The organism is Pseudomonas sp. MF08831 (assembly GCF_059862645.1).
The window spans coordinates 57,672-170,023 of the sequence record NZ_JCBCUX010000013.1; the positions used below are offsets into that span (position 1 = coordinate 57,672).

Sequence of the window (112,352 nt, forward strand, 5' to 3'; positions counted from 1 at the left end):
GTTGCCGCCTGCCTTCAGCCCTTTCCGTGTGCAGGTTCTGCAGCGCCCCCGGGGGCATTGCCTGACGCGTGCGCACTCGTGCGCAGGCGGTGTCCAGCACATCCACGGCCTTGTCCGGCAGCTGGCGGCCCGCCAGATAACGAGCGCTCAGGTGTGCCGCCGCTACGACGGCATCATCGCGGACGTAGACACCATGGCTTGCCTCATAAACCGGAACCAGGCCGCGCAGGATCGACACGGCTTCCTCGACGCTCGGCTCACCGACCAGCACTGGCTGGAAACGTCGCGCCAACGCCGGGTCTTTCTCGATGTATTGCTTGTATTCCGACCAGGTGGTGGCCGCAATCGTGCGCAGAGCGCCTCGAGCCAACGCAGGCTTAAGCAGATTGGCCGCGTCAGTACCGCCTGCCGGGCCTCCCGCGCCGACCAGCGTATGGGCTTCGTCGATAAACAGGATCACGGCCTGCGGCGAGGCGTTGACTTCATCAATCACGCCTTTAAGCCGTCGCTCGAACTCGCCCTTGAGGCTGGCACCCGCTTGCAGGAGCCCCATGTCCAGGGTCAGTACGCGAACCGCCTTGAGGGCATCGGGCACCTGCGCAGCGACAATTTTCAGCGCAAGGCCTTCGACAATTGCGGTTTTTCCTACCCCGGCCTCCCCGACCAGGATCGGGTTGTTCTTGCGGCGTCGCACAAGGATGTCGATCAGTTGCCGAATTTCCCCGTCGCGACACAGCACCGGATCAATCAGGCCTTCACGTGCCTGGCCTGTGAGGTCATGGGTAAAACGCTGCAACAACGATTCTGTCGCCAACGGCTCGGCCTCAGGTGCCTGGCTCGCGAGAAAATCCCGTAAACGCTCTGCATCCAGGCGGGCCAACACGGCCTGATAGCCAGCACCGGCGTACTCCAGCGGATGACGCAACAGCGCCAGCAGCAGGGCGCCCTCATCCACAGAGCGTTGCCCCAGCTCGAGATGGGCAACCATCAACGCTTGTTGCAACCAATGCACCAGCGCCTGAGAGAAGACCGGATTGCGGGTTGCGCTTTGCTCACTTCTTGGCTGCAACGTTGCTTGCAGCGCGCTCATCGGCACGTCAGCGTCGGCCAAGGCCTTGGCCAGCAGCCCGCCGGGCTGCTCAAGCAAGGCAAGCAGCAAGTCTTCGACGAGCACTTCACGGCCACCGCGGGTTACACAGCGTTCCGAAGAGCGCTCCAGGTCGCGACGTACCGGGGGTGTCAGCGTACGTATAAGCTGTTGCAGGTCCACATTGATCATAATCATCCGTCCCTAATGAAAGTTGCCAGCAAACGTGACCACGCCATCGGCTTGCTCATGGTCCAACCAACTGGTCCAGCCCAGGCGACAGACATTGCGCGCACCGATATGCAGGGCTCTGATTTCACCGGCGGCAAGCACCAGGCGCAGGTCGTACTCCAACGGGTCTCGCATGGTTAAACGCACCAGTGAACACAGGGGCTGGTAGCCCTTCCCCGTGGGCAAGAACGCGTGAAACTGCTGCCAGCTCAGCGCCAGGACATGCACCCTGAACTTTGCGCTGCGGTCGCTGACCTGATGCCCCAGCACCAGGTTTTCACCGAGATCGCAGCGGGTGATACCGAGGCAATTACGCTGAAAATCGGCAACCTCCACGCGGCGCTCAACCCATTGTTCGATGAACACCGGGGCATGCTTGAAGTAGTAGCGCAGTACGGCTTCGATCAAGGCGGCAGAATGCACGCGCATACTCAACAGCCCCAGGTAAGGCAACAGGCGTTTGCAGTCCAATTGCGCGCTACCTCGTATCGCGTTGCCGCCCAAGCCGATCAGCGCAAACATCTGCTCCGAAAACGCATCGCTCGCGCCAGTCTGGAAACACGCTCGATAGCGATATTTACGCCAGATCGGCCACATCAGCCGATGCAGTCGGTGGTGGAATATGTCGAGGAAGTCGCGAGTGGGGTTGCCACCGGACAGCTCGGCAAACGCCTGCTCTGCATAAAACGCTGGCAGCGGCGACCCGGCTCCGACCAAACCCAATATGTTGAGCCGCAGGCGAGCGCGTAATTGCCCGTGCTCCATAAAGAACGCCACGCGATCGATATCGTGGCCGGCAAACCCCAGACCTGGATTGGCCTGAAATTCCAACAGGTCGTACAGCGCGTCTTCGTCCATCAGCGGATGAGCTTCGCGCAATCGCTCAATCACCTGCTCAATTGCCTGGAACAGTGTGTACTCACGAATGCCGCAACAGAGCGCATTCAAAGCAGGGGCTGTTGCCCCATGCGGGATGGCCATAGGTACACGTCTCCTTGTGTGCTGATGACTCGTAACTCGTGATAAGAGTTGAGGCTGGCGTAGAGCGCAAAGAACTCATTGAGGACCGATGCGAACACAAACAGATCGCCCTGACCGAGAAACCCCTGGAGGTCGACTGTCAATTCCACACGTAGGCCGCGAATGGGTAACCCACGGTGCAGTCGGTCAACCGGCTCATGGCGAATGGACTGCAGCGCACCGAGTCTTGTCTGACTGACCTTTTGCGCCTGCCGATCGTGATAGCGCGGCAGGTCATAGGTTTCGAGAATCACCTTCAAGGCGTTGATATCGGTCAACGACAGATAGTTGAGCGACATATTGCTGATCAGCTTCCACAGGAAATCCTGGTCCAGCGGCGGCGCGAAGCTCGCCGTCGGCGCCGTGATGTTTCGAAACGTCAGTGATTCCGGTGCCTGCTCGCAGGGTTGGTTGATGTCGCCTGGTTGCAATTGCCGAGGCAGGTTGCAGTTGGTGCACGTCATTTCGATCGACAACGTTTCCTGGCCTTTACCTTCGCGACTGCCAAACCCCATCCAGGTGTCGAGCCCCCCATGCTGCGGCGAAGAGCGCTGGCGAATGCTGTAGCTGGCCGGCGCTGTAGACCGATCAACGTCCCAGTCATGCTCAAAGGATTCGAACGGCACATAGGCCTGGTAACCCAACCCGCCAGGGCGCCAGCCAGTGACACTGTCGACGGAAAACACAGCGGCATTGCCCGGGGTATATTCCCCCGGCACCAGAAGGTACTCGTCCTCTTTTCCATTCAGGCGAATGGGGACGGCATCATGTTTGAACAAGTTGGCAATGGGCGTGCAATACAACTTCACGTTGTCCAGCGTGGGCTGTGGCAGTTCGTGTCCGTGTGTGCGCAGTTCGAAGCGCAGCACCATGCCGCGGGCCTGGCCGAGCCGCTCAGGAGCAAGTGTATGCAGGACACTCAGCCCCTCGATATCGACAAACAGGTACTTCTCGGGAAAGGCGAAATACTCCTGCAGATGGCGGTAACCGCGAAAGGTATTTTCTGGATACGGTATCAACGCCTCGTCTTGCGAAAACCCCACCGGCTTGACTTGGTTGGCGCCCAGTCGCAGCGTCATGGGTTGCCCATCGTTACCCGTGACCGGCAACCCTTCGCCATCCAACAACAGCAAGTGGATGCCCTCCAGACGTCGCAGCAAACTGAGATAGAGCCCCTGGCTTATATAGCGGTCACCCGACAGGTGCAGTCGCAGTGAGTCAAAGGTTAACTGGCTGAAATTACCCTCGACACTCATGTCCACATGCAAATCCAACCATGCCCCGTCACCCTGGCACTTGTAGTCCAGACTTGTGAGTTGCAGTGGCATGACATCCGTGGTGTAGCACGTCCTGAAGCGACACCGCTCACCTTGGATCAGAACACTTTCTACCGCCGTATCACGGGCAACCCGAACGGCGGGGCCAGCACGGCTCAACGGGTCAAATTGCAGGATGCTGAAGGCGGGTATTGGCCGCATGTAATTGGGCCACAGCAAATGCATCAAGGAATGCGTCAGCTCAGGCAGCTCGTCGTCGAGCTTCTGGCGCAGGCGACCGGTCAGGAACGCAAACCCCTCCAGCAATCGCTCAACATCCGGGTCCTGGCCGCTTTCAGCCAGAAACGGCGCCAGTGCGGGATTACGCTCGGCGAAACGCCGCCCGAGTTGCCGCAGGGCGCTGAGCTCGCTTTGGAAGTAACGGTTAAAGCCCATCGGCGCAGACCTCAACCCGCCCGCCATCCACCAGGCGCGCATGGAACACAACGGGCTGTGTAATACCGTTAACGATCAGCGCAGCTTCGATCGCGAACGCCAGGGCCAGAGGATCAGTAGCACGCGGCAGCACTTTGACTTGTACATTTGCCAGTCGCGGTTCGTAGGCACGGATGAATCGCTCGATCAAGGCGCGTGAGCGGATCAAGGACTCGTGCAGACTAAGCCGCATGTCATTGAGATCGGGCAAACCATAGTCGGGAAGTGTCTGAACACTGCCTGCCCGGGTGCTGAGCATTTTCCCCAGGTGTGCGGCGACGGACGCCACACTGCACCGCTGGGTTGATGCATCGCCTTCGAGGCGTTCGAAAAGGCTTACGTTAGGGGGCATCCGCCGGCTTCTGCTCATTCTTTATCGAGCTTGCCGACCAGGGACAACGTGAAGTCAGCCCCCATGTACTTGAAATGAGGGCGCACGCTCAGGTTGACCCGATACCAGCCCGGCTCTCCGTCGACATCACTGACAACAATGCGGGCTGCCCGCAATGGCCGGCGACCGCGCACTTCGGCACTGGGGTTTTCCTGATCGGCCACGTATTGGCGAATCCACTTGTTGAGTTCCAGCTCCAGGTCCGTGCGTTCTTTCCAGGAGCCCAGTTGCTCGCGCTGCAAGACCTTGAGGTAGTGCGCCAGACGGTTGACCACCATCATGTAGGGCAACTGGGTGCCGAGCCGGTAATTAAGTTCGGCTGCCTTGCCCTCTTCACTGATGCCGAAGGTTTTGGGTTTCTGGACGGAGCTGGCCGAAAAGAACGCCGCGTTGTCACTGCCCTTGCGCATGGTCAAGGCAATAAACCCTTCTTGCGCCAGTTCGTATTCGCGCCGGTCCGAAACCAGTACCTCTGTAGGAATCTTGGTTTCGATCTCGCCCATGCTCTGAAAATGATGCAATGGCAAGTCTTCTACCGCGCCGCCACTTTGCGGGCCGATAATGTTCGGGCACCAGCGAAAGCGCGCAAAACTTTCAGTCAGGCGCGTGGCAAAGGCATAGGCAGTGTTGCCCCAGAGGTAGTGCTCGTGGCTGTTCACCACGTTCTCTTGATAGGCAAAGGTTTTAACGGGGCAATCAATCGGATCGTAAGGGGTTCGCAGTAGAAAGCGCGGCACGGTGAGGCCGATATAGCGGGCGTCTTCGCTCTGACGAAAACTTTGCCATTTGGCAAACTGCGGACCTTCGAAATGGTCCCTGAGATCCTTGAGGTCAGGTAATCCAGTAAAGCTTTCCAACCCGAAAAAGGCCGGCCCCGCAGCAGCGATAAAGGGTGCGTGGGCCATGCAGGCAACGCTTGAAGCGTATTGCATCAACTTCACATCAGGCGCACTGGGTGAAAGGAAGTAATTGGCGATGATCGCGCCCACCGGCTGGCCACCAAATTGTCCGTACTCGGCGCTGTAGATATGCTTGTACAGCCCGGACTGGGTAATTTCCGGCGAGTCTTCAAAGTCATCCAGCAGGTCCTGACGCGAGACATTCAGCAGCTCGATCTTGATGTTTTCTCGAAAATTGGTGCGGTCGATCAGCAACTGCAGGCCCCTCCAGGAAGCCTCCAGCGCCTGGAAATCCGGATGATGAAGAATCTCGTCCATTTGCTGGCTGAGCTTGGTATCAATCTCGGCGATCATCCGGTCGACCAGGCGTTTCTTCACTGGCTCAGCGCTGTTATGGGGTTTGAGCAACTCTTCGATGAAGGCCGACACGCCGCGCTTGGCAATGCCGTAGGCCTCGTCGTCGGCGCTCAATAGTGTCTGGGCGATGATAGTGTCGAGGATGCTGTACTCGCCGGTAGCTTGGGCAGGCTGCAGGTTTTGTTGGGTGGTCGTCATGGTGTCAGTGTCCTTTTACTGAAAAGTTCAGGTGGTCGGGCCGCTCAGCCCCAGCTCGGCGAGTACGCGCGCACGAGACTCGTCGTCGGCCAGCGCCTGCTCAATGGCTTTGCGAAAGCTTGGTGTGTTACCCAGCGGGCCCTTGAGTGCCATCAACGCTTCACGCAATGCCATCAACTTTTGCAATTCGGGTATTTGTTCAACCAGGTTTGCGGGGTTGAAGTCCTTCATCGCGTTAATCCGAACCTCGACGGACAGTTCCTCGATGCCACCCTCCTCCTGCAATCGATTCGGGACGCTCAATGTCAAGCTCAGCGCTTGTTTGGCCAACACCTCGTCAAGGGTGTTTTTGTCGATACCAATGGGCTTTCGATCCTCAAGCTTGCGCGGATCTTCGCGCTGGCTGAAATCCCCCAGCACCAGCAACTTCAGTGGCAGTTCGACTTCCTCCTGCACACCGCCAATGGCAGGTTTGAAGGTGATATTGATACGTTCCTTGGGTGCTACCGAACCGTCTTTGAGCATGGTGTTTCTCCTTTTTCGGTGGGCTCGCGAGCCTAATCAAGTACCGCTTCAAGATCGAAGTGGCACAACCTGCGATGGGTGACTTCCTTGCGTTCGCGCACGGCATGGTCTTGTGGCAAAAGGTCGTAACAGCGATACAGGAGCCGGGAGACGTGAAAGGCCAGTTCTGGCTCGCAGCGCTCCAGGCCCGCCTGTTGTAATTCAAGGTCCAGTTGTTCGAGCTGGATCCTGCCCAGTTCGTGTTTGCCCGCTCGTATGCATAATCGGGCCAGCGCCAATCGCCAATGGAAGCGGGTCCGGTCACCGCGGGCGGCGTGAAGTCCTTCTTTGAGCGTGGCAATTGCCGCCTTCAGACCCTCCTTGCGCAGCCTGGACATAACGGCCTGCAAGGCCACCTCCCAGGGCTCGTTTCCGGTATCAACGGCGGCGTTTAAAGGTTCGGCTTTATGGACGTGGCGAAGGACGTGGAGCGTTATCCAATCGCACGTCGCGGGGTCGGCAAATGGGGTGCCGTCATCAAACCTGAACTCCGCCAGGCTCGGCAGGCGCTGCAACAACAACGCAAAATTCATCTCCAGCTCGGTCATGGCCCACTCTGCCTGCAGGGCTTGGAGGCACTCCCAGGCCATACGCAACCCATCAAACCAGAACAATGCACCGGCCAGGCTCGCTTCAAGCTCAAGCAAAAGATCGGCGTGAAGACCTTGGGTGAGACGGCTCTGGTAGCGTTTGAGTTTGTCGTGAGGAAGCCCACGCAAAGCGGTTATCCGCTCACTGTTGGCGTCGGGATAGTTGGTGATCGCAAGCCAGGCCAGGGTGCGGCTCAGGCGCAAGGCACGCAGATCAGTGGCACTCTGGCGCAACCACCAGGCGCACAGTGGCCGAGCCTGCTCCTGCAATGCCCGCAACAGTTTTTGCGCGTCTTTTTCGTTGTTGACCGGCTGTTCAGGCCTCAACAGCTGCGTCGCCACCTGCTTGACCTGAGCGATGGCACCCGCAACACCACGCGGCTCGGAACCGCCCTGCAGGGCAAGCGCCAAACGCTCTGACAGTTGCCTGCGGATCGGTAACAACAAGGGCGCGTCGTCCCCCAGGTGTTCACGCCACAGCTCGTCGAGGCTTTCCAGGTGCTCCAGGAGCGCCTGAAACAATGGCACTTGATCAGTAAGCGAGAGATGCTTGGTGAACAGGGGGTCAAGCCGCAACACCAGCCAACCCAACGCGGCAATACGCGTACGTGATTTAGCAGGGTAGACAATCGCCCAGTGGTGCTTGCACAGATGAAGCAGTACACCGAGGCCCGCCAGAAGCCCGGGGAATGAATCGCGCTGGTGCAACGCCCAGGTCAACCAGACGGCGACGCGCAGATCCTTGGAGTGCTCACGCAAAACCCGCTCGCCGAGCTCGCTGACGCGCTGCCAGTCCGGCAAGCCTGCACCGTGTATCGAATGTGCTTTGCCGAGTTCGGACTCCAGAGCTTCATACTCACTCGAAAAGCGCATATCACAGCCGGCAAAACCCTCTGACGAGCAGGGTAAGCGTGCAAGTTCAAGGTGATAAGCGTAGAGCGTGTCTGAATAAACCATTCCGGGCCGCACATAACTATTCAAGGCAGGAGCGACAAACTAATCGCAATCAATATACGCATTAGAAGGCCAATTAATCTTCGTTCAGCACGTGACGAAGTAGGCGAACCTTAGCCATACACGAATCAATCCTCAAGCGGTCAGCCCGCACTTAAGCAATTTCCTACAAAGCCAATAAAAACAGGCCTGCGCAGCTATTTGCACACTTCACGCACTTTAATAAAGCCAAATACCCTGCGCATCCGTGCATTCATTTAATAAAACAGCATGAGCAACTAACTGCGCACACTCGCGCAAGCATCCACACTAAAATCGGCACCAACCGACGACAACTTTTATATATTTAAACCAACAACACTCCGCGCCCCTTTATTTCATTGACTCTCGTCATTTCAGGCACGCTTTTTGTTATAGGCAATTGCCCGCCGGCAAACACGCCGTCGGGACTACCTACTCAATCAGGCAAGGAAACCAGTCATGCCAACACCCGCGTACCTCACTATCACCGGTGTCAAGCAAGGCTTGATCACGGCAGGCACATTTACTCAGGACTCGGTAGGCAATATTTATCAGGAAGGTCATGAGGATCAGATCCTCGTGCAGGCGTTTGCCCACCAGGTGATCATTCCCCGCGACCCGCAATCGGGCCAGCCGACCGGCCAACGGGTTCACAAGCCGCTGATGGTCAGCAAGGTCTTCGACAAGTCCTCACCGTTGCTATTCAGCGCACTGACCACGGGTGAAGAAGTGTCATGTCGCCTGGAATGGTTCCGTACCTCCTCGGCTGGTACCCAGGAGCATTACTTCACCACCGAACTGGAAGGCGCAACCATCGTGGACATTCAATCGCGGATGCCCAACTGCCAGGACCCGGACAACGCTCATTTCACCCATTTGGAGGATGTGTATTTCACTTACCGCAAGATCGTCTGGACCCATGAAGTCGCCGGCACGTCAGGCTCGGACGACTGGCGTAGCCCAGTAGCCGGCTAACATCGGCTCAGGCAGAAGCGGCCACCAGGGACGGCGCCGCTCCTGCTTGGTCGGCTAGACCATTGCCAGCGGATGCTTGCGCTTGGGTGCGCCGAACACACGGTCGATCGCGTCCAGATCGTGCTCATCGAGCTTGAGATTCGCAGCACCGGCATTCAGCCGCACATGTTCGGGCGTCACAGCCTTGGGGATTGCAATCACGCCGTCCTGACGCAACACCCAGGCAAGGGATACCTGGGCGGGCGTAACCTCATGGCGACGGGCAATCTGCTTGAGCGTCGGACTGGACAACAGCTCACACCCCTGGGCGATCGGGCAGTAAGCCATCAACGGCAAATGGTGCCGTTGCCACCATGGCAGCAAGTCGAATTCGATACCGCGCTCTTCGATGTTGTAGAGCACCTGGTTGGTTGCACACGCCGGGGACGCAAGTTCCTGCAGGTCTGCCACGTCAAAATTGGAGACGCCCCAACGGCCGATCTTGCCGGCCTGACGTAATGATTCGAAGGCTTCGACGGTTTCTTCGAGGGGATACTGGCCCCGCCAGTGCAACAGATACAGGTCGATGTAATCAGTACCCAGGCGCTGCAGGCTGGCTTCGCAGGCACGGGGCACGCCCTTGTGACTGGCATTGTGCGGATAGACCTTGCTGACGAGGAAGACCTGATCACGTTTACCGCGAATGGCTTCGCCGACCACTTCCTCGGCTCCGCCTTCGCCATACATTTCGGCGGTATCGATCAGGGTCATGCCCTCGTCGATACCCAACTGCAACGCGGCGACTTCGGCGCTGCGCCGATCCGGGTTTTCGCCCATGCGCCAGGTCCCTTGGCCGATGACAGGGACGGGAACGCCGGCCAGATCGATGGTGCGCATGACAACCTCCTGATGAGTTCGCGGATTAACAATGTGGCATTGGGCGGACAAAAGGGTTCAATCGAAGTATGGTTGCCCTCTGAAAAGTCGCCAGGAAGGACCTGCAATGCTGTTTGTCGTGATGCTCGGGGGCAAGCACCCGCGGGCCAGAATTGAAGTTCACGATGTGGTGTTCGCTGTAGCGGACACACTGCAAGACACCTACCCGCAATTGCGCGATGCTTGGTTCGGCAGCCCCAAGGGTGTGCACATCGACTCCTGGATGGCGGTGGATGGCGTCGATGGCTGGAAAGTTGAACTCAGCCACTTGGCCCCTGCTGCCGACGCGCACCATCTGTACTTCATCAACCTGGGCGGCTACGAAGCCAACGCTTTTGGCGAAGCCCACCACTATTTATTGGCGGTCGCCCGCGACAAAAAGGATGCGATGAGCAAGGGGAAACAGCAGATGTTGCGCCATTGGTCCCAGGCCCATACCGACGGCGTGATGGATATTGACGACTGCCTGCCCATCGACCTGGTCGACGGTCGCTACCTGCACCTGGTGCAAGGTTCGCACAGGCCGATCGTGCAACAGAACGACTACATCGTCCTGCCCTGAGTTATCCCTACCCGCACGGGGTATGGCGCCCACCCTCCACCTGCCTGACAGTGCAATCAGTCCCCGAACCTGATAACACGCACAACTCAAGGTGGGTCCGCCATGCATAGAGCCTTTATCGCCCTGTTCAGCGCCGTATTGCTTGCCTCGATGCCCGTGAGCCAGGCCGCCGACGACCCGGCCAATACCGTGCGCATCTACAACTGGGCGGACTATATCGGCGACACCACCTTGGCCGACTTTGAAAAGGGCGACGGGCATCAAGGTGATCTACGACACCTACGATTCCTACGAAACCGTGCAGGGCAAATTTCTGTCGGCCGCTCCAGTTACGACCTGGCGTTGCTCAAGGCTTCGCTGGTGCCGCTGCTGATCAAGGGACACGTCTTTCAGCCGCTGGACACATCCCGTTTGCCCGATGGGGCGACGTGTTTGCTGACCTTGCATTTCATCCCGGCCGAGCAGCGCCTGCAAACGCTCGAGGCGCTGTGGCAACGGTTGTTGCCGGGCGCGCCACTGGTCGTGGCGCACCACAGTTTCCCGCAGGCAGCGCAGGAAAAGGCCCGCTGGTTGCGACGCTACGCCGCGTTTGCCGTGGACTCCGGCGTGCCGGCGGCAGATGCCGAGCGGGTGATAACGACGATCAGCGCACAATTGCCGGTGCTGTTTCCCGAGGAGGACGCTGCCTTGATCAGCCAAGCCGGCTTCGAAGGCGTGAAGCTGTTCTACGCCAAGGGCTGGGTGGGCTACACGCCGCGCTAACGGCTTACCAACTGCCCGACGCACCGCCGCCGCCACTGGAACCGCCGCCACCGGACGAGCTGCTGCTGGAGCTGGAACCGGAGCTGCCGGAACTCGAGCCGGACCCTCCTCCCGACCCCGAGCCGCCATCGGAAATGCTCTGGATAAAGACAATGAACGCCACGACCGAGGCCGCCGGTATCGCCAGGATCCAGCCCTGGTAGCCGTGCCCAAGCATAAAACCGACCGCCACATAAACCGCCGCGACGGCCAGCGCACGCGCGAGAAAAAAGCGTGGTTTGGTCTTCCAGGACTCGCGGATGACGAAGAACAACCCCACGTACAGCGCCAGCACCAACGCGCCGCCAAACGGCAACGCCAGCCAGTGTACGAAGTTGACCGCCACAAAGTGGTCCACCACCAGCAACCCGACGATATACGCCAGCGCGCCCACCACGCAGTAAAACACCGCGCGCGCCAGCCACAGGGCACCGAACGTGGCGCCGCCGATCAGCAGGGTCAGCGGAAGTACCAGCAGGTACAGCGGCCACTCATGGCCGCCGGCGTAAATCGTCAGTAACACCGTGACCGCGACGGTGGCGATCAGCGCTCGGCGCCAGTGCAGCTTGCCGGCAGCGATGAACACACCGCCGATGGCGCCAGCGATAAACGCCAGCAGAACCGCGATGATCTGCGGATCAACCTGCGGCGCGGCCTGCTCAGGCAGGTCGCCGCCGTCCACTAGCACAGTCAAGTCATTCACCGCTTGTTGCACGCCGCCCGCGTAGTCGCCCTGGCGAAACGCCGGCGTGATGTGCTCTTCGATGATGCGATGGGCCAACAGATCGGTGACCGTGCCTTCCAGGCCATAGCCCACCTCGATGCGTACCTGGCGGTCGTCTTTGGCCACCACCAACAAGATGCCGTCGTTGACGTCCTTGCGCCCCAGTTTCCAGGCGCGGAACAGTTGATTGGCGTAATCCTCGATACTCGCGCCGCCGGTAGTGGGCACCAGCAGTACCGCGACTTGCGCGCCTTTGCGCTGTTCAAGGGCGGCGAGTTGGTCTTTGAGGCGCGTGGTGAAGCTGGCGTCGAGGGTATTGGTGAGGTCGATCACGCGCTGGTCGAGGGCGACGCCGATGGGCGAGGTCTGTGCCTGGGCAGCGCTCAGCAGGCCGATGAACATCAGCGCCACTAGACTCAACACGGATTGCCGCAGAATCGCCATCATGTTTGATACCTGAGTTTCGTCCTGAAGGCGCCGACTTTACCTTATTGACACGCTCACACGTAGGCCGTGCCCTGCATGATCGGCTGCACGCTGCCGGTCAATACCACACCGCCCTGCCCGTCCCACTGCACCGTGACCGTGCCGCCGTCGCACTGCACCTGCACCGTGTCATCCAGCAGGCCGCGCCGGATCCCGTTGACCACCGCGCCGCAACAACACGAACCGGAACCCAGCGGCACGCCGCCACCGCGCTCCCAGATACGCAGACGAATATGCGCGCGGTCCAGCACCTGCACGAAATGCACATTGGTCCTGGCCGGGAACAGCGCATGGGTTTCCAGCGCCGGACCTGCGGCTGCCACGTCGATGGCGGCGAGGTCATCGACAAAAAACGTACAGTGCGGGTTGCCCATGCTGCACGCCGCCGGATCGCCCTTGATCGGCAAGACAAGAGTCTGCATGGCGACGGCCAGCGGCACTGACGACCACTCCAACGACGGCGCCCCCATGTCCACCGCCACCTGCTGGCCCGCTGCGCGTACGCACGTCAGCAGGCCACGGTCGGTGCGCAGCACGATCGAATCGGTGCCGGCTTCGTGCATCAAGCGGTCGGCGACACCTCGCGTGGCACTGCCGCAGGTTTGCAGCGGCGTGCCGTTGGGGTTCCAGAATTTGATACGCGCGGCAGCGTCGACGCCGTCGAGGATCACCGCCAGTTGATTGAAACCGATGCCGGTATGGCGATCGCCCAGACGGCGGGCGACTTGCGCGGTGATCGGGTCTTCCTGGCCACGGCGGTCGATGATGATGAAATCGTCGCCATGGGCATGCATCTTCACAAAGGGCAAGGTCATGGGCTGTCCGGTGGGTGAGCGCGATTGGAGGGTGAGCATACGGGAGTTTCATCCAGACCGATTCGTCCGCATGTTAGCGTGTGGGCGTTCTGATCCGGCAGAGCCCGCCATGAAAAAAACCCGCTTCGCTTTGACCGCACTGCTGCTCGCGTTTTCCCACGCGACTCTGGCGGCCGCTCAACCTCCCAGCCTGTGCCAGCCGAGCGCCTCGAAGCCGACGGCCACGGCGCTGCTCGCTGCCGCAGAACGGCACCTGGCTGACCGCCCCAACCCCCTGGCCCATGTGCACACTGAAGGCACACTGCCCCACCACGGCATTCGCGAGCAAAGCATTGCCGCCGAAAAAGACTGGCCGGTGATGCGCCAGGCCGCGCTGGCGTGGCGGTTGAGCGGCGACCCGCGTTACCTCAGGCAAGTCGACGACTACCTTGGCGCGTGGGCCGATGTGTATCAACCGGACTTCAACCCGATCGACGAAACCAACCTCGAGATGCTGATCAGTGCCTATGCGCTGACTGCCGATAACCTGCGCCTGGAAACCCGCGCAGCCAGCCGTCGCTTGATCAGTGATCTGGGCAATGGCTACCTCGCGCGTATCCAGCAGTTCCATGGCCAGAACAAAGGCACCCAGACCAACAACTGGCAAAGCCATCGCGTCAAGTTGATCACGGCGGCCGCCGCTGCACTGGGCGACCGGACGATGCTCGAGCAGGCCCACCAGGCGTTCAAACAGCAGATCGCCGACAATGTGTTGCCCGATGGCTCGGTCACCGATTTTCACGACCGCGATGCCCTGCACTACGTGGTCTACGACCTTGAGCCTCTGGTGCAAGCTGCCCTGGCGGCCAAACCCTACGGCGGCGACTGGCTGAACCTCAAGGCCAACGGCGCGTCCCTGGGGGCGGCCCTGGATTGGCTGGTGCCGTATGCCAACGGCCAACGCAGCCATCAGGAGTTCGTGCACACCCACGTGCAATTCGACAGGGACCGCGCCGGGGTGGGCGAAGCCGGCTACAGCGGCACCTGGGACCCCAAAAGCAGCGCCACGCTGTTCTGGCTGGCGGCGCAACTGGACAAGCGCTACCTGCCTGTGGCAACGCAATTGGCCGCCCACGCGGCCGATTGGATCAGTGCCTGCTATTTGCCGTAAGCGCGGCTAGACTGGCCGGGTTGCTCTTTCAAGGGATTGACCATGCTTGTTGTATTCAGCGGCCTGCCCGGCACCGGCAAGACCACGATTGCCAGCCAGCTGGCGCGCCAGACCGGTGCCGCCTATCTGCGTATTGATGTGATCGAACAGGCGCTTCGGGATGCGGGCGTGTTGGCGCAAGGTGTAGGCGCCAGCGGCTACGGCGTGGCCAATGCGCTGGCGTTGAGCAATTTGCGCTTGGGGCACACCGTCGTCGCAGACGGTGTAAACCCGGTCAGGGAAAGCCGCGAGGCATGGAAAGCGGTGGCGATTCAAGCAGGCGTCGAGTGGGTTGATATCCAGGTGATTTGCTCTGATGAGCGAGAACATCAGCGCCGTGTCGAACTGCGTGCGGGGGATATTCCCGGCCTGACTCCGCCCGACTGGCGGTCCGTATCGGCGCATGAATATGAGGCCTGGGACCCAAGGCCGCTGACGATCGATACCGCCCGCGTGACAGCGGATCAGGCGGTAGCGTTGATCATGGCGCACATCAAACCCGTGGCAAGCGCGCTGGCGCCCGGTGGACGCTGAAGATGTGACGGTGGCGCTGTACCAGCAGAGCAAGCGCCCTCGCCCTGCGTAGGTGGCATTACTACAGCACGGCGCCCATCGCCTTCATCAATACCGGATCACGCCCATAAATATCCGGTGCGTAGACCAGGCCGCCCTGGCGATCGACTTCTACCGTCCAGTACCCCAGCAACACCGGCACCGGTGTGGCGAGCCTGAATTCATGGGTCACGCCGGTAGCCAGCAGTTCATCGGTGCGAGTGCGTTCGGCCGGGCTCACCAGCAAGTCGCGCAGCAGCAACGGCTGTTCCACCCTCACACACCCCGAACTGAACGCCCGCGGGCCTTTGGTGAACAACGGTTGGCTTGGTGTGTCGTGCAGGTACACCGAGTACGGGTTGGGAAAGCGCATCACGATCTTGCCCAGCGGGTTACGCGGGCCGGCCTCCTGGCGCAGGAGAATGTTGCCGGGGCGCGACCAATCGACCTGATCGGGCGCCAAGGGGCGACCCTGGGCGTCAAGCACTTGCAGGTTTTGCTGGCGCAGGTACTCGGGGTTCAGACGGATAGCCGGGAGCTTGTCCTCGCGCATGATGGTGGGCGGGATGGTCCAGGTGGGGTTCAGCGTCAGCCGCGTGATGCGCGACTTGAGCAGTGGCGTCTGACGCTCCGCGCGCCCGACTTGCAGGCGGGTTTGCCACACCGGAATACCGCTCTGGTAAACGCTCAATTGCGCGGCGGCGACGTTGACCAGCACGCCTTCAGGCTCAAGGTCCTGGGCGAGCCAGCGAAAGCGCTCCAGGTTGATACGCAGTTGGTCGCGGCGCATCGCCGGGCTGATGTTGAGTTCGGCCACGGTGCCGGCGCCGATCACACCGTCGGCCTGTAACGAGTGGCTGGCCTGGAAGGCCTTGACTGCCTTGACCAGCTCGTCGCGGTATTGCTTGCCAGTGCCACTGGGCACCTTGGCCAGGTAGCCACCGCTGTGCAGGCGCCGCGCCAGTTCCGGCACGCGCGGGTCTTCCATACCGGGACGCAAGAGTGGCCCGCTGGCAACCGGGTCCCAATGTGGCAACGGTTGCAGGCGCACGGAGGCATAGGCATTGCGCAGGCTGCGGTACAGATCGGCGCTGGGCCGCGCCTGGTCAAAGGCTTGCGCCATGTCTTGCAGGCCGGCGGCGGCGAAGGCCAGCACTTCGGTATTCGGGTCGCGGGCGGGTGGCTGGGAATGCCACAACGGTTCGAAGCGCGATTGCTGCAGGCGCCCGTAGTGCAAATCCTGCAGGGCTTGCAGGTACTGGCGGCTGGTGTCGATGTCGCTGCACAGCACGTTGGCCGTGGCATCTGCCGGGGGCAGGCTATAGTGGCTGGGGTCCAGGCCGTCGTCGGCCAGCATCAGCAATTGGGTGTGCAAGGCTTGGCGGCGATCTTCGGCGGACCACAGCGGCCCATCACCCTGCTGCTGATAGAACGCCTGCAGGCGCGCAAGGGCTGCGGCGTCGATCTGCGGGGCGAGGCTGGGGCACACACTGGGCAACTGCGCGAGGGCCTGTTGCACCGGGCTTGCGGAAATAACCGGCACGGCGCCCATCGGCAGCTCATCAGCCGTCGCGACCAGTGGTGCAACGAGCAGGCAAATGCTCAAGTAACATGCGTGTTTTTTGAACAATTGACTTGGCTCCAATCCACAGCGGGGGACGCTTTGTAGATGCTGACTTTTATGTGTCGCTTCGGTTTGATCACCGTCACCCTGGCAACGTTGAGCAATTTTGCGCTCGCCGCCAATGGGAATCCTCCTAACTTGTATAGCAGCCTGGCGCGCTCGGCTCCAGAACTCAATCCCGCCGTGCTCAAAAGCGCCCTGAGCGCGGTGCAGTGCGCCGTCAATAACGGCGAGGAACAGTCAGAGCGCCTAGCGGTTATTGACTACTCCCAACCCTCGACCGCCCGTCGGTTATGGATTTTCGATTTGCGCAAAAAGACCCTCGTGTTGCGCGACCTGGTGGCCCACGGTGCCAAGTCCGGGGAAAACTTCGCCACGCAATTTTCCAATCTCGAAGGCAGTCATCAGTCCAGCCTGGGCTTGTTCCGCACCCAGGAAAGTTACCTGGGCGCCCACGGTTACTCGTTGCGCATGGACGGCCTGGAGCCCGGTTTCAATGACCAGGCCCGTGACCGCGCGCTGGTGATTCATGCCGCCGACTACGTCAACCCGGCGTGGAGCAAGCGCGAAGGCCGCATCGGCCGCAGCCAGGGTTGCCCGGCGGTGCGCCCGCAAGTGGCGCGCCAGGTGGTGGATAAACTCAAGGATGGGCAGTTCATGTTTTCCTGGTACCCGGACCAGCGCTGGTTGAAGTCATCGACGTATCTGAACTGCAAGCCCCAACAAGTGGCGAGTAGTCGTACAATCCGTGGTGGTTAGCCTGTCCCACAGATAAAGAGAGCGCCGCATGCTTTTACATACATCCACCTGGATCGAGATCGGGCAGTTTCTGGAACGCAGCCGCACGGTGGTGATTCCCATCGGATCCAACGAACAACACGGCCCTACCGGCCTGCTGGGCACCGACTGGATGTGCCCCGAGATCATCGCCCACGAGGCGCAGAAGAACGCCGACATCCTGATCGGCCCGACCTTCAATATCGGCATGGCCCAGCACCACCTGGGTTTTCCCGGCACCATCTCCCTGCGCCCTTCCACCTTTATCGCCGCCATTGGCGACTGGGTGCGCTCGCTGGCCGGGCACGGTTTCGAGAAGATCCTGTTCCTGAATGGCCACGGCGGCAATATCGCCACCATTGAAGCGGCGTTTTCCGAGCTGTACGCCGAAGCCAGTTTTGCCCGCCGCCCCGCCGGCTTCGCGCTCAAGCTGGTGAACTGGTGGGACCTGGAAGGCGTGCACGATTTGGCTCAACGCCAATTCCCGGTGGGCCACGGCAGCCATGCCACGCCGTCAGAAATAGCGGTGACGCAGTGGGCGTACCCGCAATCGATAAAGTCCGCCGAGTATTCTCCGCAAATCGCCAATACCGGGCCGATCCGCGAAGCGCTGGACTTCCGCGCCCGCTTCCCCGACGGGCGCATGGGTTCGGACCCAGCGCTGGCGACGGTGGAGAAAGGCGGTGAGTTGGTGGCGTTGGCGGCCAAGGGGTTGGTCAAGACCGTGAACATCTTCAGCAGCGAAGCCAAACCCTAGCCCAGGCCTATCGCAAATGTGGGAGCGGGCTTGCTCGCGAAGCAGTGCAGCAGTCAATAAATGTATCGACTGATACGCCGCCTTCGCGAGCAAGCCCGCTCCCACACATTCACACCCTCAGGCGTGCCTGGATTATTTGCAGTCCTGCGCCGCCAGCTCCAGCCGCGACGGTTTGATCGCCGACGCCAGTGGCTTGCGTTCGTACACGAACACCTTGGTGCCGTCCTGGGACTTGTAGGCCTCCAGCACATCATCGGCTGCAATCTTGCTGGTCAACACCACCTTGGCGTGGCGCGCGTTCTGCGTCACCGTCGAGGTGATGCCGCGCTTTTCAAGCTTGGGCACAACGCATTGCACATAGCCTTCAGGGGTTTTATCGGTTTGCAGGGTCAAGCTTGGAGCGTTGGGAGCAGTGATACAACCGGTCAGCAACAACGAAGCGAAAGCCAGGGCCGGGACGAAAAAAGAGCGCATAAACATTCCTGAAAATAACCAATAGGGTTCACAACGATCCGCGCGTCATCCCGCGCGGACCAAGGCCTTTAGCGACGCATCAAACTGCTTCAAGGCATCGAGCTGTACATCACGCTGTTGTTCAATCTGCGCGGCAATTTCCGGGGCCGCCTTGTCATGCACCCATACCGACGGCACCTGTTTGTGCACCGAGCCTTCAGCCTTGGCGATGTATTGCAGGTCGGCGTCATAGAACCGCGCCACAAAACGCGCCTCAACCTGATCGTTACGCTGGGTCAGCAATTGGTTATGGGTATCGAGCATCACCACCACATCCGGGTGAGCCTGCACCAGCTCATCCAGGCTGCTGTAGACCGTGACGATGCGAAACGTGCCCTGCAATGAACTCATCAGCCAATCAATCGCCAGTTCCGGGTCGGAGCTGTTGACGAACGCCTCGCGGATGCGCCCGTCAAGGGCGTCCCTGGCGCCGTTCATGGCCATGGCGTGGTAGCGTTCAAGGTAACTGAGGTTGTCGCGGGTGTTTTCGCTGTACAACACACCCACCGACTGCGCGCGCTGCAGGGAGTCTACGCTACCGACGAGTGGCAGCAAATGGCCCGTACGCAGTTCATCAGCAAATGCCGGGCTGGTCAGGACCACACTGCCGAACATCAGCATCATTAAACCCAGTTGGATAATCGTCCTCATCACGCATTTCCTTGATCAGCGTCTCGATGCGCTGATTCTGCGCTTTTGGCATAAAAACAGAACTTGCGATGCTTGATGGTGACTATCATTTGAACCGATAGTGTCGCGTCTCCCGATCTCTATAAAACTATAAGGACCACGCCATGAAGCCCCACCAGAAAACCTTCGACCGCATCCGCGAAGCCGTACTGCCGGAGTTTCGCGAGCGGGTCGCCGATTACCTGGTCGATTATGAAGACGTACTGCAGGACGAGGCCGCCGAGGCCGACCAGCGTTACGCCAGCGCCCAGCAATTGCGCGGCTACCTGCGGGGCTTGAACACCACCCGAGTGCTGGGCATGGCGGACTGGGAAGACCTCGACCGGCGCGTGGCCCAGGAATGGATGTAAACCCTTAGAGCGGTGGGCGTTGCAGGTTGACCCATGCCTGCACCGACGGCCGCTGCCATTGGCGTTGCGCATAGTCCACCCATTCGGCTGGCACACTGTCACCGTTGAGGATCAAGCGATTGAGCATCACCGCCAGGTCGAGGTCGGCAATCGACCACTGGCCAAACAGGTACGGTGGGTTGCCGGCCAACAGCGCCTGCGTCGCACTGAACAACTTGCGCACGGCGGCTTCGGCGGCGGGCGACAACGGCGGCATCTTCTGCCCGTAAAACACCACCAGCGTCGAGCGCTCCTGACGGATCGCCAGCAAATCACTGCGCAACCACGCCTGAACCTGCCGCGCCCTCGCCCGCTGCTGTGGGTCAGCCGGGTACACCGGCGTTTCGGGATAGCCCTGTTCCAGGTACTCGCTGATCGCGCAAGATTCCGACAGGGCAAACTCGCCTTCCACCAACGTCGGCACACGCTGGGTCAGCGACAGCTGGGTAAAGTCCGCCGTCTGGTTTTGCGCGGTGTCCAGGTCCAGGGTGAGCATGTCGAACGCCAGGCCTTTTTCGCGCAGGGTGACAAACACCGACATCGCGTAGGGGCTGGTGAACTGGGCATCCACATAGAGGCGTAACGGGCGCAGGTGCATGGCAGGTCTCCTTGGGTGAAGACCCACGCTACGAGATGCGGCGGCATAAAGACAATGGCGGTTTTTTATGGGGGCATTCCTGGCGGGAATAGCCACGATAGTGGCAATATCGTATCGATTCGCTAGTCTGCGAAAACGCCCCGCCATTCGAAGCTTTCAAGGAAAGATCAGCTTATGAAACAAGCAGTTGTCGTCATTCACGGCATCGGCGAGCAGCGCCCGATGGACACCCTGCATGGCTTTGTGGATGCCATGATTCCCGCCGACACGCCCGACGGCACGCCCTTCTACTGGAGCAAGCCGGATCGGCTGTCACGCAATTTCGACCTGCGTGTCTTGAAGTCGTCCGGCCGCACCAGCACGGATTTTTACGAGTATTACTGGGCCCACAAGATGCAAGGCACCAAGGTCGGCCACCTGCTCAGTTGGCTCTGGGACATCTTCAAGCGCCCGCGCCGCGATATTCCCGACGCCATCGTACCGATCTGGCGCACCACGCGCTGGACGGTGATGCTGCTGTTGCTGCTGGTCGCTACCGGCACCCTCGCCACGGCTTGGGGCCAGTTCGATCACAGCGACAACCCGTTCGCGCTGGTGCCGTTGCTGCTCGGCGCTATCGGCCTGGCGCTGCGTTACTCGGCCCTGTCCTACCTGGGCGACGCCGCCCGTTACCTCAGCCCCAACCCGCAGAACGTGGTGGTGCGCGAGCAGATCCGCGCCGACGGCGTGGCGTTGCTGCGTGCCCTGCACAATAAAGGCGATTACGACCGCATCATCGTGGTCGGCCACAGTTTGGGCAGCGTGATCGCCTACGACATCGTCGGTTATCTGTGGCACGAACATCACGATCAGCTCACCCAAGTCATCCCCAGCAACCGCGAACTCGCCAGCCGTTACGCCAATCACGAAGCGCTGCAACCGGTGATCAAGGACACGCTGCCCAACGCCGGCGCCGCGCTTGACGGCAGCCTGGGCAGCATTTTGAAATTTCGCGAGCAGCAGACCGAAGCCTTTATCGAGCAGCGCGGCCTGGGCAACCCGTGGCGCATCACCGATCTGGTAACCGTCGGCAGCCCGATGGCCCACGCGAGCCTGTTGCTGGGGCGCAGCGTCAGTGATTTCAAAAAACGCATGGAGCGCCGCGAAGCCCCCGCCTGCCCGCCCACTCAGGACGAAAAGGGTTACGGCTACCATGCGCGTCATCCGGTGATGCTCGGCCAGAAACCCTTCACGCCCCAGTATTTGCACCACGCGGCAGTATTCGCAGTGACGCGCTGGACCAACCTCTATTTTCCCGCGCCCTATGGCCTGTTTGGCGACATCGTCGCGGGCCCGGTCAGCCCGGTGATGGGCGCAGGCGTGCTGGATTTGCCGGTGACCGTGGGCTCGCGCAAAGGCTGGCTCGCACGCTCGTGGCTCAGCCACACCCACTACTGGAGCGAGCGCGGCGGTGCCCAAGGTTACCTCGGCGCACTCACCACGGATGAACACGCGATCACCCAGGGCCCGCGCCCGTCGGCCACTGAAGCATTGCGCTGGGCCGTTGACCTCAAGGGCCTGCGGCGCTTGCGCCCGGCCCGCGCCAAGGAAAACCTGACACAGGCTTAGCCGGCAAAACCGCCGTTATCGAGAAACTCACGCTCTTGCGCCGTGGTGACCCTGGCCAACACCTCGTTACGGTGCGCAAAGCGCCCAAACCGTTCGATGATCGCGGCGTGCTCTTTGGCCCAATGGTAGGTGCTGGCATCCAGCTGCTGGTTCAATACCAACGAGCGCTGCTGATCGGCCGGGTCTTCCGAATGCTCGAACGGCAAGTAACAAAACGCCCGCAGCTCGGGCTCGATCAACTGGTCCAGGCCAGCGTCGACCATCCGCCGCGCGTACAAACGCGCCAGCGGGTCGGTGGCGAACATGTGCGCGGTGCCACGAAAGGCATTGCGCGGGTATTGATCCAGCAGGATCAGCAAGGCCAGCGCGCCATGCGCCGAATCCAGCCAGCCTTCCAGTTCGCGCCGGGCCGCTTGCATATGCGTGGCATAAAAGGTGTCGCGAAAGGCCGCGTCAAACGCATCGTCCTTGGTAAACCAGCGCTTGGGGCCCGCCTGTTTCCAGAACTCGATCACCGCTTCGGCCGGTTGCCCGTTCATGTTCGACATCATTACCTCCCATTGGCCTGCAGATTTCATCATTGACGCCGGCAGAATCCATTAAGTTTCCCCTCTGGAGCCGCTCCTGCTTCGCAGCGGTCGTGCCATCGCATAAAGGGTTTACCGGATGATCCACCGTCTTGCCCAGGTTTTCAGTGATTCCAATAGCCACGTTCGCACCAAGCTGTTTGGCATCTACGGTATTTTGATCGCCATTAACGTCGGCGCCTGGCTCTGGGCGCTGGTGGCGTTTCATCAGCACCCCGTGTTATTGGGCACTGCCCTGCTCGCCTACAGTTTCGGCCTGCGTCACGCGGTGGACGCCGACCATATCGCCGCCATCGACAACGCCACCCGCAAGCTGATGCAAGAGCACAAACGCCCGGTGGCGGTGGGGTTCTTTTTCTCTCTGGGGCATTCGTCGGTGGTGGTGCTGGCCTCGATTGGCGTGGCCCTTACCGCCGCACATGTCGAGGCGTTCAAGGCGGTTGGCGGTGTGATCGGCACGTCCGTGTCAGCGGTCTTTTTGCTGGTGATCGCGCTGATGAATTTGGTGATCCTGCGGTCGATCTACAAGGCCTGGCGCCACGTGCGCGAAGGCGGCGCTTACGTCGAAGAAGATTTTGACCTGCTGCTGGCCGACCGCGGTTTCATGGCGCGAATCTTCCGCCCACTGTTTCGCCTGATCAGCCGCAGTTGGCACCTGTACCCGCTGGGTTTTCTGTTTGGCCTGGGGTTTGACACCGCCACCGAAATCGCCCTGCTGGGCATTTCCGCCACGCAGGCGGCGCAGGGCTTATCGCCGTGGTCGATCATGGTGTTCCCGCTGCTGTTCAGCGCCGGCATGTCGCTGGTGGACACGCTGGACGGCCATTTGATGCTGGGTGCCTATGGCTGGGCGTACATGAAGCCGCTGCGCAAGCTCTACTACAACATGAGCATTACCTTGGTCTCGGTGGTCGTGGCAGTGATCATCGGCAGCATCGAGGCGCTGGGGCTGATTGCCGACCAGCTGGAGCTCAAGGGTGATTTCTGGGGCTTTATCGGCAACCTGAACGACAGCTTCGGAATGCTCGGCTACATCATCATCGGGATTTTCGTCGCCAGCTGGGCGGCGTCGGTGTTGCTGTACCGCTTGAAGGGCTTCGACCGGCTCGCCTGACGTCGAGAAGCTGCTATGGCGAACAGGCTCGCCATAGCAGGCATACGCAGCAGGCTGGGATGCAGGTCAGCCACATTCGGGACTGACACACTGCAATCGCGGGCAAGCCCCTCCCCCATTTGTAAATCGCGTTACGCCAGTTCAGCCCGCAGTTGACGCGCCGCGGTGACCATATGAACCAACGCCGCTTCTGTCTCCGGCCAGCCCCGGGTTTTCAAACCGCAATCCGGGTTGACCCATAGGCGCTCGGCCGGAATCCGCTGGGCGGCCTTGCGCAGCAAGTGGGCCATTGCCGACGCATCCGGCACGCGGGGCGAATGGATGTCGTAGACGCCGGGGCCGATGTCATTGGGGTACGCGAACGCTTCGAACGCATCCAGCAGTTCCATGTCCGAGCGCGACGTCTCAATGGTGATCACGTCGGCGTCCATTGCCGCGATGGACTCGATCACATCGTTGAACTCGCTGTAGCACATGTGCGTGTGGATCTGGGTTTCGTCACGCACGCCGCAGGCACACAGGCGGAACGCTTCGGTGGCCCAATCCAGGTAGTGTTGCCACTGCGCCCGGCGCAACGGCAAGCCTTCACGGAACGCCGCTTCGTCGATCTGCACGATCTTGATGCCGGCCGCCTCCAGGTCAACCACTTCGTCACGAATCGCCAGCGCCAGTTGACGCGCCTGCACTTCGCGGCTGACGTCTTCGCGCGCAAACGACCACATCAGCATGGTCACCGGGCCGGTCAGCATACCCTTCATCACCTTGCTGGTCAGGCCTTGGGCGTAGCGGATCCACTCCACGGTCATGGCGTTCGGGCGGCTCAGGTCGCCGAAGATCACCGCCGGTTTCACGCAGCGCGAACCGTAGCTCTGTACCCAACCAAAGCGGGTGAACACGTAGCCGTCGAGTTGTTCGGCGAAGTACTCGACCATGTCGTTTCGTTCGGCTTCGCCGTGCACCAGCACGTCCAGGCCGAGGTTTTCCTGCACTTGCACGGCGTGCCTGATCTCGCTGTGCATCGCTTCGACGTACTCGGCTTCGCTCAACTTGCCGGCTTTGTACGACTGGCGCGCCAGGCGGATCGAGGCGGTTTGCGGGAACGAACCGATGGTGGTGGTCGGCAACAGCGGCAGGTTCAGGCCGGCACGTTGCTGCTCGATACGCTGGGCAAACCGCGACTGGCGCTGACTGTCCTTGGCGGTAATCGCCGCCACGCGGGCTTGTACGGCAGGCTTGTGAATTCGCGTTGAAGCCGCGCGGGCCACTTGCACGGCGCGGCTCTGCGCCAACGCGGCACGTACATTCGGCGCCTGCGGTGCGTTGACGGCCTGGGCCAGCACCGTTACTTCCGCGCACTTCTGCACCGCGAAGGCCAGCCAGCTTTTCAACTCGGCATCCAGCGTGTCTTCACGGTCCAGGTCGACCGGGCTGTGCAGCAATGAGCAGGACGGCGCCACCCACAGGCGATCACCCAACTTTTCATGTGCGTGCTGCAAGGTCGCCAGGGCCTTTTCCAGGTCGCAGCGCCAGACGTTGCGGCCATTGACCACGCCCAGGGACAACACTTTGTAAGCCGGCAGGCGATCAAGAATGGTCGGGTACTGGTCCGGTGCACGCACCAGATCGATGTGCAAACCATCGACCGGCAGGTTGGCGGCCAGGCCGAGGTTTTCTTCCAGACCACCGAAGTAGGTGGCCACGAGCTTTTTCAGCGGGTCGCGCTGGATCTGGTTGTAGGCGCGCTCAAAGGCGTTTTTCCAGTCTTGTGGCAAGTCCAGAACCAGGATCGGCTCGTCGATCTGCACCCATTCAACGCCCAGCTCAGCCAGGCGCTGGAAGATCTGGCCGTACAGCGGCAGCAGGCGGTCAAGCAGATCAAGCTTGTCGAAGTCGACACCCTTGGCCTTGCCCAACCACAAGTAGGTCAGCGGGCCGATGACGACCGGCTTGACGTTGTGGCCCAGGTCACGGGCTTCCTTGACCTCTTCAAACAGCTGCTCCCAACCCAGGTGGAATTGCTGGTCAGCACTGAATTCAGGCACCAGATAGTGGTAGTTGGTATCGAACCACTTGGTCATTTCCTGGGCGTGGGCACCGCCGCAGCAGTTGTCGCTGACGCCACGGGCCATGCCGAACAGCGTGTGCAATGTGGCGTGGCCGTCGGTTGGGCGGAAGCGCTCAGGGATCACGCCGAACATCAATGAATGAGTCAGGACCTGGTCGTACCAGGCGAAATCACCGGCCGGCAACAGCTCGATGCCGGCTTGCTTCTGCAACGCCCAGTGAGCTTTGCGCAAGCCACGGCCAACGGCGCGCAGGCCGGCTTCGTCGAGTTCGCCCTTCCAGAACGCTTCCTGCGCTTTTTTCAGTTCACGATCGCGTCCAATGCGCGGAAATCCCAGGGAATGAGCGACTGCCATGACTTACAACTCCAATGTCGATATTTGATGGCAGCCATTGTCGACACCCACTCATCGTGAGACAAACTCATTATATTCCAGATGATCACAAGATCCGCTCATGTTGAAATCAGGTGAATATAGAACGCGTGAAACATGAAATACGCACAACCGGCCAACGCCAGGCCCATGCACCGGTTGAATACGGTGAACGCCGACGCGCCGTTGATCCGCCGCCCCAACACCGCGCCCAGCAAGGCGTAAATCCACGGCGCGCCGACCGCGCCCAGCCCCAGCAACGCCGAAACCCCGGCAATGGATGCCCCGGTGATATGCGCCGCCGGCAGCATCACGCTGGTAATCGGCAAGACCGCCACGATGCCCTTGGGGTTGAGCAACTGAATCACCAGGCCATTCCAGAACGTGAGGGCCTTGCCCGGCGTGTTTGAAGATTCTTCAACCACCGTGCGGGCAGTGAACACCTGGTAGGCGAGGTACAGCGTGTACACGCCGCCGACCAGCGAGATATACGGCAGCGCCGCCTGAGAAATGATCGCCTCGCCGGTGTAGCCAAACAGCACGAACATCAACAGCATCGCGCAGCCCACGCCGAGGTAGAACCCGCTGGAGCGACGGAATTTGCCGGTGAGCCCGGCATTCAGCCCCATCAGGTTCACGGGGCCGGGGCTGTACATGACGCTGAAGGCGTAGAGGAAAATGTCCATGGAGAAACCTGCAGTAGAAGAAGTCCGGCGAGTCTACTGAGGCGGTTTGCGCTGGATCTTGTACGTTTGTGGTTCAGCGTTGCGCCTGGTGGGCGAACCACGCCATGACCACGTCGCAGCCTGCGTGGGACGCCGCCTGCGGTTGCACGCACAACGCGTAAACGCCGCCCGTCACCAACGGTTCGCCCAACGGCACAACCAGCACACCGCGCTCGATGGATTCGGCAGCCAAAGTCAAGTCAGTCATTGCCACGCCCAGCCCGCGCGCGGCGGCGTCAAGCGCCAACTCGTCAAGGTTGAAGGGGATGTGCCGGTAGTCGTCCAGCGTGCCGGCACCGTTGGCGGCCAGCCATACGCGCCAGTCCTGCCGGTCGACTGAACGGTGCAGCAGCGCCACGTGCCGCAGGTCTGTAAAGGTTGATAACGGGCCAACTTGAGGTGCACACACCGGCACCAGCTGTTCCTGGAACAGCGTCAGGCACGCCGGATCAGTGGGCGGCGTGGGCAGGTACTGAATGTAGGCATCGCTGTCGTCGGCCGGCTCGACCCCTTCGGTGGCAACCGTTTCGATGGCCAGGGAAATGTCCGGGTGCAACCGGTAGAAATCACTCAGCTTTGGCAGCAGCCAGCGCACGGCCAGCGACACGTGCAGGCGGATGCGAAACGGGCGTGTGTGCGGCGAAATGCGGTCTTCGAGCACTTTGAGTTGCGCCAGCATACTGCGCGCGTAAATCAGCACCTGCTCGCCTTCGGCTGTCAGCCGCAGGCTGCGGCTGGTGCGTGTGAACAGGGCCACGCCGAAATGGCTCTCCAATTGCTGGATCTGGCGACTGACAGCGCTCTGGGTCAGGCACAGCCTCTGCGCAGCCTGGGTGAAGCTGGCGCTGTCGCTGACTTCCACCAACGCCTGCAGGCCCTGCAGCGACGGCACGTGACGAAGCTTATCCATGCGATTTCCGAATAGCTGGATGATTTTATAACGTTGGTTGTATCACCAAAGCCCCTATAGATTCCAGCCATCGACTTAAATCATTCATGCGAACAACGCATGCAGCCGAGGCACACGTGGACAATATCTGTGGCTGGATAGCCCAAACCGAACCCCTGCCCGCTCGTAACGCCTTGACCGGCACACAACAGGCCGACTGGCTGGTGATTGGCGCCGGCATCACCGGGCTCTGCGCCGCCCATAGCCTGGCAACCCTGCACCCCGAAGCGCGCATCGTGGTTGTTGACCGGCAGTACGCGGCCCAGGGCGCCTCCGCGCGAAACTCGGGGTTTGTGGTGGCGCACGAACACCCGGCCGAAAGCGAGTTGCTGGGCACCGCAGGCTTCGAGGGTTTTGAAGTGGACACCGCGATCTCACGCGCGGCGAGTGACGAGGTGCGCCAACGCATCGCCGGCCATGGCATCGACTGCGATTTTCGCGACGACGGTTACTTCTTCGCCGTGCATGACGCCGACAAGCTCGATCACGTCGACCACACACTCGCCACCCTGCTTGCCCTAGGCGCCTCTGCGCAATGTCTGCAAGGCGAGGCGCTGCGCCAGAAACTCGGCACCGCGCATTACCAGGCCGGCATCTGGTGCGGCAACGGCAACGCCCTGCTGCAACCGGCCAAGTACGTGAAGGGCTTGCTGGCCGCGTTGCCAGCCTCGGTCAGCCTGTTTGAAAACACTGACATCACCGGCCTTGAGCGCACGGGCAACGGCGCCCTGCGCGCGACCAGCCGTGCGGGCAGTATTGAAGCGCGACACGTGCTGGTGTGCCTGAATGCGTTTATCCCGCGTGTCGGACTGGACCAAAGCGCCACGTTCCCCATGGAACTGAGTGCCAGCCTCACCCGCCCACTCACAGAAAAAGAATGCGCCGCCGCGCCCTGGGGCGTGCTGTCGACGCGGCCACTGGGTGCCACCGTGCGGCTCACGCCGGACCGGCGCGTGATGATTCGCAACACCGCCGAGTACCGCACCCGCGACTTGTCCAACGCCGACTTGCTGCAGCGCCGCCAGCGCCATGTGCTGGGTTTGCAACGGCGCTTCCCGTGGCTCACCGAACAGGACATCCATTACACCTGGACCGGCCACCTCAGTGCGTCGCGGTCCGGCCAGCCGTACTTCGCCAAGGTCCAAGACAACCTGTACGCCATCGCTGGCTGCAACGGTTCCGGCGTCGCGCGCGGCACGCTGTGGGGGCGGTTGATGGCGGAGTGGGCCTCGGGGCACCAATCGCCGCTGCTGCAATCGGTGATCCAGCGTGCGCAGCCCGGTTGGTTGCCGCCGCGCCCGCTGTTCGACCTCGGCGCCCTGCTGCGCATGCGCATCGAAGCGGTGCGTGCCCGATCAGAAATCTGACAACAACAAAGGTGAATGCAATGCACATCAAGCAATGGTCCGTGGCGGTAATGCTCAGTGCGTTTTCGGCGGCCGGCTATGCCGCTGAAGAGGTGAATATCTCCAACTGGAACGGCTATATCGCCGACGACACCCTCACACGCTTTACTCAGGCCACCGGCATCACGCCCACTTACGACATCCATGACAGCAACGAAGTGCTCGAATCCAAGTTGATGACCGGCAACACCGGCTACGACGTGGTCAGCCCTTCAAACCACTTTCTGTCGCGGCTGATCAAGGCCGGCGCGATCCAGAAGCTCGACCGCAGCCAGTTGCCGAACTGGAAAAACCTCGACCCGCTGCTGATGAAAAAGCTTGAGGTCAACGACCCGGGCAACCAGTACGGCTTTCCCTATATGTGGGGCACGGCGGGCATCGGTTATAACGTCGAGAAGATCAAGGCACTCTTTGGCAGCACCGACGTCACCCGGTCCTGGAAGATGTTCTTTGATGAAGACACGATCAAAAAACTCAGCACCTGCGGCGTGGCGATCATCGACAACCCGACGCAGATCCTGCCCATCACCCTCAATTACCTGGGCCTGCCCCATCACAGCCATGAGCCGGCCGACTATAAACAGGCCGAACAGGCCCTGTTGAAAATCCGCCCTTACATCCAGTACTTCCACGCGTCCAAGTACATCAGTGACTTGGCCAACGGCAATATCTGCGCGGTGATCGGTTTCAATGGCGACGTGGTGCAGGCGGCCGCGAGCGCGAAAGAAGCCAAAAACGGTATCGAGATTGCCTACTCGATCCCGCAGGAAGGCTCGACGCTGTGGCTGGACATGGTGGTGATGCCCAAGGCCGCGCCGCACGAAAAGAACGCCTACGCCTATATGAATTACCTGCTCGAGCCCAAGGTGATCGCCAACATCAGCAACAGCATCCACTACGCCAACCCCAACAGCGCGGCAGATGAGTTCCTCACGCCGGCCGTGAAACAGGACCTGGCGATCTACCCGCCGAAAAGCGTGATGGACAGCCTGTTTATCGTCGAAGACCTGCCCCCGGCGATAGCGCGGCTGGCCACCCGGCTGTGGACCAAATTGAAGACCAACACATAAGCGCGCCTGCTGCTGGCCGTAGCCCATCCATAACGCATACCATGGCTCAAAATAAGCACTCAAATGAGCCCCCATGATCAAAGCCAGCCTGCGCAGTCACCTGACCCTATGGTTTGCCGGTTTATCACTGGTCACACTCCTGAGCGTGGGCCTCTATGTTGGCGATATCGCCACTGAGCAGATGAAGCAGGCCAGCGGCAACTCGCTGCTCAGCACGGCGCGCTCGACGGCCGCGCTGTTGGCCGTGCAACTGCGCGAGCGGCAACTGGAAGTGTCGCTGCTGAGCAAGGCACCGATCATGCGCAAGGGCGACCTGACCGCGCCGGATATTCTGACGCTGATGGAACTGCGCACCCAATCGCGCGCGGAGTATGCATGGATGGGCGTGGCCGATGCTGACGGGCGCGTGCGCCAGGCGGTCAACGGCTTGCTGGTCAATCAATCAGTGCAGCAGCGGCCTTGGTTTCAGGCCGGCATGCGCGCCGAGTACACCGGAGATCCCCACGAAGCGGTGTTGCTCGCCAAGCTGCTGTCGGGAGCGGCGGACGGTGAGCCACTGCGCTTTATCGATTTCGCCGCACCGATACGCAATGCCCAGGGTGACACGATTGGCGTGCTGGGCGCCCATGCCCACTGGAGCTGGGTCACCCAGATCGTCGATTCCGCCGTGATGCAAAAGGATGCCATTCCACAGATCGAGGCGTTGATCGTCGACATTGACGGCAAGGTGCTTTACCCGGAATTGCTCGCGGGCGAACAAATGCCGCTGGACCAACTGCACACGCCCGCTGGCTGGTTCACCGGCAACGGCTACGTCACGGCATCGGTGGCGGTGCCAAGCCCGTCGAATGCGAAAATGAACTGGTACATCATGGTGCGACAACCGTTGGACGTCGCACTGCAACCGGCGCACAACCTGCTGTACAAATTACTCATGCTGGGCGTGCTCGCGGCGTTCATTTTTGTGCTGGCCGCTTACTACCTCGCCTCGTCACTCAGCCGCCCCATCGAGCGCCTGGCCAGGTCCGCCAAACAGGTGCAAGACCAGCAGCCCGGCGCCGTCTTCCCCCAGGAGCATCCGGTGCTGGAAATCGCCCAACTGGGCCGTTCCATCAGCAGCATGACCCAATCCTTGCTGACCAAGGAGCGCGAACTGCAGGAAGCCAATGCCTCGCTGGAAGCCACCGTCACCCAGCGCACTGCCGCCCTTACCCAGGCCAATGCCGACCTGCTGAAACTGGCCACGCACGACGCACTGACCGGCGTTTACAACCGCCGCCGTTTCGACGAAAAACTCGCCGAGAGCAGCCTGTTGTTCCAACGCACCGGCCGCACCTTTGCCTTGCTGCTGATCGACGCCGACTATTTCAAGCGCGTCAACGACACCTACGGTCACGCCGTCGGCGATGACGTGCTGTGCCAACTGGCGGCGCTGATCGAGAGCACCACGCGCGCCACCGACTTTGTCGCGCGATACGGCGGTGAAGAATTTGCAGTATTGCTGCCGGAGGTCGAAGAGCCGGACAGCCCCGACGTGGTTGCCGAAAAAATCCGTGCGGCCGTGGCGGCGGCAAACTTCCCGACAGTGGGCCAGGTTACGGTGAGTATTGGTGTGAGCATCGCGCAGCCCTCGGACCGCGATTCCCTGGGGCTGCTCAAGCGGGCGGACATGCAATTGTATGAGGCCAAGGGCGCAGGCCGGAATCGGGTGTCGTGAGCGACACTGATGAACCACTGTGGCTTGCTGTGTTGAGTGGGCTTCCTGTAGCGAGCGGGCTTGCCCCGCGTTGGTCTGCGCAGCAGCCCCACTAAGAGCGCCGCACCCATTCAGGCACATCGCGCCAGCCGGGTTCAGGGCGGCTTCGCCCCCCAACGCGGGGCAAGCCCGCTCGCCACAAGAGGCCTGCTCGCCACTCAATGTCGGTTTGCCACAAGCGCCCCGCTCGCCCCCAAACTCGTTCACCCTGGGCGTTGCGCGCTGGAATAAACTGTGGCGATACTTTTTGGGAGACACACAACCATGGATGCAGTGACCCAAGGCAGTTGCCTGTGCGGCGCTATCAGTTATCAGGTGTCGACCCCTTTGAAAGCGGTCACCCACTGCCACTGCAAAAAATGCCAGAAAGCGCACGGCGCGGCATTCGCCACGTATGCCAGCGCCCCTCGGTCAGCCGTCAATATCAACGCCGCTGAGGATGTGCTTCGAAGCTATGAGTCTTCAGCAGGCGTCACTCGCCAATTCTGCTCGCGGTGTGGATCATCGCTGTTCTGGTCTGACGCCCGTGGACGGTTTCCAGAATGGATGTCCATCGCAGTCGGCACCCTCGATAGCCCTTTTACTGCGCACAAGCAGGCGCACAGCTGCATAGAATCCAAAGCTGCGTGGTTGTGCGGGGCGTCTGTGTGACCCTCGCCCGCGAAAAAGACGTTGCGATACGCAAACTGGAAGAGCTTCCCGAGCAGATCCACGCGCTGCGGGCGCAGGCTGTCGCCGAAGGGTTCAGGTTCCTGACGCGGCTTATCAGCGAATGGGACAACCGTACGAATCGGTTTGATCAGCCGGGTGAATGCCTTTTCGGCGTGTTTCGTCACGGCCAGTTGATTGGCGTCGGCGGTGTGTCCTGTGACCCCTACGCAGGCCCCGGAGTCGGTCGGCTACGCCGGGTGTACATCGCGCCCAGCCTGCGCGGGCAGGCAATTGGCAAAGCCCTGGTCAAACGGCTATTGGAGCACGCGGCGGCGCACTTTCAGGAAGCCCGGCTCACTACCGATACGCCGCAAGCCGCGCAGTTCTATCTGCGCTGCGGTTTTCAACGCATCGATAACGACCACGCGACGCATGTAACGTCGCTGATCGCGCTGAAAGCGCGGGCCTCAAAATCGCCATGAGGCACCGCGCATCGCGCCCTTACAGCAACGGAATCGAATAACTCACAAACACCCGATTCTGATCCTGGTCGCGCGCCACTTCACTGCGCGACACGCCGTTGCGCCAGCCAAACCCGACGTTTTTGAACGTGCCGCTTTGCACCACGTAATCCAGGGAGATGTCCCGTTCCCATTCACTGGCCGTGTTGCCGGCGGTGGTGAGGATATGGTCGCCTTTCAAATACATCACCGACGCCTTCAGGCCAGGCAGGCCCAGCGCGACAAAGTCGTAGGCGTATTGCGCAAAGGCGGTGCGTTCGCCGGCCTGGATGAAGGTTTGCACGGTGCGGTCGGTGTAAAGGTACAGGCTCGAACCGCCCTCGCCTTTGTTGACCAGGCCACCCTGGTTGAGTTGAGCGAAGTTACTGTCATCGGAGACTCGCTGGTAACCCGCGGTGATCGCGTGCGGGCCCAGCGAGTAGATAAACGCGGCGCTCCAGGTGTTGTTGTCGATTTCGCCGTTGCCGTTCTGGGTATAGCCGCCGAACTTATACCCTTCGGCACGCCCGGCCGCAGTGCTGTTCTTGCCGTCGGAGGTGGTGTTGAAATAACGCAGGTCGGTTTTCAATGAGCCGTAGTCGCCCAACGGCACTACATGGATCAACCCGGCAAAGTGCTGTTGGTAATAGTCTTCGAGGTTGGCGTAGTAATACTGGACCAGCAGGTCCTTGTTCACTTGGTAGTCGAAACCTGCATAGTTGAATTTATTGCTCTCTTGCGTGCCACCCGCGGCCGCCAGGCCACTGCGGTCGCTGGAGCCACGGCCGGTGGTGTGCTGCAGCTGGCCGCCAATCAGCGTCAGGTTGTCGATGTCTTTGCTGGTGACCTGCGCGCCCTCGAAGGATTGCGGCAACAGGCGGCCATCGTTGCTCACCAGGATCGGCAGGTTCGGGCGCAGGTAGCCGTAGCGCAGTTCGGTCTTGGCGAAGCGCGCCTTGGCTGTCGCACCACCGCGCGCCCAGCTGTCGGCTGCCCTGCCGTCATCGGTGGGGATCATCGAGCTGCCCACGTGGCGGCCAGCGCCGCTGTCGAGGGTCACACCGAGCATGCCGACGGCGTCCAGACCAAAACCGACAGTGCCGTCGGTAAAGCCCGACTGGTAGTTGAGGATAAACGCCTGGCCCCATTCTTCGGTCTTTGACGGTGCGGCGGCGCCGTCGCGGTTATCGTTATTGAAGTAGAAGTTGCGCAGGTTCAAGTTGGCTGTGCTGTCACTCAAGAAATCAGCCGAGGCCAAGGGGCTCAGGGCAATGCCCAGGCCGCCGGTCAATACGCTCAGTACATTCAAAGTGGCTTTCATCAGGACGAACTCCGGCGCGGAATCCAGGTTCCGGGCGCGTAAAAAGGGCAGCAGGATGCACGCGGCCAACTTGGGTTGGCCGCCGCGTTAACGAATATTCAAGTGCTTAGTTGAGTGAAGTGAACCTCCGTAAAACCTCAGTCAATCAATCCATGAGCGTCATAAAACGGATACGGCCCCGGGTAGTCCCCGAACACGCCGTTGTGGCTGATCAGCCCGTGCTGTGCATCCCAGCGGTGCAGCACAAAGCCTGCCGGTTCCAGGTTGAAATGCGCAGGCGCGGCGTCTTGCAGGTCGAGTACGATCTGGTGCGACGTGCCAGGGCACACGCAACTCAGGCTGCCGCCAAAACGCCGCTGCATCGGGCGGTGCAAATGCCCGCACAACAGGCGCTCCACTTGTGGGTGACGAGCGACGACGCGCTCCAGGGCGGCGGCGTTGCCAAAGGGCTCGCGGTCCATATGGCCGATGCCGCTGCTAAACGGCGGGTGATGCAGGATCAGCAAGGTCGGCGCCTCGGGGCGCAGTGCCAATTGCGCGTCAAGCCACTGCAATTGGCTGTCGAGCAGTTGGCCGCCGTGTCCACCGGGAATGGTCGAGTCCAGGCCGATCAAGCGCAGCGGATGCTCATCCACGACCCAATCCAGCGGGCCATCTGCCGACGTCGGCAGATAAGCGTGATCGCCGAACGCATCCAGTAACGGCCCGCGCGTGTCGTGGTTGCCGGGCACCAGGTAGCACGGCATGTGCAGGCGCGCCAACTCCGGGTGCAGCACGGCGTATTCATCGGCGCGGCCAAAATCCACCAGGTCGCCGCTGATCACCACGATATCGGGCCGAGGGTAGCGGGCGTTCAGGTGGTCGACGGCGCGGCGCAGTGCGCCGAGGGTATCGACCACGCCATAGGTCAGGCGGTTACCGGCTTTAAGGTGCAGGTCGCTGATCTGCGCAACAAGAAACGGACGGTTCAAAATAAGCTCTCACGCATTCAGGGTGAACACCATGTGCGGCGCAATCGCTAGGGCAATCGGCGCGCCGACGCGGTGCAGTTGGTTGTCGCTGCTGTCCACCAGCAGCGGTTGCGGGCCGCCCACATCCACCAGCAGGCGGCTTTGTGCGCCCTGGAAGAACTGCGCGACCAGATGGCCGTGCAGGTGGCCTTCGTCTTCCATCACGCGCAGGTGTTCGGGCCGGCAGTACACGGTGCTCGGTAAACCGGCGCCGTGCCACGGCAGTTCGCCGCCGCAGACTTTGAGGCCGTGGGCAGTCCGCGCCAGCACAGAGAAGGCATTGAGGTTGCCGACGAAGCCTGCGACAAACGCATTGGCCGGCTGCTGGTAGATCTCCCGTGGGCTGGCCAGTTGCGCGATACGCCCCTGCTCCATCACCAGAATGCGGTCGCCCAGGGCCATGGCTTCGCCCTGGTCGTGGGTGACGAACACCGAGGTGATGCCAAGCCCGCGCAGCAGTTGATCCAGCTCGCTGCGCAGGCGCTCGCGCAATTGCGCATCCAGGGCCGCCAGCGGCTCATCCAGCAACAGCACGTTGGGACGCGGCGCCAGGGCGCGGGCCAAGGCCACACGCTGACGCTGGCCGCCCGACAGTTCATGGATGCTGCGTTTGCCGTGGTGCTGCAAGCCCACCAGTTCCAACAGTTCCTCGCAGCGCTTGTTGCGCTCAGGCGCCGACATGCCGCGAATCTTCAAGCCGTAGACGATATTGCCGGCCACATCCAGGTTGGGAAACAGCGCGTAATTTTGAAACACCATGCCCACATCACGGCGCTCGATGGGCAGGCGGGTGACATCCTGATCGCCGAAAAACACCTGGCCGACGTCCGGGCGTTCCAGGCCGGCAATCAGGCGCAGAGTCGTGGTTTTGCCACAGCCGGAGGGGCCGAGAATTGCCAGGGTTTCGCCGCCTTCGACGCTCAGGTTCAGGTCATGCACGGCCACGGTGCCGTCGGCGAATGCCTTGCGACAGCCTTGCAGGCGGATAGTGATAGCGGTCATCGACGCTCTCCACGGGACAAACGAGCACTGATGGCCTGCAACGCAATCAGCAGCGGCACGATCATCAGCAAAAAGATAAGGGTGTAGGCGCTGGCGATTTCCAGACGCGCCGAGGCGTAGCTGTCGGCCAACCCCACCGGCAGCGTCTTGGTCATCGGCGTGTGCAGCATCCAGGTCAGGTTGAACTCACCCAGGCTCAGGGTGACCACCATCAGCACGCCGGCCAGGATGCCCGCCCGGCAATTGGGCACGACCACGCTGAAAAAGCGCTTGATCGGCCCCGCGCCGAGGCTGGCGGCGGCCTCCTCCAACACCGGCAGTTGCTGACGTTGCATCACCGCCATTACCGGGCGCACCAGGAACGGCAAGGTGAACAACACATGGCCGACCAGGATGAACAGCCAACTGCTGCGGAAGCTGCCGAACTGGCCGTAGGTCAACAGCAACGCCAACGCACTGGCCAAACCCGGCATCGCCACCGGCAGCACCATCAGCTCTTCGAAGGCGCGGCTGAAGCGGTTGTTCATGCGCACCAAGGCATAGGCCGCCGGCACGCCGATCACGCAGACGCACACTGCACAGGCCAGGGCCAACTGCAGCGACAGCCACACCGTGGGCGAATAGGCCTGCCACACCTGCACCAGCCAGTCGAAGGTCAAGCCGCTGGACAGGCCGACGAAGAAATTACGCGTCAGCCCGGCCAGCAACGACATCAGCACCGGCACCAACATGAAGGCGCACACCAGCAGGGTAAACAGCAGTTGCATCACAAACAGCGATGAGCGCTTCACAGGACCGTCCCCGCGTTTTTCACCAGGCGACGCGTGAGCAGCAACACCGCCCAGGTCACTGCACCGAGTACCACCGACAGCGCGGCGGCGACGGCAAAGTTGGCGTAGTTGGTGAACACGTTGTAGATCGCCACCGGGGTGATGTTCAGCCGCGTGCCCAAGGTAAAGGCCGTGCCGAACGCGCCCATGGACGTGGCAAAACAGATCGCCCCGCAGGAGGCCAGCGCAGGCGCCAGCCCCGGCACGATCACGTCGCACACCACGCGCCAGTGCCCGGCGCCCAGTGAGTGCGCGGCTTCTTCCAGGCTGCGGTCGAGGCTTTCGCACGCGGCCATTACCGTGAGGATCACCCGTGGAATCGAGAAGTACAGGTAGCCGACAAACAGCCCCGCCAGCGAGTACGCAAAAATCCAGCGCTCACCGGCCAGTTGCAGGCCCAGGGCCGCAAACAGGCCTTGGCGTCCGGCCAGCAGGATCACCAGAAAGCCCACCACCACGCCGGGAAACGCCAATGGAAAGGTGAGCAATGCCACCAATGCCGAACGCCCGAAGAACTGCTGACGTGCGAGAAACACGCCGCTGATGCCGCCGATCAGTAACGCCGTGAGCGTCACAATCACGGCCAGCACACAGGTCTGCGCCAGGCTGCCCAGGTACTGCGCGCTGCTGAGCACCTGCCAATAACCGCTGCCATTGCTGTCGCGGCTCTCGGTGCCGAGCACCATCAGGTGCGCCAGCGGCAACAGCCAGAACGCGAACAGCACCGCCAAGGCCGGGGCCAGTGCCCAGGCGGCATGTTTTGCCGATGCGGCCACTTACTTGACCTCGTTCAGGTAACGGGCGGCGAAGGCTTCCTGCACAGCGGCCATTTTTTCGTAGTCCACCACGCCAGCGCGGGCGTAGTCGCTGTCGGGCAGGAACTGCGCGGCGACGTCGGCCGGCATTTTCATTGGGCGCACCGGGCGCAGGTAGGCCTTGGCCCAGAGTGCCTGGCCTGCATCGGAGAGCACGAAATCGAGGACCTTTTCAGCGTTGGCGCGGTGCGGCGCATTGGCCACCAGGCTCATCACGTACGGCACGCTGATGCTGCCTTCTTTGGGGATCACGAAGGCAACGTTGGCGTTGTCCTTGTAACGCGCGCGGTAGGCGTTGAAGTCGTAGTCCACCAGAATCGGCAGCTCACCGGACAGCACCCGCGCATAGGCGGTTTGCTTGGGCACGATGGGTGCGTTTTTGGCGAGTTTCTGGAAATAGTCGATGGCCGGGGCAAAGTTATCCAGATCGCCGCCCAAAGCGCGGTTGATCGCCACCGCCGAGACGTAGCCGACAAACGCGCTGGATGGGTCGAGGTAACCGACCATGCCTTTGTACTCAGGCTTGAGCAGGTCGGCCCAGCTTTGCGGCACGGGCAAGCCGCCCAGTGCATCGACGTTGACCATGATGCCCAAAGTGCCGGAGTGAATCGCAAACCAGTGGCCGGTCGGGTCTTTCAGGCCGGCCGGAATCTGCTCCCAGCCTTTGGGCTTGTAGGTGCCGACCACGTCGGCTTTTTGCGCCTGCAAGCCGAAGGTCACGCCGTAATACACCACGTCGGCCACCGGCGCGGCTTTCTCCGCTACCAACTGCGCCAGCGACTGGCCGGAGTTCTTGTTGTCCAGCGGCACCTGCACGCCGGTAGTGGCGGCGATGGCCTGGAGTTGGCTGCCCCAATCGGCCCAGTCGGGTGGGCAGTTGTAGCAAATCGCGGTGTCGGCCGCCTGGGCAAGGCTGGCCATGCCGCACAGCAGCACGGTTGCCAGGGTTTTACTGAACGCGCGCATCGGGTGTCTCCTCAAGGGGTTGAGTGCTGTCGCCAGGCCGGATATGGCACGGCAGGCAATGGGAAATCGGGGCGTTGCCGGCGATCTGCGCCAGCAATTGGTCAATCACCGTGCTGGCCAGCAGGCCGATGGGCTGCACCACGCTGCACAGCGTCGGGTGCATCTGGGTGCCGAGGGCTATGCCGTCAAAGCCCATCACCGAGAGTTGCTCGGGCACATTCCAGGCGTTGCGGCGCAGCTCGGCGATCAGGCTGATCGCGAGGAAATCGTTGGAACACACCAGCGCAGTCGGCGCCTGGGGGCCTTGGAGGAACGGCTCGATCGCCGCGAAGGCGGCCTGGGTGTGGGCCGGCATTTCAATCACTGCGCGGCTTTCAAGCCCGTACTCGCGCATCGCGTCGCAATAGCCGGCGTAGCGCAGGCGCGCGCGGTCGGACTGCAACGCGGGGCCGGCGACCATGCTGATGCGCCGGTGCCCCGCATCGAGCAAATAACGCGTGGCCAGGGCCATGCCCGCGCGGTTGTCGACCGACACGGCGCTGTAGCTGGGGTTGCTGGGTTGGTGATAAGCCAGCACGAACGGCGTTTGTTCGCTGGCGAGGCTGTTGAGCACGCTATTGCTTTCGGCGTCGGTGACCGTCAGCACCAACCCGTCGACGCGTTGGCGTAGCAACTCTTCCACAACGATGCTTTCGCGTTCGCTGCTGTAGTCGGTGGTCGCCAGCAACAGGCTGTAGCCGCGCAGCCGCGCGGCACGCTCCATGGCCTGGAGCTGTTCGGCAAACACCGGGTTGAGCAGGTTGGGCACCACCACGCCAATCAGCTGGGTGGTTTGCAGGCGCAGTTGGCGGCCGAGCAGGTTCGGTCGAAAGCCCAGCTCGCGGGCGGCGGCGAACACCTGCTCACGGGTGGCCGGGCGCACTTGGTCGGGGGAAGCAAAGGTGCGGGCGGCAGTGGCGCGGGATACCCCGGCCAGCTGCGCAACGTCTTTCAGGTCAGTCATGCTCACTCGCTTGAGATCGATCTCATTGGCGAGGACAGTAACGAGGGAATATGGCAGTAGCGTGGTGCCAAGATGACGGTTTGATGGCAGCGCCCCCGTGGTCAATGTGGGAAGGGGCTTGCCTCCGATAGCGGTGGGTCAACAAAGAAAAGGCTGGCTGACACACCGCAATCGGGGGCAAGCCCCCTCCCACATCAGATCGGTGTATAGCCACAGATAGTCATACTGCGCGGGTATGCTTGAAAAATCGGCGCAGCAAAATCCGCCCGCTAACCTTTCGATCTGATCCAAGTGCGGGCACAATGCGTGTCCTTTTTTGGCAGGCACCGCCGCAGGCTCTCAAAAATGATCAAAACGCCGTACTACCTCATCGATAAACAGAAACTTCTGGTGAACATGCAGAAGATTGCTTACGTGCGCGAGCAGTCCGGCGCCAAGGCTCTGCTGGCGCTCAAATGCTTTGCCACCTGGTCGGTGTTCGACCTGATGCAGCAATACATGGACGGCACCACCTCGTCGTCGCTGTATGAGCTCAAGCTGGGTCGCCAGAAGTTCGAAGGCGAGGCGCACGCCTACAGCGTGGCCTGGGCCGACGATGAAATCGAAGAGATGCTGGATAACTGCGACAAGATCATCTTCAACTCCATCAGCCAGCTGCAGCGCTTTGCCGAGCGCAGCGAAGGCAAGACCCGTGGTCTGCGCGTCAACCCACAGGTGAGCAGCTCCGACTACCTGCTGGCCGACCCGGCGCGCCCGTTCAGCCGTTTGGGGGAATGGGACCCGGTGAAGATCGAAGGCGTGATCGAGCAGATCTCCGGTTTCATGTTCCACAACAACTGCGAGAACGGCGATTTCAGCCTGTTCGACAAGATGCTGGGCACCATCGAAGAACGCTTCGGCGCGCTGCTGCACAAGGTCAAGTGGGTCAGCCTCGGCGGCGGCATCCACTTCACCGGCGAAGGCTATGCCATCGACGCGTTCTGCGCCCGTTTGAAGGCGTTCTCCGAGAAGTACGGCGTGCAGGTCTACCTGGAGCCGGGAGAAGCGGCGATCACCAACAGTGCTTCGCTGGAAGTCACCGTGCTCGACACGCTCTACAACGGCAAAAACCTCGCCGTGGTCGACAGCTCCATCGAAGCCCACCTGCTGGACCTGCTGATCTATCGCCTCAACGCCAAGCTGGCGCCAAGCGAGGGTGAACACACCGTCATGGTGTGCGGCAAATCCTGCCTGGCCGGGGACATCTTCGGCGAATACCAATTTGATCGTCCGCTGGCCATCGGCGATCGGCTGTCGTTCATCGACACCGCGGGCTACACCATGGTCAAGAAAAACTGGTTCAACGGCCTGAAAATGCCGTCCATCGTAGTGAAACAACTCGACGGTACCGTCGAGGTGGTTCGTGAATTTGGTTACGACGACTACCTGTCCAGCCTTTCGTAAGCTGGCGGATAAAGGAGAGATAAAGCAATTGAAAAAGAACGTTCTTATCATTGGTGCAGGAGGTGTCGCCAAGGTGGTGGCCCACAAGTGCGCGCAGCACAACGACGAACTCGGTCGTATTGCTATCGCGTCGCGCAACATCTCCAAATGCCAGGCCATCATCGACAGCGTCAAGGCCAAGGGTAGCCTCAAGGTTCCCGCCGACATCCAAGCCTTCGCGCTGAACGCCCTGGACGTGGAAGCGACCAAGGCCCTGATCCGCGAGACCGACTCGCAGATCGTCATCAACGTAGGTTCCGCCTTCCTCAACATGTCGGTGCTGCGCGCCTGCATCGATACCGGCGTTGCTTACCTGGACACCGCCATCCACGAAGAGCCGGGCAAGATCTGCGAGACCCCGCCGTGGTACGGCAACTACGAATGGAACCACCTGGAAGAGTGCAAACAGAAGAACATCACCGCCATTCTTGGCGTGGGCTTCGACCCGGGTGTCGTCAACGCGTACGCCGCGCTGGCGCAGCAACAGCATTTCGACCGCATTGATTCGATCGACATTCTCGACGTCAATGCCGGCAGCCATGGCAAATACTTTGCCACCAACTTCGACCCGGAAATCAACTTCCGCGAATTCACCGGGCAGGTGTGGAGCTGGCAGAACAGCCAGTGGACCAGCAACACCATGTTCGAAGTCAAACGCACCGACGACCTGCCGGTAGTCGGTTCGCAAAACCTGTACCTGACCGGCCACGATGAAGTGCACTCGCTGTCGAAAAACCTCGACGTGCCCAACGTGCGTTTCTGGATGAGCTTCGGCGAACACTACATCAACGTGTTCACCGTTCTGAAAAACCTCGGCCTGCTCTCCGAAAAACCGGTCACCACCGCCGAAGGCCTGGAAGTGGTGCCGTTGAAACTGGTCAAGGCCGTACTGCCCGACCCGTCTTCGCTCGCCCCTGGCTACACCGGCAAGACCTGCATCGGCGACCTGGTCAAAGGCACCAAAGATGGCCAGCCGCGTGAGATGTTCATCTACAACGTGGCCGATCACGAAGAAGCCTTTGCTGAAACGGACAGCCAGGGCATTTCCTACACCGCAGGCGTGCCACCAGTGGCCGCTGCGCTGCTGGTAGCACGTGGCGAGTGGGACGTGAAGCACATGGCCAACGTCGAGGAACTGCCGGCCGAGCCGTTCCTCAAAGCGCTGGACGTGATGGGCTTGCCGACTCGGATCAAAGACGAGAACGGTGACCGTGCGTGGGATGCGATTGCCTGAATAGGCGGTAGTTGACCGAACAAAAAAATGCCCCCTCAGGGGCGCATTTTTTGTGGGTGTAAATAGATATTCGCAGAACAGTAAGGATCTAAATGTGGGAGCTGGCTTGCCTGCGATGGCGGTGGGTCAGCCAACACATCCATCACCGCGCGACCGCTATCGCAGGCAAGCCAGCTCCCACACTTGAATCCTCAGCGTCACTACTGCTCAACCGCCCGGTTTGAAGTGGAGTCATGCGGCGGTAGCAACCAATGCCGCGTGGTTGTCCATCCCAGAAAGACTCTCGCGCCATCTTCCGCTGGAGCCTGCTGAGGCAACACTTCGCCGGCGAAAGCCTTGCGCAAACCGCTCATGAGCGGCAGGAATCGTCCTCGAAAAGCCAACGGCTGAGTGGCGAAGTACGCTTCGACAGACGCCAGGGCATCTGTGCGCGCAGGATCATCAAGCATCGTCAGGTAGAACACCATCTGGCGCCACGCATAAGCGGTATTTTTGAGCATTATCAACCGAGCATGATGGTGCTCAATCCGCATCTGATGCCGTTTGCAGATCCACTCAAAACACGCCTGCACCATGCTGCCCAGTCTCGGCTGCAGCAAAACCTTCAACCCAAGTTCTTCAAACAGTAACGCGAGGTTTTGCGTGGTTAAAATTTGCTGTTGCTCAAGAATGGTGCCATTGGTTGCCGGGTGCCACGTGTCCAGCTCAGCTCCTGCACGCTTTGCGCACAACTTCGCGAAGGCATCGCTTGCCACTCGCGCACGTCGTCGCCCTCGGGTAACAAGGCTCGCCAGCTCATCGGTATCAATGGCGTAATAACGTGCATAAAGGGAGCCTGCCAGCACCGGGCCTGTTCGCCTGGCGGCATCGGCAAACTTATCGGAAAACTCACCCATGAAGATATCGGCAGCGACCTCCTCCACTAAGGGCAGGTCCAGTGCCGCAGTGTCCGCCAGCGCTGAAAATTCCTGGAGAAGCTTGTTCGGCAAGATGGCGTAGGGGAAGGCAGAAAGCGTCAACGCCGATGACTCAACCAGCGCCTGTTGGGCCGCTTGTGCCACCGCAGCACCGGACTGTCGGTCGCCTTCAATGACGGCAACCCAAGGCAACTCACTGAGGCCAACCTGACGTTGAAGGTTCAACAGTAATAACGACCGCCGCCGGCAGAACGCGCGATAGGTCGAGGCGTATACCATCCTTAGCGCTTCATCGCGCAGCCCGTAGCTACTCAGTTGCGCGGTCATCGCGGGCAGCAACCGCGCAACGGTATCGCCTGAAGTAATCAGCCCATGCTCGATCAATTCGCTGATCGTCCCACTCCGGCATCGCTGAAGGCGGCGCTGGACCGCCGGAGGAATGGCAATGCCCTCGCCTTGCCCAAATGCCGATGCCTCCTCAGCGGTGATCGGCGCTCCCAACTCAGCAAAATCCGCGAGACCGCCTTGCTCGGGATAGTTTGAAAGACGCTTCGCCACAATACGGGCAATGAGGTGATGCTCCGGCCCCGCCACCTGACTACGTTGATTCGCACGCGACGCACGGTGAGCGGCTGAACCCGGCTCGCCATGCTTGCGCACAAAATCATCGACGATTTGCCGTATGCGACCGACTTGACGCCCAGTGAGCGATTGCAAGTCGCGCGAGCATTGCCCAAGTAAAGAAAACAGTTCCTCCACGCGACTCGAAGAGCGCCTGTCGATACTGAGCCTGTTGAAATGCGCCGCTAACTCGGCTGCCTGCTCGTGCCACTGACGTGGGTAATAACGGCACGGCCAACCAGCCTCATAGGTCAGGAGGAAATGCGAAACAGCTGAATCATAAAGCGGCAAACGCGTTTCGATCGTCTGTTTCTGCACAACCATCTGAGCCTGAGGCTGCAAGGTTGTAAGCAACTGCTTGATCTGGCCAGCGTCCACGATGTGAACCTGCGCGGCTGAAACCGGCAGCTGCGTAGAGAACGACGGAAAGAAACGCAGCCGGTCAAAGAACGGCCCAATCACGTCTATCAGCGCACGCGCTTGCTCGGTGCGCTGCTGCCCGACTAGCCAGGCGACAGTCAATAACGCGGCCTCTTCCGGCACATCGACCGCATAATCACAGCGGGCTAAACGTGAATGCAGGGCCTCAAGGCCGTCATCTGTGAGATGCCAGGCATTGATATCGAGCCGTTCAAAGCCTGGGCGAATACCCGGAATAGAGGCGGCGAGTTCACGCTCGTACGCCGTCAACTCGCCACCGGCCAAAAAATTGCCGGTCGCAAAGCCGCCCGTAACGACTTCCAGGGTAACCCAGGCGGGCATCTGCGCAATCGGTGTGCGCGAGCCATACTCGACTGCGCCTTGTAGCAGGTTCTCAATGACCTGTTGCCAGCGTGAGATACGTCTGCGGGCGTTAAAGCGCGCGATTGAGCCGCCACTCAAATCGTGCGCGAGCAGCGCTTTCGACAGTTGGAAGACTGCATATCCTGCGTGCATGCCAGTCACTCCATGTGATCCGGAGCGATGTCCAGATTGCAGTGTAATGTGATGGGTCCGGAGGCTGGATTCGAACCAGCGCCCACCCGGTCCAGAGCCGAGTGTTCTACCGCTGAACTACTCCGGAACAGAGCGCGCATTGTCGAGCAACGCCTGAAGAATGTGAAGGGCCACGGGCTTCATTCAGTTTTAACTGAAGACAAAATGCTTTTTTCCTACCTGCTCCATCGAATCGATGTCTGACTGCGTTGTTGCATGGGATACAGTAGCTCTAAACAGGCATCGGTGTGGTTTGGTATAGCTTGCTGGACAGATTGAACATCCGCTGACGGCCGAAACAGTCTAAAAACTGTCAGCTCTCACAGGTTACCGAACCCGCAAACTCCGTTAGCTTAGCCAGTCAAGAGCTCAATCATCGATTGGCTAACCCACTCAGTATGTGCGAAAGAATTCGTGCATGACGTCCCACGAAATCTCAAACCGCAACACTTCGCCTCTCAAGCCTAAAGGACGAAACCGCCTGAGCATCACCGCCCGCCTGCCTGCCGCGCTGGGCATTCGTAGTGTGCGGCCAGCGCACGCCCAATTGCTGGGCGTCGGCGTGCTGATGCTGTTAGAGGTGGGCTGGACGCGGTGGTGTGTAAAGGCGTGGTGAACACGTGTGGCGAGGGAGTTTACTCCCTTGCCACAGGGATTTTCGCAGGGTGTGAAGACCGCGCTTAGCTCCCAGCTCGAAGGTGAAACACCAACACTTGCCGGGCTTGCGACTCTGGGAAGTTTCCGACAAGGGTTTCAGGTTATGGCTCGGAAAAGGGCTGATTAACCTCTCGTCGTCGCTGCCAATTCAGTGACCGGATTTGACCGTCCGCCCCTCAAGTGCACCTGTGCCACATCGAATCAGGCGTTCTTTTTACGTCCGCTGTATCGTGTCGCGGCAGCTGTACGCGGGATACCTTCGGGTATGCCGGGCTCCTTGGGACCGGTCGGTCAACCCGCGTATAGCTGCCACCCTAATTCGTTTGACCGCGAACCGTGGCAGCTCCATTTCCCTTGGAGTTTCACCATGATTAAAGACAGCCCCAATCTCCCAGGCCAGCAAGACTTCGACACCAGCACCCTGCATGAAGTGGCCTACCGCGCGATCAATCACTACCTCAATTCCGGCAAACCCATCCCGGAACCCGACGAAGGCCTCTTCACCGTGCGTGCCAACCTAGGTACCGAAACCTTGCTAGTCAACGCCGCCCGGGACCTGGCGTCCATCTGTGATATTGCCAACCCTATGGCCTTTGAAGTCGACGGCTCCCAACGCAACGTCGAGCTGGGCATCTGCCGGATGCTCGAAGGTGTGCAGCTGCTGGTGGACAAAGCCCTGAACGTGGCCCACTCGACGGCTTGAGATAGACGATGTAGAGCGCCTGAGCTATCTTCGGGCGCTCTATCGAAAGCCCAAAACAGGAAGTTACCGCTTGAGCACGTCGCCCCTACTGCGAGGCCGCACCTTCGCCCTCCTCGCCGGCCTGGCCTTTATTGCCGTGGACCAACTGGTCAAACTGCTGGCCCTGGTTTCACTGCACGCCAACAGCTTCAAAATCGGCTCTAACCCGATCAACCTGGCGCTGGAACTGAGCCTCAACCCCGGCGCCTTCCTCAGCCTGGGCGCCGCGTTGCCGCCGCAGGTCAAACAACTGATCTTTATCGTCGGCGTGGCCATCGTGGTTGCCTGGGCGATGGTGTGGTCGCTGTCCAACTGGAGCCAGCCATTGCGTAAAGTCTTGCCGCTTTACGCGATTGCCCTGGGTGGTATCGCCAACTTGATCGACCGTGTTTTTCGCGACGGGCATGTGGTGGATTACATGGTGCTGAACGTGGGGCCGACGCATACCGGTGTGTTCAACATTGCCGATATCGCGATTACGGCCGGGGCGTTGTTCTTGATGCTCGATTTGTTCGTTAAGCCGCGCAACGCCTAACCAGCAAGGGGGTTTCAGGGCATCAACCCTGAATCCCCAGGCCATCAAAACACCGACCACCCAATCCGCTCGCTCAACAATTCCAACGCCTTCATCCCGGCCAGCGAATTGCCCGCCGCATTCAACTCCGGCGACCACACGCACACGGTGAACTGGCCCGGCACCACCGCGACAATCCCGCCACCTACCCCGCTCTTGCCCGGTAAACCCACGCGATAGGCAAAATTGCCCGCTTCGTCATACAGCCCGCTGGTGGCCATGATCGAGTTGACTTGCTTGGTCTGGCGCGCAGTCAAAATCTGCTCGCCGCTGTGGGCACTCACGCCCTCGTTGGCGAGGAAACTGAAGGCCCTGGCCAGGTCCAGGCAGCTCATTTGCAACGCGCAGTAATTGAAGTAGCTGTGCAGCACTGCGTCCACGTCGTTGTGGAAGTTGCCGAAGGCTTTCATCAGGTAGGCCATGGCCGCGTTGCGTGCACCGTGCTGGGCTTCGGAGTCGGCGACGACGCTGTTGACCAGGATCTGCGGGTTGCCCGACAGGCGCCGCACGAAGTCGCGCATCGACAGGATCGGCACGGCAAAGCGCGACTGGTTGATGTCGCAGATCACCAGCGCGCCGGCGTTGATGAACGGGTTGCGTGGGCGGCCGCGTTCGAATTCCAGCTGCACCATGGAGTTGAACGGTTGCCCCGACGGTTCGTGACCCAGGCGTTCCCAGATGGTTTCGCCGCCGTGGTCGATGGCCTGCACCAGGCTGAACACCTTGGAAATGCTCTGCACCGAGAACAACGTGTCGGCATCACCGGCGCAGTACGCCGAGCCGTCGTTGCCGTACACGGCGATACCGAGTTGATTGGCGGGCACATCGGCCAGTGCGGGGATGTAGTCGGCGACTTTGCCCTGGCCGATCAGTGGACGAACTTCGTCGAGGATCGACTCGAGCAGCGCCTGCATGTCTTGTCCGGTCATTGTTTCTTTGAATCAGTGATAAGCGGGGCGCGCAGGATACCTGAAACGCGCCGCTCAGGTGGCGCAGTAGAGAACGTGAAGTCCAGCAGGGCAATACAGCGTTTGCATAGGGCGTGCATGGGTCAACTTCCAGGTAGGGATCGCTCGTCAATCAAAGGAGTCCAATAGCCCGTACACTGCGCCGCTGCGCTTACTCCACGAGGACTTTTGCATGAAATTGATGATTGGTTTGGCCGCCCTGTTGCTGGTATCGGCCTGCTCGACCCACTCGCCCATCGCTGCGCCGGCGCAGGATTCCGCCGCATCCACCTGCCTGGCGGGCGGTGGCACGATGAGGCAGGTCGGCAAGTTGCAGAGCTGGAAGTGCATCACGCCGTACAGGGACGCGGGCAAGGCGTGCACCGATTCGAGCCAGTGCGAGGGTGAATGTCAGACCAGTGTGACCACGCAATCGGGCAACGGCCCTGTAGCGGGTACGTGCCAGGTGGATAACAGCCACTTCGGCTGCTCGGCGACGGTCGAGAAAGGCAAGCTGGGCCGGGCGATTTGTGTGGATTGATGGGCGCCGCCAAAACACTCCAGGAGCGGGCTTGCTCGCGAAGGCGCAGTGTCAGTCACTGGGTGTGTCGCTGACCCACCGCATTCGCGAGCAAGCCCGCTCCCACAGTTTTAACTGCGTACACCTAGAAAGTGCGCGACGTTGGAAACGGGTTCATCCATCACCGTAGGCCGAACGGTGTGCGTGAACCAAAGGGCGCCACCGAATAATGTGGGAGCGGGCTTGCTCGCGAAGGCGCAGTGTCAGTCACTGGGTGTGTCGCTGACCCGCCGCATTCGCGAGCAAGCCCGCTCCCACAGTTTTAACTGCGTACACCTAGAAAGTGCGCGACGCTGGAGACTGGCTCATTCATCACCGTCGTGCAGAGTGGTTTGCGTGGGCTCCTGAACGCCACCTAACCCCTGTGGGAGCTGGCTTGCCTGCGATGAGGGCGTGTCAGCTGACATCAATGTTGCTGACCCACCGCTATCGCAGGCAAGCCAGCTCCCACCGTTTTTACTGCGTACACCTAGAAAGTGCGCGACGTTGGAAACCGGCTCATCCAGCACAGTAGGCCGAACGGTGTGCCTGAACCAAAGGGCGCCACCGAATAATGTGGGAGCGGGCTTGCTCGCGAAGGCGCAGTGTCAGTCACTGAAGGTGTAGCTGACCCACCGCATTCGCGAGCAAGCCCGCTCCCACCGTTTTCAATGAGCACACGTCAAAAGTGCGCCACGTCGGATATCTGCTCATCCAGCACATCCCGCGCCAGTGCCCATGCCTGGTCCTTGGACTCTACGACCAGCAGTGGGTAGCCCCAGGCTTTGCCGAACATCGCGGCAAATGGCTTGAGGGCCAGGCGTTGGGCGGCACTGGGTTCTACCTGGATCATGCCTTTGACGAAGGTGCGCAGCGCCTGTTTGTTTTTCTTCATCCAGATCGAGGCTTGCCTGCGCTCCTCGTGAGAGTGCTCGTGGGCGTTTTCGTCCACGGATTTTTCGTGCAGCAGCAAGAAGGCCTGCTCTCTGGCCAACAACCCTTCAAAGACCACAAAGGCATCTTCCGGGCCGCTTTCGTTGGGCGCGTCGAAGACGATTTTCACCACGGGGAACGTTGTACTGTCGAGTCGCATGGCACAGCTCCTGAATGAGAGTAGGTCTCACTATAGTGACCACGCCACTGGACGGCATTGCACAGAATAGCCAGACTGTTTCGCAATTCAGCCAAGCTGCGAACCGAATATGAAACACCACCGCCTCGATCTGCATCATCCCTCGATGTCCAAGGATGTCGACGTGTTCCCGCGTGCGGTGGTGGCCGTGAGTGCCAGCAGCACCAGCGAACGCTGGGAGCACACGCCGCATTCACATCGCAAAGGCCAACTGATGTACACCCTGCGCGGGGTGATTCACTGTCAGATCGAGGCCGGTATCTGGATCGTGCCGCCCCAGTGCGCGCTGTGGATTCCCGGCGGCCTGCCGCACGCCGCGAGGGGTTCAGGTGAGGCCGAGGTGTATTGCCTGTTGATCGATCCCGACGTCAGCGGCGCCCTGCCCGCGCAATGCTGCACCCTGGCTGTGTCGGGCCTGTTGCATGAGTTGATCGGCAAGGCGGTGAGTTTCCCGCAGCTGTATGACGAAGACGGCGCCCAGGGACGTTTGATCAACACGCTGCTCGATGAACTGGCCCAGGCACCGGTCGAAGCCCTGCATTTGCCCATGCCCCAGGACCCGAGGCTGCGACGCCTGGCGGAGAGTTTGCTGGCCGACCCCAGCGACAAGGCTACCCTCAGCCAATGGGCCGTGCGCATCGGCATGAGCGAGCGCAGCATGACGCGCTTGCTGTTGGAGGAGCTGGGCCTGAGCTTCGGTCGCTGGCGCAGGCAGTTGCATGTGATCCTGTCCCTGCAACGCCTGGCCAAGGGTGAAAGCGTGCAGCGCGTGGCGCTGGACCTGGGCTATGAAAACGCCAGCGGTTTTATCACCATGTTCCGCAAAGCCGTGGGCCAGCCACCGGCGCGTTACCTGGCGGACCGCGCCGGGGCGTCGAGTACCACGCCTGCGGCCATTTCGATGCACTCGGAAGCCTGATCAGCGCTGCACCGGGACCCGAATATCGCCGCTGCGGCACTGAGTCTTGACGCTTGCGGGGCAACCGGCAAAGCGCAATTCCTTGGTCAGGCACACGCGCACTTCGGACAGCACCTTGCCCTTGCAGATTACAGCCATGCCATGGTCGCCCATGGCCGGGTTGCTCTGGCGAAACAGGTGTTCGATGTCGCGCGCTTCCAGGTAGTTGGGCACATTGAACGGCTGCAACTGCGGCGGAATCTGCACTGTCGCCAGCGCCGCATCCGTCGCGTCCAGATAGCGCGACGCATCCAGACCGCTGCACGTGCCGTGCTTGGACCATTCATGTTTAAGCAACGTGCGCGTGGGGAATATCAAAGCGCCCTTGGCCAGTTCCTGCGCCGACAACCGCGATTGCGGGTCACACGATGCCGGCCACCCGCCTTTGGCGTATTGCGGCCATAGCCCATGCAAGACAAACCCATAGCCCTTGCCGGAGCATTGTTGGTTGTCCGGGTGCGTGAGGCAAAACGTCGGCGACCACGACAGTGACAGCAGGTAAAAATCAAAATCTCCCGCGGGCCTCTGCTCGCGTGGCGCCGCTTGCGCCACCATGCTGGCCAGCACCAGCCACAGCGCTATCCAGGCTGTCTTGTAGTTCATCCATCTGTTCCTTGAAAACATAGGCGCCGCGCACCGCAGGACGGTTACTCGGGGCGGTTGGGATTGCGCTGCAGTACCTTGTCTAGAACCCGATCGGTCTTCAACGCCTCGATCGCCAGCGAAGGATGCTCGGCCTCGCCACGAATGTGGGCGTTCATCGCCAGCACATGGTGCCACTGGATATGCGCATGGCAAGGCACTTCGAGCACTTCGTCGACTTCGCCTTCAAGGCGCAATGGCTGGTCTTCGAACACGGCAAAGGTGATGCGGCCGCGGCTGCCGATCAGCTCGACGCGGTCTTCGCGGCGGTCCGCAACGAAGTTCCAGCAGCCCATGCCCAGCGCGCCGGAACCGAAGGTCCAGCAGGCCGTCACCGCATCTTCGGCGGCATATTCCCCGGCTTGTCGGGCGGTAAACCCGGTGACTTCGACGATATCGCCGGCCAGAAACTGAAACAAATCAAACCCGTGGCTGGCGAGGTCGGCAAAGTAGCCGCCACCGGCAACAGCCGGGTCGGTACGCCAATTGGCAGCACTGGCGTCCGCGGCGGCCGGTGGTTTGCTCAAGGTCCAGATCACTTGGCGCAATTCACCGATGCGCCCGTCTCGCAGCCAGTCACGCACCTGCTCAAAGCGCGGCAGCGAGCGGCGGTAGTAGGAAACAAACAAGTGCAACCCGGCGCGTTCGAAGGTGCGCTGCATCAACGCGCTTTGCTCAGCGTTGAGGGCCATGGGTTTCTCGACACAGCAATGTTTGCCGGCGGCCGCCACCATCAGGCTGTATTCAAGGTGGCTGTCAGGCGGTGTAGCGATGTACACCGCGTCCACTTCAGGGTCGTCGATCAGTGCCTGAGCGTCGGTATAGAAGCGCGCAATGCCGTGGCGTGCCGCATAATCGCGCACCGCCTCCTCGCGACGCCCCATCACGGCCACCAGTGCCGAACCTGGCGCTTTGTAGAAAGCGGGTCCACTCTTCAATTCAGTGACACTGCCACAGCCGATCATGCCCCAACGTACGGTAGTCATCTGTTCTCCTCGTCCGTTTTCATCAATCGGTCAGTATCCACATCCCCACCCGTGCGCGCCATAAGCACTTAGCATGACAATTGCATTACACTTTTATGACATTCATCCCGCTGCGGGGGCACACACGATGAAAATAAGGGCCACGGTCATTTGCGAACACGAGGGGCATATCCTCTTCGTGCGCAAGGCCAGATCGAAATGGGCATTGCCCGGCGGCAAGGTCGAGCGTGACGAGCGCCCGGTCGGCGCGGCCGAACGCGAGCTCGAAGAAGAAACCGGATTGAACGTGGACGGCTTGCTGTACTTGCAGGAATTGAAGGCCCGCGACACCGTCCACCACGTGTTCGAAGCCTCGGTGGTGAATATCGCCGAGGCACGACCTTGCAACGAGATCGTCGATTGCCGCTGGCACGCCTATGCCGCGCTGGACGAACTGGACACCACCGACGCCACCCGCCACATCGTTAAATCCTTCCTACGCCGTTTGTAATTCCGCGCTCTGCACGCTGTCCAGCCAACCTCGCTTCACCACGCCATTCGCTTTCTGCCGTTCGACAAAGGATTTGACGAACGCGGCAGCAGCCGCATGCGCCACCGGAAACGCGCGCGAGCCTCCAAACCTGGCAGATTCGAAAGATGGGCCAGTTAGCCTGAGAGCCTTGCGCGGTAAAAATTGTGGGAGCGGGCTTGCTCGCGAAGGCGGCATGTCAGTCAATGAATTCGTACCCGACCCACCGGCTTCGCGGACAAACCCGCTCCCACATTGGGTTTCCCTACCGTCAGGTAACTTGCAACCCGCCGCCGCACAGCGAAGAAGCGCTTTTGTTGTAACCCATCAGGGCGCGGTGCTTTGCTTTTGATCGAGACTCGGTCCCAGAAAGGTGACCGACACTCGGGTTGTTGTGCCCGCACTGGCGCCTTCGCGGCCTCGCTAAAGCTCGACGGCTCCCCACTGGATCTGCACAGGAACGTGAACGCTAAACCACCACTTCCCGCTCCAATACCAAGGTAATCCCGGTGTGCCCATACGCCTTGGACACCCCATTCATGGCCTTGAAGTCGGCAAAATCCTCACCATCATTCGGGTCCATGTACCCACCGCCCGGCCGCTCCATCACATAGTGCAGGCCAATCAAAAACGTCGTCACCACGATCAACGCACGCCGGTTCGCCGCCAGCGCCGGAGGTTTGCCATGAATCACCGGGAACCCGGCCTTGATGCATTGCTCCTCGCACTGCGGGTAGAGCACCGACAGCGCCGTGGCCAGAAACCCATCCATGTAGATCGTCACATTCAACCCCAGCGAACGCGCAGCCAATGCCACGTTATGCGGGTAAGAGTAACCCGCCTTGGTCGGGTCGAAAGGCTTGACCACTCCGCCCGTAATGGCGCCGGAGGTGATCTTGTACAGCTCGACTTCACACATGTTGGTGCGCAGGGCGTCAGTCGCCGTCAGGCCTGCGGGCAAGGTGCCGCCCAGTTCCACGGCGGCGCACAGCAACGAGGCCGCCCCACAGGAAAATCCAAAGGCTTGTTTCTTTTTAGCGGCCGGCATATGCAACTCTCGAGGGTGATCGTGAGTGCATAACAGCTCAAGAGCGCGGTTTATTCCCCGCGACCTGGGGAAGTTTCTCGCGGCTTTTGGCCTGCCCGCGCTGGTACAACGCCTCCACCAGTTTCTGCCGTTCATCCTGGGGCAGATTGCTCGCGAACTGCGCCAGGGTAGTGTCCACCAAGGCCCGCAGCGCGGCGTCGGCCTCGCGCGCCTTGGCCAGCTCCGTCACCAGCACTTCGCGATCAAGGGTCGGCGCTTCCAGCTGTTTGATCACGCCCAGCCGCGCTTCGCGACCGGCCATGATCAGCGGTTGGCTGTCGGCACGGTTCTGGCGCAGTAACTGGCGCAATTCCTTGCGCCGCTCTGGCGGCAATTTGATCATCGCCTGGCGCAAACCGTGCTGGTTGACCACCGCTTCGGCAGGCCGGGGCGTGGCCATCCAGTGGTAGAGGCCGCCACCCACGCCGCCGATCAAAAACACGTTGAGCAGCACCGAGACAAGCAACCACGGTTTAAGGGATTTTGGGGTCATTGCTCGGTTTCCTCGGCGTTGACGGTGAAGACGACGTCGGCATCGCCCTGATCGAAGACGCTGGGCAGCACGTCGGATGACAGCATCGGCAACGGCACGCTCAGCGACGCCACCAGCACCCCGGCGGCGATGCCGGCAATGCCCGCGCCCACCAGGCCTGCCGGCGACAGCCAGTGGGCGTAACGCGACCAGAACGACGCCCGTCGCGGTGCAGACTCACGGATCTGGCGCGCCAGCGCCGGGTCGGCGAATGCCAACTGATGGCTGTCCAACTGCCCATCCAGCCAGCTGGCCTCACGCAATGCCTCGCGGGCGTGGACATTGCCGCTGTCGAGCAGCGCCTGGGCGGGCGCCTGCTCAGCCAGAGGCCAGCGGTGCAGGCTGGCCCCGTAGGCGTCAGCCAGGTGCGCAAATCGTTCAGGTGTCATGGTTTTCCCCTTCCTGGGCGGGCGAGCCCGGGTGTGTCGGCAAGTTGACTGCGCAACTGGCGTCGGGCCCGCGACAGCAGGCTCTCCAGTGCCTCGACGCTGATGTTCATCAGGGCCGCGGCGTCGATATTCGACAGCTCCTGGTAGTACTGCAACACGATGGCTTCGCGCTGCCGCTCGGGCAAGGTCGCCAACGCGGCGGCCATCCTTGCACTGCGGTCGGCCGTTTCCAACTGTTCATCAAGGGCCGGCGCGCTGTCTGCCAGTTCCAGCACCTCGTCTTCGTTCAACGGGCGCTCCTTGCGCCGACGCAACCGGTCGTGGCACAGGTTGAGTGCCACGCGGTGCAGCCAGGTGTCGAAACGCGCTTCGCCAGGCCGCCAGTTGGCCGCCTGGCGCCAGATGCGCAGGAAACTTTCCTGGGCCACGTCCTTGGCCTCTTCGGCATCCCCGAGGATCCGACTGGCGAGCGCGAGCAAACGCGGAAGCTTGCGCGTCACCATTTCGTTGACGGCAGCAGGCTCGTTGTTGCTGATACGCGCCAGTAGCTCAACGTCCGGATCAGTGTCTTTCAATCGGGCAGCTCTCAATGCACTGGCTAAGGTTCAGGGTTCAGCGGATCCAGTGGCCTTCGCGCCAGTACCAGTTCGGGCCACGGGATTCCCAGTGCCCGGGTTCCCAACGGGCATTGCGCACCACCTCCTGCCAGTGGCCCGGCACCCAGGCATACGCGCCGTGCATCCATTGCCAGTGGCCACGGTCCCAGACAAAGCCTGGGCGTTCGGCGGGAATCACTTCAACACGCTCCGCCGGTGGCGCCTGGCGGATGATCACTTCGGTTTGGGCAAAGGTCGGGGTGCTGACAAGCGCGGCAAACGCCAGCGGAACCAGCAAGGCATAGCGCAATTTGGCCAGTGGATTCATGGCAACTCCTTCATACGGCGGACGAAAATGTTCGCTGCTGATGGGTTGAACGGCGGGGTAGGAAAAATCCGTCGCGATAACGACGAAATTTCTCTCGACGCTGGTTAAGGCGAGTATTACTCAGGGGATGGCGGCGCTTGATGAAATGTTTGAAAGCGTGGCGACGGATTTGCGCAAGTGGCGGCGTTCAAGGTGTAACGCAATGCACACCATGAGGAAATAGCCATGTCTCGTCGCCTGACTCTGCTTGTCGCCGCCCTGCTGATCGCCAGCCTCAGCGGCTGTGTCATCCTGCCGGAACACCGGCATTGCTGCTGGCGCTACTACGGCGCTGTGTCCACGCCCAGCAGCGCCGTCAATAGCTAACCGACTGCCGCAAAGCCGCGACGCCCGGCCTTGATCTCGGTGCGCAGTTCGCCAATCAGGTTTGCGATGGAACGGACGCTGTCCAGACCTTGGGGCGACACCCGGGTCAGCAACAGGTCGACACGCCCGGACGCCGGTTCAAATACGCTGATGCGCAGCGAGCCGTCGCTGTTGAGGCTGCATTCACACACAAGCGGCAGGAAGCCTGAGGCCATGATGCGGTTGAGTTCGATGATCGACATCATGACAAGCCCCCGTCCTTGGGTTCTACCCTGTAGGTGTATTGCATGCAGCATAGATAAGCTTTTGCCGAGCACTGAACAATTAATTCAAAAGTGATACCTGAGCCGCATTTTGCCTTGTGGACGCTGGCGCCCTGGCGCCAAAAACCCAGCACGCGACCTCTCGTCCGCTGCCTGGGCAAGCGCTTGACTCTACACGGCGTTCACAAGACGCTCTTGGCTCTTTGCCATCATCCAGAGCAGCCCGCCATGAGCATCGATCCCCCAAGACTGCCCGACAGTGATGTATACAAAACGCTGCTGGAGTCGACCAAGGCCATTCCCTGGCGCATCGATTGGCAGACCATGACGTTCACTTACATCGGTCCGCAGATCGAAGCGTTGCTGGGCTGGACCCCGCAAAGCTGGGTCAGCGTGGACGACTGGGTCGAGCGCATGCACCCGGACGACCGTGAGTACGTGGTGAACTTTTGCGTATCACAATCGCGCGCCGGCGTTGACCACGAGGCCGATTACCGCGCGCTGACGGTAAACGGAGACTACGTGTGGATTCGCGATGTGGTGCATGTGGTGCGCAAGGGCGATGAAGTCGAGGCGTTGATCGGCTTCATGTTCGATATCAGCGAGCGCAAGAAGACCGAAGAACACTTGATTCGCCTGCAAAAACAACTGGAGGAATACTCCTTCCAGGACGGCCTCACCGGCATTGCCAACCGCCGCATGTTCGACACCGTGCTGGAGCGCGAATGGGCAAGCGCCCAGCGCAGCCAGTTGCCGCTGTCGTTGATCATCCTCGATATCGATTTTTTCAAGCAGTACAACGACCACTACGGCCACATCAAAGGCGACGAAGCCTTGCGCCAGGTAGCGCGCACCTTGTCGCTGGCGGCTAACCGGCCACGGGATTTCATTGCGCGGATCGGCGGCGAGGAGTTTGTGTGGCTGCTGCCGGAGACTGATGCGGCGTCGGCCAGGCAAGTGGCGCGACGCTGCCTGCACCTGATCTGCCAACAACAGATCGAACATGGCTTTTCAGCGGTTTCCAAACTGCTGACCCTGAGCCTGGGCGTTGGCACGCATCTGGTGACGCCCAACAGCAACCTGCTCGAGTTTGTCGAGTCAGTCGATAAGTTGCTGTACAAGGCCAAACATAACGGGCGTATGCGGGCAGAGTTTGCCGACGGTGAACTTTGACGCCACAGTCAAATTCCGGGCAAAAAAAATCCCAAGTAGCTGATGGAAACCTGGGATTTAAAAGTGCATAAACCGTGGGAGGTGAACGCCCGGCTATAGTACCGATTGTAAAAACCTGTAACAAGATGATTTTAATCCTTTCGTCGGATTGAAAACGCCGTAAGTCATTCAATAACCACACATTTTTTAAGGAGGACGGGATTATAAATGCCACTTTTTGGTGCAAGTTACGCCTCTATCTCCTTATATTAAAAAGGGTTATGAATCATAGAGGTGCAACACTGTTGGATGATTGCCCGTTTAATTGCCGGCATGTATCGCGAAGTTCCAGGCTGTTGGACGACGCCGCGCTGGCGACACGCTCTACCTGCCTGCAAAGTGCCAACCGCTCGGCCGCCTCGACGCGCGCCCGGTCGACCTGGGCATTGAGCCACATGAAATAGCCACCCAGTAATACCGCGACGCACAGAACCCCGATCGCAAAGTAGCGAAAGCCGTAGGACGCTGGGGGTTCCGTTGGGTTCATGACACTAAGGCACCCTGCTCTTCTCGTACCGGACGTCGTCGCCCTCGACCCGAGCAACCATCGACCAGCCCAGCCGCTGGTAAAACCCGTTGGCACGGATTTCATCGCGGCCATCGGTGATCAAAAACAACCGTTCATGCTGTTCAAACAGTGCCGCTTCAGCCACCGCCATCAAGCGGCGGCCCAAGCCCAGGCCTTCGTAGCCAGGCTGTACAAACATCGCAAACACCTCGCCTGCGGCCCGGTCGACCATGGAAAAGGCGACAGGCCGGCCCTCAACCTCGGCGATCCACACACAGGGCGCTTCACGAATGCTGTCTGCCAGCACCTGCGGGGTAATCCCCAGCGCGGTCATCTGTTCGCGGCTCAAATGGTTTTGCACCACCGAGGTGCGAATAGCGAAGAGCGTGTCGATATCGTCCGGCGTCGCCACGCGTATCAGCATTTGCATACGGGCCTCCTGTTGAAGGGCGCAATTGTATGCACATAGAAACATAAGCATTGTCGTGGATTTGTAAAAAGCCAGCCTGCAGGTGTATGTGAGCGCTGTCGAGCGCCACCGACAAGCACGCGCTTTATCTACACCGCATTCGCCTGCTGCTGGCGGCGATACTGCCCCGGCGCCATGCCATGCGCCTTGCGAAAGCAGCGCGAAAAGTACGCCTCATCGGTAAACCCGCAGCGCTGGGCGATCACGCCGATCATTTGCGCGCTGTTGAGCAACAAGGTGCGCGCCAATTGCATGCGGCGATCCAGCACCAGTTGCGAAAAGGGTTTGCCGGTTTCCTTGCGCAACAAATGCGTGAGGTAGTTGGGCGAGAGGAAGGCAGCGGCCGCAGCCTCAGTCAGGTTGAGGGTTGGCTCGTGCAGATGCTCGCGAATGTAGCCCTGCACCCGCGCCAGGGCGTCCTTGCGCCCGCGCCGGGTCGCGTTATTGGCGGCAAATGCCTGCAGCGGTTCGGCGTACTGCTCGCAGACCAGGCCGATCAGTTGGAAGAGATAGCCTTTCAACCGCTCACGGGCGCCGAAGGTGCGCTGGGCGTCCAGGGTGCGCATGTGCGCCAGCCAGGATTTCAGGTCGTCGAAGGCCGCGTCGTCGAGGATGAAATCCAACTGCTCCTGAAAACGAAACGGCGACAACTCCGGGGCTTGGCCAATGGGAATGTCCTCCAGGTCCAGCGGGTCGCAGGTCAGCTGCGGCAGAAAAAACGCCTGGCTGAAGTTGATCAGCATGAACTCGCCGTCTTCGGGGTGGGGAATCACATGCAGGCGATGGGGCAGGATAAACGCCAGCGCCTTGTGCGGAAACGGCCGCACCGCGCCGCCGATATGCTGCACGGTGTCGCCGCCCAGATTGATCTGGATCTGGAAATATTCATGCCGATGCGGGCTGGTCAACGCCGCCCGCCCGCGCTTGTCGCGGATATAAAAGTCGGGACGGTCGCTGCGTTGTTCCATGCCATAAGTGGTGACGCGGGTGCCTGGCATAACGAAATCTCGGGTGGCCTGGGCACCACTGTAGCCTCAACCCTGGCTGAGGGTGAAGCTCAGCTCGCCAACGCCGTCGATGCCGGCAGTAACCACATCGCCCGGCTTCAGCGCGCCAACGCCGGCAGGAGTACCGGTAAAGATCAGGTCACCGGCCTTGAGTGCGACGGATTGCGAGGCATAGCTGATCACTTCACTGACCGACCAGATCAAGTCGGCCAGGTCGCCTACCTGGCGCTGTTCGCCATTGACCTTCAGCCAGATTTTGCCGGTAGACGGGTGCCCCACCGCACTCACGGGCTGCAACGCGGTGCTGGGCGCCGACTCATCAAAGGCCTTGGCCCATTCCCACGGGCGTGAGAGCTTTTTCGCCTGGGCCTGGAGGTCGCGGCGGGTCAGGTCGATGCCGACGCCATAACCCCAGATGTGGGAAAACGCATCCTCGGGAGTGATGTTTACCCCGCCCTTTGCGATGGCCACCACCAGCTCCACTTCATGGTGAAGATCAGCGGTCAGCGGCGGATAGGCAATCACGCCCTCGGCCGGCACCACCGCATCGGCCGGCTTCATGAAGAAGAACGGCGGCTCGCGATCCGGATCATGCCCCATCTCGCGGGCATGTTCGCTGTAGTTGCGGCCCACGCAGAACACGCGGCGCAGCGGAAAACGTGCCGCGCTGCCATGGATGGCCAGGGATGGGGTGGGTTCAGGAGTAATTACATAATCAGTCATGGCCTGCGCCTCTTGGTTTGCCTGGCGCCAGTATGACGAGGCGTGCCAGGGCAAAGTTGGACAGGCTGACGCAGATTTTGCACTGGCCGGTGCAGGTTAACGGGTTATTTGCGCGCCACCTTATAGCGCAGGCAATCCTGATAAAAGCTCTGACGAATCGCCTCGGGCTTGAGCCGGGAACGGCTGTCGTAGGTCTGCTCGGTGATGCCCATGGCCATCATGCGCATCCATGACTTGCTGAACGTGATGGTCTGGATTTTTTGCCGTGCGGCATACAGCGACACGCCCGACAGTTTGAGTTCCTGGGCCCTGGCGGCAGTGCCGGCGCCCCAACTGCACATGTACTTGTCACCCTCGCGCAGCTCCCGTGCCTGCACGGCAGCTGCGCCGCCCGCCAACGAGCAGGCGATCAGCATGATTCCAACAGTGCGCATTTGCTTCCTCACCTAACCACCTGAAAATAAAAGTGATTCTGGCGAGAATTTTGTTACAAAGGGGCCATTAAATTGCCTTATCTGCCGCTCACCATTGATAGGTCGCACTCGCCTGCACCGTGCGCTGCGAGCCATACCAGCACCACGAATAGGAATAACAGGACGCCACGTATTCCTTGTTCGCCAGGTTAGTTGCGTTCAGCGCCAGGCGCAGGTTGTCCATGGGGTTGGCGATATTCGGGATGTCGTAGTGCACCGCCGCATCAACCAAGGTGTAGCCCGGCACTTTCAGGGTGTTGGCGGTATCGCCCCAGGACGAGCCGACATAGCGCGCCCCCGCGCCGACGCCGAAGCCCTTGAGCTGGCCGTCGTGGAAGGTGTAGTCGGCCCACGCCGAGGCGGTGTGGCGCGGTACACCGTAGGTGGTGGTGCCCTGAACCGGAATCGCCGGACCTATGCCTTTATCAGTGAGCGGCGCGTACTGCACGGTGCTGTTGGACTTGCTCGCGCGGTTGTCCAGGTAGGCGTAGGCCGCAGTGATGTCGAGGTTATCGTTGAGGCTGGCCTTGCCTTCCAGTTCAAAGCCACGTGACTGCTGCTCGCCGTCCTGGACGCTGCAACGGCCGTTGCCACACAGATGGCTCGGGTCCGGGTCCAGGGTCGGCACGTTGCTCTGGCGCAGGTCGAAAATCGCTGCGGTGATAAAGCTGTTGCTGCCCGGTGGCTGGTACTTGATGCCGATTTCATACTGTTTGCCTTCGGTCGGCTTGAACACCGACCCGCCATAACCGGTGCCCGATTGCGGGTTGAACGACTCCGCATAGCTGGCATACGGCGCCAGGCCGTTGTCGAACAGATAGACCACGCCGACACGGCCGGTAAACGCCTTGCTGTCCAGGGACGACTTGCTCTTGGCGCGGGAGCTGATGGTTTTGGTGGTGCTGTCGGTGCTGGCCCAGTCATAACGACCACCGAGCAACAGCACCCATTTATCCCACTTCATTTGCTCTTGCAGGTACGCCCCGGTTTGCTCGCTGCGAGAGGTTGCATCGGTGGTGAAGGCCGGCGTGACCACAGGCGCGCCGTAGACGGGATCGAAGATGTCGAGGTTCGGCCCCTTGCCGTAACCGGCCTTGGTGTCGGTGCGGGTGTTCTGGTAGTCGAGGCCCATCAACAGCGTGTGCTGTAACGGCCCGGTGTCGAATTTGGCTTGCGCTTGGTTGTCGAGGGTGTAGGCGTCCATGTCGACATCGGTGGCGATGGTCGACCGCGTGGATGTGCGGTAATCGGCCTGCAGGTTGCTGTTGTAAATGCTGCGGTAGATGCCTTCCGCGCGTAGGTAACGCGCGTTCTGGCGCACGGTCCAGACATCATTGAAGTGATGCTCGAAGGCGTAGCCGACGGAGTAATACTCGCGGTCGCTCTTCTCGAAGTTCTTTTCGCCATCGTGGAAATCCACGTCGATCTTGCGCCCGGTGGGGCTGCGCGACACCGAACCCCAGGCGGGCACAGAGCCGTAGGACGCGCCTTTGGGGTCCTTCTGGAAATGCCCGAGCAGGGTCAGCGAGGTGTCCTCGTCCGGGCGCCAGGTGAAGGCGCTGGACAGCGACTGGCGACGGGTTTCGGTGTGTTCGACCTGGCCATCGGCATCATCGAACAACCCCGCTACTCGGTAGGAATACACGCCCTGATCATCCAGCGGGCCGCTGAGGTCGAAGGTGGTGCGCTTCTTGTTGAAGGTGCCGTACTCGACGCCGACTTCATGAAACGGCGTGTCCAACGGACGCTTGGTGACCATGTTGATCACCCCGCTCGGCGTGCCCTGCCCGTACAGCACCGACGCCGGGCCGCGCAGCACTTCGACGCGCTCCAGGTCAAAGGCGTCTTTTTGCGGCAACGCGTCACGACTCGACGGCATGCGCAGGCCATCGAGGTAGGTGGCCGGCGCAAAGCCGCGGATGGTCAACTGGTCGAGACGCGAGGCCGTGGCACCTCGGGTTTCCGGCACCACGGCGGCGCTGTAGCGCAGGATCTGGTTGAGGCTTTCGGCGTTCTGCGCGCGCATCTGGTCCTTGGTGACCACGGAGATCGACTGCGGGGTTTCGATCAGCGCGGTGTCGGTCTTGGTGCCCGACAGGCTGCGGGTGGCCACATAACCGGCGACTGGCCCGGTGGGGCTTTCGCTGTGGTAGGCGCCGCTGATGGTGGTGGCCTGCAACTCCATGGCGCCGCCGTTATCCGGTATGGCTTCCAGGCGGTAGCGGTCGGCGGAGATCTTCAGCGCCTGCAATCCGCTGCCGGTAAGCAACTGAGTCAGCGCCACGTCGGTGTCGTACTGCCCGTTCAAACCGTTGCTGCGCTTGCCGCGAGTCAAACTTGCATCGAATGCCAATACCAGGCCGGCCTGTTCGGCCAGGCTGTTGAGGGCCTGGCTGAGGTCACCGGCGGGAATCGAGAAACCGTGCAACGCGCTGCTGCTTTCTTCTGCGAACGAGCACTGGACGCTCAGCAATGGCACGGCGGCAAAGGCAAACGCCACTGACAGGGCCAGTGGATGCAAGGGACGAGCAAGGCGCGACATGGGAAATCCTGCGTAATAGAGGTTCTATTAACCATGACGGCCATGTCGGAAAATCGGGCAATAATGAGAGTGATTTTTATTTGCCGAGGTTTTACGCAATGAGCTTTAACGCTTTTTGGTGTAGGCCTTCGGGCTAGTTCTCGGCGATTTTTGCCTGCTTAAAGTCGTCCCTTTCTGATTTTTCCAGCCGTTCATCCAGGCGCTTTTTCCTGCGGCATGCTCCGACGCCTTGCCATTTTGCCGAGACGTCACGGATGACCCACGCCGCCCACATTGCCTTTATCGAACATGAGCTCAATGGCTTCCATCAGAGCCTGGCGGAATATCGCCAGCAGATGGGCGCCTGGTATGCGCGGGCGCTGGACTCGGTCAGCCATGCGGCGGACATGCCGTCGTTGCTGGGGATGGATCGGGTGCTGCGGGTGGGGGATTCGCAACGTTCCTTCAGCATTTCCGATGCGGATTTTTCCACCGTTGCGCGCTGCCAGGCGGGTGGCGAGCTGAAGATCGAGAGCAAGTTCGAGTCGATGTACGACGTGCCGATCGGCGAAATCCCGGTTGAGGTGATTCGCCTGGAAGACGGCAGTTCTACGCGGGTCATGCTGGATGAACATGGCAAGGCTTCCCACACCTGCGTGGCCGGTGGGCGCTATCAGGTGCGGGTACAGGGCGGCGTCTCCGCACAGCAGGTAGACGCGTTGTTTGCCTCCTACGCCGGGTTGACGGCGGACCTGGAGCAATGGCTGCGCGAGCAATGGAACGGCTTCAAACCGTCCTGGCAGCAATCCACCGCCAGCGCGATTGGCAGCGGCGTGCTCGCGGGCAGTTGGGCGGCAATCAAGGAGGTCTGGGACAGCATCAAGCTGGTCCAGGCGATTCTTGCAGACCCCATGAAGTTCGGCGAGCAACTGGGTGCCGAGGCCGCCAAGTTGGCGCAGTTGGCCACCGATGCGCCGCAGGTCATGGAAAAGGCCATGTTGCTGGCCAGTGATGAGGCGGCGCTGTACCTGATGGTGCGCACGACGATGCTGTGGCTGGACGCGTTGCCACCGGGCGAGATGGCCGAGGCGGCGGCGGGGTTTGTGGTGTCGCTGCTTATCGATCTGGTGATTGGCGCGGTGTTGATGATCGCGCTGCCGGCGGCGGGTGTGGCGTATCTGAGCTTGCGGTTGGTCAAGTATGGCGCACAGGTTCTCGATGCCGCAGTTGGCTTTGTGCGCGGCCTGCTTGGGATTCTAACCAAGTTCATGCAGGCGGTGGATCGCTACAAGGCCGTGGCAGTTCGCGGCGTAGTCGGTGGGCTGAAGCAAGGCACGATGCAGATGCGCTGGCGGGCACGGCAGAACGCGGTGCTGAAGCAGAAAGAACATGTGGATGATGTGCCTGCGGCTGCGAAGAATCCCCGTGGAGATGCGGCGGCGCCTGCGGATAAAACCGCCACCCATGGCTGCCCGGTGTCGATGGTCACCGGGGAAGAATTGCTGACCCTTACCGATGGCGCGCTGGACGGGATTTTGCCGTTTGAGTGGACGCGGTTGTACCGCACCAGTGCGGCGGAAGTGGATTGTGGGTTGGGGTTTGGTTGGAGTCATGCGCTGGCGCAGCGGTTGGTGGTTGCGGGTGATTCGGTGGTTTGGACGGATCATGAGAATCGCAGTACTGAGTTTCCGTTGCCTTCCGTTTCTCGGCCTGCGATTACCAACAGCTTGGCCGAAGCGGCGATCTACTTGGGTGCCCTGCCTGATGAGCTGGTGTTGGCTCAGGCATCACGTTTTTATCACTTTCGCGACGGTCAGCTGACAGCGATCAGCGATGCGTATGACAACCGGTTGCGCATTTCTCGTGATCGTTTGGGGCGGATTGAGCGGCTGGATAACGGTGTCGGCCGTTGTTTGTTTTTGCGTTACGAACTGGGCCGCATTGTGGCGGTGGACTATCAGGTTCATCGCGCCAAAGGCCGTGAGCCCTACGACTGGGTGACGGAGCAGAACGTCGTTTCCTACGCCTATGACGACGCTGGGCGACTGGTTTCGGCGACCAATGCCGTAGGTGAAAGCGAGGTTTATCGGTACGACGAGCAGCACGTCATTCTTGAACGGCAGCTGGCCGGTGGGGCGAGTTTCTTTTGGGAGTGGGAACGAGCTGGTAAGGCGGCGCGATGTGTTCGGCACTGGGCCAGTTTTTCGCAGATGGACACGCGGTATGTGTGGGAGGACGGCGGCAGGGTCACGGTTCACAACGTTGATGGCAGCCAGGAAGTGTATGTCCATGACCAACGGGCGCGGCTGGTGCAGCGGGTTGATCCCGATGGCGCTGAACACTTCAAATCCTATGACGACAAGGGCCGGCTGACGGTTGAGCAGGACCCGCTGGGAGCGGTGACGGCGTATCAGTACGACGACGCGGGACGCTTGGTGGCGCTGTTTCCGGGGGAGGATGAGCCGACTGCCTACGAGCACGATAACGGGTTCGTACGGGTTGTGCGGCGGGGAGAGGCGGTTTGGAAGTATGAGCGTAATGATCAGGGCGACATTACGCGTCAGACAGATCCTGACGGCTATGTTACGGACTACACCTACAACAAACACGGGCAACTGGTTGGGGTTTGGTATCCGGATAACGGCTGTCATCGGCTAGTTTGGAATGAGCGTGGGCAGCTTGTTGAAGAGCAATTGCCGAATGGCGGGGTTAAGCGGTATCGATATGACGATGTTGGTCGGCAGACGGCGCGTGAGGATGAGCATGGCGCGCTGACTCAGTATCAGCGGGATGCAGCCGGGCGCCTGTTAAAGCTGACCCAGCCCGATGGGGCGACGCGAGAATACAGCTACAACCCGTACGGAAAAATCACCTCTGAACGTGACGGATTAGGCCACGTCACCCGCTACGAATACGCCGACGGCCTGCACCTCATCAGCCGCCGCATTAATTCTGACGGCACCCAGGTCAACTACCGCTACGACAACACCCGGTTGCTGCTGACCGAGATCGAAAACGAAGTCGGTGAAACCTACCAACTCGACTACCACCCCAACGGGTTGATCAAGCAGGAAACCGGTTTTGACGGCCAGCGTACGGCGTACGTCTACGACCTCAACGGCAACCTGCTGGAGAAAACCGAACACGGCGACGATGGCAGTCAGCTAATCACCCGCTACGAGCGAGACCCTTCCGGCCGCCTCGTACGAAAAACTCTCCCCGATGGCAACGTTGTTGAATACGCCTACGACCGCCAAGGCAACCTCCTCAGCGTCGACGACGGCCACTGGGCGCTCGCCTACGAATACGACAGCCAAAACCGCCTCACCGCCGACCACCAAGGCTGGGGCACCCTGCGCTACGGCTACGACGCCTGCGGCCAACTGAAGAACCTGCGCCTGCCGGACAACAACCGCCTCACCTTCAACCACGACAAAAGCGGCCACCTCGCCACCGTCGAGCTAAATGGCAAAACCCTCACTTCACACCTGTTCAAAACCGGAAAAGAACGCCAACGCCAGCAAGGCGAACTCCTCAGCCACTACGACTACGACGAGCAAAACCGTCTGCACGCGCATGCAGTGACCCAAGAGGAACACAAGCTCTACCGCCGCCACTACGACTACGACAAAGCCGGCAACCTCACCCGCCTGCTCGACACCCGTAAAGGCGAACACCACTACCACTACGACCCCCTCGCCCGCCTCACCCGCGCCGATCACTCGCAAGACCAGCAGGAGCGCTTCGGCCACGACCCGGCCGGCAACCTGCTGATGCAAGACCGCGCCGGCCCGGACATCGTGGCGGGAAATCGGTTGGTGATTCAGGGCGATCATCATTATGACTATGACGCGTTCGGCAACCTGATCCGTCAACGGCGCGGTAAAGGCCACCAACTCGTCACCGAGTATCGCTACGACTGCCAGCATCGGCTGATCGGCATCACCCAACCGAACGGACAAACGGCCAGCTATCGCTATGACCCGTTTGGTCGGCGTATCAGCAAAACCGTCGAAGGCATAACCACCGAGTTTTTCTGGCAAGGCGACAAGCTGATTGCGGAACATCACGCGGATCGTCATCGCAGTTACATTTACGAGCCGGACAGTTTCCGCCCGTTAGTTCTGCTGGAAGGCTTCGGCCCTCAAGACACCCAGCCCTTCCACTACCAACTCGACCACCTCGGCACCCCGCAAGAACTCACCGCCCCCGACGGCGAAATCGTCTGGTCCGCGCATTACCGTGCCTACGGCCAGATCAGCCGCCTCGACATCGAAAAAATCGGCAACCCGTTACGTTTCCAAGGCCAATACTTCGACCCGGAAAGCGGACTGCACTACAACCGCCATCGCTACTACAATCCAGATATTGGTCGTTACCTGACGCCCGACCCGGTGAAGCTGGCGGGTGGGATCAATGCTTACCAGTACGTGCCCAACCCGATAGGGTGGGTAGATCCGCTGGGATTAAATCGGTGCCCTGGTGGAAACGGATGTAAATCTACCCATAAAATCGAGGAGCCATCCTACACAGCTAGGGTTAACGAGCGAGAGCCAGAAACGCCGACAGGGGCCGACAGTAAACTCTCCCGAAATGGAGCATTCAGAAGGGCGAAAGAAATTGGCGGAATCCCTAAAAACCAGCATCCGGCACGCGTTTATCGAGAGACACTTACCGATCAAAATCGCTATATACAAGGACGTGTATATGAATTTAAATTACTCGAACGAAAAATTGAGATTCGCGAACATTCCCTTGGGCACAATAAAGGTAATCATGCACCCCACTTCAATACTGAAACAACTATCAACCATCGTAAAGTCCCACTAAAAATCGGCGATGACTCTCACACACACTTTAAGAAATGACTAATGAAAACCGTTTTCATCCAAGAAGTCGGCATTCACCCATGGGGTCAAGTATACGCGACCAACGATCACGAATTTTCGACAATTTCCCTGCTAAACCAGGACTTTGAAAGCGTTTGGAAAACATGGTGCGAACTTGCATCCGCACTGACATCGGAATGGCCAACAATCTCAATTTGGTACACCATGGGATTCCCGTACGAAAGCAAAACCCAGGAATATCTGGCTTTAAAACGTTTTGCGAAATCGTCAAGCCCCAAAGACATATTTAAAAAAAATGAAGCCACTTCAATTTATTCTGGAATAGAGCACTTGAGTTCAAAACCTGATCAGATAGACCCGGCCACACTCACTAGCTATCGTTATACTGTGACACTCATGCAGAAAAAAAATAGCGAGCCCAGCGACGTTTGGAATAAACTTAGCGATCTGAGCCACTTATCAACATCAGATGATTTCAAGCTAATATTGGCAGACCGAACCCTACTAGCTTTCAGATTCCATGATGCAGAAACACACGGAGTAGCTCAGATTATTTTTCACTCAGAGCATTTGCCCATCCTAAACGATGTAATTAGCAGGATGGAAATCAAAGAGATTCAGCAAAGAGACGTCTACACTTACATACACAGCTGAGCTATATAAAATGATTCTGCCTCTTTGGTGTCGGCCTTGACATACCCGATCTCCCCTGCCTGCTTGCCCAAAAAATATAAAGGCGAAGATCAAAATATGTGGCAGAACTGGGCTGACCCGCTCCAGAGTAAGAGACTTACAAATAACAAACCTTCCTCACAGAGAGGTATTAAGCGTAGGCCGCAGAAATAAAACGGATACCATTTCTCATTGCAAAAATCAAAATCAACCTTTATTGAACCCAAAGGTAAGCATTCATCTCTGCCTGCCCCCTCAGTTTACAATGACGCAATCCACGCCAATAAGACACCAATAAAATGAAAACAATCTGTGTGCCACTCACGATCGAAGCAATGAGACTGCTAGACATAAACGACTGCCCAGACCATCTACTTGAGAGCACGTCGCTTACAGAAGAAGAATACCAACAACTTTTAGAGTCTCGCGCATTAGAAAAAATAAACAACACCACTGGAAAGATAATCGATGAATATGAGGATGAAGCCATAACCACTCCGCAGGAGCTAAAGGAAAGCCTGCAAATACTGAAAACTCATTTAAAACCTAAAAACTCAAAAACGTTAAATAAAATAATCAGATTAAATGCATTAGCAATTAATAGAAACACAGGATTGTTTTTCTTTTTCTAACATAAAAAACTAAAAGCCGCTGCCGGTTTCACGCAAGAAAAAACAAAACCGTCACGTCAGGCACAATTGAACGTTGGCTACAACCCCCACACTTATTCAATGGATAGAAATAAAACGGCCTACATAGACGAGCCTCAAGTCAAACCATGGGAAGGTAGAGACCAGACAAACGACCCAGTTTTCCGTACGATGACTTTGATTGATCACGACTTCATTAGTGTTTGGTTTTCTTGGCGCGAGGATGCAGAAAGGCTTTCAAAACATTGGCCTATTCAGCAAGGGTGGTGATCGATAGACGGAGTGAAATTCAACTCAAAAGCTGAAGAGCATCTATTGAAGAAAAGTTTACCCAACGAACTTAAAAGCGGAGGCTTTTTCAAAAAAATGAAGCAAGAAAGGTTTACTCTATTATTAAAAATCGACCGACCGCGCCGAGCAAAATAGACCATCCGGTTCTGGAAGCCCCGCAAGACGTTGTTTTATTGCTTCAAAAATCCCGTTCCGAAAGATGTAATCATTGGACCAGTATGACAATTTTTGAAACCTGTATCACCGCTGTAAAATCCACGATTATTAAAAACACATCCATCCATAATTCTGTGTAGGTTTTACGATAGCGAAACACACGCAGCAGCCCAGCTTTCATTTTTTGATCAAATATAAAAACGAAGTCATTACAGCGCTGAACAAAATAACACCTGCAAAAATAAACGCTGAAGACGTTTATTGCTTCATCAACTCTTAATTTTGGAGCTAAAAAAGATAAAAACTGAGGCGAATTAGCTACATTCAGCATCGCACAGCCCCGCCCTCACCCCCACGCCACCACCAACAACCCCACCCCCAACACCAAACACAACGGCGAATAAAAATACGTATCCAACCTAGCAAACCTCGACCCACCCACCTTTTTGAAAAACCCCACCAACTCCGAATCGCCAATCGCCCTGGCAAACATCACCACGGCAATCGCGCTGATCCCCCACTGCAGCGCGCCATGGGACACCGGCGAGAAATACAGCCCGGCCCGCAGGCAGACGAGCAGCGCAATCGCCACCAACCCCATCGCAACCAAAAATGTCCCCAGTGCGGAGGGCTTGAACGCTGGCCGCGGCCCGTGGGCGAATTCGCCGGGCAGTTGGGGGATGGCGGCAAGGCTGCCGAGTTTGCCGCCGGCGGCCCAGTACAAGTGCACCATGCTGATGCAGGTAAAAACCCCGACGATCCATCGCGCGATGACAAAGCTCATGGCGGGCGCTCCCTGAAATGTGCGAATGATGATAGTCGCCCTGAGATTTTTTGTAGGCATTTCGTCGGCGGCTGATGGTAAAGTGCCGCCCCATGAAAATCGCCCGTGCCGACCGCTCACTCATTGCCTGGATGCTCTACTGCTGCGTCCTGTTCAATGTGTTCGCGTGCAGTATTGGGCATGGGCAGATGCTGGGAATGCAGCTCAACGGCATCGGCGGCCAGTTCTGTACGGTGGACCCGCGTACCCAGGCGCCCAAGCAGAGCAACTCCACGGATGAGAACCTGCCGACGCTGTCGAAGGCGTTTGGTTGCCCGCTGTGTTCGACCGGCGGTATGGGACCGGCACTGAGTTCCAGCCTGAATGTGGCGGTGTTGCCACAACCCCATGCGCCACCACCGGCGGTGGTGCTTGCCGCTGACATCCCTGCCCGCTTCACCTGGCCTGCGGCCAACCCGCGCGCGCCGCCCGCTTTCGCCTGATCCCTTCGCTTTCCGATCTGCACCGGCCTCCGTTCCCGTTGGGGAATACGCGCGGCTGTGCGTTGTTTTCAAGCCAAGTTTTTCAGGATTCAACCATGAAACATTTACCCCTGTTGGCGGGCCTGTTCGGCTGCCTGCCTGTCTGTGGCTGGGCGCTTGAGTTGGCCCCCACCACCATTGATGGTGAGCAAACCGCTGAGCCGGGCCTGGCCCTGGATCAATCCAGTGGCATGGCGTCGCGGCTGGGCTTAAGCGTGCGGGAAACCCCGGCGTCGGTGGCCATTGCGACTCGCAACGACATTGAGCGCCATGGCGCCAAGACCTTCCGCGATGCGGCCAACACCTTGCCTGGCGTCAACGCCAGCGCGCCGCCGGGGTTTGGCGGGTTTGTGTCCTACCGTGGATTCACCAGCAGCCAGATCACTCAGATGTTCAACGGCATCAACGTCGCCACCGGCTTGGCCCGGCCGGTGGATGCGTGGATCTATGACCGCGTCGAACTGGTCGGCGGCCCCTCCTCCTTGATCAATGGTGCCGGCTCCGTGGGCGGTTCGCTGAACTATGTGACCAAGCTGGCGACCCGCGAGGAGCAAGCGGCAGAAGGCCAGCTCACCTACGGCAGCTACGACACCGCCGGCATGGCTTTTGGCGTCAACCATGCGCTGACGGAACCGGGTGCCGAGGTGCAGCATTACGCGCGTCTGGACGTGAGCCGCAACACCAACCACAGCTATATCGACCGCGACCAGCGGGATGCCTGGAGTGTGGCGTTTTCCCTGCTCAGCGACCTGACGCCCAACCTGTCCCACACCTTGGCGCTGGAATATCAGGATGAACATGAGGACAGCCCGTACTGGGGCACGCCGGTGCTCAACCCCAAGGCGGGTGAGTTGAAAATCGACCGGCACAACCGGTTCAACAACTACAACGTTGCCGATGGTCGTTACGAGCAGCGCACGATCTGGGCGCGTTCGATCATTGATTATCGGATCAACGACAGCACCACACTGAAGAACACGCTCTATCACTTGGACAGCCAGCGCGACTACCGCAACCTGGAGACCTACCAATACAACGCCGACAACAGCGCGGTGAACCGCTCAACGGCCTACCAGGTGCGTCATCAGGGCGAACAGAACGGCAACCAGTTCGAACTGCGCCATGACGATACGTTCTTCGGCTTGTCGACCACCTGGTCCGGCGGCTTCGAGTACAAGGTCAACAGCACCACCAACAACCCACTGAACGTGCCGGGTAACAGTAGCGTGGACCCGAACCATTACACCCCGGGGCACTTCTACGATATACCGGGCACCCGGCCGGGCTTCGTCAAGGACAAAACCAATGCGGTCACCACCAAGGCACTGTTCGCCGAAAACCGTCTGGGCCTCACCGACAAACTCTCGCTGCTGACCGGCCTGCGCTACGACGCTATCGACCTGGACGTTACCAACCACAGAACGGTGACGGCCACCAACCCACGTCACTTCAAGCGCATCTGGGAGCCGGTGACCGGTCGCGTGGGCCTGACTTACCAGTTCATCCCGTCGGCCAATGTGTATGTGCAATACAGCACCGCGGCCGAGCAGCCGTCGACCACCACCCAAGTGTTCGACGTGTCGACCGGCAAACAGTGGGAAGTGGGCAGCAAGTTCGATTACCTGGACGGTCGCGGCTCGGCCACCGTCGCGGCCTACAAGATCGAACGCAAGGATTTTGCCGTCACCGACCCGCTGGACCCGAACAACAGCATTCCAGTGGGCGCGCAGTCCTCCAAGGGCATTGAGTTGGCCAGCTCATTGCGCATCACGCCAACGCTGCTTGCCGAGGGCAATTTCGCCTGGGTGGACGCCGAATACGATGACTTCAACGAAAAAATTGCCAGCGGCGCGGTGGTCTCACGCAAGGGCAATACACCCACCAACGTACCCAAGCGCGTGGGCAACGTGTGGCTGACTTATGACTTTACGCAAGACTGGCAAGGCGGCGTGGATGCGCGGTATGTCGCGCAGGTGTATGCGGACAATGCCAATACCCTGACGGTGCCGGCCTACACGCTGTTCGGGACGTTCCTGCGCTACAAGGTGGACTCACACACCTCGGTCACCGGCCGGGTGCGCAACCTGACGAATCAGGTGTATGCGGAGTTTGCACATGTGTCGCCGGCGTATTACCTAGGGTCGCCAAGGACCTTCGAGGTGGCCGTTCAAACCAAGTTCTAAGCCTGAAATACAATAAAAATGTGGGAGCTGGCTTGCCTGCGATAGCATCACCTCGGTCTACCCGATAAACCGAGGTGCCTGCATCGCGGGCAAGCCCGGCTCCCACACAAGACCACATTTGAATCTGCATCGAATAAAAAGATTGTCGGCTTACTTCAGACTCGCCTCAACCTTCTGCGCCACATCCGCCGTCAACCACGCCTTCCACACTTCAGGATGCTCTTTGAGAAACGCCTGGGCCACTTCGCGTGGCGCCGTATGATTCTCGCTCATGGTCGCCAAGGCCTTGTTCAGCGGCTCGATGGGAAACTGAACCTTGGTAAAAAATTCGGCAATCTGCGGGTTTGCCTGCTGGAACGGCGTCGATACGCCAATGCTCAACTTGGACGCTAATGACCGAGTGGGCCTCGGGTTGGGGTTATCCGCGTCGGTCAGGGTCTTCCAGGCATCGGCATCAAACGGCGGCTCTTCCAGCTGGATCAGTTTGTAACGCCCCATCAGCGGCGTCGGCGACCAGTAGTAGAACAACACCGGTTTGCCACGACGGATCGATGACGCAATCTCGGCATCCAGAGCGGCGCCCGAACCACTGCGAAAATTCACGTAGCTGTCGTCCAGGCCGTAAGCCTTGAGCTTCTGCTTGTTGACCACTTCCGAAGTCCAGCCGATGGGGCTGTTGAGGAAGCGCCCCTTGCCTGGAGATTCCGGATCTTTGAACACATCCTTGTAACGCGCCAGGTCTGTGACGCTTTTGAGGTCTGGCGCCAGAGGCTTGAGGCCCTTGGCAGGGTCGCCCTTGACCACATACTCCGGCACCCACCAGCCTTCGGTGGCGCCCTTGACCGTGTCGCCCAGGCCTACCACTTTGCCCTCGGCCTCAGCCTTGATCCACACCGGGCTGCGGCCGGCCCACTCTTCGCCAATCACCTGGATGTCGTTTTTCGCCAGCGCGGTTTCCAGGGTGATGGTAGTGCCGGGCAAGGTATCGGTGGGCAGGTCATAGCCCTTCTCAACGATAAAGCGCAGCACCTCGGTGATCAGGCTGCCACTTTCCCAGTTCAGGTCGGCGAAATGCACCGGAGCCTGGGCGGCCGATACCGGCAATGAAGCCACCGACAGGCTCAACGCCGTCAGGGACGCTGCCAACAGGGTTCTCAATCCTTTCATGCCTTTTGCACCTCGCGTTTTCGCAGCCATAGCGGACGGCTTTGCTGCCAATGCGCGAAGCCTCTGATTAGTTAAGTCAACTCAACTGTAGTAGAGGTTCCGGAAGAGCAGAAATACACGCGAGGTTTATCGACTACTCACTGGCCTTGAAGGTCACCAGTTCACCCTTGCGCCACTTGGCGGCCTTGCCGGTCACGGCCTTGAGCGTTTTGGTGAGGTTTTCCTGCAGTTGTTCGTGAGCGGCAAACACCAGCATTACGCTGTGGCCTTCCTTGAATACGATGCCCTGGCCTTCGGCTGAAGAAACAAAGGCGTAATCGCCCAGGCCATACACCGTCAACTTGATATCGCGGAACTTCAATTCGAATTTGCCGCCTTCACGGCTCGGCAGCACCGCCGCGCGAAAATGGTCGCCGACCTTGAGCTCCAGGCGCGGCTTGTCATCCACCACCATCGCCGCTTCGGTGTCGATTTCGGCAATGTAGATGCCTTCCGGCGTCTGTTCGGTGATGTAAACAAAACGGGATTGAAACTGCTTGACCAACTTTGCGCGCAAATCACCCAGCACGAATAACGCGTGCATATCCAGATTACTGACTACCAAGGAAACGCCCCCACATCAAAAAAGCACGGACCGCCGCAGCGGACAGCACAAAAAAACGGCCGTAACGGCTCGATCAAACATTCATTAAAAAACTGAAGAGAACCCGCTGCTGCGCTGTAAGACTAGTACACAGATGCGCGATGGACCTTATGCAGGTCATCAGGCGCCACAGGAAATCACAGGTTCAAGGACCTGAGAATACAGGCCGATCAGCTTCAGAGAATAACCCAATTAAAAACGCAGTTTCCGACAGCTTACACATCACAAAATACCTGGCCATGGAACCAGGCCAACGCTGTGGACGACAATACTAAAACAGCAACGCGGGTCAAAACCACCTGAAAACGCTGCGGGCAAGTCAAACAAGATCGACCGACAGGAGCCGGCCATGCACACACGTCAACTCAATGCTACGTCTTCCCGCACTCGTTCATCATGTCCAGACGAGCGTCAATACTACTGCCTGGACACCCCCGACGGGTACTCCAATTCCGTTCTTTACCAAGTTGTACCGGCGGGCCGCGATTTCTTTCATATTCTGGAAGTAACCAGCGGCAGGATCAGAGGCTTTCGCAGCAACCACATCCGGGCCTGCGAATTGGCCAAAAAGCTCGAAGCCAACCCGCTGACCTTTCACCCGGGAATCGTTTCGTCATCTGGATGAGTTTACTGCGCCGCCGCCCCTCAACAACTGCCATACTGGCCCGTCCATTGAAGTTTGCCCCTATTGGGTCAGGTTTTATCAGTGCAGTTACCTTGAAGGGAAGGCTATACGTGACGGAATTTGATATTGGCGAATTTTTCATCCATGGCGATGCGAGGGAAGTTGACGGTGAGTTTCAAGCGGTGATCATCATGCGGGCCAAACCACCGCTGACCACGGTCACAACACACCAGGTAGAAAAAGATCGTTGGTTCAAAACTGTCGATGCCGCTGCAACGGCGGCAAAAGATGCCGCCAAGGCACTTAAATCCGCCGTGGATTCAGGTGCACTCAATTCCTGACAATCCGATAGAACTCTGCCGCCTCCTGCGCCTCATATGCACAACGACCATCACCTTGCATGGAGAACACTATGGACGCGCCAATCCCTACTCTCGAAACGCTGTTTGAACAATTGGGCCTGGATTCAACCCCGGAGGCAATCGACGCATTCATCGATGCGCACCCGCTGGCTGAAGACGTTAAGCTGATCGATGCGCCTTTCTGGACGCCGCAACAAGCGGCGTTTCTGAAAGAAGAACTGCGTGAGGACGCCGAATGGGCTATCCCCGTGGACGAACTGAACCAGCGCCTGCATCAACCCCACTAACTAGCCTCAATGCAGGCTGTCGGATTGCTCCAGGCGTAATAACGCCTCCCAGGCAGCCCTGCACTCCTGCGCTTCTTCGCGGCTGGCGAACGCCGTGCCGCGTTGCTCGCCATTGAGCAGCACAACCCAGCAGGCTTTCTGACCCAGCGAGCGCAGGGTTTCGGGCACACCACTGCCGATCATCACGGCTACATCGACTTTGTTTTGCATGGAGCTTCTCCGCCACATTAGTTAGCTACCTAACAATGTCGGCCATGCTACGGTTTTTTTCCAGCTGGAAAAAGCTATCCCCGGAATAGCTCCATTGCACAAACAGCAACAATCGCTAGCGCGCCGGCTTCGCCGCCTCCGGTTTATAGCCCAGCCGCAACCCGCCCCAATGCCGCCCGTTGACCATGATCGGCACCGACAAGTCGTGCATCAACTCGCCGGTATCGCGGGTATAGGTCTGCAACAGCACTGCCTGTTGATGGCTGCCACAGCGGATGCCGGTACGGTCTTCGAACTTGCGCTTGGTGCGGTTCTGCACAGCATCGACGTGGGCGTCGCCGGTGAGCGGGTGGGAAAACGCCTTGTTGTGTGTCGGTACATAACCCTGAGGCGTGCAAGCAATGGCGAACACCAATCCCTCATGACGCGGCAGCAGCGCTTCCTGGATCGCCGGCAAAACCTGATCGGTGTAACGGTCAAAACGTGTGTGGTACTTGCTCGGGCTGGTATTCGGGATGGGCGTGTAACTGCGGTCAAACAAGTCCTGCAGGCTGATGCGGTTTTGCAATACATCGGCTTCGAACTGCTCGGCGATGCGGTGTGCGCCCTCGCGGGCCAAATCGTAGATGCGCTGGTGATAGTCATCCAGGCCGACTTCTGCCAAGCGCTCACTGATGGTTTCGGCTTGCCCTTCCATTTGCACGGCGGCGTCGGCCAGTTGGCGGGTTTGCTGGTCGCTCACGGTCAGATCGCTGCGCATCTGCTCCACCGCATGGAACAGGCTGTCGAGTTGCGCGCGGTTGGTATCGGTGCCCTGCGCAATTTCATTCACCTGCCCTTCCACGTCCGCCGCCAGGCTGGCGATGCTCTCCAGTTGTTCGCCGGCGTGTTCCACCTGTTCAACGCCCGTGTGCAGGTCCGCCGACAACTGTCGAATCTGCTCCACCACTTGCGCCGTGCGTTGCTGGATATCGGCGACCATCACTCCAACCTCATCGGTCGCCGTGGCAGTACGCCCAGCCAGGCCGCGCACTTCATCGGCAACCACGGCAAATCCGCGCCCATGCTCACCGGCTCGCGCCGCTTCAATGGCCGCGTTCAAGGCGAGCAGGTTGGTCTGGCTGGCGATCGATTGGATCACCAGCGTGACGCGCTGGATTTCTTCACTGCGCAGGCTCAAGGCTTCAATCAACTGGCGACTGGCGTCGGCACGCTGGCTGAGCTGGCGCATGCGCGTGATTGACTCGGCCAGCACTTCACGGCCCTGCGTACTGTGCTGATGCGCCTGGCTGGCCGCACCCAAGGCTTGACGGCTGAGTTGGGAGGTGACCTGCTCAGTGCCGATCATGACTTCGGCGCTGCTGACGATTTGCCTGGCTGCGCTCAACTGCGATTGCAAACGGGCCGCCAATTGCTTGACCGAATAGGCCACGCCGGCAGCAGACAGCGCGTTATGGCTGGTGGTGTAGGAAAGATCGCGAGTCAGTTCGCCCATCGTATCGGCGACTGGGGCAGGCGGCACGCGGTGCGTTCGACTTTTAAGGGTGGGCAGCCATATCACCAGCAAGGCCAGCGGCAGGCACAGGTACAGCGGCAAGCCAGCCAACGCCAGGCCCAGCAGAACCAGCACCAGGGCGGTGCTCTGCAAGAGCGGCGTCAGCCAGCCGGGCACGCGCGCACCCGCGTGTGCACGGGCACTGCTGCGCCCATCAGAGATCCGTCCCCAGCCATCGTCGTTACCCCACTGCTTGTCGTTATTGTTTCTGCATTAAACGCCACTATCGGGCCATTATCCATGGGCCGTTAATGGGAAGCTTGCAGCAGATCAATAGACAGGGGCGTAACCGGTATTGCTCTTGAGCGCCGCATCAGCAGCGCCCAACTTCAGCACATCAGGCTTGACGCTGATGCTTGTCGATCTGCTCGTGGCGCTCTTGCGCTTCGATGCAGTACTTGGTGGTCGGGCTGATCAACAGGCGCTTGAGGCCAATAGGCTCGCCGCTGTCGTCGCACCAGCCAAAGGAGTCTTCCTTGATGCGTTCCAGTGCACGCTCAAGCTGCGGCAGCATGCGCTGGTCGCGATCGATGGCATTGACCAGCCAGGTGCGCTCTTCTTCAACGGAAGCCGCGTCAGCCGGGTCAGCCGGGGTATCCAGGCTTTCGATGGCGATACGGTTCTGTTCAATGCGCTCGTGGTGTTCCACTTTCATGTCTTGCAGCAGCTGCTCGAAAAAAGCGTGCTGTTCGGCATTCATGTAGTCATCCGCCGGCATGGCCAGCAACTTTTCCTTTGTCATTGATTTCTCTATAAAAAATACGTGCATTAAGGCGAATAAGGGAGCGTTCCGGCAGACCTCTGCAGGCCTCGGAAAGGCGCCGTCCATTTCAAGCGCCACCCGGCACTCAATTTACGAGGGGCGGCAGTCTAAGGCCGACTTGAGGGCTCAGCAACTGAAAAGACAGGCATTTTTTCCCAATTAACCCCCAAAGGCACCAGGACGGGCTTGGCGAATGGTCATCGGAGTGCGTTTATAGCAAGAAATTCAGTGTTGTGGAGCTATATAGAAGACAGACGGTTGAAACTGGCTGGAGAAGGTTCAAATGTGGGAGCGGGCTTGCTCGCGAATGCCGAGTGTCAGTCAATACATCTGGCACTGATACACCGCATTCGCGAGCAAGCCCGCTCCCACATTGGGTTCCGCGCCAAGCCTTAATTCATTTATCGTTTGAGCTTGCGCTTATTGCGGTACTGGTCGATCACCACCGCGATCACGATGATCAGTCCCTTGATGATGTCCTGGATGTACGCGTCCACGCCGACAAAGGTAAACCCGCTGGCCATCACGCCCAGGATCAACGCGCCGATCACGGTGCCAGTGATGCGCCCCACCCCGCCCGCCAGGCTGGTGCCGCCGATCACCGCTGCGGCAATCGCATCCAGCTCATAGGACATGCCCATGCCGGCCTGGCCGGTCGCGGCACGTGCCGAGGCGACGACGCCAGCCAGGCCCGCGAGCAACCCGGCGATGCTGTAGACGATGATCAAATGGCGTTTGACGTTGATCCCCGACGTGCGCGCCGCCTGCATATTGCCGCCGATGGCGTAGGTGTACTTGCCGTACTTGGTGTAGCGCAGCGCGATATGGAAGATCACCGCCACCACCAGAAAGATGATCACCGGCATCGCGCCATGGCCGATCGCCGTGTACGAATCCGACAGCATGCTCACCGGCTGGCCTTCGGTGTAGTAACGCGCCAGGCCGCGGGCCGAGACCATCATGCCCAGGGTCGCGATAAATGGCGGGATCCCCGTGACGGCAATAATGCTGCCGTTGATCGCCCCTGCAAGCAGCCCAACCCCCAAGCCCATCGCCACCGGTATCCACACCGGCAAGTCCGTCAGGCTGGGAAACACCGCGCGAGAAAAATCCGAAGTTTGCGCCAGGCTGGCGGCAATCATCGCCGACAGCGCCAGCACCGAGCCTGAGGACAAGTCGATGCCCGTGGTGATGATCACCTGCGTCACGCCAATCGCCAGCAGGCCGATGATCGACACTTGCAGGATCATCAGCACCAGACGCTGGGAGTTCATCAGAAAACTCTGGTCGCGCACGATCCAACCGAACAGTTCAAACACCAACCCGATGCCGATCAGCACCAGGAAGATGCTCAGCTCGGTGGGCAAGCGCCTGCGGTGCTTGACCGGTGCCGTGGCAGGCTTGTTGTCTGTTATTGCGTTCATAGCCAATCACCTTCTTGTTCTGTGGCACAGGCCAACCGCAGGCCTGCGCTGCTGTTCGTCAGTGGACTACGGTCATACCGGAAGCCAGCTGCATGACTTTTTCCTGCGTCGCCTCCGCACGGTCCAGGGTGCCCATCAGGTCGCCCTCGTGCATCACCATCACCCGGTCGCTCATGCCCAGCACTTCAGGCAGCTCGGACGAAATCATGATCACCGCCATGCCTTCGCTGGCGAGAAAAGAGATCAAGCGATAAATCTCGGCCTTGGCGCCGACGTCGATGCCACGGGTGGGCTCATCAAGAATCAGCAGGCGCGGGTTGGTCATCAGCCAGCGCGCCAGCAAGGCCTTTTGCTGGTTACCGCCGGACAAGGTGTCGATGCACTGCTCCAGAGACGGGGTTTTCACCCGCAGCTTCTTGCACATGTCTTCACACAACGCGCGCAACGCCTTTTGCTGGATAAAACCGTTGCCCGAGTAATGCGGCAGCACCGCCATTTCCATGTTTTCCAGCACCGACAGGCACGGGAACAGGCCGCTGAGCTTGCGGTCCTCGGTCAACAGCGCAAAGCCTTTCTCGATGGCCATGTGCGGGTCGCTGATGCGCACCGGCTTGCCGTCAAGGGTGATCTGCCCGCCAGAGCTTGGGGTAATGCCGAAAATCGTCTCCGCCACGTTGGTGCGGCCCGAGCCCATCAACCCGGCGATGCCGAGGATCTCCCCGGCGTGCAGGTCGAATGACACCCCCTTGAACACGCCATCCAGGCGCAAGTCGCGCACCGACAGCAGCAGCTCGCCGATGGGCGTCTCACGCACCGGAAACAACTGGCTCAGTTCACGGCCGACCATCATCGAGATCAGGCTGTCGCTGTTCATGCTGTCGGCGCGCTGCAGGCCAATGTAATGACCGTCGCGAAACACCGCGACTTCATCAGCGATGGCGAACACTTCGTTCATTTTATGCGTGATATAGACGATACCTTTGCCCTGGGACTTGAGGTCGGCAATGATCGAAAACAGGTGCGCCACTTCCTTTTCGGTAATGGCCGACGTCGGTTCATCCATGATCAGGATGTCGGAGTCGTAGGACACCGCCTTGGCAATCTCGACCATCTGCCGTTCGGCAATGCTCAGGTTGCCGACGTGTTCTTCAGGGTCCAGGTTGATGCGCAAACGCGCCAGCAACTCGGCGGTGCAACGGTGCATTTCACGGTGGTTGACCATGTGCAGGCTGTTGAGCTGCTCGCGGCCAATCCAGATGTTTTCGGCGATGCTCATGTGCGGCATCAGGTTGAGTTCCTGGTGGATCATCGCGATCCCGGCCTTTTGTGCCGCCAGTGGCGTTTCAAACACGATCGGCTTGCCGCGCAGACGTATTTCACCGGCGTCGGGCTGGTAAATGCCGGCGATAATCTTCATCAGCGTCGACTTGCCTGCACCGTTCTCGCCCATCAGCGCCAGCACCGAGCCAGGGCGAACGCGCAGTTGCACATCGGCCAGGGCCACGACGCCGGGAAAGCCTTTGCTGATGTTGAGGATTTCCAGCAGGTAGGGTTCTTCCGGCGCCAGGGGCCGGATACCGGGAGGCTGCGAGACAACCGCTTGAGCAAGCATATCGGGTACTCCATCAGCAGGACGACCGTGGCCGCCCTGCTCGCTTATTGTTGTTATGAAGGGCTACTTGAAGTCTTTGACGTTGTCCGGCGTGATCAGCTTGAACGGAATAATCACGTTCTGCTCGACCGGCTCGTGCCTGGCCATCTTGCGCGCCGCTTCGACCGAGCCGACGGCCTGTCCTTTCGCGTCCTGGAACGCTGACGCGGCCATGTCGCCCTTGGTAATCGCGTTCAAGCCGTCCGGCGTGCCGTCGACCCCGGCGATCAACACGCTGCCCGGTTTGGTGCCCGCCGACTTCAGCGCCATGGAGGCGCCGATGGCCATCTCATCGTTGTTGGCCAGCACCGCATTGAATTCGCGGCCCTGGGTCAGCCAGTCGTTGACCAGCGTCATGCCGCGGTCACGCAGCCAGGTACCGGTCTGTTCCTGTTCGATGGTGATGCCGGGGTACTTGGCCAAGACCTCTTTCACGCCTTTGGTGCGGTTGGTGGTGGAGTTGTTGGCCAAGTCGCCCAACAGGATCACAATCTTGCCTTTGCCACCGAGTTTGTCGGCGATGTACTGCATTTGCAGGCGACCGGCCTCGACGTCGTCAGAGGTCACGGCCACCACATCTTTAGGCAAGTCTTTCTGATCGGGCCGGCGGTTGACGAACACCAGCGGAATGCCCGCCTTGGTCGCCGCACTGATGATGTTCTTGGTCGACGCGGTATCCACCGGGTTGACGATGATCGCGTCGACTTTCTGGCTGATGAAGTTCTCGACCTGGCTCAGTTGCTTGACCACATCGGCGCGGGCGTCTTCAAACTGCAGCTGTACACCGTCGCCCTTGGGGTAGGACTTGGCTTGCTTGTCCATGTCCTCGCGCAGGTAAGTCAGAAAGGTATCGTCGAAGGCGGACATGCTCACGCCTACTTTGATATCGGCAGCCGAGGCAAAGCCGCTGGCAAGCAGCATGGACAAGGCCAGCGCGGTGAAACGGATCGGGGTCTTCATGAACGGTCTGTCTCCAATTTCTTGTTGGTTTTGTGGACGTTGCGTTTTTCAGAGCGAGGAAGTCGGCAGCCGCACGATCGGTGCTCCCGGAATGCAGCACACCAGGGCGTCTTTGTTTTCGACGCACAGCACATTGAGGAAGGAGAAATAAAACGGCCGGGCGCGGGGCAGACCGCGTGGCGCTTGCTGGGCAGGGCGTAAAACTCGCAGTACAGCGTTGAAGATTTTCATCTGACGGTACCTGGTTGTTTTTGATCTTGTTTTTGTTGAGTCGCCTGGATCAAGCCCGAAGCGCACTTTTTGCAACCTGGAAAAGACTTTATTGGAAAATAATTTCCATATCAACCTGTTTTAGAATTTTATTCTATTTTTGTTGAAACCACCTGCTGGCGCTCGCTGCTAAGGCGTGCGGCGTCCAATATACGGGTGGTTTCCAGTGCGTCATAGGCGTTGACCGGCAGCGCTCCCTGCCCTTGCACGGCACTGTGCAACTGGCGATAGAACTGCGTCCAGCAGCCTTTCTCCGATGGCACACGCTCGCGCTCCGCGCCTTGCTCAAACCAGCCCCAGCGTCGGTGCTCTTCAGCGCCCCAGTGCTCGCCTTCGGTTTTCGGCGTCTTGCCCGCCATCAGCGCTTCTTCCTGGCCATCAAGCCCGTCCACGGTGTAACACCCCAGGGTGCCGCTGACGCGAAAACGCGGGGCCTGGCTGTTCTGCAGCGCACTGCCCGACAGGTGGGAAATCACGCCGTTGGCGTGGCTCAGGGAAACGAAAAAACCGTGGTCCAGCGTCGGGTATTCCGCGCTGAAGTGTAATTGCGCGAACACCCGATCCACCGGGCCGAACAGTTGCAGTGCCTGGTCCACCAGGTGGCTGCCGAGGTCACGCAGCCAGCCGCCGCCGCTGGCATTGCCTACCGATTGCGGGTTGTAGCGCTCCACACACGATTCAAACCGGGTGATCTCGCCCAGCGCGCCGGTGTCGATCAGTTTGCGCAAGGTCAGGAAATCCGAATCCCAGCGCCGGTTCTGGTAGACGCTGAGCAACACGCCCTGGCGTTCGGCAGCGGTGATCAGTGCCTGGGCCTGTTCGGCATTGCTGGCGAAGGGTTTGTCGCTGACCACGGCGACGCCGTGTTCGATGGCTTCCAATACCAAGGCCGGGCGGCCTTTGAGGGTGGTGGAAATCACCAGGGCATCAACGCCGGCCTCGACGATCTGGCCGATGGAGTCGTAGGCCTTGAGGCCTGGGTGATCGGTCGCCAGTTGCTGGCGGCGCTCCGGGGAACGCGTCACCACGCCGACAAACGTTGCGCCGGGCAGCGTTGCAATCAACGGCGCGTGAAAGAAGCGGCCGCCATGGCCGTAGCCAACTAGTCCGATTCGCATACATACACTCCTTCTGGAACTGGAAACCCAATCAAGTGTGGGAGCTGGCTTGCCTGCCAAAGCAGTGTGTCAGTCAATGAACCCATCACTGAAACACCGCTATCGCAGGCGAGCCAGCTCCCACCTTGGAATGATCGATTTCTTATTGGCACAGCTCGCGGGTCACCCGCTCCAGCATCATCCGGTTGGACTCATCCGGCCGGTCTTCCCAGGCAAACACCGAAACCGTAGCGATGCCGTCGAACTTGATCTCGCGCAAGGTGCCGAAAAACGCCTCCCAGTTGACCTCGCCCTGACCGATGTCCAGGTGCTGATGCACGGTGGCAGTAACGCCCGGCGGGTTGACGATGTAGCGCAGGTTCGACGACGCGCGGTGGTTATAGGTGTCGGCAATGATCAAGTGGCTGAGCTTGGAACCGGCGTACTTGAGCATCGAGGCGATATCGCCTTTGCCGTCGTCATAAAAGAAGGTGTGCGGCGCGGCGTAGAGGTAGTTGATCCAGTCGCGGTCGAGGCCGCGAATGATGTCCACCGATTCGTTGTTGCGCTCACAGAAGTCATACGGATGCGCCTGGATATCCAGCTTGATGCCTTCGCGCTCGAACTCCGGGATCAGCTCATCCATGGAGCGCATGAACTGGTTTTCGCACACCAGCGGGTTGTCGGACTGGCCGGTGAACTCGGTGTTGACCAGCTCGCAGTCCATTTCCACGGCGATCTGGATCGCACGCTTCCAGTTGCGCACGGCGGCGACGCGCAGGCCTTCGTCGGCCGCGGCCCAGTGGTACATCGGCAGCAGGGATGACAGGTGCACACCGGCGTCGCTCAAGGCCTTGCGAAATTCCTTGATGCGCGCACGGTCAACGCGAGCGGCTTTGTAGAACGGCAGGAAGTCTTCGCGGGGCGACAGCTCGATGTGCTGGTAGCCCAGCTCCGCGGCCTTGTCGACCATCTGGCCAAGGGGCAGATGGCGGTACATGTAGGGGTCTAAGGCGATACGCATGTTCAGAGGCTCCCGGATTTGCTTTATGTGGGAGCGGGCTTGCTCGCGAATGCGGTGGGTCAGTCACCTGATTCGCTTACTGATACACCGCATTCGCGGGCAAGCCCGCTCCCACATTTAATGCATTTCAAATGTAGATTTGGCCTTAGCCGTAAAAATGTGGACGCTCTGGCAGGCCGACTTTCACGATCTGCTCACTGCGCTGCGCCTCAATGCACGCATCCGCCGCCACCGCTGCCGCAAACCCATCCCACGCCGACGGCCCACCCACTTGCCCGGCGCGTACGCTGTCGATGAAGGCCTGCAATTCGACGTCGTAGGCGCCGATGAACCGGTCCTTCCAATCCATCAAAATCGCATTCGACAGCTTGGCCTCGCTGCGCAGTTGCACCTGCGAAGGCTCAGGCAGTTTGGCAATACCGGTCTCACCCACCACTTCGCACTGAATGTCGTAGCCGTACTGGCAGTTCACGAACACTTCCACATCGATGCGCGTGCCCTTGGCGGTTTCCAGCAGCACAATCTGCGGGTCGCGCAAGTGGGCCAACGCCTTGCTCGATTTGCGCGGGAACACCACTTGCACTGACACGTAGTCGTCGTTGAGCAGCCAACGCAACACGTCGAGTTCATGGATCAAGGTGTCGGTGATCGCCATGTCGGTCTTGTAGTTTTCGCCCACCGTCGGGTTGCGGTGCGCGCAGTGCAGCATCAAAGGCTCGCCGATCTGGCCGCTGTCGATGACCGCCTTGAGGGCGCGATAACCTTCGTCGTACGGGCGCATGAAGCCTACCTGTACCAGGCGCTTGCCGAAGGCGACTTCGGCATCGACGATCTTGCGGCAGCCTTCGGCCGTCACCGCCAGAGGTTTTTCGCAGAATACCGGCTTGCCGGCGGCGATGGCAGCAAGCACGAATTCTTCGTGGCTCGGCCCCCAGGAAGTCACGAGAATTGCCTCGACCTGCGGCGAGTTGATCAACGCATGGCCGTCCGCGTACACCTCGGCGGTCAGCTTCAAATCAGCGACGACCTTGGCGGCTTGCTCAAGGTTGATGTCGGTCACCGCCACCACCTGGCTATTGAGCAAGGTCTGGCTGCACCGACGGATATGGTCCCGGCCAATGGCGCCCGTACCGATAACACCCAACTTCAAAGACATACAAACACTCCTCTTGTTATTAGTACTGCCGGGCCTTGGCCAGGCGTTCATTGAGTTGTTTGGCCACCGCGTCAGTGCGCGCGCTGGTCGAGACCTGCGCCACACCCACCCGCCACCACGACAGGTATTTGTGGATCATGGTCTTGGGCAGAACCTTGATATCGATCAGCGTCGACACCGTTTGAGTACGCGCATCGGCCAACGCCGCCTGCAACTGCTCCACCGTGCTGACCTTGTAGGTCTTGCAGCCGTAGGCCGCCGCACTCATGGCGAAATCCACCGGCACAAAACCGCCGTCGAGCTTGCCCGTCTGCGGGTTGCGAAAGCGGAACTCGGTGCCGAAGCTGTCCATGCCGTGTTCCATCTGCAGGTTGTTGATGCAGCCGAAGGTCATGTTGTCGAGCAGCACCACGTTGATCTTGCGCCGCTCCTGAATCGAGGTGGCCAGCTCCGAGTGCAGCATCATGTAGGAGCCGTCACCCACCAGCGCATACACCTCGCGCGCCGGCTCGGCCAGCTTCACGCCCAGGGCCGCGTTGACCTCGTAGCCCATGCACGAATAGCCATACTCGACGTGGTAGGTGTTCACGCCCTTGCTGCGCCAGCTGCGCTGCAAGTCGCCCGGCAGGCTGCCGGCGGCGGCGACGATGATGGCGTCGTCGGCCAGGGTTTCGTTGAGCACGCCGAGCACGCGGCTTTGGGTCAGGCAGGAACCGGTCAGCTCGATAAACTCGCGCAGCACGGCCGGGTCCATGTGGTCGTTGATTTCCGGGACGAAATTGTCCGTCTGGTAGTCGGCCTGGTAGATGCGATCCACCTCGGCGTCCAGCTGCGCCTTGGCGTCGCGCGGCTGATCCGCCCAGTCGGAACGGTAGTCACCCAAGGCATCCGCCAACGCCTCCAGGCCCACCCTGGCGTCCGCCAGCAGTTGCACGCCGTCCAGTTTCAGGGCATCGCACGGACTGATATTGAGGTTGAGAAACGTCACTTCGGGGTGCTTGAACAGTGACTTCGACGAGGTGGTGAAGTCGGTGTAGCGCGTGCCGATACCGATGATCAGGTCCGCTTCCGGGGCCAGCAGGTTCGCCGCCAGGCAGCCGGTTTCGCCGAGACCGCCCAGGTTCAGCGGATGGCTGGACACCACCGCGCTCTTGCCAGCCTGGGTTTCGGCGAAGGGGATGTCAAAGCGTTCGGCAAACGCTTGCAGCGCGGCATTCGCACCGGCGTATTTGACCCCGCCGCCGCAGACGATCAGCGGTTTGCGCTTGCCTCGAAAGGCAGCCAACGCATCGCCGATCATCGCTTCAGTCGGCGGACGGCGTTCGATACGGTGCACACGTTTTTGCAGGAAGTAGTCGGGATAATCCCAGGCTTCAGCCTGTACATCCTGCGGCAGGGCCAAAGTAACGGCGCCGGTTTGCGCGGGGTCAGTGAGCACGCGCATTGCATGGATCGCAGCGGTCATCAGCTGCTCGGGGCGGTTGATGCGGTCCCAGTATTTACTCACCGAGCGGAAGGCATCGTTGGTGCTGATGCTCAAATCGTGAAACTGCTCGATCTGCTGCAGCACCGGGTCAGGCTGGCGGCTGGCATAGACATCGCCGGGCAACAGCAGCAACGGAATACGGTTGGCCGTGGCGGTTGCGGCGGCGGTAATCATATTCGCCGCCCCCGGCCCCACCGACGAGGTGCACGCGTAAATCTTGCGGCGCAGGTGCTGCTTGGCAAACCCGATGGCGGCGTGGGCCATGCCTTGCTCATTGCGGCCCTGATGCACCACCAGATCGCCGCTGTCCTGCTCCAGCGCCTGGCCCAGCCCCAGCACGTTGCCGTGGCCGAAAATGGTAAAAACCCCGGCAACAAACTTGCTCTGCACGCCATCGACTTCGATGTACTGGTTATCCAGAAACTTCACCAGGGCCTGGGCCATGGTCAATCTTGTTGTGGTCATGTTCGCACCTTGTATGAATGCAAATCTGTCGATCAACAGTGAACCAATGTGGGAGCGGGCTTGCTCGCGAATGCGGTGTGTCAGTCACCCGATTCATTTACTGATCCACCGCATTCGCGAGCAAGCCCGCTCCCACAGTTTGGCCCCTGTCAGGTTCGAGGGTTTTGCAGGTGGGCGATGCTTGCCCCGATTGCCTGCTGAATATCCGCCAACGCATGCACGCTTTCCGCAAACGGCTCGAACGACAGATAACCGCCGTAGCCGGTGCTGAGCAAGGTGTCGATCTGCGCCGCATTGCCGAGGATATCGCCCTCGCCCACCAGCACGCGGTGGCCGTCGCGGATGGCATTGAGCGGCGCGTCGCGATCCTCGACGCCGGAGATATGCACCAGGCCGGTCAGCTGCGGGAAGAATTCCTGTTCGCCAGCCAAGTGATGGTGAAAGGTGTCATGCACCAGCCGGAACACATCCAGGCCGCCAATCGCCTGGATCGCATCCACGGCCAAACGCTTGCGGCGCAGCGCGCATTCTTCAAAACCCAGTGGTTCGATGAAACCGAGAATCCCGTACTCGCGTAGGATCGGCGCCAACTCGCTCAACGCCGTGCGCAAACCGGCCGTGCGCTGGGCTGCATTGCGGGTATCGCCGCGCTCGTTCAGCGGGCACATCACCAGGCCTTGCGCACCGCATTCACGCGCATAGGTGGCGAGTGTGAGCGCCTGGGCACGGCGCTCGTCATTCCACACGTCAAACGGGTACAGCGCGTTGATCGACAGCACCGTGATGCCTTGCACCGCGCACAGCTCACGCACGCGGCTGGCCGGGGTGCCGTATTCGATTTCATGACCTTTGAGGTCGTTGCGAATCTCGATGGCATCGCACTTGAGGGCCGCCGCCAACTGGATGAAATCCGGCAGGGAAAGGTCGGGCGCGACCATGCGGTTAAGGGCAAAACGTAGCGGCGACTTCATTGTTGTTGTTCTCCGTTCAAACCAGTCAGAGGTCCAGCAGCCAGCTGTGCTGCGGGTCGTTATGGAAATGCCAGGCGCGCTTGGGGCCGGCCATCACGTTCAAGTAATACGACTCGTAGCCATACGGCACACTGACCGGGTGATACCCCTTGGGCACCACCACCAGGTCGCTGTTTTCCACGGCCATGGCCTGGTCGATGCTGCGATCGTCGGTGTACACGCGCTGGAACACGAAGCCCTGGGGCGGGTTGATCTGGTGGTAGTAGGTCTCTTCGAGAAAACTTTGGTGCGGCAGGTCATCGGTGTCGTGCTTGTGCGGCGGGTAGCTGGACGAGTGCCCGGAAGGCGTGCGCACTTCCACCACCAGCAGCGAATGGGCCGGCTCGCTGTCGGGCAGGATGTCGCACACATACCGGGTGTTGGCGCCCTTGCCGCGCACGCTGCGCTTGCACTGTTCAGGACGAATCAGGCGCGGTTCAAAACCTGTGGCACCGGGTGCAGCGCACACGGCAATTTGCACATCGCTCAACGCGGTCACCTGCGCATCGGTGCCGGGCGGCAGGTAGGCGGCGAAGGGTGATTTGTCTTCAAAGACCGAGTGGCGATCACCGAGGTTCTGCCAGTTGAAACCTTCGCCCTCGATATTCACCCGGCCGCTGAGCAGAACCAGGCATAGCTCTTTATCGCCGGCGGTGACCGGCAGGGTTTCACCCAGGCTCAGGCGGTAGGCGGCAAAGCCCACGTACTCCAGGCGCCCTTCTTCCAGGGCAACCATGGTTTGCCCGCGTTTGCTGCTTTTGACCAACAAGCTCATCACTTAAGTCCTCTCGCTGAGAAGCGTGCGCAACGTGTCGTAGCCCTTTTTCGCGTAGATATAGCTGGGCGCCACGGCCGGGTCCTGCTCGGCTTCCACCACCAGCCAGCCCTCGTACTTGGCCGCCAACAGCACGTCGAGCAACTCGGCAAAGTCGATATCGCCGTCGCCGGGCACGGTGAAGGTGCCGTTGACGATGCAGTCGGGAAAGCTCCACATCTGGTTGCGCGCCAGTTGCACCACCGGTTTGCGCACGTCCTTGAAATGCACGTGGCAGACGCGCTCGATGTGTTTGCGCAGCACCTCGACGGGCTCGCCGCCGCCCATGTAGCAGTGGCCCGAATCGAACAGCAGGCCGACTTCCGGGCCGGTGCGGCGCATCAACTGGTCAATGTCTTCGGGGGATTCGACGTAGGCGCCCATGTGGTGGTGGTAGGCCAGGCGCACGCCCTGGGACAGGGTGAAACGCGCCAGCTCGGTGAGTTTGTCAGCGTAGGCCTGCCAGGCGTGTTCGCTGTGAAAACGCGGACGTTCGATCAGGCGCACCCTGGCGCCCTGAATCGAATCGGCGACTTCGCCGTAGACCAGCACCTTGGCGCCGTTGAGTTTGAGCAGCTCGACGTGGCCGGCGATGGCCTCGATTTCTTCCGCCACCGAACGCCGTGCCAGGCGGCTGGAATACCAGCCGGACACCAGCGCCAGGTCATAGGGGCGCAGCACGTCGCCGACGCCTTGGGCGTCCTTGGGGAATTTGCCGTTGAGTTCAAAACCTTCGTAGCCGATTTCCTTGCCTTCGCTCAGCGCGGTGCTCAAGGGCGTTTCACCGCCCAGGGCCGGCAGGTCGTCGTTGCTCCAGGAGATCGGGTTGATGCCAATTCGGATTGCGGGCATGGCTGCACCTTTTATTGTTTTCAAAGTTGCATGAGATCTGCTTTATGTGGGAGCTGGCTTGCCTGCGATGGCATCAGCCCGGTGTAGCTGATAGACCGAGTTGTCTGCATCGCAGGCCAGCCAGCTCCCACATTTGACCGTGTTTAACTTCTAGCGCTGCGCCAGGCATTGATGAGCTGTTCGAAGGTGTGTTGCACCTGTTGGATCAGCGTTTCATCATCAATCTCCCCCGCCATCCACGCGCGGCTGGGTTCCTGGAAGATCGTGCGGCCCACCGCGAACCCACGGCAGGTGCTGCTTTGGCTTGCTTGCTGGAAGCCGTCGGCGAGGCATTCGGCCGAAGCGTTCAGGCCCAGCAGCACCACGCCACGGCAGTACGGGTCGCGCTCCTGGATCAGTTCGTCGAGTTTTTTCCAGTCTTCGGCCGACTGCGCCTCGATCTTCCACCATGCCGGGTAGATGCCCAGGTTGTACAGGCGCTTGAGGCTGCGATAGAGCACGTCGGGATAGGTGGACGGGTGATCCTTGGGCGGGATGACTTCCAGCAGCAGCTCATGGCCGCTGACCAGCGAAGCCTCGTACACCGCCTTGAGCTGCGCTTCCTGTTCCAGGCGCAGCAGCGGCTCATCGTCGGGGTGATATTGCACCAGGCACTTGATGATTTGCTCCTGGGGCCAGGCAATCAGGTTGCTGCCCACCGAGCGCCCGTGTTCAAACGCCAGCGGCCGCGAGTTCTGCACTTCCACCGGGCGCGCGATCCACCAGCCGCGACCGCTGGCGGCGTTGAGTGCGTCCTGGCCGAAACGCTGGTCGGCCAACAGGCCCACGTCGGCGTCGACGCCCTGCTCGCGCAGTTTGGCTTCGACGCGTTCGATGGCCTGGATAAACAGCTGCTTGATGTCGCTGATGCGGGTTGGGGCCTGGCCGCCTTTTTGCGCCAGGTCCACCAGTTGCCAGCGATGGTCGAAGGCAAACACGAACAGCTGCTTCCAGGCTTTGCGCGGCACCGTGACGCGGTGCAGACGCTGCAAGGTGACGTCTTGATCTGGCCGGGTGATGGGCACCGGGCTGTTGAACAGGTAATCCAGCTCGGCAGGCGTGGGCATGGCCGGCGCGCAGGCGTGGCGGGACACCACCAGGCCGCCACAGGCGTTGGCCAACTGGCTGCAACGCTCGTCGCTGGCATCGTTGATCCAGCCGCTGAGGAAGCCCGACATGAACGCATCGCCGGCGCCCAGCACATTGAGCACCTCAACGCGCACGCCGGGGTAGATGGCGCCGTCTTCCAGCCGCGCGGGGATCGCGCCGTGGATCACCGTGCAGCCCTGCGGGCCGAGCTTGACCACCAGGGTGGCCGGGGTCAATTCACGCACGGTGCGCAGCGCGGTGAGCAAATCTTCACTGCCGCCAGCGATCAGAAACTCTTCTTCGGTGCCGACGATCAGGTCAAAGCGCGGCAAAATTTTCTGTACGTGCTGGCTGACGTTCTGGTCGGCGACAAACCGGGTCTCGCCGTCGGCCTTGCCCGCCAGGCCCCACAGCACCGGACGGTAGTCGATATCGAGCACGCGCTTGACGTTGTGCTTGGCCGCGTAGTCCAGGGCCTGGAGGCTGGCCTTGTACACGCCATCGGTGGAGAAATGCGTGCCGGTGATCAACAAGGCTTTGCTGGAGGCAATAAAGGCCTCGCTGATGTCTTCCGCGCGCAGGGCCATGTCGGCGCAGTTTTCGCGGTAGAACACCAGCGGGAAGGTTTCGCGGTCCTTGAGGCCCAGCAGCACCAGCGCGGTCAGGCGTTCCGGGTCGACCTTGATACCGCTGACATCGCAGCCTTCGCGGGCCAGGGATTCCACCAGGAAGCGGCCCATGTGATCGTCGCCGACCCGGCTCAACATCGCCGACTTGAGCCCCAGCCGCGCGGTGCCAAAGGCGATATTGGCGGAGGACCCGCCGAGGTACTTGGCGAAGCTGGACACGTCCTCAAGTCGCGCACCCACTTGCTGTGCGTAAAGGTCGACGCCCAGGCGTCCGAGGCAAATCAGATCCAATTGACGCCCACTGGCAAAACGAGTCTGGCCCATGCTGGCTCCTGTTATTTTTATCAGCCTGCGTGGTGCCGCCGTGGTGGCGGCACACGCTCTTGGTGAAAGCAGACTAGAACGTCCGGCGGCCGCAATCAATATTTATTCCATAATTATTTTTAGTGGAATATTTTTTCCAATAAGCCAGCATAATGGCCTGCCAGCCCTCCTGCATCGTTTCAGCAGGCCACGGCTGCCGTGATGCCGGGGTATTTTTTTGCGCCTACCCTGTAGACTTGCGCCCACCCATCAGCGCATCAGAAGAACACGCCAGAAGGATTGCCCATGTCCCGCACCGATCCCGAGACCACCCTGGAAGAGACTATTGCCAGCCCTCCGATCAATGCCGAGCGCCTGTTGCAGCTGATCACAGACGAATACGAAAGCCTGCCACGCCAGCTCAAACGCATCGCCAGCTACATGAGCCAGCAAAGCGACCGGATCATGGTCGACCGCATCAGCGACATCGCCCGCGAGTGCGAAGTGCACCCCTCGGCCATCGTGCGGTTCTCCCAGCGGTTCGGTTTCAGTGGTTTCAGTGAGATGCAGGCGCTGTTTCGCGAGGCCTACACCCACAAGACCACGCCGGTGCAGAACTACCAGCAACGCATCCGCAGCATGATCGCCAACAAGTCGCAGAAGGCCAGTGGCGGCGACCTGGCGCGCGAATGCGTGAACGCCACCCTCTCCGGCATCGAACGCCTGGGGCTGGAACTTGATGATGTGGCCTTCGAGAAAGCCGTGGACCTGGTAGTCAATGCCGACAATATCTACGTGGTCGGCGTGCGTCGCTCCTTCGCGGTCGCCGATTACCTGGTCTACAACCTGCAGCACACCAACAAGCGCATTCACTTGATTTCCGGTTTGGGCGGCAGTTACCGCGAGCAGATGCGTAGCGTGCGTGCCAATGACCTGGTGATCGCCATCAGCTTTACGCCCTATGGCAAAGAAACTCAGCACTGCCTGCGTATTGCCCAGCATCATCAGGCCAAGACCTTGATCATCACCGACAGCAACCTGTCGCCCCTGGCCAAGCGGGCGAATGCGGTGCTGTTGGTGAATGAGGGGTCGTCGTTTGCGTTTCGCTCGCTGAGCGCCACCTTGTGCCTGTGCCAGGCATTGTTTATTGCGGTGGCGTATCGGTTGGAGTTGAAGGTCGATGAGATTCATGAACAGGTGGGGTTCGACGACTGATCTTCTGGCACTGCAGGTTTCCTGTGGGCGCCGGCTTGTGTGGGAGCGGGCTTGCCGCGAATACGGTGTGTCAGTATCAGGTAGGTTGACTGACACACCGCTTTCGCGAGCAAGCCCACCCCCACATAAAGCCAGTTCCTATCGTTTGGTTAGTGTTTGGCTTTGCAACGGCGCATCAGGTGGTACGCCGCGGGGATGACGAACAGGGAGAGCAACGGCGCGGTGAGCATGCCGCCGATCATTGGCGCGGCGATGCGGCTCATGACTTCGCTGCCAGTGCCGTCGCCCAATAGAATCGGGAGCAAGCCGGCAATGATGACCGCCACGGTCATGGCTTTGGGGCGCACTCGCAGTACGGCGCCTTCGGTGATGGCTGCCAGCAGGTCACCGTCCTTGCGCTCGGCCCAGGCGTTTTTCAGGTAGAGCAGCATGATCACGCCGAACTCCGCCGACACGCCCGCCAACGCGATAAAGCCCACGCCCGTGGCCACCGACAGGTTGAAGCCCAGCCCGTACAGCAACCATACGCCGCCGGTCAGTGCGAACGGCAACGTCCCGAGAATCAACAGGGCCTCATCCGTACGACGGAAGGTCAGGTAGAGCAGCACAAAAATGATCAGCACAGTCGCCGGCACGACCAGTTTCAGACGTTGATTGGCGCGTTCAAGAAATTCGAACTGCCCCGAATAACTGAGGCTCATGCCCGGCTGCAACTGCACTTGCCGGTTGATCGCCTCACGCAGATCCTTCACCACCGACGCCAGGTCACGGTCGCGCACGTCGATGTAGACCCAGCCGGAAGGCCGCGCGTTTTCACTTTTGAGCATTGGCGGCCCGTCACTGATCTTGAGCCTGGCCACCGTGCCAAGCGTGATCTGACTGCCTTGCGGCGTGTAGATCGGCAGGGTTTCCAAGGCCGTTACCGAGTCGCGCCATTCCCGCGGATACCGCAGGCTGATGGGGAAACGCGCCAGGCCTTCCACGGTCTCGCCAATGGTTTCGCCGCCAATCGCCCCTGACACGATCGACTGCACATCGGCAATGTTCAGCCCGTACTGCGCGGCGGCCCCACGGTCGATGTCCACGTCGATGTAGCGCCCGCCGGTCAGCCTTTCAGCCAGCGCCGAACTCACCCCCGGCACACCTTTGGCGACCTTCTCGACAGCCTGGGTCACGGCATCGATCTGCATCAGGCTGGAACCTGCCACCTTCACGCCAATCGGGCTTTTTACCCCGGTGGCGAGCATGTCGATGCGGTTGCGAATCGGCGCAATCCAGATATTGGTCAAGCCTGGCACCTGCACCACGCGGTCCAGCTCTTTCACCAACTGTTGCGGGGTCATACCGGCGCGCCATTGGTTCCGGGGCTTGAACTCGACAGTGGTCTCGAACATCTCCAGCGGCGCCGGGTCGGTGGCGGTTTCGGCGCGGCCGGCCTTGCCGAACACATGGGCGACTTCCGGCACGCTTTTGATCAGGCGATCGGTGCGTTGCAGCAGTTCGCCCGCCGTCTGCGTCGACAGCCCCGGCAGCGCCGAAGGCATGTAGAGCAAGTCCCCCTCATCCAGCGGCGGCAAAAACTCGCCGCCCAGCTTCGACAGCGGCCACACCACGCTGGCGACCATCAGCAGCGCCACCAGCAAGGTCGCGCGCGGCCAGCGCAGCACCGCTTCGAGGGCCGGTTGATAGAGCTTGATCAACCCGCGATTGAGCGGGTTGCGCTGCTCGTCGGGGATGCGCCCGCGAATCCAGTAGCCCATCAATACCGGGATCAACGTCACCGATAACCCGGCCGCCGCCGCCATGGCGTAGGTCTTGGTGTAGGCCAGCGGGCCGAACAGCCGCCCTTCCTGGGCTTGCAAGGTAAACACCGGAATAAACGACAGGGTGATGATCAGCAGGCAGAAAAACAGCGCCGGCCCGACTTCTACCGCCGCCTGCGTCATCACCGTCCAATGCTCCTCACCTTTGAGATCGCGTCCGGGATTGGCGTGGTGCCAGGCTTCGATTTTCTTGTGGGCGTTTTCGATCATCACCACGGCCGCATCCACCATCGCGCCGATGGCTATCGCGATACCGCCCAGGGACATGATGTTGGCGTTGATCCCTTGGAAGCGCATGACGATAAACGCGATCAACACGCCCACCGGCAACGAGATGATCGCTACCAGCGAGGAGCGCAGGTGCCACAGGAATATCCCGCACACCAGCGCCACCACCAGGAATTCCTCGAGCAGTTTGTGGCTGAGGTTATCCACGGCGCGGTCGATCAGTGTGCTGCGGTCGTAGGTGGTGACGATCTCTACGCCAGGCGGCAGGCTGCTTTTCAACTGCTCCAGCTTGGTTTTCACCGCAGCAATGGCCTCACGCGCATTTTTACCGCTGCGCAGGATCACCACGCCGCCGACCGCCTCGCCTGCGCCGTCGAGTTCACTGATACCCCGACGCAGGTCCGGGCCGAGTTGAATCGTGGCCACATCGCCGAGGGTCACCGGCACATTGTTGCGGTCGAGACGCAGTGGAATGGCGCGAAAATCATTGAGCGTTTTCAGGTAACCGGACGCGCGCACCATGTATTCGGATTCACCCAGGTTCAGCACCGAGCCACCGGTTTCCTGGTTGGCCTTGCCGACAGCGTCCGCCACTTGGGCCTGGGTGATGCCGCGACTGGCCATGGCCTGCGGGTCAAGCTGCACCTGGTATTGCTTGACCTGGCCGCCAATGGTCGCCACCTCTGCCACATTCGGCAGGGTCTTGAGCTCGAATTTGAGGAACCAATCCTGCAAGGCGCGCAATTGCGCCAAGTCGTGCTGGCCGGTGCGGTCAACCAGCGCGTATTGGTAGATCCAGCCAACGCCGGTGGCGTCCGGCCCCAGCGACGGCTTGGCCGACGCCGGCAGCCGTGCCTGCAATTGGCTGAGGTATTCCAACACCCGCGACCGCGCCCAATACAGGTCGGTGCCTTCGTCGAACAGCACGTACACGTAGCTGTCGCCAAAGAAAGAAAAGCCACGCACGGTCCTGGCGCCCGGCACCGAGAGCATGGTGGTGGTCATCGGGTAAGTGACCTGGTTTTCCACGATCTGCGGCGCCTGGCCCGGGTACGGCGTGCGGATGATCACCTGCACATCCGAAAGGTCCGGCAATGCGTCGACCGGCGTGTTCTGCAGCGCCCAAACGCCCCATGCGGTGATGAACAGTGTGGCGAGCAACACCAGAAACCGGTTGGCCACCGACCAGCGAATCAAAAGCGCGATCATGGCCGGGCTCCCGGTTGCATGCTCATTTCAGACGTGTCGGACGCTGGCGCTATTAACCCGCGTAAACTGGCTTCAGAGTCCAGCAGAAATTGCCCGGACGCGACCACCTGCTGACCTTCCTGCAAGCCACTGCGGATTACGGTCTGGTCCTGGTTCTCGGCCCCCACCTCGACTTCCAGCGGTCGATAATGCCCGCCCTCCTCGGCCAGCATCACCAGCACACGCTTGCCGGTGCGAATCAGGGCTTCGCTGGGCACCTGCAACACCGCTTGCCCGCTGGTTTGCGCCAGGCGCACCTGGGCGGTCATGCCAGGGCGCAAGCTGCCGTCGCGGTTGGGCAGTTCGACGCGAACCTGCACGGTGCGACTGTCCAGGGCGTTGGCCGGCAAGATCGCACTGAGGGTGCCGTTGATGGCCTCGCCCGGCAAACCGGCAAAGTGCGCCACCACGCGTTGCCCCACGGCTAACGCCGCGCCTTGCGCCTGCGGCACGGCGACCTGCAACCACACCTGCTCCAGGCCATTGACCCGCGCCAGGGTTTGCCCGGCTACCACGGTCATGCCGTCGCGCACCTCCAGGGTCTGCAGCGCGCCGCTCAAGGGCGTGGTGACGGTCATCACTGATTGCACCCGGCCACTGCGCTCCATCTGCGAGATCAGCCCGGCAGGCATGCCACTCAGGCGCAGACGCTGGCGGGCGGCCGCCAACAGGCCACTGTCAGCGCTGCGACGCAGCGCGAGGAACTCTTCCTGGGCGGCGGCCCACTCGGGCACCAGGATGTCTACCAACGGCGCGCCGGCCTTGAGCACATCACCTGGCGCTCGCGCATACACACGCTCGACGAAACCACCGGCCCGGGCCTGCACCACTGCCACATCACGCTCGTTGAAGGCCAGAATGCCCGACACATCCAGCGAGGACGTCATCACGCCACGGGTGACTGTGGCAAGGCGCACGCCGATGGTCTGAGCCTGGCGCGGATCGATCTGCAGCGTTGGGGTATCCGCTGCGGCGCCCTCGGCGTAGCGCGGCACCAATTGCATGTCCATGAAAGGCGACTTGCCGGGCTTGTCGAACTTCTGCTGCGGGTACATCGGGTCGTACCAGTACAACGCGTGCTTGTCGTCGCTGACAGGCGCCAAAGTTGCGGGGTGCAACTGCGCCAATCCGTAGCCCGCACCCAGGCCGAGCAACAACACCGCGGCTGCGATTCGATTATTCATGCGTGGGCTCCCCGTAGGCGAAGTACAGCTGCGCGCCGACCAGGGCACGCTGTTCGATGGCATCGATCTGTTTGAAACGGGCTTGAACCAGTTCCCGGCGGGCGCTGACCACGCTGATCAAATCGCCTTTGCCCGCGCGATAACCGGCCAGGCTCAGGGCGACCTTCTCTTCGGCCAGCGGCACGAGGCTGTCCTGACTGCGTTGCACGGCGCGGTCCAGGCGCTGGTAAACCGCCAGGTCGTCATCCAGCCTCTGGGTATGTTCACGGGTGGCAGCTTCGCGTTCGGCATCCAGTTGATCGAGTTCGGCCAGCCTGGCGGCAATGCCCGGGTTCTGGCGGCGACTGGGGAAGATCGGCAGATCAACGCTCAATTGCAGGCTGACCATGTCGCCGTATTCACGGCCGCGGTGCTGGTAGTCCACCTCCCAACTCCAATCCGACGTTTTCTGCGCCTTGGCTTCCTGCAAGCGCGCTTGGGCTTCGCGCGTGCGCGGCACGAAGGCTTGCAACTCGGGATGCTGATGCAGGTTGTGGCTGTAGCCGCGGTTGTCGATGTGCCAGTTGGGCAATTGCCCGCTGGGTGCTTCGTTGGCGGCTGCGCCGATCCAGCGCTTGAGGGCGGCGCGGGCCTGGGTGCGCTGTTGGGTCAATTCGTCTTCGCGCTCGGCCAGCTCGGCGGCTTCCTGTCGGGGGATCACCGTATCGGCGGCCTGCCCGCGGCCACCGGCCAATTGCGCCCGCACACTGTCTTGCAGCAGGCGATTGTTTTCGTAGAAGTCCGCGAACAAGGCCTGCTTGCGCTCCACCGCGTAGGCGCGAATCCACGCCTGCGCCGTGGCCTGGCGCACGTTGAGGCGCTCGATTTGCCCTTCGGCCGCCGTGCGCTGCACCGTGGCATCCGCCAGCTCAACTCGGGCCTTGCGCTTGTCGCGGCTGGGCACCTGTTGCTGGAGGCCGACCATCTGATCGGTCATGTCGTCGCCATACAAGGTGCCGCGATTGGGCCCGCCGACGGGAAAATTCTGCAGGCCTACCAGCAGTTTCGGGTCGGGCAGTTCACCGGCCGGGATGGCGGCTTGCGTTGCCGCTTGCAGCCTGGCCGATTCGGCGCTCAGGGACGGCGCGTTGTTCTGCGCCAGGCGCAGGGCGTCATCCAGGGTCAACGCAGAGGCAAGCGCCGGCCATGTCAGCACGCCCACCACCAGGGCGCGTCTGTAGAGGGAATTCATCGTCAAGATTCCTGATCTGTTGCACTGCGTGCCGCTTTACGCGGCCCACAGCAAGGCCATCCCGAATACGGGATGAAGCTTGAGGTTCAACAGAAATCAGTAACGGGGTGGGCGCCAGACGCCGGACGGCGTGCGGTCGGGGATGAAATCAGAAGTGAGGCTGGCCGTCAGCGGATGGGCCAGGGTCAGGGGTGCCTTGAGCACCGGCATCGACAGTTGCAGCAGGCCGCCGGTCTTGCACTCCTGCCCCGGTTTGCAGGCTTTGCCAGGGTTGGCAGCGTCCTGGCAGCAGTCCGGGGCCATGTCCGACATCATCTGCATGTCGGACATTTTCATCGGGCACGGCTCGGTGCTCGACGGCACACCCGCCATCCCGGTCAGGGGAAGCGTGAGGCTTAACAGCATGACCAGGATTAAACGCAGAAGACGGCTCATGGGGCGCGAGTCTAGCCAAGCGCGGGTTAAGCCGCTATTAACAATTGCGTGAGCACTCGGCCGTGATAGCGAATCTGCGCCAGGGTCAGCGCGGTGTAGCCGATGATCACCGCCGGCGGCAAGCTCGCCGCGACGCAGAACTTGCCCAGTGGCTGCAAGGTCAGCCCGGCGGCGGCGGCGCGAGTGCAAAATTCGGCTTCCTCGACGCCGCTTGGCAGCCACAGCACAAAGTGCAGCCCGGCTTGCTGGCCGCTCACCGGGTATTCGTCCGGCAGGCAGCCGAGCAGCGCATCGCGGCGCGCCTGATAAGCCTGGCGCGAAGCCCGCAGGTGCCGCACAAACGCGCCGCTGGCGAGAAACTCCACCAGCCCCAACTGATCCGTCGCGCCCACCGAATGCCCGGTGAGTTGCAGGGTGCGCAGCAACGCGGGGCGCAACGCCTTGGGCACCACCATGAAACCCACGCGCAGGCCGGGGAACAGGTTCTTGTTGAAACTGCCGCAGTAGATCACCCGGTCGCCGGAATCCAGGGCTTTGAGCGCCGCCAGTGGTGCGCTGTTGTAGTTGTATTCACTGTCGTAGTCGTCTTCGATCACCCAGGCGTCGGCGCGGGCGGCCCAATCCAGCAGCGCCAGGCGGCGTGACACCGACAGGGTCATGCCCAGCGGCGCCTGATGCGCCGGTGTCACATAGGCCAGGCGCGCCGTGTCGGGGAGCTGCGCGGTATCAAGGCCTTCGGCTGTCACCGGGACCGGCACGACCTGCGCACCGGCCAGGCTGAACAGACGGCGTGCCGGTGTATAACCGGGGTCTTCCACGCACGCGGTGTCACCGGGTTTGAGCAGCGTGCGCGCAATCAGGTCCAGGCCATGGCGAATACCGGTGGTAACAATGATTTCGTCCGCCTCGCAGTGCATGCCGCGATAACTGCGCACGTAGTCGGCGATCTGTTCACGCAACGCGGGCAAGCCGCCCGGGTGGGCGGCCTCCAATACCCCTGGCCCCGCAGACAGCAAGCCTCGGGAGATGCACCGCGCCCAGGTTTTGAGGTCGAACAGGCTGGCGTCCGGGCGTCGCGCGACAAAAGGGACGTGGCTTTGCACGCCCGCGTCGGGCTGATCCGGTATGGCCGCGCGGCGTGGACCTGCGCTGAGCGCCGGCGCCGCAATGAATTGCTCGGGGATCACCGCGCTGACGCGCGTGCCCGAACCCGCCACGCGCTGCACGTAACCTTCACTGTGCAAGCGCTCGAACGCCGCTTCAAGCGTGCCGCGCGACACCAGCCAGCGTTCGGCCAGGCTGCGGGTCGACGGCAAGCGGCTGCCGGCGGGCAATTGCCGATTCAGGATGGCGGCGCGCAATGCGTCGTAGGCGCCCTGCTGCTTGCCGGCGTCCAGGCTATCGGGGCGCGGCAGGTCCAGGTGGGCGGCGGCTTTTCCTCGGCTCATAGTGGTCCATTGGTTAGAGGCACAAGTGGCCCTGAGGATTAAACCACATCCCCGCTAGAGTTCGAACTCTACTCCCTGCGAAGAAGCTTCCCATGACGCAACGCACCCTCTCCTCCGGGTTCTGGCTGGTGCTACTGACCGTACTCATCGGCCTGCCACGTATCACCCTGGACATGCACCTGCCAGCCCTGCCGGCCATGGCCGACGACTTCCACGCCAGCGACAGCCAGTTGCAGCTGACCCTCACGCTGTACGCCCTGGGCTCGGCCATTTCGTTGCTGGTCAGCGGCCCGTTGACCGACCGCTTCGGGCGCCGCCCGGTGCTGCTGAGCGGGTTGTGTGTGTACGCGGTCGCCACCGTGGCCTGCGCGCTGGCCGACAGCATTGGTGTGCTGATCGTCGCCCGCCTGTTCCAGGCACTGGGCGGCTGCTGCACCACGGTCATCGGCCGGGTGATCGTGCGCGATTACTTCGCCCGCGATGAACAGGCACGCCTGCTTGGCCTGATCTCCATGGCCATGGCGATTTCGCCGATGGCCGCACCGGTGCTGGGCAGCCTGATGCTGCCGTTCATCCATTGGCGCGGCCTGTTCATCGTATTGGCCGTGATCGGCGTGGCGCTGTGCCTGGTGGTGTTTCGCCGGCTGCCGGAAACCCGTCCACCGGAAGTCGCCGCCGCCCCGCCGAGCAACCTGCTGCGCCTCTACGGCCAGTTGCTGCGCGACCGTTACTTTCTGCGGTACTCCCTGGCGATCGGCTGCGTGTACAGCACGTATTTCCCATTTATCAGCGAGTCGTCGGCTCTGCTGCAACGCGGCTTTCACTTGTCTGCCACGGCCTACGCGCTGGTGTTTGCCGCGACGATCAGTGGCTACATGCTCGGCGCCAACCTGTTCCGCCGACTCGTGCTGCGCGTTGAAGCCGATCATTTGATCAATGCCGCCATCGGCTTGAATGTACTGGGTTGCGTGATGCTCGCAGGGGCCACGGTCGCCCTGCCGCAGGCCTGGCTGGCGATTGTGCTGCCGATGGTGGTGATCATGGTGTCGGTGGGAATGGTGATTCCGGCCTGCCAGCTGTCGGTGTTGCAGCCTTACGGCGCGATTGCCGGGACGGCGTCGGGGTTGTTCTTCTTTATCCAGATGTTCCTGACGGCCGTGAGCAGTTGGGCCACCGGGTGGCTGTCGGATGGCACCTCGCAACCCCTGGTGATCATGACGTCAGTGGCGAGCGCATTGCTGATTGCAGGTTGGTGGGCCTTGCAACAAAAAGCCGCGCCTGTGGGTCAGGCGCGGCTTGGGTGAAGCGCGATCAGGATCAGTGCATGAAGATCGCGATCAGAATGATGACCGGGATAGGCACACCGAGGAACCAAAGCAGTAATGAGCGCATGTTGTTCTCCTTGATTAACGAACGTAGTTTTCAGTTTCGACGTACACCACGGCGTCACGACGACGACCGCCGAAGGTGGCAGCGAAGCTGGCAAAGAAGGCACCGATCAACAGCGCAATGAAGGTCCACAGCGAGGTGTAGGCAGCCACTTTGGCGGCAGTGTCGGCAGCTTGCTTGGCTTTGACCTTGGCGTCTTCGATGGCTTTGCGGGCATCGCCGTACACCTTGTCGATACGCGCTTCGGCGTCAGCCTGGCTGAGGTTGGTGCGCTGGCTGACCAACTGAGCGAGGTAGGTACGGTCTTCAGGGGCCAGTTGGCCATCGTTGCTCAGGGTGCGAGTGAAGATGCGCGCTACAACGCCATGCACGGCGTCATCGCTGACGGCGGCTGGGCGATCATCGCGAAACAGGCTGTCGACGTAGTAGTCAAAGTCGCCGCTGTTGGCGCCTTTGGCTGCACTGCCGGCCGCCTGAGTCAGGCCACTGGCGGCGCTCGAGGCGACACCGGCGCCGGCTTTAACGCCGCCGCTGACCACACTGCTCACCGAGCCGACGACCAGTACCGCGGTCACCAGCGTAGCGACTGCCCAAGCGAGGAAACCATGGGCGGTGTCGCGAAAGTACACCTCGTCACCGTGCATGTTGGCCCACTTCACACGCAAGCGGCCGGCAATGTAGCCGCCCAGGCCCGAAGCGACGATCTGGGTGAACGCCAGCCAGACAATTGTGGAAATGCCAAGCCCCTTGGCGCTGATACCGCTGTCGGCCCACGGCGACACCGCCGAAAAGCCCAGTCCGAAGCCCAGCAGCACCAGGATCAGCGACAGTGCGGCCGCCGCAGCGGCCCCGGCGAAAATCGCCCCCCAGGAAACCCCAGAGTGCGAGCTCGATTCTTGCAGCGTGGATGACGATGTGATCATTGTTGTTTTGCTCCCGGCAGGAAAAATAGTGTTACAACTCTCAAAAGGGACAGTGCAGGCACCATGCCAGCCGGGCGAAAAAATAAATCCGTTATATTTCAAGAAGATACAAAAATTGAACTAACTTAAACCATGCAAGTTGCAAGAAATGATCGAAAACAGCGTGCTTTATGCAATCCCCCAACGCCCACGGCCCGTGTGGGCGCTGGCCGGCATGAAAGTTGTGTCAGTTTTGCCAAGATGAAGTTTAATTTAGGAAGCGTTCAGGCATTTCTTGGCAAAATGCCCCCACTTCTAGTGTGAATCGCTCACCAGGTAATCCTATGACCCGTATTTTGACCATCGAGGATGACGCCGTTACAGCCCGCGAGATCGTCGCCGAGCTGAGTAGCCATGGACTGGATGTAGATTGGGTGGACAACGGCCGTGAAGGCCTGGTCCGCGCTGTGAGTGGTGATTACGATCTGATCACCCTCGACCGTATGCTGCCGGAACTCGATGGCCTGGCCATCGTCACGACCCTGCGCACCATTGGGGTGTCGACGCCGATCCTGATGATCAGCGCCCTCTCCGATGTCGACGAGCGGGTACGCGGCCTGCGGGCCGGCGGCGATGACTACCTGACCAAGCCGTTTGCGTCCGACGAAATGGCCGCCCGCGTCGAAGTGCTGCTGCGGCGCAAAAGCACGGTCAAGGAGTTCGAAACCGCCCTGCGCGTGGCCGACCTCGAACTGAACCTGATCAGCCGCGAAGCCAGCCGCGCCGATCAGCCGTTGAGCCTGCTGCCCACCGAATACAAACTGCTCGAATTCCTGATGCGCAATACCGGGCAGATCCTCTCGCGAATGATGATCTTCGAAGAAGTCTGGGGTTATCACTTCGACCCGGGCACCAACCTGATCGACGTGCACATCGGTCGCCTGCGCAAAAAAATCGACCCGCCGGGCCTCACGCCGCTGATCCGCACGGTACGAGGTTCCGGTTATGTCATTGCTGAACCCCTCTAAAGGCTGGCGCTCCTCCAGCAGCCGCTTGCTGGCGCTTTACAGTTCGTTGTTCGTGGCCTGGAGCTGCATCCTCATGGGGGTGCTGTATTACGAGGTCTCGGGTTACCTGGGTGACCTGTCGCGTCACTCGCTGATGCAGCGCCAGCACCTGTTTCAACGCTTCGACGGTGAAGAACTGGTGGAAGCCCTCACCACCAGCATGACCTTCGACATGAAAGGCGTGGACGCCTACGGCCTGTTCGATGAGCAGTTTCGCCCTTTAAGCGGGCCGATCCGCGCAGTGCCACCGGACCTGCCGCTGGACGGCAAGATCCACGCCCTGGCCAACTGTGTCGACTCCGACGACCCTAAATTGCCCAAGGACAGCTGCGATGCAGTGGCCACCCACACCGAAGACGGCCGCTGGCTGGTACTCGTGCGCGCCAACGGTTCACTGTTTGGCGTGACCCGGATCATCTGGCATGCGCTGCTGTGGGCACTCTCCCTGACGATTATCCCCGGTGCTGCCGGTTGGCATTTGTTACGCCGTCGCCCGCTGCGGCGCATCCGCGGCATACAGGCCAGCGCCGAGGCCATCGTCGCCGGTGACCTGACGCACCGCCTGCCGTTGTCTGACCGACGCGACGAACTGGACATGCTCGCCGCCATCGTCAACGCCATGCTCGACCGCATCGAGAAGCTGATGAACGAGGTCAAGGGCGTGTGCGACAACATCGCCCACGACCTGCGCACGCCGCTGACGCGCTTGCGCGCGCAGCTTTACCGCATCAAACAAGAGGCAGAGGAAAACTCCGTCTACGCAGTGAAACTGGACGATGCGATTGCCGAAACCGATACGCTGATGGCGCGCTTTCGCGGGCTGTTGCGCATCTCGGAGCTGGAAGACCACCAGCGCCGTTCGGGTTTCCTGGTGATGGACCCGCTGCCGCTGTTGCGCGAACTGCATGACTTTTACCTGCCCCTGGCGGAAGAAGGCGAATTGCAGCTGCGCCTCGAAGTGCCCGACTCGCTGCCGTGGATCACCGGCGACCGCGCACTGTTGTTCGAAGCCTTGGCCAATCTGTTGAGCAACTCGATCAAGTTCTCGCCACCCAACGGTGAGGTGATCCTGCGTGGCGTCAATGATGCCGGCAGCACGCGTATCGAAGTGCACGACTCCGGCCCGGGCATTCCGGCCGCGGAGCGTGACGCAGTATTCCAGCGCTTCTACCGCGTGGATGAAAGCGACCAGCAAGGCGGGTTCGGGTTGGGCTTGTCGATTGTGGCGGCGATCATCAACCTGCATGGGTTCAAGTTGGAAGTCGGCAACAGCCAATGCGGGGGTGCATGCCTGCTGCTGGAGTGTCGGCAGCAATTGATGCCTGAAGCCTGAAGAAAACCCCGGTCAAAAAATGTGGGAGCGGGCTTGCTCGCGAATGCAGTGTGTCAGTCGACAGATTCATCGACTGACCCACCGCTTTCGCGAGCAAGCCCGCTCCCACATTGGGCCTGTGGGGCCTGGCAGATCAAGCCGGGAAGTTGGCGCGCAGCGCCTCAAGCCCACCGCTGTACACGCCGGTGAACAACTCCTCCACCGCCGCGTCCGTGGTCCCCGCCGCCGGGGTGAACACGCCGGACCACGTCACTTTCGCCGACGCATCGGTCAACGCCTCAACCTGCAACGTCGCCAGGTAAGCACTCACCGGAAACGGCGACTGCTCGATGGTGTAGCTGTAAGTGCGTGCCACGTTATCAAAGCTCTGCAAGCGCTCGACCACCACACCGCCGTCCGCGGTTTGCAAGTGACGCACACGCCCGCCGTCGCTCGCCTCGCTTTTGACGATAAACGGCAGCCAATCGGGCAGCGTGTTAAAGCCGCCAATCAATTGCCAGACCTGATCGGCCGAAACCGGAACCTCAATCACAGAAGAAGCTGTCGCCACAATAAATACTCCAAAAAAATGACAGGAATTCAGATCGCCATGCTGTCGACAACACCACCGTCGACGCGCAATGCGGCGCCCGTGGTTGCAGAAGACAAGGGTGAAGCAATGTACGCCACCAGGTTGGCCACTTCATCCACATTTGCCGCGCGCTGGATGATCGAAGTGGGCCGCGCATTGCGCACAAACACGTCCGCCTCTTCCCGCGCACTGCGCCCGGACTTGGCGGTGGCGTCTTTGAGCATCTGCTCCAGGCCGTCGGTAAAGGTCGGCCCCGGCAGCACCGCATTGACCGTCACACCGGTGCCGGCCAGACGCTTCGCCAAACCATGGGAGACCGCCAGGTTGGCACTTTTGGTCACGCCGTAGTTGATCATGTCCGCCGGCGTTGCCACCCCGGACTCCGAAGACAGGAAGATCACCCGCCCCCAGCCCTGCTCAACCATGCCCGGCACATAATGGCGCGCCAGGCGCACGCCGGAGATCACATTGACCTCGTAGAAGCGCGTCCACTCGCTGTCCGGTGCGTCGAAGAAATCCACATCGTTGAAGATGCCCAGGTTGTTGACCAGGATGTCGGCGCGCGGTTCGGCAGCGAACAATTTTTCGGCACCTTCAGCTGTGCCGAGGTCCGCTACCAGCCCGCGCAGGTCAGCGTTCGGCACCGCCTGGCGAATGCTGTTCAGGGCGTCATCGACCTTGCCCGCGTCCCGTCCGATCACCACCACGGTGGCGCCGGATGCCGCCAGCGCCTGGCTGATGCCCAGGCCAATCCCCGCTGTGCTGCCGCTGACGATGGCTACTTTGCCGCTCACATCAATTTTCATGGTTGAATCCTCGGGTTAAAGCGGCAGAGGTGCGCGGGCCGAAATCAGCTGTGCGTCGCGCAAGGCCTGCCAGAAGGCTGCCGGAATCTTCTCTGACAACGCCGCGACGTCTTCGGCAATCCGCCCCGGACGACTGGCACCGGGAATCACTGCGGCCACCGCCGGGTGGGCCAGGGAGAATTGCAGCGCTGCGGCTTTCACACTCACGCCAAACGCCTGGGCAATCGCTTTGATCTGCTCGACCTTGCTGATAATCGCCGGGCTGGCCTTCTGGTATTCGAAGTGCGCACCGCCCGCCAGGATGCCCGAGCTGTAGGGCCCACCGACGACGATTTCGACGTTCTGCGCCAGTGCGGCATCCATCAGGCGTTGCAGGGCACGCTCGTGGTCCAGCAGCGTGTAGCGGCCGGCCAACAGGAAACCGTCGGGCTGCGCTTCGGTCAGGTCAAGGGTCAGCTCGCACGGCTCGACGCGGTTCACGCCCAGGCCCCAGGCTTTGATCACGCCTTCTTCACGCAAGCGGGTCAGCACTTTGAAGGCGCCGGTGCGGGCCTGGTTGAAGTAGTCCAGCCACTGGTCGCCGTAGAAATCCTGGGCGATGTCGTGAATCCACACGATGTCCAGACGGTCGGTCTGCAGGCGCTTCAGGCTGTCTTCGATAGAGCGCAGGGTGGCGTCGGCGCTGTAGTCGTTGAGCATCTTGTTCGGGCGGCCATGTTCGAACACACCGCTTTTTTCGCCGAGGTCGCGGGCGCTTTCTTCGACTTCGTCGAGAATCACGCGGCCGACTTTGGTGCTGAGCACGAAGTCATCGCGGTTGTACTGCGACAAGGCTTGGCCCAGGCGGATTTCCGACAGCCCCGAGCCGTAGAACGGCGCGGTGTCGAAATAACGCACGCCGCTGTTCCAGGCGGCCTCGACGGTGGCCTGGGCTTCGTCTTCGGGAATGGCGCGGAACATGTTGCCCAGCGGTGCGGTGCCAAAGCCCAGTTGGCCGGGCAGTTTGTCTTTCAAGCTCATGGTGGATCCTCAATCGGGTTCAGGGTCGCTGTGACCGTTGAGCAGATCCTAGATTGCATAGATCGGACCGTCCAAGACATACTGCGACCAACTTGAGTCCTGCGAGGTCTTACATGATTGATCTGCGCCAATTGCGCTACTTCGAAGTCGTTGCCGAAGAAGAACACGTCGGCCGCGCCGCCGAACGGTTGCACATCTCCCAGTCGCCCTTGAGCCGGCAGATCGCCCAGCTCGAAGAGCGTTTGGGCCTGACGCTGTTCGAACGCAGCCAGCAGCGCATCCGCTTGACGCGCGACGGCCAGACGTTTCTGGCCGAAACCAAGGCGCTGTTGACCCACGCCAATCGCCTGGAATCCCTGGGCAAACGCCTGGGCCGCGGTGAAGAAGGCGGTTTGTGCATCGGCTATATCGAAAACGCCATGCACGCCGGTGTGCTGCCCAACGCCTTGCGCGTGTTGAGAGACGACCGCCCCACCGTGCATATCAAGCTGTACAACTTGCCGTCGCTCGAACAGCTCGAAGGCCTGCGCCAGCGCAGCCTGGATATCGCCCTGGTCAGCGAGCCACCGGCCGCCGATGACCCGGACCTGACCGCGTTGCAAGTGCTGGACGACCCCATGCTGCTGGCCCTGCCTGAGCATCATCCGCTGGCCAAACACAACGAACTGCTGCCCGAACATCTGGCCGATCAGGAATGGATTGGCGTGCAACGCAAAGCCGGCGCCAACCCTGCCGATGATTTCGTCGCGGCCTGCATTCGGGCCGGTTTTACCCCGCAAATCCCGATGGAAGCCAGCGAGCCGTTCACCGCATTGGGCCTGGTGGCCTCGGGCTTGGGCGTGGCGATGGTGCAAAAAGGCTTGAGCCGCAATGCCCCGCCCGGCGTGGTGTTGCGCGAGCTGCCGTGGATGACCTACACCACACCGTTGTGGGCGGCGTGGCATCGGGTCAACCTGCGCCCGCTGGTGGAAACCTTCCGCAAAGTGCTCACCGAACCCGAAGGCTGACAATGCCTTGAAGGTGGGAGCGGGCTTGCTCGCGAACGCGGTGGGTCAGCAGCACATGCATCACCTGACACCCTGTTTTGGCGAGCAAGCCCGCTCCCACCCGGGTCAGCCAAACCTCTCGCGCAGGCGCAACCACAACATCCCCAGCGCCAGCAGCGGCGAGCGCAAGGCCTTGCCGCCCGGAAACGTCATGTGCGGCACCTGGCTGAAAATGTCCAGCCCGTGGCTGTGGCCCGCATGAATGGCTTCGGCCAAAAGCGTTGCACACCAGTGGGTCACGTTCAGTCCATGCCCGGAATAGCCCTGGGCATAGAACACATTCGGGTGCTGCTTGAGCCGCCCGACTTGCGCAAAGCGGTTGGCGGTAATGCCGATCTTGCCGCCCCACTGGAACTCGATGGTGGTGCCCGCCAACTGCGGGAATACCTTGAGCATCTTGGGCTGCATATACGCGGCGATGTCCACCGGATCACGCCCGGAGTAATGGCACGCACCGCCGAACAACAGTCGGCGGTCGGCGGAAAGTCGGTAGTAATCCAGCCCGACTTTCTGGTCACACAGCGCCAGGTTCTGCGGGATCAATTGCTTGGCGACTGCCTCGGACAACGGCTCGGTGGCGATAATGTAGCTGCCCGCCGGCAGCACCTTGCCGCTCAAACGCGGTTCCAGTTCATCCAGGTGCGCATTGCACGCCAGCACCAAGTGGGCGGCGCGCACCGTGCCAGCGGCGCAGCGCACTTGCACGGTGTCGCCGTGGATCAGTTCGACGATCTGGGTGCGCTCGAAAATCCGCACCCCCAGCGACTCGGCCACCTGCGCCTCGCCGAGCACCAGATTCAGCGGGTGCAGGTGGCCAGAGCCCATGTCCACCAAGCCACCGGCATAGACCGTCGAACCGACCACCTGCTGCATGTCCTGCGCTTCGACCAGCCGAGTTTCATGGGCATACCCAAGCGCCGCCAGGCTCTGCTGCTCGCCCTTGAACGCAGCGAATTGCGCCGTGGTATTGGCCAGTTCGCAAAAGCCCCAGCGCAGATCGCAGTCAATGCGGTGCTGACGAATGCGCTCGCCTACCAGCGCCACCGAATCAATCCCGGCCCGCTCCAAGTAACGTACGCCCTCCTCGCCTACGTACCTGGCGAACCCCGACACGTCATGGCCGATGCCACGAATCAACTGCCCGCCATTACGCCCGCTGGCGCCCCAGCCGATGCGCCGAGCCTCCAGCAGAATCACCGAGAGCCCGCGCTGGGCCAGCTCGATGGCCGTGTTGACCCCGGTAAAACCGCCGCCGATCACGCACACATCGGCGCTCAGGTCGGTGCCCAGCGATGGGCGCTCAGGCATGGCATTGGCCGAAGCACGGTAATAGGACCGGGCGTGGTCACTGGATGAAATCATTTGTTGGTCTTCACTTTGCTCCAGGCGCGGGTCATCAGGCGCATGGTCGCCGGGGTCGGCGTGGTGGAAATGTAGAGTTTGTCGAGCACTTCCTGCGACGGGTACACCTCAGGGTTGTTCACCAGTTCCGGCGCCATGAACGGCTTGGCGGCGGGGTTGGCATTGGCGTAGCCGACCGAGGCACTGACCTTGGCGATCACTTCGGGGTCGAGCAAATAGTTGATGAACGCGTGGGCTTCTTTCGGGTTGCTGGCATCGGCCGGAATCGCCAGCAAGTCGAACCACAGGTTGGAGCCTTCCTTGGGAATGGAGTAGGCGATGTTCACACCGTTTTTGGCTTCTTTGGCGCGGTTGGCGGCCTGGAACACGTCGCCGGAATACCCGAAGGCCACGCAGATATCGCCGTTGGCCAGATCCGAGATGTACTTGGAGGAATGGAAGTACGTGATATACGGGCGCAGTGTCAG

At 60.6% G+C, this 112,352-nt stretch carries 109 protein-coding genes, 1 tRNA gene and 1 pseudogene (2 of these 111 cut by a window edge); 39 read left to right on the forward strand and 72 right to left on the reverse strand.

Translation table 11 applies throughout. From position 1 onward, the window contains the following. The 7 genes in view from AC19YS_RS23680 to tssA are tightly spaced (at most 32 nt apart) and all read right to left on the reverse strand, a layout consistent with a single transcriptional unit that may run on beyond the window. Positions 1–1,279, reverse strand: the 5' portion of a protein-coding gene (locus AC19YS_RS23680; protein ID WP_200624806.1) for an AAA family ATPase. Its footprint begins 1,160 nt before the window's first position; 1,279 of the gene's 2,439 nt are visible here — the first part of the coding sequence; the start codon lies at positions 1,277–1,279; its stop codon lies beyond the left edge, outside the window. A 12-nt stretch (positions 1,280–1,291) separates the two neighbouring features. Continuing rightward, on the reverse strand, positions 1,292–2,299 hold the full coding sequence (gene tssG / locus AC19YS_RS23685; RefSeq protein ID WP_200624805.1) for a type VI secretion system baseplate subunit TssG: 1,008 nt from the start codon (positions 2,297–2,299) through the stop codon (positions 1,292–1,294). Further along, complete coding sequence (gene tssF / locus AC19YS_RS23690) at positions 2,263–4,050, reverse strand: type VI secretion system baseplate subunit TssF (RefSeq protein ID WP_200624804.1); 1,788 nt, start codon at positions 4,048–4,050, stop codon at positions 2,263–2,265. Before tssF ends, tssG begins: the two co-directional genes overlap by 37 nt. After that, entirely contained in the window at positions 4,040–4,441 is a 402-nt protein-coding gene (gene tssE, locus AC19YS_RS23695) for a type VI secretion system baseplate subunit TssE (protein ID WP_106577827.1), read from the reverse strand. The genes tssF and tssE overlap by 11 nt, the downstream gene beginning before the upstream one ends. A 14-nt stretch (positions 4,442–4,455) precedes the next feature. Then, positions 4,456–5,934, reverse strand: coding sequence for a type VI secretion system contractile sheath large subunit (gene tssC, locus AC19YS_RS23700; protein ID WP_200624803.1), 1,479 nt, complete (start codon positions 5,932–5,934; stop codon positions 4,456–4,458). Positions 5,935–5,961: 27 nt separating this feature from the next. Beyond that, positions 5,962–6,459: a type VI secretion system contractile sheath small subunit gene (gene tssB, locus AC19YS_RS23705; RefSeq protein ID WP_106577825.1), complete on the reverse strand. Its 498-nt coding sequence runs from the start codon at positions 6,457–6,459 to the stop codon at positions 5,962–5,964. A gap of 32 nt (positions 6,460–6,491) precedes the next feature. Further along, positions 6,492–8,045 carry a type VI secretion system protein TssA gene (tssA, locus tag AC19YS_RS23710; protein ID WP_500602750.1) on the reverse strand — a complete coding sequence of 518 codons (1,554 nt, stop codon included), beginning with the start codon at positions 8,043–8,045 and terminating at the stop codon, positions 6,492–6,494. Between the two features lie 477 nt (positions 8,046–8,522). Here tssA and AC19YS_RS23715 point away from each other — a divergent pair, with 477 nt between their 5' ends. Next, positions 8,523–9,038, forward strand: a complete 516-nt coding sequence (locus AC19YS_RS23715) for an Hcp family type VI secretion system effector (protein ID WP_106577823.1) — start codon at positions 8,523–8,525, stop codon at positions 9,036–9,038. A gap of 54 nt (positions 9,039–9,092) precedes the next feature. Here AC19YS_RS23715 and AC19YS_RS23720 read toward each other — a convergent pair whose 3' ends face one another. Continuing rightward, positions 9,093–9,914, reverse strand: coding sequence for an aldo/keto reductase (locus tag AC19YS_RS23720; RefSeq protein ID WP_500602751.1), 822 nt, complete (start codon positions 9,912–9,914; stop codon positions 9,093–9,095). Positions 9,915–10,020: 106 nt separating this feature from the next. On the opposite strand from AC19YS_RS23720, the gene AC19YS_RS23725 reads away from it, so the two are divergent. Beyond that, positions 10,021–10,515 carry a DUF1543 domain-containing protein gene (locus AC19YS_RS23725; RefSeq protein ID WP_200624800.1) on the forward strand — a complete coding sequence of 165 codons (495 nt, stop codon included), beginning with the start codon at positions 10,021–10,023 and terminating at the stop codon, positions 10,513–10,515. Positions 10,516–10,617: 102 nt separating this feature from the next. Continuing rightward, positions 10,618–10,932, forward strand: a pseudogene (locus AC19YS_RS23730) (spermidine/putrescine ABC transporter substrate-binding protein PotF); the annotation flags it as partial. Positions 10,933–11,281: 349 nt separating this feature from the next. Here AC19YS_RS23730 and AC19YS_RS23735 read toward each other — a convergent pair. Next, entirely contained in the window at positions 11,282–12,487 is a 1,206-nt protein-coding gene (locus AC19YS_RS23735) for a TPM domain-containing protein (protein WP_200624799.1), read from the reverse strand. 53 nt (positions 12,488–12,540) lie between these two features. After that, positions 12,541–13,341 carry a diaminopimelate epimerase gene (gene dapF, locus AC19YS_RS23740; RefSeq protein ID WP_119741800.1) on the reverse strand — a complete coding sequence of 267 codons (801 nt, stop codon included), beginning with the start codon at positions 13,339–13,341 and terminating at the stop codon, positions 12,541–12,543. A 109-nt stretch (positions 13,342–13,450) separates the two neighbouring features. Between dapF and AC19YS_RS23745 the strand changes: the two genes are divergently transcribed. Together AC19YS_RS23745 and AC19YS_RS23750 are read left to right on the forward strand one after the other, a co-directional pair. Beyond that, positions 13,451–14,491 carry an alginate lyase family protein gene (locus AC19YS_RS23745; RefSeq protein ID WP_500602752.1) on the forward strand — a complete coding sequence of 347 codons (1,041 nt, stop codon included), beginning with the start codon at positions 13,451–13,453 and terminating at the stop codon, positions 14,489–14,491. 42 nt (positions 14,492–14,533) lie between these two features. Beyond that, complete coding sequence (locus tag AC19YS_RS23750; protein ID WP_200624797.1) at positions 14,534–15,064, forward strand: P-loop nucleotide/nucleoside kinase family protein; 531 nt, start codon at positions 14,534–14,536, stop codon at positions 15,062–15,064. Between the two features lie 61 nt (positions 15,065–15,125). On the opposite strand, the gene AC19YS_RS23755 is transcribed toward AC19YS_RS23750, so the two are convergent. Further along, positions 15,126–16,712 (reverse strand): L,D-transpeptidase family protein, encoded by a 1,587-nt coding sequence (locus tag AC19YS_RS23755; protein WP_179607565.1) that lies wholly within the window; start codon positions 16,710–16,712, stop codon positions 15,126–15,128. A 39-nt stretch (positions 16,713–16,751) separates the two neighbouring features. On the opposite strand from AC19YS_RS23755, the gene AC19YS_RS23760 reads away from it, so the two are divergent. Together AC19YS_RS23760 and AC19YS_RS23765 are read left to right on the forward strand one after the other, a co-directional pair. Beyond that, complete coding sequence (locus AC19YS_RS23760; RefSeq protein ID WP_106577815.1) at positions 16,752–17,465, forward strand: murein L,D-transpeptidase catalytic domain family protein; 714 nt, start codon at positions 16,752–16,754, stop codon at positions 17,463–17,465. A gap of 28 nt (positions 17,466–17,493) precedes the next feature. Next, positions 17,494–18,240 carry a creatininase family protein gene (locus tag AC19YS_RS23765; protein ID WP_200624796.1) on the forward strand — a complete coding sequence of 249 codons (747 nt, stop codon included), beginning with the start codon at positions 17,494–17,496 and terminating at the stop codon, positions 18,238–18,240. Between the two features lie 132 nt (positions 18,241–18,372). Here the strand turns inward: AC19YS_RS23765 and AC19YS_RS23770 are convergent, their stop codons facing one another. Together AC19YS_RS23770 and AC19YS_RS23775 are read right to left on the reverse strand one after the other, a co-directional pair. Beyond that, positions 18,373–18,714: a hypothetical protein gene (locus tag AC19YS_RS23770; RefSeq protein ID WP_119741788.1), complete on the reverse strand. Its 342-nt coding sequence runs from the start codon at positions 18,712–18,714 to the stop codon at positions 18,373–18,375. A 45-nt stretch (positions 18,715–18,759) separates the two neighbouring features. Continuing rightward, a complete protein-coding gene (locus AC19YS_RS23775) occupies positions 18,760–19,404 on the reverse strand; it encodes an ATPase (protein ID WP_214248228.1) in 645 nt (214 codons plus the stop codon). A 143-nt stretch (positions 19,405–19,547) separates the two neighbouring features. Here AC19YS_RS23775 and AC19YS_RS23780 point away from each other — a divergent pair, with 143 nt between their 5' ends. Then, positions 19,548–19,793, forward strand: a complete 246-nt coding sequence (locus AC19YS_RS23780) for a hypothetical protein (protein ID WP_500602753.1) — start codon at positions 19,548–19,550, stop codon at positions 19,791–19,793. A 4-nt stretch (positions 19,794–19,797) separates the two neighbouring features. Here the strand turns inward: AC19YS_RS23780 and yfcF are convergent, their stop codons facing one another. Continuing rightward, positions 19,798–20,430, reverse strand: a complete 633-nt coding sequence (yfcF, locus tag AC19YS_RS23785; RefSeq protein ID WP_500602754.1) for a glutathione transferase — start codon at positions 20,428–20,430, stop codon at positions 19,798–19,800. Between the two features lie 174 nt (positions 20,431–20,604). Between yfcF and AC19YS_RS23790 the strand changes: the two genes are divergently transcribed. Beyond that, the gene (locus AC19YS_RS23790) at positions 20,605–22,038 is read left to right on the forward strand and encodes an alpha/beta hydrolase family protein (protein WP_200624793.1); all 1,434 of its coding nucleotides are present in this window, start codon (positions 20,605–20,607) and stop codon (positions 22,036–22,038) included. On the opposite strand, the gene AC19YS_RS23795 is transcribed toward AC19YS_RS23790, so the two are convergent. Then, positions 22,035–22,577 carry a DUF924 family protein gene (locus tag AC19YS_RS23795; protein ID WP_372239302.1) on the reverse strand — a complete coding sequence of 181 codons (543 nt, stop codon included), beginning with the start codon at positions 22,575–22,577 and terminating at the stop codon, positions 22,035–22,037. The genes AC19YS_RS23790 and AC19YS_RS23795 overlap by 4 nt on opposite strands. 127 nt (positions 22,578–22,704) lie before the next feature. Between AC19YS_RS23795 and AC19YS_RS23800 the strand changes: the two genes are divergently transcribed. Next, positions 22,705–23,739, forward strand: coding sequence for a HoxN/HupN/NixA family nickel/cobalt transporter (locus AC19YS_RS23800; RefSeq protein ID WP_179607554.1), 1,035 nt, complete (start codon positions 22,705–22,707; stop codon positions 23,737–23,739). Between the two features lie 131 nt (positions 23,740–23,870). Here AC19YS_RS23800 and metE read toward each other — a convergent pair whose 3' ends face one another. From metE to AC19YS_RS23815, 3 genes are all read right to left on the reverse strand, one after another. Continuing rightward, positions 23,871–26,159: a 5-methyltetrahydropteroyltriglutamate--homocysteine S-methyltransferase gene (gene metE, locus AC19YS_RS23805; protein WP_500602756.1), complete on the reverse strand. Its 2,289-nt coding sequence runs from the start codon at positions 26,157–26,159 to the stop codon at positions 23,871–23,873. Between the two features lie 98 nt (positions 26,160–26,257). Beyond that, on the reverse strand, positions 26,258–26,863 hold the full coding sequence (locus AC19YS_RS23810) for a LysE family translocator (RefSeq protein WP_500602757.1): 606 nt from the start codon (positions 26,861–26,863) through the stop codon (positions 26,258–26,260). Positions 26,864–26,936: 73 nt separating this feature from the next. After that, positions 26,937–27,812, reverse strand: a complete 876-nt coding sequence (locus tag AC19YS_RS23815) for a LysR family transcriptional regulator (RefSeq protein ID WP_500602759.1) — start codon at positions 27,810–27,812, stop codon at positions 26,937–26,939. A gap of 116 nt (positions 27,813–27,928) precedes the next feature. On the opposite strand from AC19YS_RS23815, the gene AC19YS_RS23820 reads away from it, so the two are divergent. The 5 genes from AC19YS_RS23820 to AC19YS_RS23840 all read left to right on the forward strand — a co-directional run bounded on the left by AC19YS_RS23820 (position 27,929) and on the right by AC19YS_RS23840 (position 33,216). Next, positions 27,929–29,218 (forward strand): NAD(P)/FAD-dependent oxidoreductase, encoded by a 1,290-nt coding sequence (locus tag AC19YS_RS23820; RefSeq protein WP_500602760.1) that lies wholly within the window; start codon positions 27,929–27,931, stop codon positions 29,216–29,218. Between the two features lie 20 nt (positions 29,219–29,238). Then, complete coding sequence (locus tag AC19YS_RS23825) at positions 29,239–30,327, forward strand: polyamine ABC transporter substrate-binding protein (protein WP_106577803.1); 1,089 nt, start codon at positions 29,239–29,241, stop codon at positions 30,325–30,327. A gap of 73 nt (positions 30,328–30,400) precedes the next feature. Then, on the forward strand, positions 30,401–32,044 hold the full coding sequence (locus AC19YS_RS23830) for a sensor domain-containing diguanylate cyclase (RefSeq protein WP_200624789.1): 1,644 nt from the start codon (positions 30,401–30,403) through the stop codon (positions 32,042–32,044). 303 nt (positions 32,045–32,347) lie between these two features. Then, positions 32,348–32,734, forward strand: a complete 387-nt coding sequence (locus AC19YS_RS23835) for a GFA family protein (RefSeq protein ID WP_500602761.1) — start codon at positions 32,348–32,350, stop codon at positions 32,732–32,734. Continuing rightward, positions 32,731–33,216 carry a GNAT family N-acetyltransferase gene (locus tag AC19YS_RS23840; protein ID WP_500602762.1) on the forward strand — a complete coding sequence of 162 codons (486 nt, stop codon included), beginning with the start codon at positions 32,731–32,733 and terminating at the stop codon, positions 33,214–33,216. The genes AC19YS_RS23835 and AC19YS_RS23840 overlap by 4 nt, the downstream gene beginning before the upstream one ends. Positions 33,217–33,235: 19 nt before the next feature. Here AC19YS_RS23840 and AC19YS_RS23845 read toward each other — a convergent pair whose 3' ends face one another. The 7 genes from AC19YS_RS23845 to AC19YS_RS23875 form a co-directional block, all read right to left on the reverse strand. Beyond that, complete coding sequence (locus tag AC19YS_RS23845) at positions 33,236–34,555, reverse strand: OprD family porin (RefSeq protein WP_500602763.1); 1,320 nt, start codon at positions 34,553–34,555, stop codon at positions 33,236–33,238. A 137-nt stretch (positions 34,556–34,692) separates the two neighbouring features. Continuing rightward, complete coding sequence (locus AC19YS_RS23850; protein WP_106577798.1) at positions 34,693–35,526, reverse strand: phosphodiesterase; 834 nt, start codon at positions 35,524–35,526, stop codon at positions 34,693–34,695. 9 nt (positions 35,527–35,535) lie between these two features. Next, on the reverse strand, positions 35,536–36,567 hold the full coding sequence (locus AC19YS_RS23855) for an ABC transporter ATP-binding protein (RefSeq protein ID WP_106577797.1): 1,032 nt from the start codon (positions 36,565–36,567) through the stop codon (positions 35,536–35,538). After that, complete coding sequence (locus AC19YS_RS23860) at positions 36,564–37,358, reverse strand: ABC transporter permease (protein WP_124417198.1); 795 nt, start codon at positions 37,356–37,358, stop codon at positions 36,564–36,566. The genes AC19YS_RS23855 and AC19YS_RS23860 overlap by 4 nt, the downstream gene beginning before the upstream one ends. Then, positions 37,355–38,173 carry an ABC transporter permease gene (locus AC19YS_RS23865; protein ID WP_500602765.1) on the reverse strand — a complete coding sequence of 273 codons (819 nt, stop codon included), beginning with the start codon at positions 38,171–38,173 and terminating at the stop codon, positions 37,355–37,357. Before AC19YS_RS23865 ends, AC19YS_RS23860 begins: the two co-directional genes overlap by 4 nt. Beyond that, entirely contained in the window at positions 38,174–39,178 is a 1,005-nt protein-coding gene (locus tag AC19YS_RS23870; protein WP_119741746.1) for an ABC transporter substrate-binding protein, read from the reverse strand. After that, positions 39,162–40,181, reverse strand: a complete 1,020-nt coding sequence (locus AC19YS_RS23875; RefSeq protein ID WP_200624782.1) for a LacI family DNA-binding transcriptional regulator — start codon at positions 40,179–40,181, stop codon at positions 39,162–39,164. The genes AC19YS_RS23870 and AC19YS_RS23875 overlap by 17 nt, the downstream gene beginning before the upstream one ends. A 345-nt stretch (positions 40,182–40,526) precedes the next feature. Here AC19YS_RS23875 and AC19YS_RS23880 point away from each other — a divergent pair, with 345 nt between their 5' ends. After that, on the forward strand, positions 40,527–41,624 hold the full coding sequence (locus AC19YS_RS23880; RefSeq protein ID WP_124417196.1) for a carboxynorspermidine decarboxylase: 1,098 nt from the start codon (positions 40,527–40,529) through the stop codon (positions 41,622–41,624). A gap of 28 nt (positions 41,625–41,652) precedes the next feature. After that, on the forward strand, positions 41,653–42,897 hold the full coding sequence (locus AC19YS_RS23885; RefSeq protein ID WP_200624781.1) for a saccharopine dehydrogenase family protein: 1,245 nt from the start codon (positions 41,653–41,655) through the stop codon (positions 42,895–42,897). Positions 42,898–43,097: 200 nt separating this feature from the next. Here the strand turns inward: AC19YS_RS23885 and AC19YS_RS23890 are convergent, their stop codons facing one another. Both AC19YS_RS23890 and AC19YS_RS23895 read right to left on the reverse strand, forming a co-directional pair. Further along, positions 43,098–45,371, reverse strand: coding sequence for a hypothetical protein (locus AC19YS_RS23890; RefSeq protein ID WP_500602766.1), 2,274 nt, complete (start codon positions 45,369–45,371; stop codon positions 43,098–43,100). A gap of 52 nt (positions 45,372–45,423) precedes the next feature. Beyond that, positions 45,424–45,498, reverse strand: a tRNA-Gln gene (locus AC19YS_RS23895). A 330-nt stretch (positions 45,499–45,828) separates the two neighbouring features. Here AC19YS_RS23895 and AC19YS_RS23900 point away from each other — a divergent pair. The 3 genes from AC19YS_RS23900 to AC19YS_RS23910 all read left to right on the forward strand — a co-directional run bounded on the left by AC19YS_RS23900 (position 45,829) and on the right by AC19YS_RS23910 (position 47,344). Then, positions 45,829–46,026: a hypothetical protein gene (locus AC19YS_RS23900; RefSeq protein ID WP_200624779.1), complete on the forward strand. Its 198-nt coding sequence runs from the start codon at positions 45,829–45,831 to the stop codon at positions 46,024–46,026. Positions 46,027–46,434: 408 nt separating this feature from the next. Continuing rightward, positions 46,435–46,770 carry a DUF6124 family protein gene (locus tag AC19YS_RS23905; RefSeq protein ID WP_448199332.1) on the forward strand — a complete coding sequence of 112 codons (336 nt, stop codon included), beginning with the start codon at positions 46,435–46,437 and terminating at the stop codon, positions 46,768–46,770. 70 nt (positions 46,771–46,840) lie between these two features. Next, positions 46,841–47,344: a signal peptidase II gene (locus AC19YS_RS23910; RefSeq protein WP_500602767.1), complete on the forward strand. Its 504-nt coding sequence runs from the start codon at positions 46,841–46,843 to the stop codon at positions 47,342–47,344. Between the two features lie 44 nt (positions 47,345–47,388). Here AC19YS_RS23910 and glsB read toward each other — a convergent pair whose 3' ends face one another. Then, complete coding sequence (gene glsB / locus AC19YS_RS23915; protein ID WP_119741736.1) at positions 47,389–48,297, reverse strand: glutaminase B; 909 nt, start codon at positions 48,295–48,297, stop codon at positions 47,389–47,391. A 226-nt stretch (positions 48,298–48,523) separates the two neighbouring features. On the opposite strand from glsB, the gene AC19YS_RS23920 reads away from it, so the two are divergent. Continuing rightward, on the forward strand, positions 48,524–48,871 hold the full coding sequence (locus AC19YS_RS23920) for a hypothetical protein (protein ID WP_106577788.1): 348 nt from the start codon (positions 48,524–48,526) through the stop codon (positions 48,869–48,871). Between the two features lie 700 nt (positions 48,872–49,571). Here the strand turns inward: AC19YS_RS23920 and AC19YS_RS23925 are convergent. Further along, the gene (locus AC19YS_RS23925) at positions 49,572–49,982 is read right to left on the reverse strand and encodes a hypothetical protein (RefSeq protein WP_500602768.1); all 411 of its coding nucleotides are present in this window, start codon (positions 49,980–49,982) and stop codon (positions 49,572–49,574) included. A gap of 109 nt (positions 49,983–50,091) precedes the next feature. Here AC19YS_RS23925 and AC19YS_RS23930 point away from each other — a divergent pair, with 109 nt between their 5' ends. Further along, entirely contained in the window at positions 50,092–50,940 is an 849-nt protein-coding gene (locus AC19YS_RS23930; RefSeq protein ID WP_500602769.1) for an AraC family transcriptional regulator, read from the forward strand. On the opposite strand, the gene AC19YS_RS23935 is transcribed toward AC19YS_RS23930, so the two are convergent. Further along, entirely contained in the window at positions 50,941–51,582 is a 642-nt protein-coding gene (locus AC19YS_RS23935) for a ribonuclease T2 family protein (RefSeq protein WP_106577786.1), read from the reverse strand. A 44-nt stretch (positions 51,583–51,626) separates the two neighbouring features. Next, a complete protein-coding gene (locus tag AC19YS_RS23940) occupies positions 51,627–52,607 on the reverse strand; it encodes a Gfo/Idh/MocA family protein (RefSeq protein WP_124417193.1) in 981 nt (326 codons plus the stop codon). A 127-nt stretch (positions 52,608–52,734) separates the two neighbouring features. Here AC19YS_RS23940 and AC19YS_RS23945 point away from each other — a divergent pair, with 127 nt between their 5' ends. Then, the gene (locus AC19YS_RS23945; protein ID WP_119741722.1) at positions 52,735–53,097 is read left to right on the forward strand and encodes an NUDIX hydrolase; all 363 of its coding nucleotides are present in this window, start codon (positions 52,735–52,737) and stop codon (positions 53,095–53,097) included. 487 nt (positions 53,098–53,584) lie between these two features. On the opposite strand, the gene AC19YS_RS23950 is transcribed toward AC19YS_RS23945, so the two are convergent. The 5 genes from AC19YS_RS23950 to AC19YS_RS23970 are packed head-to-tail and all read right to left on the reverse strand — an operon-like array spanning position 53,585 to position 56,047. Further along, positions 53,585–54,163: a T3SS effector IpaJ family cysteine protease gene (locus tag AC19YS_RS23950; protein ID WP_106577783.1), complete on the reverse strand. Its 579-nt coding sequence runs from the start codon at positions 54,161–54,163 to the stop codon at positions 53,585–53,587. A 37-nt stretch (positions 54,164–54,200) separates the two neighbouring features. Beyond that, a complete protein-coding gene (locus tag AC19YS_RS23955) occupies positions 54,201–54,695 on the reverse strand; it encodes a periplasmic heavy metal sensor (protein WP_106577782.1) in 495 nt (164 codons plus the stop codon). Further along, positions 54,692–55,123, reverse strand: a complete 432-nt coding sequence (locus AC19YS_RS23960; RefSeq protein ID WP_106577781.1) for a hypothetical protein — start codon at positions 55,121–55,123, stop codon at positions 54,692–54,694. Before AC19YS_RS23960 ends, AC19YS_RS23955 begins: the two co-directional genes overlap by 4 nt. Beyond that, positions 55,120–55,698 carry an RNA polymerase sigma factor gene (locus AC19YS_RS23965; protein WP_500602770.1) on the reverse strand — a complete coding sequence of 193 codons (579 nt, stop codon included), beginning with the start codon at positions 55,696–55,698 and terminating at the stop codon, positions 55,120–55,122. The genes AC19YS_RS23960 and AC19YS_RS23965 overlap by 4 nt, the downstream gene beginning before the upstream one ends. Positions 55,699–55,735: 37 nt before the next feature. Then, complete coding sequence (locus tag AC19YS_RS23970; protein ID WP_106577779.1) at positions 55,736–56,047, reverse strand: YXWGXW repeat-containing protein; 312 nt, start codon at positions 56,045–56,047, stop codon at positions 55,736–55,738. A gap of 225 nt (positions 56,048–56,272) precedes the next feature. Here AC19YS_RS23970 and AC19YS_RS23975 point away from each other — a divergent pair, with 225 nt between their 5' ends. Further along, positions 56,273–56,413 carry a hypothetical protein gene (locus tag AC19YS_RS23975; RefSeq protein WP_164487927.1) on the forward strand — a complete coding sequence of 47 codons (141 nt, stop codon included), beginning with the start codon at positions 56,273–56,275 and terminating at the stop codon, positions 56,411–56,413. On the opposite strand, the gene AC19YS_RS23980 is transcribed toward AC19YS_RS23975, so the two are convergent. Next, on the reverse strand, positions 56,410–56,658 hold the full coding sequence (locus tag AC19YS_RS23980; RefSeq protein ID WP_106577778.1) for a DUF1652 domain-containing protein: 249 nt from the start codon (positions 56,656–56,658) through the stop codon (positions 56,410–56,412). The two genes, AC19YS_RS23975 and AC19YS_RS23980, sit on opposite strands and share 4 nt — an antisense overlap. 246 nt (positions 56,659–56,904) lie before the next feature. Here AC19YS_RS23980 and AC19YS_RS23985 point away from each other — a divergent pair, with 246 nt between their 5' ends. After that, entirely contained in the window at positions 56,905–57,849 is a 945-nt protein-coding gene (locus AC19YS_RS23985) for a sensor domain-containing diguanylate cyclase (RefSeq protein ID WP_106577777.1), read from the forward strand. 265 nt (positions 57,850–58,114) lie between these two features. On the opposite strand, the gene AC19YS_RS23990 is transcribed toward AC19YS_RS23985, so the two are convergent. The 6 genes from AC19YS_RS23990 to AC19YS_RS24015 form a co-directional block, all read right to left on the reverse strand. After that, positions 58,115–58,375 carry a hypothetical protein gene (locus AC19YS_RS23990; RefSeq protein WP_200624768.1) on the reverse strand — a complete coding sequence of 87 codons (261 nt, stop codon included), beginning with the start codon at positions 58,373–58,375 and terminating at the stop codon, positions 58,115–58,117. A gap of 4 nt (positions 58,376–58,379) precedes the next feature. Beyond that, positions 58,380–58,826 (reverse strand): GNAT family N-acetyltransferase, encoded by a 447-nt coding sequence (locus tag AC19YS_RS23995; protein ID WP_106577775.1) that lies wholly within the window; start codon positions 58,824–58,826, stop codon positions 58,380–58,382. Between the two features lie 128 nt (positions 58,827–58,954). Further along, complete coding sequence (locus AC19YS_RS24000) at positions 58,955–59,863, reverse strand: helix-turn-helix transcriptional regulator (protein WP_500602771.1); 909 nt, start codon at positions 59,861–59,863, stop codon at positions 58,955–58,957. A gap of 36 nt (positions 59,864–59,899) precedes the next feature. Further along, on the reverse strand, positions 59,900–60,595 hold the full coding sequence (locus AC19YS_RS24005; protein ID WP_500602772.1) for a fumarylacetoacetate hydrolase family protein: 696 nt from the start codon (positions 60,593–60,595) through the stop codon (positions 59,900–59,902). A gap of 104 nt (positions 60,596–60,699) precedes the next feature. Further along, positions 60,700–61,029: a hypothetical protein gene (locus tag AC19YS_RS24010; RefSeq protein WP_106577772.1), complete on the reverse strand. Its 330-nt coding sequence runs from the start codon at positions 61,027–61,029 to the stop codon at positions 60,700–60,702. 88 nt (positions 61,030–61,117) lie between these two features. After that, the gene (locus AC19YS_RS24015; RefSeq protein ID WP_500602773.1) at positions 61,118–63,610 is read right to left on the reverse strand and encodes a TonB-dependent siderophore receptor; all 2,493 of its coding nucleotides are present in this window, start codon (positions 63,608–63,610) and stop codon (positions 61,118–61,120) included. A 254-nt stretch (positions 63,611–63,864) separates the two neighbouring features. On the opposite strand from AC19YS_RS24015, the gene AC19YS_RS24020 reads away from it, so the two are divergent. From AC19YS_RS24020 to AC19YS_RS24030, 3 genes are all read left to right on the forward strand, one after another. Beyond that, positions 63,865–68,457, forward strand: a complete 4,593-nt coding sequence (locus AC19YS_RS24020) for an RHS repeat-associated core domain-containing protein (protein ID WP_500602774.1) — start codon at positions 63,865–63,867, stop codon at positions 68,455–68,457. 3 nt (positions 68,458–68,460) lie between these two features. Continuing rightward, positions 68,461–69,093 carry a hypothetical protein gene (locus tag AC19YS_RS24025; protein ID WP_119741702.1) on the forward strand — a complete coding sequence of 211 codons (633 nt, stop codon included), beginning with the start codon at positions 68,461–68,463 and terminating at the stop codon, positions 69,091–69,093. Between the two features lie 353 nt (positions 69,094–69,446). Beyond that, the gene (locus tag AC19YS_RS24030) at positions 69,447–69,743 is read left to right on the forward strand and encodes a hypothetical protein (RefSeq protein ID WP_234452657.1); all 297 of its coding nucleotides are present in this window, start codon (positions 69,447–69,449) and stop codon (positions 69,741–69,743) included. An 811-nt stretch (positions 69,744–70,554) separates the two neighbouring features. On the opposite strand, the gene AC19YS_RS24035 is transcribed toward AC19YS_RS24030, so the two are convergent. Next, positions 70,555–70,992, reverse strand: a complete 438-nt coding sequence (locus AC19YS_RS24035; RefSeq protein ID WP_094953794.1) for a DUF3995 domain-containing protein — start codon at positions 70,990–70,992, stop codon at positions 70,555–70,557. A 92-nt stretch (positions 70,993–71,084) separates the two neighbouring features. Here AC19YS_RS24035 and AC19YS_RS24040 point away from each other — a divergent pair, with 92 nt between their 5' ends. Beyond that, positions 71,085–71,474 carry a DUF2946 domain-containing protein gene (locus AC19YS_RS24040; protein ID WP_119741697.1) on the forward strand — a complete coding sequence of 130 codons (390 nt, stop codon included), beginning with the start codon at positions 71,085–71,087 and terminating at the stop codon, positions 71,472–71,474. 95 nt (positions 71,475–71,569) lie between these two features. Further along, a complete protein-coding gene (locus AC19YS_RS24045) occupies positions 71,570–73,696 on the forward strand; it encodes a TonB-dependent receptor (protein WP_500602775.1) in 2,127 nt (708 codons plus the stop codon). Positions 73,697–73,846: 150 nt separating this feature from the next. Here AC19YS_RS24045 and AC19YS_RS24050 read toward each other — a convergent pair whose 3' ends face one another. Then, entirely contained in the window at positions 73,847–74,863 is a 1,017-nt protein-coding gene (locus tag AC19YS_RS24050) for an ABC transporter substrate-binding protein (protein WP_119741691.1), read from the reverse strand. Between the two features lie 133 nt (positions 74,864–74,996). Beyond that, positions 74,997–75,446, reverse strand: coding sequence for a hypothetical protein (locus tag AC19YS_RS24055; RefSeq protein ID WP_177410138.1), 450 nt, complete (start codon positions 75,444–75,446; stop codon positions 74,997–74,999). Positions 75,447–75,855: 409 nt separating this feature from the next. Between AC19YS_RS24055 and AC19YS_RS24060 the strand changes: the two genes are divergently transcribed. The 3 genes from AC19YS_RS24060 to AC19YS_RS24070 all read left to right on the forward strand — a co-directional run bounded on the left by AC19YS_RS24060 (position 75,856) and on the right by AC19YS_RS24070 (position 76,780). After that, a complete protein-coding gene (locus AC19YS_RS24060; protein WP_448199345.1) occupies positions 75,856–76,131 on the forward strand; it encodes a hypothetical protein in 276 nt (91 codons plus the stop codon). Positions 76,132–76,241: 110 nt separating this feature from the next. Continuing rightward, complete coding sequence (locus tag AC19YS_RS24065) at positions 76,242–76,472, forward strand: hypothetical protein (protein WP_119741687.1); 231 nt, start codon at positions 76,242–76,244, stop codon at positions 76,470–76,472. A 71-nt stretch (positions 76,473–76,543) separates the two neighbouring features. Next, positions 76,544–76,780: a DUF2789 domain-containing protein gene (locus AC19YS_RS24070; RefSeq protein ID WP_106580278.1), complete on the forward strand. Its 237-nt coding sequence runs from the start codon at positions 76,544–76,546 to the stop codon at positions 76,778–76,780. A 6-nt stretch (positions 76,781–76,786) separates the two neighbouring features. On the opposite strand, the gene AC19YS_RS24075 is transcribed toward AC19YS_RS24070, so the two are convergent. The 15 genes from AC19YS_RS24075 to AC19YS_RS24145 all read right to left on the reverse strand — a co-directional run bounded on the left by AC19YS_RS24075 (position 76,787) and on the right by AC19YS_RS24145 (position 93,598). Next, positions 76,787–76,990 (reverse strand): hypothetical protein, encoded by a 204-nt coding sequence (locus tag AC19YS_RS24075; protein WP_106580279.1) that lies wholly within the window; start codon positions 76,988–76,990, stop codon positions 76,787–76,789. Between the two features lie 115 nt (positions 76,991–77,105). Continuing rightward, the gene (locus AC19YS_RS24080; RefSeq protein WP_500602798.1) at positions 77,106–78,485 is read right to left on the reverse strand and encodes a methyl-accepting chemotaxis protein; all 1,380 of its coding nucleotides are present in this window, start codon (positions 78,483–78,485) and stop codon (positions 77,106–77,108) included. A 397-nt stretch (positions 78,486–78,882) separates the two neighbouring features. Further along, positions 78,883–79,287, reverse strand: a complete 405-nt coding sequence (locus AC19YS_RS24085) for a TraR/DksA family transcriptional regulator (protein ID WP_010564800.1) — start codon at positions 79,285–79,287, stop codon at positions 78,883–78,885. Between the two features lie 422 nt (positions 79,288–79,709). Further along, positions 79,710–80,732, reverse strand: a complete 1,023-nt coding sequence (locus AC19YS_RS24090; protein ID WP_026013640.1) for an ABC transporter permease — start codon at positions 80,730–80,732, stop codon at positions 79,710–79,712. 58 nt (positions 80,733–80,790) lie between these two features. After that, positions 80,791–82,344 (reverse strand): sugar ABC transporter ATP-binding protein, encoded by a 1,554-nt coding sequence (locus AC19YS_RS24095; RefSeq protein WP_500602776.1) that lies wholly within the window; start codon positions 82,342–82,344, stop codon positions 80,791–80,793. Positions 82,345–82,407: 63 nt separating this feature from the next. Next, on the reverse strand, positions 82,408–83,343 hold the full coding sequence (locus tag AC19YS_RS24100) for a sugar ABC transporter substrate-binding protein (RefSeq protein WP_169366499.1): 936 nt from the start codon (positions 83,341–83,343) through the stop codon (positions 82,408–82,410). A 48-nt stretch (positions 83,344–83,391) separates the two neighbouring features. Continuing rightward, on the reverse strand, positions 83,392–83,574 hold the full coding sequence (locus tag AC19YS_RS24105) for a hypothetical protein (RefSeq protein WP_119741679.1): 183 nt from the start codon (positions 83,572–83,574) through the stop codon (positions 83,392–83,394). A 128-nt stretch (positions 83,575–83,702) separates the two neighbouring features. Continuing rightward, positions 83,703–84,731 (reverse strand): Gfo/Idh/MocA family protein, encoded by a 1,029-nt coding sequence (locus tag AC19YS_RS24110; RefSeq protein ID WP_500602777.1) that lies wholly within the window; start codon positions 84,729–84,731, stop codon positions 83,703–83,705. A 142-nt stretch (positions 84,732–84,873) separates the two neighbouring features. Beyond that, a complete protein-coding gene (locus AC19YS_RS24115; protein ID WP_119741675.1) occupies positions 84,874–85,734 on the reverse strand; it encodes a sugar phosphate isomerase/epimerase family protein in 861 nt (286 codons plus the stop codon). A gap of 145 nt (positions 85,735–85,879) precedes the next feature. Beyond that, on the reverse strand, positions 85,880–86,890 hold the full coding sequence (gene iolG, locus AC19YS_RS24120; RefSeq protein WP_200625533.1) for a bifunctional inositol 2-dehydrogenase/D-chiro-inositol 1-dehydrogenase: 1,011 nt from the start codon (positions 86,888–86,890) through the stop codon (positions 85,880–85,882). Between the two features lie 19 nt (positions 86,891–86,909). Further along, the gene (iolD, locus tag AC19YS_RS24125) at positions 86,910–88,841 is read right to left on the reverse strand and encodes a 3D-(3,5/4)-trihydroxycyclohexane-1,2-dione acylhydrolase (decyclizing) (protein ID WP_169366496.1); all 1,932 of its coding nucleotides are present in this window, start codon (positions 88,839–88,841) and stop codon (positions 86,910–86,912) included. Positions 88,842–88,990: 149 nt separating this feature from the next. Further along, entirely contained in the window at positions 88,991–89,812 is an 822-nt protein-coding gene (locus tag AC19YS_RS24130; RefSeq protein WP_500602779.1) for a TIM barrel protein, read from the reverse strand. Positions 89,813–89,837: 25 nt separating this feature from the next. Next, complete coding sequence (gene iolB / locus AC19YS_RS24135; protein ID WP_119741667.1) at positions 89,838–90,626, reverse strand: 5-deoxy-glucuronate isomerase; 789 nt, start codon at positions 90,624–90,626, stop codon at positions 89,838–89,840. A gap of 3 nt (positions 90,627–90,629) precedes the next feature. Further along, entirely contained in the window at positions 90,630–91,517 is an 888-nt protein-coding gene (iolE, locus tag AC19YS_RS24140; protein ID WP_106580292.1) for a myo-inosose-2 dehydratase, read from the reverse strand. 143 nt (positions 91,518–91,660) lie between these two features. After that, positions 91,661–93,598 carry a bifunctional 5-dehydro-2-deoxygluconokinase/5-dehydro-2-deoxyphosphogluconate aldolase gene (locus AC19YS_RS24145; protein WP_500602780.1) on the reverse strand — a complete coding sequence of 646 codons (1,938 nt, stop codon included), beginning with the start codon at positions 93,596–93,598 and terminating at the stop codon, positions 91,661–91,663. Here AC19YS_RS24145 and AC19YS_RS24150 point away from each other — a divergent pair. Next, complete coding sequence (locus tag AC19YS_RS24150) at positions 93,597–93,800, forward strand: hypothetical protein (RefSeq protein WP_146151475.1); 204 nt, start codon at positions 93,597–93,599, stop codon at positions 93,798–93,800. The two genes, AC19YS_RS24145 and AC19YS_RS24150, sit on opposite strands and share 2 nt — an antisense overlap. A gap of 83 nt (positions 93,801–93,883) precedes the next feature. Beyond that, positions 93,884–94,792, forward strand: a complete 909-nt coding sequence (locus AC19YS_RS24155; RefSeq protein ID WP_106580294.1) for a MurR/RpiR family transcriptional regulator — start codon at positions 93,884–93,886, stop codon at positions 94,790–94,792. 149 nt (positions 94,793–94,941) lie between these two features. On the opposite strand, the gene AC19YS_RS24160 is transcribed toward AC19YS_RS24155, so the two are convergent. The 5 genes from AC19YS_RS24160 to pdxR form a co-directional block, all read right to left on the reverse strand. Continuing rightward, a complete protein-coding gene (locus AC19YS_RS24160; RefSeq protein ID WP_500602782.1) occupies positions 94,942–98,052 on the reverse strand; it encodes an efflux RND transporter permease subunit in 3,111 nt (1,036 codons plus the stop codon). Then, positions 98,049–99,275, reverse strand: coding sequence for an efflux RND transporter periplasmic adaptor subunit (locus AC19YS_RS24165; RefSeq protein ID WP_500602783.1), 1,227 nt, complete (start codon positions 99,273–99,275; stop codon positions 98,049–98,051). The genes AC19YS_RS24160 and AC19YS_RS24165 overlap by 4 nt, the downstream gene beginning before the upstream one ends. After that, on the reverse strand, positions 99,268–100,506 hold the full coding sequence (locus AC19YS_RS24170; protein WP_500602784.1) for a TolC family protein: 1,239 nt from the start codon (positions 100,504–100,506) through the stop codon (positions 99,268–99,270). Before AC19YS_RS24170 ends, AC19YS_RS24165 begins: the two co-directional genes overlap by 8 nt. 96 nt (positions 100,507–100,602) lie before the next feature. Then, positions 100,603–100,941, reverse strand: coding sequence for a hypothetical protein (locus AC19YS_RS24175; protein ID WP_214248260.1), 339 nt, complete (start codon positions 100,939–100,941; stop codon positions 100,603–100,605). A gap of 26 nt (positions 100,942–100,967) precedes the next feature. Continuing rightward, positions 100,968–102,389 carry a MocR-like pyridoxine biosynthesis transcription factor PdxR gene (gene pdxR / locus AC19YS_RS24180; protein WP_500602785.1) on the reverse strand — a complete coding sequence of 474 codons (1,422 nt, stop codon included), beginning with the start codon at positions 102,387–102,389 and terminating at the stop codon, positions 100,968–100,970. A 92-nt stretch (positions 102,390–102,481) separates the two neighbouring features. Between pdxR and AC19YS_RS24185 the strand changes: the two genes are divergently transcribed. Continuing rightward, positions 102,482–103,693 (forward strand): multidrug effflux MFS transporter, encoded by a 1,212-nt coding sequence (locus tag AC19YS_RS24185; protein WP_500602786.1) that lies wholly within the window; start codon positions 102,482–102,484, stop codon positions 103,691–103,693. A 102-nt stretch (positions 103,694–103,795) separates the two neighbouring features. Here AC19YS_RS24185 and AC19YS_RS24190 read toward each other — a convergent pair whose 3' ends face one another. After that, complete coding sequence (locus tag AC19YS_RS24190; protein ID WP_500602787.1) at positions 103,796–104,701, reverse strand: hypothetical protein; 906 nt, start codon at positions 104,699–104,701, stop codon at positions 103,796–103,798. A gap of 323 nt (positions 104,702–105,024) precedes the next feature. Between AC19YS_RS24190 and AC19YS_RS24195 the strand changes: the two genes are divergently transcribed. After that, on the forward strand, positions 105,025–105,708 hold the full coding sequence (locus tag AC19YS_RS24195) for a response regulator transcription factor (RefSeq protein ID WP_010564812.1): 684 nt from the start codon (positions 105,025–105,027) through the stop codon (positions 105,706–105,708). Continuing rightward, positions 105,686–107,080: a sensor histidine kinase gene (locus AC19YS_RS24200; RefSeq protein ID WP_106580302.1), complete on the forward strand. Its 1,395-nt coding sequence runs from the start codon at positions 105,686–105,688 to the stop codon at positions 107,078–107,080. Before AC19YS_RS24195 ends, AC19YS_RS24200 begins: the two co-directional genes overlap by 23 nt. Positions 107,081–107,213: 133 nt before the next feature. On the opposite strand, the gene AC19YS_RS24205 is transcribed toward AC19YS_RS24200, so the two are convergent. The 3 genes from AC19YS_RS24205 to AC19YS_RS24215 are packed head-to-tail and all read right to left on the reverse strand — an operon-like array spanning position 107,214 to position 109,477. After that, on the reverse strand, positions 107,214–107,630 hold the full coding sequence (locus AC19YS_RS24205; protein ID WP_119741650.1) for an SRPBCC family protein: 417 nt from the start codon (positions 107,628–107,630) through the stop codon (positions 107,214–107,216). Positions 107,631–107,659: 29 nt separating this feature from the next. Beyond that, positions 107,660–108,457 (reverse strand): SDR family NAD(P)-dependent oxidoreductase, encoded by a 798-nt coding sequence (locus tag AC19YS_RS24210; protein WP_500602788.1) that lies wholly within the window; start codon positions 108,455–108,457, stop codon positions 107,660–107,662. 15 nt (positions 108,458–108,472) lie between these two features. Further along, the gene (locus AC19YS_RS24215; RefSeq protein ID WP_169366485.1) at positions 108,473–109,477 is read right to left on the reverse strand and encodes an aldo/keto reductase; all 1,005 of its coding nucleotides are present in this window, start codon (positions 109,475–109,477) and stop codon (positions 108,473–108,475) included. A gap of 113 nt (positions 109,478–109,590) precedes the next feature. Here AC19YS_RS24215 and AC19YS_RS24220 point away from each other — a divergent pair, with 113 nt between their 5' ends. Beyond that, complete coding sequence (locus AC19YS_RS24220; protein ID WP_106580306.1) at positions 109,591–110,484, forward strand: LysR substrate-binding domain-containing protein; 894 nt, start codon at positions 109,591–109,593, stop codon at positions 110,482–110,484. Positions 110,485–110,589: 105 nt separating this feature from the next. Here the strand turns inward: AC19YS_RS24220 and AC19YS_RS24225 are convergent, their stop codons facing one another. Together AC19YS_RS24225 and AC19YS_RS24230 are read right to left on the reverse strand one after the other, a co-directional pair. Next, positions 110,590–111,885 (reverse strand): NAD(P)/FAD-dependent oxidoreductase, encoded by a 1,296-nt coding sequence (locus AC19YS_RS24225; protein ID WP_500602789.1) that lies wholly within the window; start codon positions 111,883–111,885, stop codon positions 110,590–110,592. Next, on the reverse strand, positions 111,882–112,352 hold the 3' end of the coding sequence (locus AC19YS_RS24230; protein ID WP_106580308.1) for a polyamine ABC transporter substrate-binding protein. Its footprint extends 618 nt past the window's final position; 471 of the gene's 1,089 nt are visible here — the last part of the coding sequence; its start codon lies beyond the right edge, outside the window; the stop codon is at positions 111,882–111,884. Before AC19YS_RS24230 ends, AC19YS_RS24225 begins: the two co-directional genes overlap by 4 nt.

What these genes read in the sequence shown, in the direction of transcription:
- AC19YS_RS24220 (WP_106580306.1), top strand. Translation starts at nt 109,591, where the DNA reads ATGATTGATCTGCGCCAATTGCGCTACTTCGAAGTCGTTGCCGAAGAA.
- glsB (WP_119741736.1), bottom strand. Translation starts at nt 48,297, where the DNA reads ATGCAGGCGCTGCTCGAGTCGATCCTCGACGAAGTTCGTCCACTGATC.
- AC19YS_RS24095 (WP_500602776.1), bottom strand. Translation starts at nt 82,344, where the DNA reads ATGCTTGCTCAAGCGGTTGTCTCGCAGCCTCCCGGTATCCGGCCCCTG.
- AC19YS_RS24060 (WP_448199345.1), top strand. Translation starts at nt 75,856, where the DNA reads ATGCACACACGTCAACTCAATGCTACGTCTTCCCGCACTCGTTCATCA.
- AC19YS_RS24190 (WP_500602787.1), bottom strand. Translation starts at nt 104,701, where the DNA reads ATGATCACATCGTCATCCACGCTGCAAGAATCGAGCTCGCACTCTGGG.
- AC19YS_RS24045 (WP_500602775.1), top strand. Translation starts at nt 71,570, where the DNA reads ATGAAACATTTACCCCTGTTGGCGGGCCTGTTCGGCTGCCTGCCTGTC.
- AC19YS_RS23825 (WP_106577803.1), top strand. Translation starts at nt 29,239, where the DNA reads ATGCACATCAAGCAATGGTCCGTGGCGGTAATGCTCAGTGCGTTTTCG.
- tssA (WP_500602750.1), bottom strand. Translation starts at nt 8,045, where the DNA reads ATGGTTTATTCAGACACGCTCTACGCTTATCACCTTGAACTTGCACGC.
- AC19YS_RS23810 (WP_500602757.1), bottom strand. Translation starts at nt 26,863, where the DNA reads ATGGACATTTTCCTCTACGCCTTCAGCGTCATGTACAGCCCCGGCCCC.
- AC19YS_RS24110 (WP_500602777.1), bottom strand. Translation starts at nt 84,731, where the DNA reads ATGCGAATCGGACTAGTTGGCTACGGCCATGGCGGCCGCTTCTTTCAC.
- AC19YS_RS23930 (WP_500602769.1), top strand. Translation starts at nt 50,092, where the DNA reads ATGAAACACCACCGCCTCGATCTGCATCATCCCTCGATGTCCAAGGAT.
- AC19YS_RS24015 (WP_500602773.1), bottom strand. Translation starts at nt 63,610, where the DNA reads ATGTCGCGCCTTGCTCGTCCCTTGCATCCACTGGCCCTGTCAGTGGCG.
- AC19YS_RS23750 (WP_200624797.1), top strand. Translation starts at nt 14,534, where the DNA reads ATGCTTGTTGTATTCAGCGGCCTGCCCGGCACCGGCAAGACCACGATT.
- AC19YS_RS23935 (WP_106577786.1), bottom strand. Translation starts at nt 51,582, where the DNA reads ATGAACTACAAGACAGCCTGGATAGCGCTGTGGCTGGTGCTGGCCAGC.
- AC19YS_RS24150 (WP_146151475.1), top strand. Translation starts at nt 93,597, where the DNA reads ATGCTGGCTCCTGTTATTTTTATCAGCCTGCGTGGTGCCGCCGTGGTG.
- AC19YS_RS24025 (WP_119741702.1), top strand. Translation starts at nt 68,461, where the DNA reads ATGAAAACCGTTTTCATCCAAGAAGTCGGCATTCACCCATGGGGTCAA.
- AC19YS_RS23780 (WP_500602753.1), top strand. Translation starts at nt 19,548, where the DNA reads ATGAAGCCCCACCAGAAAACCTTCGACCGCATCCGCGAAGCCGTACTG.
- AC19YS_RS23845 (WP_500602763.1), bottom strand. Translation starts at nt 34,555, where the DNA reads ATGAAAGCCACTTTGAATGTACTGAGCGTATTGACCGGCGGCCTGGGC.
- AC19YS_RS23905 (WP_448199332.1), top strand. Translation starts at nt 46,435, where the DNA reads ATGATTAAAGACAGCCCCAATCTCCCAGGCCAGCAAGACTTCGACACC.
- AC19YS_RS23955 (WP_106577782.1), bottom strand. Translation starts at nt 54,695, where the DNA reads ATGACCCCAAAATCCCTTAAACCGTGGTTGCTTGTCTCGGTGCTGCTC.
- AC19YS_RS24100 (WP_169366499.1), bottom strand. Translation starts at nt 83,343, where the DNA reads ATGAAGACCCCGATCCGTTTCACCGCGCTGGCCTTGTCCATGCTGCTT.
- AC19YS_RS23890 (WP_500602766.1), bottom strand. Translation starts at nt 45,371, where the DNA reads ATGCACGCAGGATATGCAGTCTTCCAACTGTCGAAAGCGCTGCTCGCG.
- metE (WP_500602756.1), bottom strand. Translation starts at nt 26,159, where the DNA reads ATGGCAGTCGCTCATTCCCTGGGATTTCCGCGCATTGGACGCGATCGT.
- AC19YS_RS24185 (WP_500602786.1), top strand. Translation starts at nt 102,482, where the DNA reads ATGACGCAACGCACCCTCTCCTCCGGGTTCTGGCTGGTGCTACTGACC.
- AC19YS_RS24160 (WP_500602782.1), bottom strand. Translation starts at nt 98,052, where the DNA reads ATGATCGCGCTTTTGATTCGCTGGTCGGTGGCCAACCGGTTTCTGGTG.
- AC19YS_RS24080 (WP_500602798.1), bottom strand. Translation starts at nt 78,485, where the DNA reads ATGGGCGAACTGACTCGCGATCTTTCCTACACCACCAGCCATAACGCG.
- AC19YS_RS23940 (WP_124417193.1), bottom strand. Translation starts at nt 52,607, where the DNA reads ATGACTACCGTACGTTGGGGCATGATCGGCTGTGGCAGTGTCACTGAA.
- AC19YS_RS23970 (WP_106577779.1), bottom strand. Translation starts at nt 56,047, where the DNA reads ATGAATCCACTGGCCAAATTGCGCTATGCCTTGCTGGTTCCGCTGGCG.
- AC19YS_RS23715 (WP_106577823.1), top strand. Translation starts at nt 8,523, where the DNA reads ATGCCAACACCCGCGTACCTCACTATCACCGGTGTCAAGCAAGGCTTG.
- AC19YS_RS24055 (WP_177410138.1), bottom strand. Translation starts at nt 75,446, where the DNA reads ATGCACGCGTTATTCGTGCTGGGTGATTTGCGCGCAAAGTTGGTCAAG.
- AC19YS_RS23960 (WP_106577781.1), bottom strand. Translation starts at nt 55,123, where the DNA reads ATGACACCTGAACGATTTGCGCACCTGGCTGACGCCTACGGGGCCAGC.
- iolB (WP_119741667.1), bottom strand. Translation starts at nt 90,626, where the DNA reads ATGAGCTTGTTGGTCAAAAGCAGCAAACGCGGGCAAACCATGGTTGCC.
- AC19YS_RS24070 (WP_106580278.1), top strand. Translation starts at nt 76,544, where the DNA reads ATGGACGCGCCAATCCCTACTCTCGAAACGCTGTTTGAACAATTGGGC.
- yfcF (WP_500602754.1), bottom strand. Translation starts at nt 20,430, where the DNA reads ATGCACCTGCGCCCGTTACGCCTCTATGTGGATGCCCAGTTCACCAGC.
- AC19YS_RS23770 (WP_119741788.1), bottom strand. Translation starts at nt 18,714, where the DNA reads ATGCGCTCTTTTTTCGTCCCGGCCCTGGCTTTCGCTTCGTTGTTGCTG.
- AC19YS_RS24210 (WP_500602788.1), bottom strand. Translation starts at nt 108,457, where the DNA reads ATGAAAATTGATGTGAGCGGCAAAGTAGCCATCGTCAGCGGCAGCACA.
- AC19YS_RS23855 (WP_106577797.1), bottom strand. Translation starts at nt 36,567, where the DNA reads ATGACCGCTATCACTATCCGCCTGCAAGGCTGTCGCAAGGCATTCGCC.
- iolD (WP_169366496.1), bottom strand. Translation starts at nt 88,841, where the DNA reads ATGACCACAACAAGATTGACCATGGCCCAGGCCCTGGTGAAGTTTCTG.
- AC19YS_RS24085 (WP_010564800.1), bottom strand. Translation starts at nt 79,287, where the DNA reads ATGACAAAGGAAAAGTTGCTGGCCATGCCGGCGGATGACTACATGAAT.
- tssG (WP_200624805.1), bottom strand. Translation starts at nt 2,299, where the DNA reads ATGGCCATCCCGCATGGGGCAACAGCCCCTGCTTTGAATGCGCTCTGT.
- iolG (WP_200625533.1), bottom strand. Translation starts at nt 86,890, where the DNA reads ATGTCTTTGAAGTTGGGTGTTATCGGTACGGGCGCCATTGGCCGGGAC.
- AC19YS_RS24155 (WP_106580294.1), top strand. Translation starts at nt 93,884, where the DNA reads ATGTCCCGCACCGATCCCGAGACCACCCTGGAAGAGACTATTGCCAGC.
- AC19YS_RS23870 (WP_119741746.1), bottom strand. Translation starts at nt 39,178, where the DNA reads ATGCGCGCGTTCAGTAAAACCCTGGCAACCGTGCTGCTGTGCGGCATG.
- AC19YS_RS23800 (WP_179607554.1), top strand. Translation starts at nt 22,705, where the DNA reads ATGATCCACCGTCTTGCCCAGGTTTTCAGTGATTCCAATAGCCACGTT.
- AC19YS_RS24005 (WP_500602772.1), bottom strand. Translation starts at nt 60,595, where the DNA reads ATGACTGATTATGTAATTACTCCTGAACCCACCCCATCCCTGGCCATC.
- AC19YS_RS23900 (WP_200624779.1), top strand. Translation starts at nt 45,829, where the DNA reads ATGACGTCCCACGAAATCTCAAACCGCAACACTTCGCCTCTCAAGCCT.
- AC19YS_RS24035 (WP_094953794.1), bottom strand. Translation starts at nt 70,992, where the DNA reads ATGAGCTTTGTCATCGCGCGATGGATCGTCGGGGTTTTTACCTGCATC.
- AC19YS_RS23725 (WP_200624800.1), top strand. Translation starts at nt 10,021, where the DNA reads ATGCTGTTTGTCGTGATGCTCGGGGGCAAGCACCCGCGGGCCAGAATT.
- AC19YS_RS24225 (WP_500602789.1), bottom strand. Translation starts at nt 111,885, where the DNA reads ATGATTTCATCCAGTGACCACGCCCGGTCCTATTACCGTGCTTCGGCC.
- AC19YS_RS23875 (WP_200624782.1), bottom strand. Translation starts at nt 40,181, where the DNA reads ATGACTGACCTGAAAGACGTTGCGCAGCTGGCCGGGGTATCCCGCGCC.
- AC19YS_RS23995 (WP_106577775.1), bottom strand. Translation starts at nt 58,826, where the DNA reads ATGCAAATGCTGATACGCGTGGCGACGCCGGACGATATCGACACGCTC.
- AC19YS_RS23950 (WP_106577783.1), bottom strand. Translation starts at nt 54,163, where the DNA reads ATGCCGGCCGCTAAAAAGAAACAAGCCTTTGGATTTTCCTGTGGGGCG.
- AC19YS_RS24040 (WP_119741697.1), top strand. Translation starts at nt 71,085, where the DNA reads ATGAAAATCGCCCGTGCCGACCGCTCACTCATTGCCTGGATGCTCTAC.
- AC19YS_RS23985 (WP_106577777.1), top strand. Translation starts at nt 56,905, where the DNA reads ATGAGCATCGATCCCCCAAGACTGCCCGACAGTGATGTATACAAAACG.
- tssB (WP_106577825.1), bottom strand. Translation starts at nt 6,459, where the DNA reads ATGCTCAAAGACGGTTCGGTAGCACCCAAGGAACGTATCAATATCACC.
- tssF (WP_200624804.1), bottom strand. Translation starts at nt 4,050, where the DNA reads ATGGGCTTTAACCGTTACTTCCAAAGCGAGCTCAGCGCCCTGCGGCAA.
- AC19YS_RS23980 (WP_106577778.1), bottom strand. Translation starts at nt 56,658, where the DNA reads ATGATGTCGATCATCGAACTCAACCGCATCATGGCCTCAGGCTTCCTG.
- AC19YS_RS24145 (WP_500602780.1), bottom strand. Translation starts at nt 93,598, where the DNA reads ATGGGCCAGACTCGTTTTGCCAGTGGGCGTCAATTGGATCTGATTTGC.
- AC19YS_RS23815 (WP_500602759.1), bottom strand. Translation starts at nt 27,812, where the DNA reads ATGGATAAGCTTCGTCACGTGCCGTCGCTGCAGGGCCTGCAGGCGTTG.
- AC19YS_RS23880 (WP_124417196.1), top strand. Translation starts at nt 40,527, where the DNA reads ATGATCAAAACGCCGTACTACCTCATCGATAAACAGAAACTTCTGGTG.
- dapF (WP_119741800.1), bottom strand. Translation starts at nt 13,341, where the DNA reads ATGACCTTGCCCTTTGTGAAGATGCATGCCCATGGCGACGATTTCATC.
- AC19YS_RS23735 (WP_200624799.1), bottom strand. Translation starts at nt 12,487, where the DNA reads ATGATGGCGATTCTGCGGCAATCCGTGTTGAGTCTAGTGGCGCTGATG.
- AC19YS_RS24000 (WP_500602771.1), bottom strand. Translation starts at nt 59,863, where the DNA reads ATGCCAGGCACCCGCGTCACCACTTATGGCATGGAACAACGCAGCGAC.
- AC19YS_RS23720 (WP_500602751.1), bottom strand. Translation starts at nt 9,914, where the DNA reads ATGCGCACCATCGATCTGGCCGGCGTTCCCGTCCCTGTCATCGGCCAA.
- AC19YS_RS23925 (WP_500602768.1), bottom strand. Translation starts at nt 49,982, where the DNA reads ATGCGACTCGACAGTACAACGTTCCCCGTGGTGAAAATCGTCTTCGAC.
- AC19YS_RS23830 (WP_200624789.1), top strand. Translation starts at nt 30,401, where the DNA reads ATGATCAAAGCCAGCCTGCGCAGTCACCTGACCCTATGGTTTGCCGGT.
- AC19YS_RS23945 (WP_119741722.1), top strand. Translation starts at nt 52,735, where the DNA reads ATGAAAATAAGGGCCACGGTCATTTGCGAACACGAGGGGCATATCCTC.
- tssC (WP_200624803.1), bottom strand. Translation starts at nt 5,934, where the DNA reads ATGACGACCACCCAACAAAACCTGCAGCCTGCCCAAGCTACCGGCGAG.
- AC19YS_RS24195 (WP_010564812.1), top strand. Translation starts at nt 105,025, where the DNA reads ATGACCCGTATTTTGACCATCGAGGATGACGCCGTTACAGCCCGCGAG.
- AC19YS_RS23760 (WP_106577815.1), top strand. Translation starts at nt 16,752, where the DNA reads ATGCTGACTTTTATGTGTCGCTTCGGTTTGATCACCGTCACCCTGGCA.
- iolE (WP_106580292.1), bottom strand. Translation starts at nt 91,517, where the DNA reads ATGCCCGCAATCCGAATTGGCATCAACCCGATCTCCTGGAGCAACGAC.
- AC19YS_RS24115 (WP_119741675.1), bottom strand. Translation starts at nt 85,734, where the DNA reads ATGCGTATCGCCTTAGACCCCTACATGTACCGCCATCTGCCCCTTGGC.
- AC19YS_RS24130 (WP_500602779.1), bottom strand. Translation starts at nt 89,812, where the DNA reads ATGAAGTCGCCGCTACGTTTTGCCCTTAACCGCATGGTCGCGCCCGAC.
- AC19YS_RS23775 (WP_214248228.1), bottom strand. Translation starts at nt 19,404, where the DNA reads ATGAGGACGATTATCCAACTGGGTTTAATGATGCTGATGTTCGGCAGT.
- AC19YS_RS24090 (WP_026013640.1), bottom strand. Translation starts at nt 80,732, where the DNA reads ATGAACGCAATAACAGACAACAAGCCTGCCACGGCACCGGTCAAGCAC.
- AC19YS_RS24075 (WP_106580279.1), bottom strand. Translation starts at nt 76,990, where the DNA reads ATGCAAAACAAAGTCGATGTAGCCGTGATGATCGGCAGTGGTGTGCCC.
- AC19YS_RS24010 (WP_106577772.1), bottom strand. Translation starts at nt 61,029, where the DNA reads ATGCGCACTGTTGGAATCATGCTGATCGCCTGCTCGTTGGCGGGCGGC.
- AC19YS_RS24105 (WP_119741679.1), bottom strand. Translation starts at nt 83,574, where the DNA reads ATGAAAATCTTCAACGCTGTACTGCGAGTTTTACGCCCTGCCCAGCAA.
- AC19YS_RS23920 (WP_106577788.1), top strand. Translation starts at nt 48,524, where the DNA reads ATGAAATTGATGATTGGTTTGGCCGCCCTGTTGCTGGTATCGGCCTGC.
- AC19YS_RS23765 (WP_200624796.1), top strand. Translation starts at nt 17,494, where the DNA reads ATGCTTTTACATACATCCACCTGGATCGAGATCGGGCAGTTTCTGGAA.
- AC19YS_RS24215 (WP_169366485.1), bottom strand. Translation starts at nt 109,477, where the DNA reads ATGAGCTTGAAAGACAAACTGCCCGGCCAACTGGGCTTTGGCACCGCA.
- tssE (WP_106577827.1), bottom strand. Translation starts at nt 4,441, where the DNA reads ATGCCCCCTAACGTAAGCCTTTTCGAACGCCTCGAAGGCGATGCATCA.
- AC19YS_RS24170 (WP_500602784.1), bottom strand. Translation starts at nt 100,506, where the DNA reads ATGAATTCCCTCTACAGACGCGCCCTGGTGGTGGGCGTGCTGACATGG.
- AC19YS_RS23745 (WP_500602752.1), top strand. Translation starts at nt 13,451, where the DNA reads ATGAAAAAAACCCGCTTCGCTTTGACCGCACTGCTGCTCGCGTTTTCC.
- AC19YS_RS24175 (WP_214248260.1), bottom strand. Translation starts at nt 100,941, where the DNA reads ATGAGCCGTCTTCTGCGTTTAATCCTGGTCATGCTGTTAAGCCTCACG.
- AC19YS_RS23975 (WP_164487927.1), top strand. Translation starts at nt 56,273, where the DNA reads ATGTCTCGTCGCCTGACTCTGCTTGTCGCCGCCCTGCTGATCGCCAGC.
- pdxR (WP_500602785.1), bottom strand. Translation starts at nt 102,389, where the DNA reads ATGAGCCGAGGAAAAGCCGCCGCCCACCTGGACCTGCCGCGCCCCGAT.
- AC19YS_RS23795 (WP_372239302.1), bottom strand. Translation starts at nt 22,577, where the DNA reads ATGAACGGGCAACCGGCCGAAGCGGTGATCGAGTTCTGGAAACAGGCG.
- AC19YS_RS24200 (WP_106580302.1), top strand. Translation starts at nt 105,686, where the DNA reads ATGTCATTGCTGAACCCCTCTAAAGGCTGGCGCTCCTCCAGCAGCCGC.
- AC19YS_RS23835 (WP_500602761.1), top strand. Translation starts at nt 32,348, where the DNA reads ATGGATGCAGTGACCCAAGGCAGTTGCCTGTGCGGCGCTATCAGTTAT.
- AC19YS_RS24050 (WP_119741691.1), bottom strand. Translation starts at nt 74,863, where the DNA reads ATGAAAGGATTGAGAACCCTGTTGGCAGCGTCCCTGACGGCGTTGAGC.
- AC19YS_RS23990 (WP_200624768.1), bottom strand. Translation starts at nt 58,375, where the DNA reads ATGAACCCAACGGAACCCCCAGCGTCCTACGGCTTTCGCTACTTTGCG.
- AC19YS_RS24165 (WP_500602783.1), bottom strand. Translation starts at nt 99,275, where the DNA reads ATGAATAATCGAATCGCAGCCGCGGTGTTGTTGCTCGGCCTGGGTGCG.
- AC19YS_RS23790 (WP_200624793.1), top strand. Translation starts at nt 20,605, where the DNA reads ATGAAACAAGCAGTTGTCGTCATTCACGGCATCGGCGAGCAGCGCCCG.
- AC19YS_RS24020 (WP_500602774.1), top strand. Translation starts at nt 63,865, where the DNA reads ATGACCCACGCCGCCCACATTGCCTTTATCGAACATGAGCTCAATGGC.
- AC19YS_RS24030 (WP_234452657.1), top strand. Translation starts at nt 69,447, where the DNA reads ATGAGACTGCTAGACATAAACGACTGCCCAGACCATCTACTTGAGAGC.